Source organism: Pantoea sp. X-Soil-TKNS-1280, from assembly GCF_059730475.1.
Map to the genome: position 1 here is coordinate 4,190,201 of NZ_AP035962.1, position 115,343 is coordinate 4,305,543.

Below are 115,343 nucleotides of genomic sequence, written 5' to 3' on the forward strand. Positions count from 1 at the left end.
TCTGAGATGACTCCCCGCGAGATTGTCAGCGAACTGAATCGCTTTATCATTGGCCAGGATGGTGCGAAACGTGCTGTGGCCATTGCGCTGCGTAACCGCTGGCGTCGCATGCAGCTTGACGAAGAGCTGCGCCATGAAGTCACCCCGAAAAACATCCTGATGATCGGTCCGACCGGTGTCGGTAAAACCGAGATTGCCCGTCGTCTGGCAAAACTGGCGCATGCGCCGTTCATCAAAGTGGAAGCCACCAAATTCACCGAAGTCGGTTACGTCGGCAAAGAAGTGGACTCCATCATTCGCGATCTGACCGACGCTGCCGTGAAAATGGTGCGTATTCAGGCGATTGAGAAAAATAAATACCGTGCTGAAGAGATGGCAGAAGACCGCATTCTCGATGCACTCATCCCGCCAGCAAAAAATAACTGGGGCCAGCCAGAGCATACCGCCGAGCCTTCTGCCGCTCGCCAGTCTTTCCGCAAAAAACTGCGTGAAGGTCAGCTGGACGACAAAGAGATCGAAATCGATCTGGCTGCCGCACCGATGGGCGTGGAAATCATGGCCCCGCCGGGCATGGAAGAGATGACCAGCCAGCTGCAGTCCATGTTCCAGAATCTGGGTGGACAGAAGCAGAAGCCGCGCAAGCTGAAAATCAAAGACGCCATGAAGCTGCTGATTGAAGAAGAAGCCGCCAAGCTGGTGAACCCGGAAGAACTGAAGCAGGACGCCATCGAAGCGGTTGAACAACATGGCATCGTGTTTATCGATGAGATCGACAAAATCTGTAAACGCGGCCAGTCATCCGGCCCGGATGTCTCGCGTGAAGGCGTACAGCGCGACCTGCTGCCGCTGGTGGAAGGTTGTACCGTCTCCACCAAACACGGCATGGTGAAAACCGATCACATCCTGTTTATCGCTTCCGGTGCGTTCCAGGTCGCCAGCCCGTCGGACCTGATTCCGGAATTGCAGGGTCGTCTGCCGATTCGTGTGGAACTTCAGGCGCTGACGGTGAACGACTTTGAGCGCATCCTGACTGAGCCAAATGCCTCTGTCACCGTGCAGTACAAGGCGCTGATGGCAACCGAAGGCGTGAACGTTGATTTCACTGAAGACGGTATTCGCCGCATTGCCGAAGCAGCATGGCAGGTGAACGAAACCACTGAGAATATCGGTGCACGTCGTTTGCATACGGTGCTGGAACGTCTGATGGAAGATATCTCCTACGCCGCCAGCGATCTTGATGGTGAATCGATCATCATCGACGCGGAGTATGTCGGCAAGCATCTGGATCAGTTGGTGGCCGACGAAGACCTCAGCCGCTTTATCCTGTAAGCCACTGCCACAACAACAATGCCCGGCCACTGTGCCGGGCATTTTTTTGCGCAGGATATTGATGCAGCGCTTTTTTTATAGGGTGATGATTTTGCCAACACTTGCCAGATAGCGATATACTTACCGCTCCTGTGGCAAACAGACGACATCCCTATGAAATACGATACATCTGAACTCTGCGACATCTACCATGAAGAAGTGAATGTTGTTGAACCGCTTTTTTCGAACTTTGGTGGACGCACCTCATTCGGTGGTCAGATAACCACAGTGAAATGTTTTGAAGACAACGGCCTGCTGTATGACCTGCTGGAAGAAAATGGCCGGGGTCGTATTTTACTGGTTGATGGCGGTGGTTCTGTGCGCCGTGCACTGGTGGATGCGCAGCTGGCTCGTCTGGCGGTGCAAAACGAGTGGGAAGGCATCGTGGTGTACGGATCGGTACGTCAGGTTGACGAACTGGAGGAGCTGGAGCTTGGCATTCAGGCGATTGCAGCCATTCCAGCCGGTGCTGCCGGGGAAGGGATTGGTGAGAGCGATGTGCGCGTCAATTTTGGTGGCGTGACCTTCTTTTCCGGCGACCATCTCTACGCTGACAATACCGGGATGATCCTGTCGGAAGACGCACTCGATATCGAGTAATCCCAGAAACGAAAACGGGTGCCGCGGCACCCGTTGTGTTAAGCCGTTCAAAGTACGCTTAGACTTCTTCCATTTTTCCCAGCAGAGCGCGCAGCCGATCCTGCCACACATGCTGTTCTTCTTTAAGCTGTTGGTTTTCACGCACCAGCGCATCCTGGTTACCGGAAGACTGCTGAACTTCATTCTTCAGCGTATTGTTCTGCTCTTTCAGCTCTTCGATTTCCATCTGCAGCAGGGTGATGGTATCAATCGCCTGCTGTACTTTCGCTTCCAGTTTTTCGAACACTTCAAATGACATCTTTCTGACCTCTCCTAAATCTTGCAAGGCGTTGATGGTGCCGACCCGACGCAACGCGCGCCCGTCCATGACGCGGCCAGCAACGATGTCCCGATTGTATGTAGCGCGCCCCGGCAAGTCCAGCGGCGCAAGGCCTGCAAAGGGAGTCTGTAACACTTTTCAGTCAATGCCTAAAAAATTACGTCCCATTGAGCGTATTTATCCATATTGGCGAGAAATTTCTGATTCACAACCGGGGGTAATAGCGCTTAAAAAAACGCAAAAGACGCGAAAACGCGCATTTTTATGACAGACCACACAGAATTCAATTTCGCTATTTCTCGTTTATGCTCGTTAACGATAAATTTACAGCAGCCCTACAAGAGCGCTGGGTGACTCAACGGATTGAGAACAACAACTGATAAAATTTAACCTCGCTTCAGGAATGCCATTATGAGCCAGACAACGAACACACTAACAGGTCAGTGCATCGCCGAGTTTCTTGGTACCGGTTTGATTATCTTTTTCGGCGCGGGCTGTGTTGCTGCACTGAAACTTGCCGGAGCCAGCTTCGGCCAATGGGAAATTTGTATTATCTGGGGTTTAGCTGTCTCCATGGCGGTTTATCTGAGTGCTGGCGTTTCAGGCGCTCATCTCAATCCGGCGGTAACCGTAGCGCTTTGCCTGTTTGCCAACTTTGAAGGTCGCAAAGTGCTGCCTTACATTGTGGCGCAGGTTGCAGGTGCGTTCTGTGCGGCGGCGCTGGTCTACGGCCTTTACTACAATTTGTTCTTCGATTTCGAACAAAGTCATCAGATGGTACGCGGCAGCGTGGATAGCCTCCAGCTGGCAGGTATCTTCTCTACCTATCCGAATCCCCATATCAGTGTAGGTCAGGCATTCCTGGTTGAAATGGTGATTACGGCGGTATTGATGTCTCTCATCATGGCGCTGACCGATGATGGCAACGGTGTGCCGCGTGGTCCGCTGGCACCGCTGTTGATTGGTCTGCTGGTGGCGGTGATCGGTGGCTCTATGGGTCCGCTGACTGGCTTCGCCCTGAACCCGGCTCGTGACTTCGGTCCGAAGGTGTTCGCATGGCTGGCAGGCTGGGGCAACGTCGCCTTCACCGGTGGCAAAGATATCCCTTACTTCCTGGTTCCGATTTTTGGCCCGCTGGTTGGTGCCTGCCTCGGAGCTTTCGGTTACCGCGCACTGATTGGCCGTCACCTGCCAGTTAACGTCGCAGTAACCAGCAAGACAGAAAATCAGGTCGCGCGCGCTGAGCAGCGTAAAGCGTAAGATTCACTTTTAGATCATCAGGAAAATCATATGACTACGACAGATAAAAAATACATCGTCGCGCTCGACCAGGGCACAACCAGTTCTCGTGCTGTGATTCTGGACCATGACGCCAACATCGTCGCTGTCTCGCAGCGTGAATTCACCCAGATCTACCCGAAAGCGGGCTGGGTTGAACATGACCCAATGGACATTTGGGCGTCACAAAGTTCGACGCTGGTTGAAGTGCTGGCCCATGCCAACATCCGTTCTGACGAAATCGCTGCGATTGGTATCACTAACCAGCGTGAAACCGCCATCGTCTGGGATAAAGAGACTGGCAACCCGGTTTATAACGCCATCGTCTGGCAGGACCCGCGTACTGCGGATTACTGTAACAAGCTGAAGAAAGAAGGCCTGGAAGAGTATATCCAGCACACCACCGGTCTGGTGATTAACCCGTACTTCTCCGGCACCAAAGTGAAGTGGATCCTCGATAACGTCGAAGGTGCGCGCGAACGTGCCAAACGTGGCGAGCTGCTGTTCGGCACCGTGGATACCTGGCTGGTGTGGAAAATGACCCAGGGCCGTGTGCATATCACCGACCACACCAACGCCTCACGTACCATGATGTATAACATTCACGAGCTGAAGTGGGATGAGCGTATGCTCGAAATCCTCGACATTCCGCGTGAAATGTTGCCGGAAGTGAAAGGCTCTTCTGAAATCTACGGCCAGACCAACATTGGTGGTAAAGGCGGTACGCGTATTCCGATTGCCGGGATTGCTGGTGACCAGCAGGCAGCGCTTTATGGCCAGCTGTGTGTGCAGCCGGGTATGGCGAAAAACACCTATGGTACTGGCTGCTTTATGCTGATGAACACCGGTACCGAAGCTGTGACCTCCACTCATGGTCTGCTGACAACCATCGCCTGCGGCCCACGTGGCGAGGTGAACTATGCACTGGAAGGTGCGGTGTTTATCGGTGGTGCGGCCATCCAGTGGCTGCGTGACGAGATGAAGCTGTTCAGCGATGCTGCTGACTCTGAATACTTCGCGCAGAAAGTGAAAGACAGCAACGGCGTATATATGGTGCCCGCCTTCACCGGCCTCGGTGCCCCGTATTGGGACCCGTATGCACGTGGTGCGATCTTTGGCCTGACGCGTGGTGTTAACGGCAACCATCTGATTCGCGCCACGCTGGAGTCGATTGCCTTCCAGACGCGTGATGTGCTGGAAGCGATGCAAAATGATGCCAACACCCGCCTGCAATCTCTGCGCGTGGATGGTGGTGCCGTGGCTAACAACTTCCTGATGCAGTTCCAGTCCGACATTCTGGGCACCCGTGTTGAACGCCCGGAAGTGCGCGAAGTCACCGCGCTGGGTGCAGCATATCTGGCCGGCCTGGCTGTCGGCTTCTGGAATGATCTGGAAGAAGTCCGCTCCAAGGCGGTAATTGAACGCGAATTCCGCCCAAGCATTGAAACCACCGAGCGTAACGTCCGCTATGCGGGCTGGAAAAAAGCTGTCGCTCGCGCTCAGGCCTGGGAAGAACACGACGAGTAATCCCCCTGCAACCCGCGGCACCCTGCCGCGGGTTTTTCCCGCCGCTTTACCCCGCTGTGCTACACTGCCCGCCTGTTTTTTGTCAGGTGCAGACCATGAAACGAGAACTCGCGATTGAATTTTCCCGCGTTACCGAAGCCGCCGCGCTGGCGGGCTATCACTGGTTAGGACGCGGCGACAAGAATGCTGCCGACGGCGCTGCCGTCAACGCCATGCGTATTATGCTGAACACCATCGATATCAATGGTCAGATAGTGATCGGCGAAGGAGAAATCGACGAAGCGCCAATGCTCTATATTGGTGAAAAGGTGGGGACCGGCCAGGGCGATGCGGTCGATATCGCCGTTGATCCGATTGAAGGCACGCGCATGACTGCGTTAGGCCAGGCCAATGCGCTGGCGGTGTTGGCGGTAGGCGATAAAGGCAGTTTCCTGCACGCACCTGATATGTACATGGAAAAATTGATTGTTGGTCCAGGCGCGCATGGCGCTATCGACCTCAATCTGCCACTGGAAACCAACCTGACAAACATCGCGACAGCCTTGGGCAAATCACTCAGCCAGCTGACAGTGTCCATTCTGGCAAAGCCGCGTCACGATGCGGTGATTGCGCAACTGCAACAACTCGGTGTGCGGGTCTTTACCTTTCCGGATGGTGACGTCGCGGCATCCATTCTCACCTGCATGCCCGATAGTGAAGTGGATGTGCTGTACGGAATTGGCGGTGCGCCGGAAGGGGTGGTCTCTGCGGCGGTGATTCGCGCGCTGGATGGCGACATGCAGGCACGCCTGCTGCCGCGTCACCAGGTGAAAGGTGACAGCGAAGAAAATCGCCGCCTTGGCGAACAGGAATTACAACGCTGTGCCGAAATGGGGATTGAAGCAGGTAAGGTGCTGACGCTGGAGCAGATGGCGCGCAACGATAACGTAATTTTTGCTGCCACTGGCATCACCACCGGCGACTTACTTAAAGGCATCACGCGTAAAGGGAATATCGCGACCAGCGAAACGCTGCTGATTCGCGGTAAATCGCGCACCATTCGCCGCATTCAGTCGATCCACTATCTGGATCGTAAAGATGCGGCGCTGCACCCGTTTATCCTGTAACCGTCTGCCTGCCGCTCTCGGGATGGCGTGAGAGCGGCCACCAGCACAGCAGCATCACCAGCGCGGTGGCAAACATCAACATGCCGAGGCTGAACTGATCACGCTGCGGCATCATCGCCGAAAGCCACGCCACCAGGCCAGACCCCAGATTCTGTAAGCCGCCAATCAGCGCTCCGGCGCTACCTGCCAGCCACGCGTAGGGCTCCATCGCGCCGGACGTCGCCAGCGGAAACAACATCCCCGCACCGAAGAAAAACAGCGCCGCAGGCACCAGAAGCGTCCAGATATTCATCACGCCAAACCACGCCGGAACCCACATCATCAATCCCGCCAGCAGGCAGCTGTTCACGCCGTACCACATCAACGTGTGCCAGGATTTTTGTTCGCGTCCGGCAAACCAGGCACCGAAAAAGGCGGCCGGAATCGGCAGGATAAACAGGATGCTGACCGTCAAACCATCCAGTCCCAGCACGCCACCCAGCAGCACGCCACAGCTGGCTTCAAATACCGCAATACCCGCCAGCGCGCCAATCAGCAGTAGCAAATAACGGACAAAGTGGCCATCGCTGAGTAAGGTGGCATAGCGCCGCAGAAAGGGCGTCGCCGGTGTTTCGGCGGGTCTGGTTTCTGGCAGCCAGCGCGCCATTGCCGCTGTCACACCAAGACACAGCAGCAGCAAAAAGGCAAAACAGGCATGCCAGCCAAACAGCTGCGTCAGTAAGGCTCCGATAACCGGTGCCAGCAACGGGCTAACCAGAATGCCCATATTTAACAGGCTATTGGCCTGACGCAATGCCGTCCCCTGGTGAAGATCGCGCGGCATGGTTCGGGCCATCACCCCAGCCACGCCCGTACCCAGTCCCTGGACAGCACTACCTAATATCAGGATGTGCAGTGAAGGAGCAAATAGCGCGATCAGGGCACCGCAGGCAAAGATCGTCATTCCAGCAAGGATCACCGGCCGCCGCCCGATGCTATCGGAGAGTGGACCATAGATCAGCTGTGATCCGCCGTAAGTGATCAGATAGCCTGCCATGACCTGCTGTATAGCCCCGCTGTGCACGTTAAAAGCATCAGCCATAGCTGCCATCGCGGGTACATAGATGGTTTGCGCCATCTGCCCGACGGCCACCAGCACGATCAACATCAACAGTAAGCGGCGATTTTCCGTTTTAGATATCAACATAGAACAAAATGTCTGTCTGAGAAATAAAGTAAAGACAGCAGTAAAAAATGCCGCCTGTTATGAATGGCGGCAAAAATATCAGGATTCGATGACAAAGCGAGGGGGGAGACCAAAGCAATTTACCTGTCTTCGTCAAGCTCTGATACCAGTCTGTAAAGCACCCGCTACAGTTGAAGCAAAGTGCGCTGCATTTGTCGCTGAGAGCCATTTACCCAGCCAGGGACTGGAAATCTTCCCGGCGGCTGACGAAGATAGTGACATGCCTGAAAAATCAACAATAAGGAGTGAACATGGCTGAGTGGGTCAATGCAGAAGTGAAAGAAGTCAAAAACTGGACCGATGCCCTGTTCAGCCTGCGCGTGCAGGCACCCATCGATCCCTTTATCGCCGGGCAATTTGCCAAGCTGGCGCTGGAAATCGACGGCGAACGCGTGCAGCGTGCTTATTCCTACGTCAATGCACCACATGACCCGTTGCTCGAGTTCTATCTGGTCACGGTACCAGAAGGTAAGCTTAGCCCGAGGTTACAGGCGCTGCGTCCGGGTGATCAGGTGATGGTGACGAAAGAAGCGTCAGGCTTTTTTGTGCTGGACGAGATTCCTGATTGCCAGACACTGTGGATGCTGGCCACTGGCACCGCCATTGGCCCGTATTTGTCTATTCTGCAGCAGGGCGCAGGGCTGGAGCGTTTCGAGAATATCGTGCTGGTCCATGCCGCACGCTATGCCGCCGATCTCAGCTTCCTGCCACTGATGCAGCAATTACAGCAGCGTTATCAGGGGAAGCTGCATATCCAGACCGTGACCAGCCGTGAAGAGATGGCTGGCTCGCTGCATGGTCGTGTCCCTGCACTGATTGAAAGCGGCGCACTGGAACAGGCAGTAGGGTTACCGATGGATGCGGATACCAGCCACATCATGTTGTGCGGCAACCCACAAATGGTGCGCGATACCCAGCAATTGCTGAAAGATAACCGCGGCATGCGCAAGCATTTCAAACGCAAACCCGGGCATATGAGCAGCGAACATTACTGGTAACTGATGGGCGGCATAATGTGAGTTTTTTCCAGGCCGGGGTTTTGACTTTCGCTGGTAAAAACCGTTCTAATCGTTAGCTACGTTATTGGTTAGGACCGAAGCAATGAAGAATCTGCCAGGCGCGTTGCTACTCAGCCTCGCACTGACATTTCCCGTCTGGGCGGAAGACGCACCCCCGCAGGATCGCAGCGACCATCTGCCTGCGGCCCCTTATTTACTGCCTGGTGCGCCCACCTTTGATATGACCATTGCGCAGTTTCGTGAAAAGTACAATGCCGCCAACCCTGACCTGCCGTTGATGGAATATCGTTCCATCGATAATCAGGACGATAAAAGCAACCTGACGCGGGCTGCCAGCAAAATCAGCGAAACCCTGTATGCCTCTACGGCGCTGGAGCAAGGCACCGGTAAAATCAAAACGCTACAGGTAACCTGGCTGCCGGTGCCTGGGCCGGATGAGAAGAATGCCCAGGAAAAGGCCATGGCTTATATGACCGCCCTGCTGCGCTTTTTCTCCCCCGGGTTATCGCCTGAAGACGGACGTAAAAAGCTCGATTCCCTGCTCAGCGCAGGTAAAGGTTCACGCTATTTTTCCCGTAATGAAGGGGCGCTGCGTTTTGTGGTCGCGGACAACGGTGATAAGGGCCTGACCTTTGCTGTAGAGCCGATCAAACTGGCGCTTGCCACACCCTGATCTCCCCCGGCAAAAATGACGAAAAGCAAAGCCAGCGACATATTTGATCTCTATACTGTCTGGCAGACATCGCTGCCTTTGGGCAGTGCTATTTCATGAATCGCGTTATGCGGAGGAAAGAATGCGACATCCACTGGTTATGGGTAACTGGAAACTGAACGGCAGCAAGCATATGACTGACGAGCTGATCGCAGGTTTGCGCAAAGAACTGTCTGGTGTTGAAGGCTGCGGTGTGGCGATTGCTCCGCCGGCACTCTATCTTGCTCAGGCAAAACATGCCATTTCCGGTAGCCACATTGCACTGGGTGCTCAGAACGTCGACGTCAATCTGTCTGGCGCTTTCACCGGCGAAACTTCAGCTGACATGCTGAAAGATATCGGCGCCAAATACATCATCATCGGTCACTCTGAGCGTCGTACTTATCACAAAGAAAGCGACGAATTTATCGCGAAGAAATTCGCTGTGCTGAAAGCTGCTGGCCTGGTACCGGTTCTTTGTATTGGTGAAACCGAATCAGAAAACGAAGCGGGCAAAACTGAAGAAGTCTGCGCACGTCAGATCGACGCAGTGCTGGAAACTCAGGGCGCAGAAGCCTTCCAGGGTGTCGTCATTGCCTACGAACCGGTATGGGCGATTGGTACTGGTAAATCAGCAACGCCTGCGCAGGCTCAGGCCGTGCATAAATTCATTCGTGATCATATCGCGAAGAAAGATGCCGCAGTGGCTGCCCAGGTCATCATCCAGTACGGCGGTTCTGTTAATGACAAAAACGCCGCAGAACTGTTCACTCAGCCTGACATCGATGGTGCGCTGGTTGGTGGTGCGTCACTGAAAGCTGACGCCTTTGCGGTGATTGTGAAAGCTGCCGCCGCAGCGAAAAACGCGTAATCGTTCTGATGCATGACGAGGCGGCTTAACAGCCGCCTTTTTTATTGCAGAATCTGGCAACGATGATCCTGCAATTCTTCTGCCGAACCACTTTCCAGTTTGACCCAGTTGCGTTCAATCGCCATCAGCGCCAGGCGACCATCCGGCAACGCTGCCAGCGCCATGCCGTATTTCCCCATCTCGCTACGTGCGTCAGGGACTTCTAATGCCAGACGAATAAAAACGCTTTGCTGCGCCAGCTGCGCCTCTGTCAGGGTGCGTATCTGATAACGATGTTTTTGCAGCGTTTCACTTTGCCATTGCTCGCTGAGCAGCGGAGCCAGTGCATCCAGCCGCTGACGCACATCCGGCCGCAGACAGGAAATATGAATGTGCAGCTGATTTTGTGAACGAGCATATTGTGAGTTGATCGCCAGCGATAGCGCACTGTCGGCAATCGGTTTACCACGGCGCTGCACCAGTAAACTCCGCTCCTGCCAGGCATCCGCAAACAAATTCGGTGTTGCCGGATTCAGCAGAATCGGGCTTTCCATACCGGTGATTTTTTCGATGGGCATCAGCAAATACTGCAACGGACCGTTGAGATCTTTCAGCGTAACGTAGCCTTTTGCCATATTCACCTGCTGACAGGGAGCAGGATCACCGCGTTGCGTCATGCCAGGCAGACACTTCTCGCTAATAATCTGCCACAAAGCGTTGGAATTTTTCTGGAAGTGCATTGCGGCCAGTACTAAGCCGACAATCAACAGTACAAGCAATAAGGTAATCAGACTCAGGATACGACGGCTGCCCTGCATTGCGTGGTCCCTCGGTTCATCATCTGCCTGCATCCTCGCCTGGCAGTTGATGAATGTCACGGACTTTTGCCGCGCAACAAAGCAAAACGGCCAGCAAAGGCTGGCCGTGATACTTTAATGGCAGAACGATTACGGTTTCATAACCTGATCGTAAGTACCGCCATCAGCAAAGTGGGTTTTCTGTGCCTGCTCCCAGCCGCCAAATTTGCTATCGATAGTGAACAGTTTTACTGGCGCAAAGGTGCTGGCAAATTTCTTCGCTACCGCTTCATCACGCGGACGATAGAAGTTTTCTGCGGCGATGGTCTGTCCTTCCGGTGAGTAGAGATACTTCAGGTAATCCTCTGCCACTTTACGGGTGCCACGTTCATCGACCACTTTATCAACCACTGCCACCGTCGGTTCGGCAAGGATTGATTCGCTCGGTGTGATGATTTCAAATTTGTCTTTACCCAGTTTGTTGACCGCCAGATACGCTTCGTTTTCCCAGGCAATCAGCACATCACCAATACCGCGTTCAACAAAGGTGTTGGTAGCGCCACGCGCACCAGAATCCTGCACTTCAACATTCTTAAACAGCGCTTTGACGTACGCTTCTGCTTTGGCCTGATCGCCGTGATTTTGATCCAGGGCCCAGCCCCAGGCAGCCAGATAGTTCCAGCGCGCACCGCCGGATGTCTTCGGATTTGGCGTAATCACCGATACACCCGGTTTAATCAGATCAGCCCAGTCGTGGATACCCTTCGGGTTGCCTTTACGCACGAGGAATACAATGGTCGAGGTGTAAGGCGCGGAGTTATCAGGCAGACGTTTGATCCAGTTTTTATCAATACGACCACGCTCAGCAATGGCATCAACGTCAGACTGCAGCGCCAGCGTCACCACATCCGCACGGATGCCATTGATCACCGAGGTAGCCTGCTTACCTGAACCACCGTGCGACTGGCGGATCACCACATTATCACCGGTTTCCTGTTTGTAATGGGCGCTGAACGCTTTGTTGTACTGCTCGTAAAGTTCACGCGTCGGATCGTAAGACACGTTTAACAGCTGAATATCCTTTGCCAAAACACTGGTTGAAGCCAGTAACAGGGTGACACCAATAGTCCACTTGTTCATTGCTTGCTCTCCGAAGTCGTTATAGAACAAGACTGACACAAACTAATCCACAGATTAAAGAATTAAAAATAAGCTGTTATAACCGGAGAGAATATGAGCAGGCATAAAAAAGGCGCGTACCCTGACGCGCCTTGATTTTGCTGATTTAGTAGAGTTTTTTCGCGGTATCCAGCCAGTCGCGTTTGAACGGACGTTTCATATTTTCGATGGCATCGATAATGTCGTGGTGCACCATCTTCTCGTTCTGAATACCTACGCAACGTCCACCGTAGCCCTGCAGCAGCAGTTCAATGGAGTACGCACCCATACGTGAAGCCAGGATGCGGTCATAAGCACAAGGCGCACCGCCACGCTGGATGTGTCCCAGAACCGTGGCACGGGTTTCGCGTTTGGTTTCAGCTTCAATGTAATGCGCCAGATCGTCGATATCACAGATGTGCTCAGTGATAGCCACGATGGCGTGTTTTTTACCTTTGGCGATACCGGCTTTGATTTCAGCGACCAGTTCTTCACGGGTATAAGGAATTTCCGGCAGCACGATAAATTCACAGCCACCAGCAATTGCTGCCGCCAGTGTCAGATCGCCGCAGTAGCGGCCCATCACTTCAACGATGGAAATACGCTGATGTGAAGAAGAAGTATCACGCAGGCGGTCAATCGCCTCCACTACCGTTTCCAGCGCGGTGAAATAACCGATGGTGTAGTCAGTACCGGCGACATCGTTGTCGATGGTGCCCGGCAAGCCAATACACGGGAAGCCCATTTCCGTCAGGCGCTTAGCACCCATGTAAGAGCCGTCACCACCAATCACCACCAGCGCATCGATGCCGCGCTTTTTCATATTTTCGATGGCAACCTGACGAACTTCTTCGTTACGGAATTCCGGGAAACGAGCAGAACCGAGGAAAGTACCACCACGATTGATCATATCCGAGACGCTGTAGCGATCGAGATTGATCATACGGTCTTCATAGAGCCCCAGATAGCCGTCGTAGATGCCAAAAACTTCAAGTCCTTCACTCAGCGCGGAACGTACAACTCCGCGAATGGCTGCGTTCATGCCTGGGGCGTCGCCGCCGCTGGTCAGTACTCCGATTTTTTTGATCATGACAACCTCTGGATTGTTCAAAACTAAGGATTATTCCCGCCAGTGCCCCTGCGGAGACCAGCTCGCGATCGCACGGCCTTATAGTTGAGAGATAGTATATCAAAGGCTGATTGCTGAATTGATTCAGGTCAGACAAGTTTTCGCTATTTTTTTACAGAGTTGTTAGCGTTCCGTCATTTTTATCCCGCAACACGATGATTTAAAACTATTAAAACTGGAAAAAGCCCTGTTGATTTTCCGGTACAACTGAGCAGGGATCCTGATGGATGATGACGTCGGAGCCAGGAAACTTGCTACGCAATGCCTGTTCAATTTGATCGGCCACCTTATGTGCCTGCACCAGCGGCAGATGGTCGTCCATTTCCAGATGCAACTGAATAAAGCGCGTCGGGCCAGACTGCCGGGTACGTAAGTCATGCGCACCACGTACGCCCGGCCAGTTGGCGATCAAATCAATAATCGCCTGACGTTCCTCTTCCGGTAAAGCACGGTCCAGCAGTGACTGTACCGCTTCATACCCCATACGCAGCGCGTTATACAGAATATAAACGCCAATCCCTAAAGCGAATAATGCATCGGCCCGGGAAAAACCATAGCTGCTTAAGCCGAGCGCTATGAGAATAGCACCGTTCATAATGACATCGGATTGGTAGTGCAGCATATCAGCGCGAATCGCCTGGCTACGGGTGTGACGCACCACCCAGCGCTGAAAAGTGACCAGCACCAGCGTTGAACAGAGTGCAATCACCGTGACCACAATACCGACCAGTGGAGCTCGCAGGATTTCGGGAGAGGCAAGATGCTGAATACCGGTAAGAAAAAGGAATAACGCCGATCCGGAAATAAACATGCTTTGCGCCAGTGCCGCCAGGGATTCAGCCTTACCATGGCCAAAAGTATGGTCGGCATCCGCAGGTTGCAGGGCATAGCGCACCACCAGCAGATTGGTCAGCGAAGCAGCGATATCCACGAGTGAATCCACCAACCCCGCCAGCACACTGACCGAACCGGTATACCACCAGGCAAAAATTTTAACGATTAATAACAGCGATGCCAGCACCGTGGCAGACAACGCTGCGCGGCTCACCAGCTTTGCATAGGAGTGTTCCATGCCTTAGCCTCTTCGGGCAACGTTCAATGATGCGCCCGTTTAATCTCAGAATGGCTCAAGTTTATCATTAGCGGGTAAACGCTGCCTGGATGGTGTTGCAGCGACAATAAAAGTCGCCATTTTTCGTATCATGCAGTTGAACAGACATGATGGCACGAACCTGAAGTGTAATGGTTATCTCTGTTTCCAATGCCGGATGGCAAGATTTTTCGCATTCATAAATCTCGAAGACCGAATATCCGTTATTTCTTTGTCCCAGACCGGATTTAACGGCACATAATAACCTTCGTCTTTTGCCTTCTGCGCGAAAGATTTTAATTCCTCTACATTCCTGACCACACATATTCTGCCAAACTCGCCAAAAGCTTTAGGCAGCGTAAAGACGGCTGGAAAGTTTGCTTCAATATCGGTCAAAGGATTGCAGGTGTCAGTGCTATGATGCACAATCGGCTCTCCGTTGCCAACCAGACATGCATTAATACTGGATATCATATTGCGAATACGCACCGAAACATTACCAACCTCTTTGTCTACCTTCGCATAAAACTCATCTTTATTTAAATATTCACCCTTTAATTTACCAGGTAGTTTTTCATGAGGAATTGAATAACTATCCATTCTCTCTTTAAATATATGGTGAGACACATCATGTACAGTTAATTTATCCTCGACACCATAGTCCTCAAATGCCGGTGCAATCATAAAAAGGTCGTAGTCGGCGGTAAGGGGTTTTTGACCCGACCCAACCGGGGTTAAAACTTCAACGGGTTCTCCGTTGTAGATAACTTGCCAGGCTCCTTTATCCGATCCAGGTAGCAGCTCAAACTTATGTATAACACCTTTTGGCGTACTGGCCTCTAACTCAAGAGGTTGACGGTTGAAACCATATTTTATCTTTTTGATATAATTATTCTCGACAAGCAAATCCAGCCTCGCCTTGGTGATCTCTAACCCGACCTTATTAGCATGACCACTGCTCATACAATCTTGTATTTTTTTATTAAACTCGTCTTGTTTTTCTGGTCGATCAGCAAGTTTACTTAACTCCTGCTTAACACAGATTAAAGATGTTTGCGGCCCCCAGTCAGCACTTTTTCCCTTTATGTGGAATCCTTTTGTCGGATATCCGTTTGCGATGAGATCCGTTGCCATTATATCAACCGGACGAATTCCGATTATGGTATTCGTTTGCTGGGATAAGCATTGCAATTTAATGAGATGAATCGGCACTATACCTATATTTTCATTTTTGCATAAACACATCACTTCAACCAACTGTTCTTGCTGGCTTTTCGCTAATGACTCCACTGAAGATGTTGCTCGGGGAGATGATAGAGACCAGAGAGAATGTGATTTAGGTATATTTATTGGCATACCCTTCCTTTTTGTAATCAATGCGCATTGGAATGACAGAATTGTCTGCTATCTGACAGCGTTATCCTTATGTTTTCATACAAAAATTTTCGAATTTCGTTCACTCTGTGAGGTTCACACCACTTTCCAACGTTTTACAGATCAAGATTCCAGCAGATAATGCATGGTACTCACATGCAGAAGTATCCACTGCAAAGCCCTTTTCCGGTTGCTTCTGCCCAGCCCTCATGGGTTGATGGCTAAAGGTCATCAGCTGATTTTGTTTTTGTGATTTTTTGATAAAAAAAACCCCGCCGTCATGGCGGGGAAGACAGGGATGGTGTCTATGGCAAGGAAAACAGGGATACTATGTTACTGGTTACTGCTGGTACTACTCACTGCTTGCAGCGGTGATGATGGCTGCAATTCTGAGAGCCTGCGCATTTCATTGAGGCGCCGCTCATAATTCTTCTGCAATGTCGCTTGCTGTGCAGGCGTTAGCAGGTGGTACATCTGATTACGAACCCGAGCCATCACAACGTTTTGTTCGACTTGTGCCTGGGCAATTTTTTCTGCCTGCAGGCGGATGGCTGATTCGTTAAATTTGTCTGCAATGACCAGGTCATGCATAGTTTCTATATCCTGAACGCTGACGGCTGGACGTTCCAGTCGCGCTTGCTGCATCAGGTCTCGCATTTGTTGCCGCTGTTGCTCAGTAAGTTCAATGCCATCAAACATGTGGCTTTGCGGATTTTGCGTCATACTGCCTGTCGTCAATCCGCCGTTATGATGCATCTCGTCAATCGTCGTCGTGTCTGCTGCTCCTGCGCTGGCGTGACTGAGAACCATCGCTGAGGCAATGACGACGGCGGTTAAGTTGCGCATCGTTTACTCCCAGTTCGTTCCGTTTTGCGATTCAACGAGGACCAGTGTACGGCGGCAGCTGCAAACATCCGTCAGGGGGTGTAAAACTACGTAAAGCGTTGGATTGACGATATGGGAACACGGTATTTTGCCTGCGGAGGGCAATAAAAAATGAATAAGATCCTGTTGGTTGATGATGACCGCGAATTGACTTCGCTGCTTAAAGAACTGCTTGAGATGGAAGGTTTTGAAGTGATTGTCGCCAGCGATGGCGAGCAGGCACTCAACCTACTGGACAACACCGTAGACCTGTTACTGCTGGATGTCATGATGCCGAAAAAGAACGGTATCGACACACTGAAAGAGTTACGTCAGCAACACCAGACACCGGTGATCATGTTGACTGCACGCGGCAGCGAACTGGATCGCGTCCTTGGTCTTGAATTGGGCGCGGATGACTATCTACCTAAACCTTTTAACGATCGCGAGCTGGTTGCGCGTATTCGCGCCATTCTGCGTCGTTCCAACTGGAGCGAGCAACAGCAGCAGCACGACAACAGCTCACCCACGCTGGAAGTCGATTGTTTACGACTTAACCCAGGTCGCCAGGAAGCCAGCTTCGATAATGAAACGCTGGACCTGACCGGCACGGAATTCACCCTGCTTTATCTGCTGGCACAGCATCTTGGCCAGGTGGTATCACGCGAACATCTCAGCCAGGAAGTGCTGGGTAAGCGTCTGACGCCGTTTGACCGCGCCATCGATATGCATATCTCTAACCTGCGTCGTAAATTACCGGAACGTCGTGATGGTCATCCGTGGTTTAAAACTCTGCGCGGACGTGGCTACCTGATGGTTTCGGCATCATGATTGGAAGTTTGACCACCCGCATCTTCGCCATCTTCTGGCTTACCCTGGCGTTGGTGTTGATGCTGGTGTTGATGGTGCCAAAACTCGACTCTCGACAGATGACCTCGCTGCTGGAAAGTGAACAGCGGCAGGGCATCATGATCGAGCAGCATGTTGAAGCCGAACTGGCGCAAGACCCACCCAACGATTTGATGTGGTGGCGTCGGTTATTTCGCGCCATTGAGAAATGGGCTCCGCCAGGCCAGCGACTATTGCTGGTGACCAGTGAGGGGCGCGTCATTGGCGCCCAGCACAACGAAATGCAGGTTATCCGCAACTTTATTGGTCAGTCCGACAATGCCGATCACCCGCAAAAGAAAAAATATGGTCGGGTAGAAATGGTTGGCCCCTTTGCCGTACGCGATGGCGAAGATAACTACCAGCTTTATCTGATCCGCCCCGCCACCAGCTCGCAACTGGATTTCGTCAATCTGCTGTTTGACCGCCCGTTGCTATTACTCATCGTCACCATGCTGATCAGTTCCCCGCTGTTACTGTGGCTGGCATGGAGCCTGGCACGTCCGGCACGTAAGCTTAAACATGCTGCCGATGAGGTAGCGAGCGGCAATTTGCGGCAGCATCCGGAACTGGAATCAGGACCACAAGAGTTCCTGGCCGCTGGCTCAAGTTTCAACCAGATGGTGAGCGCACTCGAACGCATGATGACGGCACAACAACGCCTGCTGTCAGATATCAGCCATGAGTTACGCACTCCCCTCACCCGTTTACAGTTAGCCACCGCTCTGCTGCGTCGTCGTCAGGGTGAAGGCAAAGAACTGGAACGTATTGAAACGGAAGCCCAGCGACTGGACGGAATGATCAACGACTTGCTGGTACTGTCACGCACCCAGCATAAAAATGCGCTGGTCAGCGAAGCGATGAAGGCCAACCATCTGTGGAATGGTGTACTGGAAGATGCCAAATTCGAAGCAGAGCAGATGGGTAAACGTATGGACGTTCCTTATCCACCGGGTCCGTGGCCGTTATATGGCAACCCACACGCGCTGGAAAGTGCGCTGGAAAACATCGTACGCAATGCGCTGCGTTATTCGCATACGCATATCAGCGTTAGCTTCTCGGTGGATATCGAGGGCATTACCGTACATGTGGATGATGATGGTCCCGGCGTCAGCCCGGAAGACCGTGAGCAGATTTTCCGCCCGTTCTACCGTACCGATGAGGCACGCGATCGCGAATCAGGCGGCACCGGCCTGGGGCTGGCGATTGTCGAAACGGCAGTTCAGCAACATCGCGGTTGGGTGAAAGCTGATGACAGCCCGCTCGGCGGCCTGCGCCTGACCCTCTGGCTGCCGTTGTACTCCGCCCGCCAATAATTTGTTATGCTTCGGCCCTCGTTTCCGGGGGCCTTATGCTAAATATTGTTTTATTTGAACCTGAAATTCCGCCTAATACCGGCAATATCATCCGTCTCTGCGCCAATACTGGCTTTCAGTTGCACCTGATTGAACCTCTGGGTTTTGCCTGGGATGATAAGCGCCTGCGACGTGCCGGGCTGGATTACCACGAATTCACCGCCATCAGGCATCACGCTAACTATGCGGCATTTATTGCAGCTGAAGGGCCCCAGCGGTTGTTTGCACTCACCACCAAAGGCACCCCGGCGCATAGTGCTGTGCGTTATCAGGCTGGCGATTATCTGGTGTTTGGTCCGGAAAGCCGGGGGCTACCCGCAGAGATTCTTAACGCGCTGCCACCCGAGCAAAAAATTCGTATTCCGATGATGCCCGAAAGTCGCAGTATGAACCTGTCGAATGCGGTTTCAGTCGTAGTATATGAAGCGTGGCGCCAGCTTGATTATGCTGGCGCGCTGATCAAGAGCTAGATGCCGTCACCGAACTCAAAACCTGGAACGGTACCATTAAAGTGCTGATCCATGTCCATTGAGGGTTTATCGCTGGCAGGTTTACCGACAATGCGTGCCGGTACGCCTGCTGCCGTGGTATGCGGTGGTACCGGCTGAAGAACCACGGAACCGGCACCAATTTTGGCACCGCGCCCCACTTCGATATTGCCAAGTATTTTTGAACCCGCGCCAATCATCACCCCTTCACGAATCTTCGGATGACGATCGCCACTGGTTTTACCGGTACCGCCAAGGGTGACGTTTTGCAGGATGGAAACATCATTTTCTACGATGGCCGTTTCGCCGATCACGATGCCGGTGGCATGGTCGAGCATGATGCCATGACCAATGTTTGCAGCCGGGTGAATATCTACAGCAAATGAGACCGAGATTTCGTTTTGCAGGTAAACCGCCAGCGCACGGCGACCTTCCTTCCACAGCCAGTGACCAATACGATACGCCTGCAGGGCATGAAAACCTTTCAGATACAGCAGAGGCGTAGAATATTTATCAACGGCTGGGTCACGCTGACGCACCGCCTGTATATCATAGGCAGCAGAAACGATCATCGAAGGGTCTTCACGGTAGGCTTCTTCAACGATTTCGCGAATAGCGATGGCAGGCATAATCGGGTTAGCCAGTTTGTTTGCCAGCATATAGCTAAGTGCGCTGCCCAGGTTCTCGTGCTTCAGCAATGTCGCATGGAAGAAACTGGCCAGCATCGGTTCGCAGTCGGCCAGTGCCCTGGCTTCCGCTTTAATATTGTTCCAGACCAGTTCTAACTCTTCAGACGACATTGCTGTGTTCTCCCGATAAAAAAAGCGCCTGATGGGGCGCTCCAGGTGATGACGCTGGGCATCCTGCTTCAGCTTTGGCTGTTTTCGTCCTTCCTTGCACGGCCGAGTAAGCTCAATGCTGCCTCTCGCGCTGATTTTTCGCAATATAATACCTGATAAATTTGCTCGGTTATTGGCATTTCAACACCAACACGGGCAGCTAACGCTCTGACTTCTTTGGTATTTCTGTAACCTTCTACAACTTGTCCGATAATGCGTTGCGCCTCATCTACGTTCTCGCCCTGCCCCAGCATCATGCCGAAACGACGATTACGAGACTGATTATCGGTACACGTCAGCACCAGATCGCCCAACCCTGCCATCCCCATAAAGGTGGTAGGATCAGCCCCCAACGCTGCGCCGAGACGGCTCATTTCAGCCAGGCCACGGGTAATCAGTGCAGTGCGCGCATTTGCGCCAAAACCGATGCCATCAGAGATTCCGGCTCCGATCGCAATCACGTTTTTCACCGCACCACCCAGCTGCACGCCAATAAAGTCCGGGTTGTTATACACACGGAAACTTTTCCCACAGTGCAGCTTCTGCTGGAGATCGTCAGCAAACTGCGCATCCGTTGACGCCAGCGCAATCGCCGTTGGCATACCCGCCGCCAGCTCTTTAGCGAAAGTGGGCCCAGAGATCACGGCTAACGGGATGGTATCGCCGAGGATTTCACGTGCCACATCCTGCAGCAATCGCCCGGTTTCTTTTTCCAGACCTTTCGTCGCCCAAACGATACGCGAATCGCTACGCAAATGCGGCTTCAGCTGCAGCAGGACATCACCGAACACATGGCTCGGAACCACCACCAGCAGATCACGGCTGGCATTGACCACCTGTGCTAAATCGGTTTCAGGAACGAGGTTATCGGGAAAAGGAACGTCGGGCAGAAAAGCGGTGTTGCAGCGATCAGACTGGAGTTGCGCTACGCTTTGCGGGTTGTGGCCCCAGAGCAAAACCGGGTGACCATTGCGGGCCAGCGTGATGGCCAATGCGGTGCCGTACGAGCCGGCACCGATGACGCTAATCGAAGCGTTGAGTGTAGTCATCAGGCATCCTGATGTGGCGCGTCGCCTTCACCCTGCTGCTGTTGCAGATAGTTCATGAACAGCGCATCAAAGTTGACCGGTGCCAGGTTAAGCTGCGGGAAAGTACCGCGAGACACCAGGCTGGTAATGCATTCGCGCGCATACGGGAACAGGATGTTCGGGCAGTACGCACCAAGGCAATGTGCCATCTGAGTGCCTTCGATACCGCTGATAGTGAAAATACCGGCCTGCTGAACTTCACACAGGAACGCGGTTTCTTCACCGACGCTGGCCGTTACGGTAACACGCAGCACCACTTCATAGACTTCATCAGCCAGCTGAGAGGACGCGGTGTCCAGATCCAGCTTCACTTCCGGTTCCCACTCTTTCTGGAAAACCTGCGGCGCGTTCGGCGCTTCGAAAGAGACGTCTTTGGTGTAAACACGTTGAATCTGGAACTGCATTTCGTTGGTGCTATGTTCTGACATGTTACTAAATCCTGTTAGTTAGAATTGTGTGGCCGTTAAGTTATGCCTGTAATAAGGGATCAAGTCCCTGGCGCCCATCCAGCGCAAAGAGATCATCGCAGCCGCCAATATGCTGCGCATCGATAAATATCTGTGGAACGGTCGTTCTGCCGCTACGCTGAATCATCTCTTCACGTTTCACCGCGTCCCCATCAATAGGGATCTCCTGAAACGTCACACCTTTCTGATTAAGCAGCGCCTTCGCCCGGTGGCAATAAGGACAGGTCGTTTTGGTGTAAATCTCGACATTAGCCATGCAGTTACCTTTGCGAATTATTTACCGCGCACCAGCGGCAGGTTTTCACCGCTCCAGCCGCTCACGCCATCTTTCAGAACCGAAACCTGCGTGAAACCAGCGGCACTCAGCTGGGCTGCTGGTTCGCCAGCGCTCTGCCCGGTGGCACATACCACAATTATGGGCTGAGACTTATGCTTTTCCAGTTCGCCAAAGCTACCTTTTTTGATGTCTGCCGCCGCTACATTCAGCGCCCCAGAAATGTGTCCTTTGCGATAGTCGTCACGCGAACGAACGTCTACCACCACCGCGTCCTCTTTGTTAATCAGGCGGGTTGCTTCACCGCGACTGATGGTTTTTACCTTCGAGAACATTCCTTTAACGGTGGTTACAATCACCAGAACGAGTAAGACAACCCATGCCAGACTGAGGATGGGGTGATTGCTTGCAAACTGCATAATTTCTTGCATGAGGGGTAACGACTCCAGACCGGGCTAATAAGCTAAAACAAGGGTTCTGAGTATACCTGCGCCACCTCGCATGTACAGTCGCTAAGGGGCCAGAGTTACGATTTGTGCGTCATTTTCCAAAAAAAGTGTTCTAATCGCAAAATTAAGACAAAGTTTCTGCCTGTAAGCTGGGGAAGACATGTTTGGAAAAGCAAAACCCGGCCCGGGAAACTGGTAAGCGGCTGTTCATCGTGGAATAATTAGCGACTATGAAGGGAAAAGCGATTGTTTTACCAACAAGGACCTGTCACAACGGCCCAGCGCATCCGTTGTTAACACGCTGGTCCACATTCTCCCTCAGCCTGCTCTGCGCGGGCGCTCTGCTATTGCCGCCCATTGCCCACGGTGATGATGACAGCAAAACGCAACTGAAATCCATTCAGCAAAATATCGCCGAAAAAGAGAAAAGCGTGAAAGCGCAAAAATTGCAGCGCAGTAAGCTGCTGGATCAGCTGCAAAGCCAGGAGAAGGTTATTGCTCAGGCTAGCCGCCAGCTGCGTGAAACCCGCAATAGCCTCAGCGCCCTCGACAACGATATTGCCCAACTCAACGCCTCCATTGCCCGGCTGGAAAAACAGCAGGCACAGCAGGAAAAATTACTGGCCCAGCAGCTTGATGCCGCCTTTCGTCAGGGTCAGCACAACGGTTTACAGTTGCTACTGGGCGGTGAAGAGGCACAACGCAGCGAGCGTATTCTGGCCTATTTTGGCTATCTTAATGCTGCACGTCAGAAGAACATCGATGACCTGAAACAGACGCAGCAACAGCTCGCGGAGCAGCGTCAGTCGTTGCAGGGCAAACAACAGCAGCAAAAAAGTCTGTTAGCACAGCAGCAAACGCAGCAAACCAAACTTGAATCTGCAAGCGTTGCCCGCAAGAAAACCCTGACGGCACTGGAAAGTGCGCTGGAAAAAGACCAGGCTGACCTCGTAGAAATGCGCGAAAACGAGAGCCGTCTGCAGGACAAAATCGCCAAGGCGGAGCGTGAGGCCCGAGAGAGAGCCGAACGTGAAGCGCGTGAGGCGGAGAAAGTACGTCAGCGCCAGGCACAGGCCAAGGCCAAAGGATCAAGTTATCAGCCAACGCAAAGTGAGCGTGAGCTGATGGCCCGTACCGGGGGTCTGGGTCGGCCCGGAGGTCAGGCCGTCTGGCCAGTCCACGGGCGTGTTGAGCATCGCTTTGGGGAAACCATGCAGGGCGAACTGCGCTGGAAAGGTCTGGTGATTGACGCACCAGAAGGAACCGAAGTGAAAGCCATTGCCGATGGACGCGTACTGATGGCCGACTGGCTTCAGGGCTACGGTCTGGTTGTGGTACTGGAACACGGTAAAGGCGATATGAGTCTTTACGGCTACAACCAAAGTGCGCTGGTGAGTGTCGGTGCCCAGGTGAAGGCAGGACAGCCTATCGCTCTGGTGGGTACCAGCGGCGGCCGCGGCACGCCTTCGCTCTATTTTGAAATCCGGCGTCAGGGACAAGCCGTCAACCCACTACCGTGGTTAGGAAGATAAGCTTTGTTTCAACCTCATAAACTCCCGGCTGCGTTGTGTGGCCTGTTTTTGTCACTTTCCGCCCATGCGGGCAAACTTTCCATTGTGATTGACGACTTCGGCTATCGCCCGGTCGAAGAGAACAAAGTGTTGCAGATGCCCGCAGCCATTTCGGTTGCCGTCTTACCAAACGCCACCTTTGCCCGACAAATGGCGACCAAAGCGCATCAGAGTGGTCATGAAGTCCTTATCCATCTGCCAATGGCTCCTCTCAGCAAGCAGCCATTGGAGAAAGATACGCTCACGCCAGAGATGTCCAGTGCGGAAATTGCACGCATTATCCACGATGCGGTTGGCAAAGTGCCATATGCGGTGGGGCTGAATAACCACATGGGCAGCAAAATGACATCCAGCCTGCCAGGGATGCAGAAGGTGATGCAGGTACTAAATCAGTACAATTTCTACTTTCTCGACAGCATGACTATCGGCAACAGCCAGTCAATCCCGGCCGCTGAAGGAACGCATGTTAAGGTACTGAAGCGTCGGGTGTTTCTCGATGACAGCCAGAATGATGCAGCGATTCGCGAACAATTTAACCGCGCGGTGAAACTGGCGCAGCGCGATGGTTATGCCATTGCCATCGGGCATCCTCATCCCAATACGGTGCGGGTATTGCAGCAAATGCTGCCAACATTGCCTGCGGATATCACGCTGGTGCGTCCCAGCCAGTTGCTGAATGAGCCGTTACATCAGGGGTCCGGGCCAGCCAAACCGCAGCCCACTCCTGTACCTCATTTCCGTGCACCTGGTGTCTGTAAGGCCAGCAAACCGCTGCCACCCGTGCCACAAAGTCGGGCAGTATCTCTGCTCGCAGAGAGCATTCAGCAAAGTCCCTTTATCCGGAATCTGACAAATTTGTTCTGAGCTGCTTCCCATTGCCGCGCAGATAATGGAGAATTTTCTTCTGACCGCATTGCATCGTCAATGCGGTTAAACGATACCCAAACAGCATCGCCGGCAATGAAACTTAACCCAGATCAACCGGTCAAATAAGTTTCATTATAATCAGTGCATGAAGAACGAGTCAGTCAATGCGTAAGATCTGGAAAACCAAGCTGTTAGATAAGGCTATTGTTATTCACAATTTCGTGAAACGCCATCAGGTTGAAACATCCGTCGATTTTTCAGCATTGCGTCCTGCGCACATTTTAATTTTCTCGACCACCGCACTCGGCGACTTTCTTTTTAACACCCCGGCGATTCGCGCTGTTCGCAACCGTTATCCTGACGCAATCATTACACTTATCGCCCATCAGAAATTCGCTGAGTTTCTCCAGGAGGGTGATGACTGGGATAACCTGGTATTCTGGAATAATAAAGCCATCACCATCCCCGGCTTGTTAAAGCAATTAAAATCCTACCCCAAAGCCGAGCTGGCATTATTGCTACATTCGCATGAGCCTTATGATTATTTGTCCGCGATCATGGCTGGTGCGAAGTACATTATCAAGGATAACTATAAGGATAATGTGCCACTGCGTGACAAATGGTTGATTGATTATATCATTGCATTCAAAGGCCATATTATTGAACGTAAACTGCAATTAGTTCAGGCTCTGGGCTGTGACATAACCGATATAGAAATGAAGCTCCCCTTCCGGATCGCGGAAAAAAAGGTTCTCCCTTCACCTACAGTGGGTTTGCAGCTTGGGGCTTCTACGCCGGAACGCTGTTGGGCACCCGAAAACTTTGCGGCCATGACTCTACAGCTACTTGATCATTCTCCGCATTTATCTTTTGTGTTGATTGGTGGTCCCGGAGATAAAGGAAGAGCAGAAGCTTTTCTCAATCGGCTCCCTGAACAATATCATGATCGTATAGTTAATCGGGTCGGTGATACTTCCCTGCCCGAATTGTGCGCACTGATTAATGATTTTGATCTGTTGGTGACAGGAGATACCGGCCCCCTGCACATTGCCGTGACTGTAAAAACACCGACTCTGGGGTTATTCGTCACCGCTAACCCTTATGCTACTGGTGCCTTACAAAACCCAGAGTTGCATCATATGATTTATATTGGTCGTCAGAAATCACAGGATCATCTGGCCCATCTCATGGATGTCATTAAACCTGAGAGAGTTACAGAGCAGGTTGAACGAATTCTCAGAAAATTTCGCCCAGAAATTCAACTAATGAAACAATCTAACGGGTAAAATTATTCTCTGAATCATACGAATTTTTTTTCCAGGCTCGATGATATTAGCTATACTTCGACGAGGAAAAAGAAATTGCTCAGAGATGTTCATGGAATGACGGCATCTTCAGTTCAGTTACGAATTCGAAGAAGTAATAAACATCGACAGGTTCTGGTATGTTTTATGAACAGTAAGGTTTTATCGATTGTTGTCACAGCCCATAATCTGGAAGGGCATATTAAGAAAACTCTGGAAAGTATACTTCTGGCGGTTGGTAACAAAGTATCTTCTTGTGAGTTGATACTTATTGATGATGCTTCGGTCGATGGAACCAGCAATATTCTGCGTGAATTTGCGGATAAAAATGAGAACACTTTTTATTATCGCACAGAATTTAAAAATATCGGAAAAGTCAGAAACTTCGCCATTGATAAATGCCAGGGTGAATACATTACCATGGTCGATGGTGATGATCTGGTTTATGAAAAATCGCTAGCCAACATAATAGACTTCCTCGAGAATAACGACATAGACATTCTTATCTCTCCCCTTTATGAAATCAAAGGTGAGATTCCACTGCTCGACAACTGGCAATGGAAAGTCCCGAAGAAGATCACCCAGGATAATGCCATTGAAGAATTCCTTATTCACAAGAAATTCCAGGGTCATTTTATCGGAAAAATAGTCAATAAGTCTTTATTCAGGAATTCATGTTTTCCGGATTTTTTTTGTTATGAAGATATCGCGCTAATTCCTGAGATATTGAAAAAAGCAGCCAATGTCTATTTCTGCCAGCACGCTTTTTATATTTATATTAAGCAAGCTCATAGTCTTTCCAGTGCATTATCGGCAGAGAAACTTGAGTTAAAGGCGCAAGCATTATTAATGATGGATGCTGAATTTGGCAATCACTGGCGTCATCTGACCGCTATTCATGTGGTTCAGTTATTATATAAACATAAAAAACAGTTATCGGAAGCATCGCAGAGTGCGATGTACGATATTCTGCGTCAAACATCAGCCTCGAAATTCTTCCTTAGCTCAAGTGTCAGATTAAGCATAAAGAAAAAATACCTTATCCTTAAGTTGAAGATCCGTTAAATAGATTCCAGCCCATAAAAAATTAATGAGCTGGAATTGATGCTGACTGATTTATGACTGGAGAAGTTCGCTTAGTCTGGCATATACCACAGCAGATGAAACGGAAGACAAATTATTATCCTCAGCTTTCAAACTAAACTGATTTTTCCCATATCCACCAATCAGCCCCGGATCTGTCGGACCGTACAACGTAATATTTGGACGATCCAGCGCTGCCGTCAGGTGGCTCAACCCTGTGTCCACTGACACTACAGCACGCGCACCAGCCAGTTGACGGGCAACCTGTTCCAGCGTCAGGCGCGGCAGTACCTCAACATGGTCAAAGCCTTCAGCAAGGCGCAGAGCGCGTTGATGTTCATGCTCAGCCCCCCAGGGTAACTTCACGCGCAGCCCGGTTGATTGCACTAATTCAATCAGCTCACGCCAGTGAGTTTCCGGCCAATGTTTGTTGTCACGCGTTGTTGCATGCAAAAACACCAGATACTGCCCGGTATCTGCCGGAAGCTCCGTGAGAAAATGCCCTGCAATTGCATAATCACCCTGAGTAGCAGGTTTTTCATAGCCGAGGCTTTTCGCGAACAATTCACGCGTGCGTTCTACCGCATGTTGCTGCTTGTTGATTTCATGGCGTTTGTCGTACCACCAGCTGGCAAAGGGTTCACGAGCACTGCGGCTATCCTGGCCGTGTTTCACCCCTTTCGCCAGACGGGTGACCAGCGCTGCGCTTTTAATCAGCCCCTGTGCGTCAATCACCACGTCATACTCGCGCGCCTGTAACTCACGCTTAAACAACACGCGTTCTTCGCGTTGCTGGCTACCGAACCAATGCTTACGCCAGCGACGAATCCCCACTGGCAGCACTTTATCTACTGCCGGATGCCACGCCGGGATTTGGGCAAAATTTTCTTCCACAACCCAATCAAAACGAATGCCAGGAATCGCCTGCATTGCATCGGTCAACGCAGGCAGTGAGTGCAGGACATCGCCCATAGAAGAAGTTTTAACAATCAGGACGTGCATGTTTACTCCTGCGCCGCGTTGAGCAAAGCGCTTAATTCCTGATGCACGCGCGTGGGCTGAATGTCGATCAGGCTTTGATGATAGCCCTGTTCGGCATCGCCTTTGCGGACTTTGTGATAACCGGTGATCAGGCGAATAACGCGAGCCTGATGCGACAGTGGCGGGGTGAAATCGGGGCTGCTGGGGCCATATAATGCCACCAGCGGGCGGTTAAGAGCGGCTGCAATATGCATCAGACCGGAGTCATTGCTGACCACCGCAGCACAGTTCGCCAGCAGAATGACCGCCTGCTCCAGCTGCGTTTCACCCGCCAGGTTTTTACAGTGCGTACGTGCCACCTCGGGCAGAGTCTGAATGATGGTATCGCCAGTCTCGCGATCTTTGGCCGAACCAAACAGCACCACCTGATACCCTTCACCGATTAACTGTTCTGCCAGCGCGGCATAATGATAATGCGGCCAGCGTTTTGCCGGACCGAACTCCGCACCCGGGCAGAAGCCAATCGCAGGACGATCGGCAGAGAGCGCAAACTGTGCTGCCGTCATGCGCTTCTCATCTTCCTCTACCCGGAGCTGCGGCCACAATAAGGGTTGCGGCAACTGCTGCGCCGCAGCAACGGGTTTATCGTAGCCAAGCGCGACATAGCGCTCAACCATCAGCGGAAACGCGGCTTTATCCAGCACACGCACATCATTCAGCACACCGTAGCGCATCTCCCCACGCCAGCCGATACGGCGTTTAATACCGGCAAAAAACGGTACCAGCGCTGATTTGAAGGAGTTCGGCAGCACATAGGCGCGATCGTAACCGCTGGCCTGCAAGGTTTTGCCCAGACGGCGACGCTCACCCAGCGCCAGTGCGCCATGACCGAGCGGCATCGCCAGTGCCTGATTCACTTCCGGCATACGTGACAGCAGCGGACGGCACCAGGCGGGTGCCATGACATCAATAACAGCCTCAGGATGCTCAGCCTTGAGCGTGCGATAGAGACTTTGCGACATCATCATATCGCCGACCCAGGACGGGCCAATAACCAGAATTTTCATCGCTGCTGCCGATTTCCTTATGCGTTACGGTTCAGCCAGGCCATATATTCCGCAACACCAACGGCCACGGTTTTGAACGGTTTGTCATAACCTGCAGCGCGCAGTTTAGTCAGATCCGCCTGGGTATATGCCTGGTAACGGCCTTTCAGCTTGTCCGGGAACGGGATGTATTCAATCTCGCCTTGCTGATGGAATTTCAGCACCGCATCAGCCACTTCCTGGAAAGATTCCGCACGACCGGTACCGCAGTTGTAAATGCCGGAGATACCGTTTTCCCAGCACCACAGATTCACGGCGGCAACGTCATCAACGTGGATAAAATCGCGACGGAAATCGTCACTGCCTTCAAACAGCTTCGGGTTTTCGCCATTGCTGATTTGCGTGTTGAGATGGAAAGCCACGCTCGCCATGCTGCCTTTATGGCCTTCACGCGGACCGTAGACGTTAAAGTAACGGAAACCACATACCGGTGAGTCCGCTTCCGGCAGAATCTGGCGCACATAATGGTCGAACAACATTTTGGAGTAGCCATAAACATTCAGTGGCTGCTCATACTGACGTTCTTCGATGAAGTTGTCATTGCGGCCGCCGTAGGTGGCTGCGGAAGAGGCATACAGGAACGGAATTTCACGATCGAGACAGAAGTGCAGCAGATCTTTGGAATACTGATAGTTGTTATCCATCATGTATTTGCCGTCCCACTCGGTGGTGGACGAGCAGGCACCTTCATGGAATACCGCTTCGATCGGCCCCAGATCTTCACCGGACATGATGTAGCTGAGGAATTCCTCTTTATCCATGTAATCAGAGATGTCCAGATCCGCCAGATTCACGAACTTGGTGCCATCCTTCAGATTATCCACTACCAGAATGTCGGTATGACCGCGATCGTTCAACGCCTTGACGATGTTGCTGCCAATCATGCCAGCGCCACCCGTTACGATAATCATGTGCTTTGCCTTTAAACAGTTGGGGTAAACAGGAGGTTTCACCCACGAATATCTATCATCATAACATTTCAGCCCGCACCAGACAGCCAGATGACTCCGTAAGCCCGGCATATTTCCCACCCGTAGCGTGAACTATGCTGCAAAACGGAGATTTCATTGGCTGAAACGTCGTTAAACCGCTTTTCGATCAGTAATATGTGCCAAAATTTTGCTATCTGAGGAGCAGAATCATGTCCGATCAATTCTATTCGCAAATCCAGCAGCAACTTGAGACAACACGCCAGGAAGGATTGTTCAAACAGGAACGAACCATTACCTCGCCACAGCAGGCGGAAATCAGCGTTGCTCAGGGTCAGACGGTCATCAATTTTTGCGCCAATAACTATCTTGGTCTGGCGAACCATCCGACGCTGATTCAGGCGGCTAAAGAAGGGATGGATTCCCACGGTTTCGGCATGGCCTCAGTGCGCTTTATCTGTGGTACCCAGGATATCCACCAGCAGCTGGAACGCAAACTGGCCGATTTCCTCGGTATGGAAGATGCCATCCTGTTCTCCTCCTGTTTTGATGCCAACGGTGGCCTGTTTGAGACGCTGCTCGGCGCGGAAGATGCCATCATCTCCGATGCGCTCAATCACGCGTCGATCATTGATGGCGTTCGCCTGTGCAAAGCGCAGCGTTATCGCTATGCCAACAATGATATGAACGAATTACGTGTACGCCTGCAGGAAGCGCGGGACAAAGGCGCACGCCATATCCTGATCGCCACCGATGGCGTGTTTTCAATGGATGGCGTGATTGCCAACCTGCAGGGGATTTGCGACCTGGCAGATGAGTTTGATGCGCTGGTAATGGTCGATGATTCACACGCCGTCGGTTTTGTCGGTGCCTGTGGGCGTGGCACCCATGAATATTGTCACGTGATGGACCGCGTCGATATTCTGACCGGCACCCTGGGCAAAGCACTGGGCGGTGCATCAGGCGGTTATGTCGCCGCGAAAAAAGAGGTGGTGGAGTGGTTGCGTCAGCGTTCACGCCCTTATCTGTTCTCTAACTCACTGGCCCCGGCGATAGTGGCAGCTTCGCTGCGGGTGCTGGAAATGCTGAGTGAAGGCGATGGCCTGCGCCAGCGTCTGTGGGAAAACGCGCGCTATTTCCGCGAACAAATGGCCGCCGCCGGATTTACCCTGGCGGGTGCCGATCACGCCATCATTCCGGTGATGCTTGGCGATGCGAAGGTGGCGCAGGAGTTTGCCAGCCTGTTGCAACGCGAAGGCATTTACGTGACTGGCTTCTTCTATCCGGTCGTACCCAAAGGCCAGGCACGTATTCGTACCCAGATTTCTGCCGGCCATACCCAGGCACAGCTGGAGCAGGCGGTAGCGGCCTTTACCCGTATTGGTCAGCAGCTGGGCGTGATCGCCTGAGGAGCCGGGAATGAAAGCACTCGCGAAATTAAAAGCGGAAGAAGGCATCTGGATGGTGACCGATGCGCCGATTCCGGAACCAGGCCATAACGACCTGCTGATAAAAATCCGCAAAACCGCGATTTGCGGTACCGATATCCATATCTACAACTGGGACGACTGGTCACGGAAAACCATCCCGGTACCGATGATCACCGGCCACGAATACGTTGGCGAAGTGGTGGCCATCGGGCAGGAGGTGAAAGGTTTCACCATCGGCGACCGCGTCTCGGGCGAAGGTCATATTACCTGCGGCCACTGCCGTAACTGCCGTGCCGGACGCACCCATCTGTGCCGCAATACCGTCGGCGTGGGTGTTAATCGTCAGGGATGCTTCGCCGAGTATTTGGTCATTCCGGCCTTCAATGCCTTTAAAATCCCGGACAACATCTCCGACGAGCTGGCGGCCATTTTCGATCCCTTCGGCAATGCGGTGCATACCGCACTGTCGTTTGATCTGGTGGGCGAAGATGTGCTGATTTCCGGTGCGGGTCCGATAGGCATCATGGCCGCCGCCGTGTGTAAGCATGTCGGCGCACGCAATGTGGTGATCACCGACATCAACGAATATCGCCTCGGCCTGGCGCGTAACATGGGCGTGACGCGCGCGGTAAATGTGGCACAGGAGAATCTGCATGAAGTGATGGCTTCACTGGGGATGACCGAAGGCTTTGATGTCGGGCTGGAGATGTCTGGCGCGCCACCTGCCTTTCGCAGTCTGCTGGACGTAATGAACCACGGTGGCCGTATCGCGCTGCTCGGTATCCCGCCGGGGGAGATGGCGATTGACTGGAACCAGGTGATTTTCAAGGGGCTGTTTATCAAAGGGATCTACGGTCGTGAGATGTTTGAAACCTGGTACAAAATGGCAGCACTGATCCAATCCGGCCTCGATCTGACGCCTATCATCACTCATCGTTTCCCTATTGACGACTTCCAGCAGGGCTTTGATGAGATGCGTTCCGGCCACTCAGGCAAAGTGATACTGAGCTGGGATTAATTATCACCAGCGATAGCGCCCTGCCTTCCTAAACGGTATAAAGGGCGCTTCACTTAGCAATTCAGTCTGGATGTGACATGCGCATTTTAATGATTATTGATGGTTTACCGGGCGGCGGCGCAGAGAAAGTGGTGCTGACCCTTAGCGAATCGATTCATAAAATGGGGCATCACGTCACCCTCTACTCGCTGGCTGAAACCTGCGCCTATGCCCTGCCGGAAGGTGTCGAGTACCGCTTCATCACCCAGCACAGCAAGGCCCCGTGGCGTAAGCTGACTGAGTTGTCACGCCGCGCCAGAAAACTGGATGATGTTTTACGCCAGGATGAAGCGCAAAACGGCAAATATGACCTGATCATCTCCAACCTGCATAAAACCGACCGCATTGTGGCGCGTAGCCAGGCCATCGATCGTTCACGTTTATGGTTCTGCATTCATGGTGTGTTGTCATCAACCTATCTCGGCCATCGTAAGGGGCTGAATTACTGGTTCAAAAAACAGAAGATGGCGAGCATTTACCATGGCCGCAATATCACCGCCGTTTCCCAGGCCGTGCTGGACGACCTGGTGGATGTGATGGGGGTACGCACCGCAAAAACCGCGGTGATTAACAACCCCTTCGATTTACAGGCACTGCGCCAGCGCGCGGATGAACCCTGCGATCTGGCAGGTACTGACTATCTAATCAACGTAGCGCGTATTCACCCGCAAAAACGTCAGGACCGTCTGCTGGAAGCCTTTGCCCAATCAGGCCTTGCTGACCGGGCAAAATTGGTGCTGCTGGGCACCGGTACAGAAGAACGTATTGCCGCCGCCAAACAACTGGCGCAGAAACTGAATATCGCCGATCGCGTACTGTTCCTCGGTTTTCAGTCCAACCCTTTCCCGTACATCAAACATGCGCGTCTGATGGTGATGAGTTCTGACAGCGAAGGCTTTGGCAACGTGATTGTTGAATCGCTGATTTGCGGCACACCGGTGATCAGTACGCGCTGCCCGGGTGGCCCGGAAGAGATTCTGGTGAAAGCGGGGATGGCGGATATGCTGACGCCGATCGATGCTCAGGCGCTGGCCAGGAAAATGGTCGAGGTTTACGACCATTTACCGGCAATTAATGAACAGGCACTCAGCCTGTACGACGTGACGGCCATCAGCCGTCAGTATGTCGATCTAGCCGCCCGTTAACGCAGCGCGAGGCGCTGCCAGGCCTGCCAGACCGTTTCCGGTGAGATATCACTGCATTCGCCCGAAGCGGTCTGCATGATTTCATACTCGCCCGACCACGGATGCCAGATTTGTGCGTTGGTATCGCCAAAAAACACCACCTGCTTTTTATGCAATCCAGCCGCGATGTGCATCTGGCCGCCATCGCTGCATAAAATCTGCTCACAACCATCAAACCCAGCGATCAATTCACGAATCGAAGCCGTGGCATAACGTGCCAGTCGCGGGGAGTCCACCATTTGCATCAGCTCATCCGCCCGCGCCGCATCACCTTTATCGTTGGGATCCAGCGCCCCCTGCGGGGACCAGAACAGCAGCACGCGCGCCTGCTCATCTTCCAGCAACTGACGAATAAAAGTTGCGTAGGCAGCGACAGGCCAGCGTCGTTTCGGGCTACGACTGCTGATGTGCACGCCGTAGGTTTTGCCCGCACCAGGCAGCAATTGCGCCACCCGCGCGCTTGCCTGTGCGCGTTCCACATCAGAAAGATAAAGGTTCACCTGTGGCACTTCAGGCGCGTTCTGGGTTAACGCGGAAAGGTAGGAATAGGTGTGTTCCACCTGGTGAGTGCCATGAAAGTCCTGTTTCTGGAAAGGATGATCCAGCACGGCATCCGCCTGGGCAGCACCGATAATATTGTGCGCACCGGCCATTTTAGCCAGCCGCAGGCTGTATTTGCAGGGCACCGGGTTTGCCAGGATCGTGGCGTCGAAACGGGTTTTACGCAAGGCGAGCATGATTTTGACGCGTTGCCAGTATACGCCCAGCGTCGTTTCGTTTTTGCCGCGATGTTTCGCCTTTTTATACACAAATAACCGATCAACGTTGGGATTATGGTCCACCACATCCTCGGCGATTTTATTCACCAGCAGGGTCAGTTTAGCGTCGGGAAAGGCCTGCTTCAGACCCTCCAGCAATGGCGTGGTGCACACCATATCGCCAATGTTGTCACGCCTGATAACTAAAATATTCTTCATGTTGCTGCCCAGAGTTAACTTGCTTTCGCCCGGAAAATTGGCCCTGAAATGATCGCAAAATGCTGAAAACCCTCGGGACCAACTCTTTTTGACCATTAATGTGCAAAAAGTTCTGAATTGCCTGGTAATAATTAATGTCAGGATTTCGTTAATAATTCATTAAAACAATACAGAACAATGTCGCTAAACAACCCTGTCCTTTCCATCATCACCCCGATGTATAACGCCGGAGAGATGCTGGAAACGTTTATACAATCGCTGCTGGCCCAGACTCTGACCGGTCTGGAGATCATTATTGTCAACGATGGTTCGACTGATGGTTCCGGGGAACGTGCAGAGACTTACGCACAGCAGCACCCGCATATCAGGGTGGTTCATCAACCTAATGGTGGTGTATCACGCGCCCGTAATGCCGGGCTGGCTATCGCACGCGGTAAATATGTCACCTTTCCCGATGCTGATGACACCATGCATCCGACGATGTATCAGACATTAGTGGAGATGGCGGAACAGGATAATCTTGATGCTGCCCAATGTAACGCCGCACGTTTTTTTCAGACCAGCCAGAAAACCAAACCGCTGATTCCGCTCGACCGCCTGACCAGCACCGGGGTACTCAGTGGCCCGGAGTGGCTCAGCAAAGCGCTGAACACCCATCGTTATTTGCATGTGGTGTGGCTGGGCATCTATCGCCGCACAATAATCGAACAACAACAGCTTACTTTTGAACCTGGCCTGCATCATCAGGACATTCCCTGGACCACCGAATTTATGCTGAACGCTCAGCGGGTGCGCTACACCGACCAGGTGTTGTACCGCTATTACATGCACGATGCCTCAATCAGCAATCGTAAACGTACCGGTGAACGCAATGTGGCTTATCAACGTCACTACCTGAAAATTGCCAGGATGCTGGAGGAGATCAATGCGCGTTACCAGCATAAGGTGAGAATCTACCCGGCGTTTCATTATCAGATCACCCATGAAGCACTGAGCGTCTGCCATAGCATCAGGCGCGAGCCAGAAGCGAGTGCACGTCAGGCAATTATTCATGACCTCTTCGCCACCCAAACGCACAAACGAATGTTGCGCAATGCGCGCGGCATAAAACAATGGTATCAACTGTTGTTGTGGCTGAGCCGTATTTATCGCTGGCGAGAGAAATAAGCGCCGCGCCTGACTTTCACCCCTGGGGGGTTTGCCCTACAATCAGCTCACTGAATTCTGAGATCATTTGAGTATGGCAAGCCCGATTCCAGACCACTTTGCACCCCAAAACATTCTGCTAATTAAGCTGCGCCATCATGGTGATATGCTACTGACCACCCCTGCGATTAATGCTCTCCGGCAGCGTTATCCGCAGGCCAACATTGACGTTCTGCTCTACAAAGAAACGCGCCCGATGCTGGAAGCGCACCCCGCCATACGTCAGCTGCATATTATCGATCGTAACTGGAAAAAAGAGGGCGGATGGCAGAAGTTACGCCATGAGATGGCGCTGATTTCAGCGGTACGGACCTGTCATTATGACCTGGTGATCAATCTCGCCGATCAGTGGCGCAGTGCCATCATCACCGCTTTTTCCGGCGCTCCGGTACGTATCGGTTTCGCCTTTAACAAACGCGATAATGCATTCTGGCGCTGGTGCCATAACCAGCTGGTCAGCACCGCCGACCACGGCACATTACACACCGTAGAACAGAATATGTCGGCGCTGGCTCCGCTCGGCATCAATGCCGCAGGCGCTACAGCCTCGATGCATTTCAGCGCCGCCGACCAGCAAAAAGTGCAGCAGATGCTGGCTCAGCATCAGGTCAGCGCGTCTTATGTGGTGGTACAGCCCACCTCTCGCTGGGAATTCAAATGCTGGGATGATGAGAAAGTCGCTCAGATGGTCGACACGCTGGCTGCTGACGGCCACACCATCGTGCTAACCGCTGCACCGGATAAAAAAGAGCTGGCGATGATTGAACGTATTCAGTCGCTGTGTCAGAACGACAACATCGTGTCGCTGGCTGGCCAGTTCTCTTTACCTCAGCTGGCTGCGTTAATCGCGGGTGCCCGGCTGTTTATTGGCGTCGATTCTGCGCCAATGCATATGGCTGCGGCGCTACAGACGCCCTGCCTGGCGCTGTTTGGTCCGACGAAATTGCAGTTCTGGCGTCCCTGGGGTAATAACAATCGCGTCATCTGGGCCGGTGATTATGGCCCCCTGCCTGACCCTGACTCGATCAATACCAAAACCGACCAGCGTTATTTGTCGGCGATTCCGGTTGCAGATGTCGTCGCCGCCGCAAGGAGCTTTTTGCATGACTAAGTTACGCCTGGCGATTGTCCGTCAGAAGTATCGTCCGGATGGCGGTGCCGAGCGTTTTATCTCACGCGCGCTGGAAGCCCTCGACAGTGAACAACTTGATCTGAATATCATCACCCGCAGCTGGCAAGGTACGCCCAATCCGGCATGGCATCTGCATATTTGTAATCCGGCAAAATTCGGGCGGATTTCACGCGAGCGGGGCTTTGCCCGGGCGGCACGAGCCTGCTGGGAGCGGGAGAAGTTTGATATTGTGCAGAGCCATGAGCGCATTGCCGGATGCGATATCTTTCGCGCCGGGGATGGCGTACACCGTGTCTGGCTGGAGCAGCGGGCGCGCATCGTCTCAGGCTGGCAGCGGCTGAGCGCCACGTTGAGCCCCTATCATCGTTATGTGTTACAGGCGGAAAGCGAGATGTTCAATGCACCGTCGCTGAAGGCGGTGATTTGTAACTCGGAGATGGTGAAGCAGGACATTTTGCGTTGTTTTACGCTGGATGCCCGCAAGATTCATGTCATTCACAACGCGATTGATAGCCAGCGTTTTCAGCCCGCGACCGAAGCGCAACGTCACGCATCACGCCAGCAGCTGAATCTGCCGCAGGATGCCACTGTGATGATTTACGTCGGCTCCGGTTTTGAACGCAAAGGGTTAAAGTCAGCGATTGAAGCGGTTGCACGTAGCGATCGCTACCTGATTGTGGTCGGCCAGGACAAACAGCTGACGCGGTATCAACAGCTGGCGAATCAGCTGAACTGTCTCGATCGTTTGCGTTTTGTTGGTGTGCAGCAGGATGTGCAGCCGTTTTACCATGCCGCCGATGCGCTGTTGTTGCCAACGCTCTATGATCCTTTTCCGAATGTGGTGCTGGAAGCGATGGCCTGTGGCCTGGCGGTGATTACCAGCACGGGCTGCGGTGGTGCCGAATTTATCCAGGCTGGTCAGGAAGGCTTCGTCTGTGATGCTTTGGATATCAAGGCATTAAATGAGGCGGTGCTGGCGATACCTTCCCTTTCGCAGAATTCCGCGCTGGGTGAGGCCGCACGCCGCAGAATTGAACCTTATGGTCCGAAACGTCTGGCACAGGCGTTGACCTCGCTTTATCAGCAAGTGTTACAGCCGGTTTGATGAAGTGGTATGAGCAGGCGCCCGGTTTCTGATAACATGCCGCCATCTTGATTTCTTATGCTTTTTGACGCGAACCTGTCGTAACGATAACTATGACGACTCTATACACAGCCCTGCTCTATCTGATCCAGCCTTTTATCTGGCTGCGCCTGTGGCTGCGCGGTCGAAAAGCCCCGGCCTATCGTAAGCGCTGGGCGGAACGCTATGGCTATTGCAGTGGCAAGGTCGAGCCGAACGGTATTGTGCTGCATTCCGTCTCGGTGGGAGAAACCCTCGCCGCCGTTCCGCTGGTGCGTGCGCTGCGTCATCGTTATCCGACCCTGCCGATCACCGTCACCACCATGACCCCGACGGGTTCAGAGCGCGCACAATCGGCATTTGGTAAAGACGTGCATCACGTCTACCTGCCGTACGATCTGCCGGGTGCCATCAATCGCTTCCTTGATACGGTCAACCCACGGCTGGTGATCATCATGGAAACCGAGCTGTGGCCGAATATTATTCGTATTCTGCATCAGCGCCAGATTCCACTGGTGATTGCCAACGCACGCCTGTCCGAACGTTCCGCCAAAGGCTACAAGAAGCTGGGTGGCTTTATGCGCGACCTGCTGCAAAGTATCACGCTGATTGCTGCGCAGAATGAGGAAGATGGTGACCGTTTTCTCAGCCTTGGGTTGAAGCGCTCGCATCTCGCGGTGACCGGTAGCCTGAAGTTTGATATTTCCGTCACACCAGAACTGGCTGCCAAAGCTGTGACACTGCGTCGTCAGTGGGCACCGCGTCGTCCGGTGTGGATCGCCACCAGCACCCACGATGGTGAAGAAGCGATTGTGCTTGATGCGCATCGTCGTCTGCTGGCGCAGTTCCCTGATTTGCTACTGATTCTGGTGCCACGTCATCCGGAACGTTTTAAAGATGCCTGTGAACTGACGCAAAAACGCGGTTTCAGCTTTACGTTGCGCAGCAGCGGCGAAATCCCATCCAGCGCTACCCAGGTGGTGATTGGCGATACCATGGGTGAACTGATGCTGTTGTACGGCATTGCCGATCTGGCCTTTGTTGGCGGCAGCCTGGTGGAACGTGGCGGGCATAATCCACTCGAACCCGCTGCTCACGCTATTCCGGTCCTGATGGGTCCGCACATCTGGAACTTCAAAGATATCTGCGCCAGGCTGCAACAGGCCGAGGGGCTGATTACGGTTACTGATGTTGTGTCGCTGGAGAAAGAGGTCGCCAACCTGCTACAGGATGATGACTACCGCCGTTATTATGGCCGCCACGCGGTGGAAGTGCTGCACCAAAACCAGGGCGCATTACAGCGTCTGCTACAGTTACTCGAACCCCATTTACCGCCGCGAGCCCACTAATGTCGCAACGCCAACGCCTCTCCGTGGTAATGATCGCTAAAAATGAAGCTGCATTGCTGCCGGAGGCACTGACCTCCGTTAGCTGGGCGGATGAGATCATTGTGCTGGATTCCGGTAGCCATGATGCTACCGCAGACGTCGCCCGCCAGCACGGTGCGCAGGTTTATCAGGCCGAAGCCTGGGCCGGGTTTGGCAAACAACGTCAGCGCGCACAGGCGAAAGCCAGCGGCGATATGATTCTGATGATCGATGCCGATGAGCGTGTCACCGCGCCGCTGCGCAGTGCTATCGAGCAGGTTCTGCAACAACCTCCGGCAAACACCGTTTATAGCCTGAGCCGCAGCAACCTGTTTCTTGGCCGTTTTATGCGCCATAGCGGCTGGTATCCGGATCGCGTGATGCGTCTCTATCCACGCCATCTGAGCTACAACGACAATCTGGTGCATGAGTCGCTGGAAACCCAGGGCGCACCCGTGGTCGTCCTGCCGGGTGATTTACAGCATCTCACCTGCCGCGACTTGGTGGCGTTCCAGCGTAAGCAGCTGAATTATGCCGAAGCCTGGGCGCAGGAGCGTTTTCAGCGTGGTAAACGGTGCGGGCTGTTCTCCATCTTTAGCCATACACTGGGCGCTTTCCTGAAAACCCTGCTGCTGCGTGCAGGTTTTCTTGATGGTAAACAAGGCTGGATTCTGGCGGTGGTCAACGCACAGTACACCTTCAACAAATATTCGGCGCTCTGGGCGCTGCATCACACCTCAACACAAGGCCGCGTATGAGCACCAAAGCGATTTACCCCGGCACTTTCGATCCCTTCACTCTCGGCCATATGGATATTGTCACGCGCGCAGCACAGATGTTTGACCACATCGTGGTCGCGATTGCTGCCAGCCCGAGTAAAAAACCGCTGTTCAGCCTTGATGAGCGTGTTGATATGGCACGCCAGGTAACGGCCCATCTGGGTAATGTTGAGGTGATTGGTTTCAGCGACCTGATGGCAAACTTTGCCAAAGCGCAGCAGGCTAACGTGCTGGTACGTGGTCTGCGAGCGGTGTCTGATTTCGAATATGAGCTACAGCTGGCGCAGATGAATCGCCATCTGCTCCCCACCCTCGAAAGTGTATTTTTGATGCCGTCGGAAGGGTTCTCGTTTGTCTCTTCTTCGCTGGTCAAAGAAGTGGCGCGTCACCAGGGGGATGTGCAGGCATTTCTGCCTGCCGTGGTCCATCAGGCGCTGCTCAGCAAGCTGGCGCAGCCTTAATGCTGGCAGCGCGGGCACCAGAAGGTGCTGCGTTGCCCATGCTTCCCACTGACGATTGGCGTGCCACAGACACGGCATGGCTCGCCAGCCCGACCATATACCTGTAATTCCTGAGCAAAATAACCGGGCTTACCGTCGGTTTGCAGGAAATCACGCAGCGTGGTGCCGCCCTGTTCAATCGAACGCAGCAACACAGCCTTAATGGTATTTGCCAGCAGCATGGCTTCTTCTTTGCTCAGACTCATGGCCAGACGATCGGGAATGATCCCGGCAGTGAACAACGATTCGCTGGCGTAAATATTACCGACGCCCACCACGACTTTGTTATCCATCAGCCACTGCTTAATCACCGTGCGTTTGCCGCGCGATTTTTCAAACAGATAGTCGCCATCAAAATCATCGCTCAACGGTTCAGGACCGAGATGCGCCAGTACACTGCTGCCCGCTAAGTCGTTACTCCACAGCCAGGCACCAAAACGGCGTGGATCGGTGTAGCGCAGCACTTTGCCGTTACTCATCACCAAATCAACGTGGTCATGTTTCGCTGCGGGCATTTCGCCAGGCAACATACGCAGGCTACCGGACATGCCGAGGTGAATGATGATCCAGCCGGTGGGCAACTCCAGCAGCAGATACTTCGCGCGACGCTGCACGCTCAGAACCGGCTGGTCGCTCAGCGCGTGGATTTCACTGGAAACCGGCCAGCGCAGACGGGAATTGCGTACGACGGCATGCAGAATGGTTTCGCCCACCATGTGGGGCTCGATACCGCGTCGGCTGGTTTCTACCTCTGGTAATTCAGGCATCTCATCTCCTCAACGAACCGCAGAAACAAAAAACCCGGCCGAGGCCGGGTTTTTCGCAGAACACTAAAATTACTTAATTTTAGCTTCTTTGTAGATCACGTGCTGACGTACAACCGGATCGAACTTTTTCAGTTCCAGTTTCTCAGGTTTAGTACGTTTGTTCTTCGTGGTGGTATAGAAGTGACCTGTACCAGCAGAGGAAACCAGCTTGATCTTCTCACGAATACCTTTAGCCATGATTCAGTTCCTTAGTACTTCTCACCACGGGCGCGGATTTCGGCCAGAACCGTATCGATGCCCTTCTTATCAATAACACGCATACCTTTAGCAGATACACGCAGAGTAACGAAGCGCTTCTCGCTCTCAACCCAGAAACGGTGTGAGTGCAGGTTCGGCAGGAAACGGCGTTTCGTCGCGTTCAATGCGTGGGAACGGTTGTTACCGGTCACCGGACGCTTTCCAGTTACCTGGCAGACTCGTGACATGTCTATTCTCCAAAAATCAAATCAGCTCGAGCTTTAAAAACATAGGTTTTGGCCGCCTCGTCAGGCCTTAGCCCGCCCAGGCGAGTTCCATGTGAACCCGCTAAGCTGGCCCAAACGCCAAACCCGAGATTCTCAAAGGTGGCGTAGTATACGCCGGTCAGCGCTGGTGCTCAAGTCCCGAACAAATAAAGATCCCTCTGGATCGGGTAAAAACACACCGTTTCTTCAAGTTTAGCGCTCAAAATTACAGCCAGCCGCGCTCAGCAAAAGAGATAAACTCGCCATGACCGATCACCAGATGATCAAGCAAGCGGATATTCAGCAACGAACACGCTCTGGTGATTCTTTCGGTAATTTCACGGTCGGCCCGGCTAGGTTCGGCAGAACCGGAGGGGTGATTATGCGCCAGAATCACCGCAGCCGCGTTGAGTTTCAATGCTTCACGTACGATTTCGCGAGGGTGGACTTCAACGCTGCTTATCGAACCGGAAAACATTTTCTGCGCCTGCAATACACGGTGCTGATTATCGAGAAAAAGTACCATGAAGATTTCTCGTTCCTGATGTGCCAGCACACTTTGCAGATAGTGATGCGTGACCTGAGGATTATCCATCACATTTTCACGCGCCAGCTGGCTGGCAAAAAAACGTCTGGCCGTCTCAGCCACTGCCTGAAGCTGCGCCATCTTGGCCATACCAACACCCTTAACACCTGCAATATCCTCTTTGCTGGCGCTCATAATGCCGTACAGAGAGCCAAATTCATTCAGCATCTGCCGCGCCAGCAGCATCACGCTGACGCCACATGAACCGGTACGCAAAAAAATCGCCAGCAGTTCCTCATCATCTAATGCTTCAGCCCCATGTAACGCCAGCTTCTCTCGTGGTGCCAGTTCCATTTTCACCCCCTCTCCCTTGCATAGCGACTATCCTGCGAGCCTGGCACAATGAAAGCCAGAGCGTTAAAGACGTTTTCAGAGCCGCCTCGCAAAGGCCGCAGGCAGTGGAAAAGGGGACCCGGCGATTTTGTGGTAAAGTTGCTGCATCTGTCGTGCCGGGCCACGGCAACCTGCTTTGAGTTGAGGCGATTAAAATGACGGGATTAGCTGGAAAGAAAATTCTGCTGGGTGTCAGTGGCGGCATCGCCGCTTATAAAGCGCCGGAATTGGTGCGACGCTTGCGCGATCGCGGTGCCGATGTGCGTGTGATGATGACGGAGGCGGCCAAAGCCTTTATCACGCCACTCAGCCTGCAAGCGGTGTCCGGTTATCCGGTGTTTGACGATCTGCTCGACCCGGCGGCCGAGGCCGCGATGGGCCATATCGAGCTGGCAAAATGGGCAGACCTGATTGTGCTGGCCCCCGCCACCGCCGATCTGATTGCCCGCGTTACCGCAGGCATGGCTAATGATCTGGTGACCACCACCTGTCTGGCGACGGCGGCCCCCATCGCGGTGGTACCCGCCATGAACCAGCAAATGTATCGCGCTGCCGTGACTCAGGAGAATCTGCAACGTCTGCATGCGCGTGGCGTACTGATTTGGGGGCCAGACAGCGGTAGCCAGGCTTGTGGCGATATCGGCCCTGGCCGCATGCTCGACCCGTTGGCCATTGTGGCGCATGCGCTGGAATGGGCGTCGCCCGTCAACGATCTGCAACATCTCAACATTATGATCACCGCCGGCCCGACCCGTGAGGCGCTGGATCCGGTGCGCTACATCACCAATCACAGCTCGGGCAAAATGGGTTTTGCCATTGCTGCCGCAGCGACAAAACGCGGCGCGAAAGTGACGCTGGTGGCCGGACCGGTTACGCTGCCGACGCCGGCATGGGTGCAACGTGTTGATGTCACTACCGCTCAGGAGATGGAAGCGGCGGTGATGGCGCAAATCAGCCAACAACATATTTTCATTGCCAGCGCAGCCGTGGCAGACTACCGGGCGGCAAATATTGCCGCGGAGAAAATCAAAAAACAGGGTGGCGATGATAAAGTCACGCTGCAACTGGTGAAGAACCCCGACATCGTGGCCGGTGTGGCAGCACTTAAAACAGGGCGACCTTATGTCGTCGGGTTTGCCGCCGAAACCCGTAATGTGGAAGAATACGCGCGGCAAAAACGGGTACGAAAAAATCTCGACCTGATTTGCGCCAACGATGTGGCAAAAGCGGGCCAGGGGTTCAATAGCGACACCAATGCTCTTCACCTTTTTTGGCAGGAAGGAGAGAAAGTCTTACCGCTCAGTGATAAGACGCTCCTTGGCCAACAATTATTAGACGAGATTGTCAGCCGTTATGATGAAAAAAATCGACGTTAAGATTCTTGATGCGCGTGTGGGAACCGAGTTTCCACTGCCAACTTATGCAACCTCGGGTTCAGCCGGACTGGATTTACGCGCCTGTCTGGATGAAGCGCTGGAAATCACCCCAGGCAGCACCGTGCTGGTGCCAACCGGCCTCGCCATCCATATTGGCGATCCCAGCCTTGCCGCGGTGATTCTGCCGCGCTCCGGCCTCGGCCATAAGCATGGCATCGTGCTGGGTAACCTGGTCGGTCTGATCGACTCAGATTACCAGGGGCAACTGATGGTTTCGGTATGGAACCGTGGTCAGGACAGCTTCACTCTCCAGCCGGGCGACCGTCTGGCCCAGCTGGTATTCGTGCCCGTGGTTCAGGCTGAATTCAATCTGGTGGAAGATTTTGACGCCAGCGTGCGTGGCGCGGGCGGCTTCGGTCACTCTGGCCGTCAGTAACACGCGCTTTTCGCTCACGCCTCTGCCCTTTTTTCTTTTCCGCTCTGTGTGCACTGGACACCGGGCAGAAGCGTGAGTGTTGCCTGTTTTTGGTGAATTTCAGGGGTCTTGAAGGTCATGGCAGAAAAAAAGGTCGCGAAACGGAACCGACGCGAAGAAATTTTGCAGGCACTGGCGCAAATGCTGGAGTCAAGCGATGGCAGCCAGCGTATCACCACCGCGAAACTGGCGGCGAATGTAGGCGTTTCTGAAGCGGCGCTTTATCGTCACTTTCCCAGCAAAACGCGTATGTTTGACAGCCTGATCGAGTTTATTGAAGACAGCCTGATTACGCGCATCAATCTGATCCTGAAAGATGAAAAAGAAACGGAAGCACGCCTGCGTTTAATCGTGCAACTGATTCTGGGATTTGGTGAGCGTAATCCAGGGCTGACGCGTATTCTGACGGGCCACGCGCTGATGTTTGAACAGGATCGCCTGCAGGGGCGCATCAATCAGCTGTTCGAACGTATTGAAGTGCAGCTGCGGCAGGTGATGAAAGAGAAGAAGATGCGTGATGGCGAGGGCTTCCAGACCGATGAAACCCTGCTTGCCAGCCAGCTACTGGCCTTTTGCGAAGGGTTGCTGTCGCGCTATGTTCGCTCTGAATTTCGCTATCGCCCCACGGCGGATTTTGATATCCGCTGGCCGTTGCTGGCGGCGCAACTGGTATAACCGGGTTTATATTGTAACGGCGCGATAAATCGCGCCGTTAGTCCTTAAATCCCGTACTCTTTACGATACGCACGCACCTTCGCCAGGTGGTCCGCCATCTCCGGTTTCTCTTCCAGATAATCAATCAACTCAGCCAGGGTAATAATCGCGGTAACTTTGCAGCTGTAATCGCGTTCCACTTCCTGAATCGCGGAGATATCGCTGCGGCCTCGCTCCTGACGATCAAGGGAAATCAGCACGCCAGCCAGGGTGGCGTTGTGAGCATTGATGATATCCATGGATTCACGAATCGCGGTACCGGCGGTGATAACGTCATCCACCAGCATCACTTTCCCCTGCAACGGGCTACCAACCAGCAAACCACCTTCGCCGTGATCTTTCGCTTCTTTGCGGTTAAAGCAGTAAGGCACATCGCGGTCATGGTGATCGGCCAGCGCGACGGCCGTGGTCGTGGCAATCGGGATGCCTTTGTAGGCCGGGCCAAACAGCAGGTCAAAATCAACCCCACCGTCCACCAGCGCCTGAGCGTAAAAACGGCCTAATAACGCCAAATCGCGCCCGGTATTAAACAGACCGGCATTGAAGAAATAAGGACTTTTGCGTCCCGATTTCAGGGTGAACTCACCAAACTTCAATACCCCTTTGTTCAGGGCGAACTCAATAAACTGACGCTGCCAGGCTTTCATTTCTCACTCCTCAAATAAAGAAAAGGCGACTCTGTGGTCGCCTGTTACATCAATCTGCTAACGCCGCTTTCTGCGTCTGAATCAGCTGCTCAATACCGCCGCGCGCCAGCGCCAGCAACTCCAGCAACTCTTCATGACTGAACGGCTCGCCTTCTGCGGTGCCCTGCACTTCAATCATGCGGCCATCTTCCAGCATCACCACGTTCATATCGGTCTCAGCGGCGGAGTCTTCCACGTACTCAAGATCGCAACGGGCTTCGCCTTCAACGATGCCAACAGAAATGGCGGCAACCATGCCTTTTAACGGGCTGACTTTCAGTTTGCCATCGGCCACCAGCTTATTCAGCGCATCAGCCAAAGCCACACAGGCACCGGTAATGGACGCGGTGCGCGTGCCGCCGTCAGCCTGAATCACGTCACAATCCAGCGTGATGGTGTATTCGCCCAGCGCCTGCAAATCCACTGCAGCACGCAGTGAACGGGCGATCAGACGCTGAATCTCCAGCGTGCGGCCACCCTGCTTGCCTTTGGCCGCTTCACGCGCCATACGGCTGTGGGTAGAACGCGGCAACATACCGTATTCGGCTGTTACCCAGCCCTGCCCCTGACCTTTGAGGAAACGCGGTACGCCTTCGTCAACGGTGGCAGTGCACAGCACTTTGGTTTCGCCGAACTCAACGAGAACCGAGCCTTCGGCATGTTTGGTGTAGTGACGAGTGAGGGTGACGGGACGCACCTGGTTGACGTGTCGGCCTGCTGGACGCATGGTTTCTCTCCGGCTTACTTAGGTTTGGCTGCGCATTATACGGACTTCCTCCGCGGCTGTCCTGTCCTGCGGCGGCACAATCACAGATGAAATTCTGCCCGCACTGTGGCTAAATGCGCGCTTTCCCTCTTAAAAAAGATAAATGATGACAGCGATACTCCATTTCCTGCTGGCGCTGGTGGTGATCTTTGCCCTCGCGCTGCTGGTCAGTCATGACCGCAAACAAATTCGTCCGCGTTATATTATTCAATTGCTGCTGGTGGAAGCAGCGCTGGGCTGGTTTTTCCTGCACTCCGCCAGTGGCCTGGCGGTGGTTAGCTCCGTCGGTGGCTTCTTCGAAACCCTGCTGACGTTCGCCGCACAGGGCAGCGATTTCGTGTTTGGCGGCATGAGCAAACAGGGCCTGGCATTTATTTTCCTCGGCGTACTTTGCCCGATTGTGTTTATTTCTGCGCTGATCGGCATTCTGCAACACTGGCGCATTCTGCCGCTGCTGATTCGCCTGGTGGGCACCCTGCTGTCGAAGGTCAACGGCATGGGCAAGCTGGAATCTTTCAATGCCGTCAGCACATTGATTCTGGGTCAGTCAGAAAACTTCATCGCCTATAAAGGCATCCTGGGCGATATTTCCGCACCCCGCCTCTACACCATGGCAGCAACGGCAATGTCTACCGTGTCGCTCTCCATCGTTGGCGCGTATATGACGATGATCGAGGCAAAATACGTCGTTGCCGCGCTGCTGCTGAATATGTTCAGTACCTTTATCATCCTGTCGATCATCAACCCAACGCGTGCCCAGGACGAAGAACATATCGCACTGGATAAATTGCATGAGGATCAGAGTTTCTTTGAAATGCTGGGCGAATACATTCTCGCTGGTTTCAAAGTCGCGATGATTATTCTGGCGATGCTGATTGGCTTTATTGCGCTGATTGCTGCCGTGAACGCGCTGTTCGCCGCCGTATTTGGCTACAGCTTCCAGCAGTTACTCGGTTATGTGTTTTATCCGTTTGCCTGGTTAATCGGCATTCCATCGGCCGATGCCTTGCAGGCAGCCAGCATCATGGCGACCAAACTGGTGGCGAATGAGTTTGTGGCTATGATCGAGTTGAAGAAAGTCGCTGCAGAGATGACGCCACGCGGTCTGGGGATTTTGTCGGTGTTCCTGGTATCGTTCGCTAACTTTGCCTCAATCGGTATTGTCGCCGGTGCGATTAAAGGGCTGAACGAAGCGCAGGGTAATGTTGTATCGCGGTTTGGCTGGAAACTGGTATACGGTTCAACGCTGGTCAGTTTGCTTTCGGCGGCCTTTGCCGGATTGTTTATCTGATAAATAATGGCGACCCTGAGTCGCCATTTTCTTAGAAGCCAACGCAAACCAGGCCATCAACACGCATCACCGATTCCTGACTGAAGCGTTTTTTGTAGATATCGCGCAATGCGTTGATGTTGTCTGAGCTGGCGCGATCTGGCGTATGAATCAGCATCAGCGCTTTGCTGTTTTCACGCGCCAGCTTGCCATTCTCCCCCAGCCACTGCCCTTTCGCGTTATAGACTGAGAGCCCATCTTTGAAACGCGGCGTCACATCACTATCGACAAAGTGTTGCCACTCCTGCTCACTCACCGTCCCCCCCTGTGGCTTACTCATGCCGAACCACAATGTGGTCTGCATCATCATGTCACCACCGGCACAAACCGGCATTGGCGTACTGGTCGGTGCCGATTGCGTTATTGTCGTGGGGTGTGTCTGGCAGCCTGCCAGCAGCAATGCCAATGCAAAAGATGTGATAAATTTTGTTGCCATACAGATTTCCCTGAACTGAATGCCCGTCGCTATCATAGGTCTCTGGTACGAAAAGGCCAGTGCTTAGCGCCTGTATTGCAGGCTTTTACCTGTCATGCCAAAGCGTACCTCGCTATAATTCACTAAATTTTCTTCACACGAGTGTCGCTTATGATCCGTAGTATGACCGCTTATGCACGTCGCGAAGCCAAAGGCCACTGGGGCAGCGCCGCCTGGGAGCTACGTTCCGTTAACCAGCGCTACCTTGAAACCTACATCCGCCTGCCGGAGCAGTTCCGCAGCCTGGAGCCAGTGATTCGCGAGCGCATCCGCAATCGGCTGACGCGCGGCAAGATCGAGTGCAACCTGCGTTTCGATGCCGATCCAGGTTCACAAGGCGAACTGATTCTGAACGAATCGCTGGCAAAACAGCTGGTTCAGGCGGCTAACTGGGTCAAATTGCAGAGTGATGAAGGTGCGATCAATCCGCTGGATATTCTGCGCTGGCCGGGTGTGATGTCCGCCAAAGAGCAGGATCTCGACGCTATCAATGCCGAGCTGCTGGCCGCTCTGGACGGTGCGCTGGATGACTTTATCGCCGCACGCGAATCAGAGGGTGCCGCGCTGAAGACGTTGATCGAACAACGCCTTGATGGCGTAAGCCAGGAAGTCAGCAAAGTACGGACGCAAATGCCGGAAGTACTGAAGTGGCAGCGCGAGCGTCTGGTCACCAAACTGGAAGAAGCCGAAGTCCAGCTGGAGAACAACCGTCTGGAACAGGAACTGGTGATGATGGCGCAGCGCATTGATGTGGCAGAAGAACTGGACCGCCTCGATGCGCATGTTAAAGAGACATACAACATCCTGAAGAAGAAGGAAGCGGTCGGCCGTCGCCTCGACTTTATGATGCAGGAATTCAACCGCGAATCGAATACGCTGGCGTCGAAATCGATTAACGCCGATATCACGGCTTCTGCGATTGAGCTGAAAGTGTTGATTGAGCAGATGCGTGAGCAGATTCAGAATATTGAATAAGAAATTACAGAGATTTAATCGCTAAAACCCACTTTTTAGTGGGTTTTATATTTTTAATAAAAAAACAACAAGACCGGGCAGACAAAATAAAAATCAAAGGCAGATATATTTTCTCACTCCACCCGAAATGATGCATGACTGATAAATTCATGACAAACTCATGAACCAAAAAAAATAAAATTAATTATTGAAATTAACGTAAACGTCCTTACACCACGGAAAGCTGGCCCCGCAGGTATTAGCAGAACATTTTACCACGCATCATATTCAGAAAAACATCAAGGTAATTAACAAACTCACAACCCTTGCCGTACTCTGACACCTGAAATACCATCATAGCTCAAAGGCGACTTTCTCATTCACCTGTCAATTCTATTGGTTCTTAACGCGTTTATTAATAAAAAGGAGTTTAAGCATGGCATCAAGCTTATTTATGCGCGTCGATGGTATCAGTGGCGAATCTCAGGATGCAGACCATCAGGGCTGGATCGATATTCTGTATTTTACCTGGGGAGCATCCCAACCTGGCAATATGCATACCGGAGGAGGCGGAGGGGCTGGTAAGGTGAGTTTTAAAGATCTCAGCGTCGTCGCCTACATTGATCGCGCCACACCTCCGCTATTGAAATACTGCGCCAGTGGCAAGCATATCAGCAAAGTGGAAGTCGTCAGCTGTAAAGCGGGTGGAACGCAGATGGAATATTGCCTGATCACGCTGGAGGATGTGCTGATGACCGATATTAATTTCAGCGGCAGTCAGGGACCAGACGGTATAGCTATGCGCTATGGCTTTCAGGCAGCAAAAATCAATTATGCCTATTGGGAGCAGGCTGCCAACGGCGGGAAAGGCCCGCAGACCTCTACGGGCTGGAACATCAAGGAAAACCGCGAGATCTGAAAAGGAGATTCACGCATATGAACATCCAGATTACCCCGGAATTGCTTCACAGAATCGCTCAGCCCTACAGGAGCAACCTGCAAAAGCGGGACGCCCAGAACACCAATATTCAGGCACTTGCTCCAGCGATGAACTGCTGGTTTCCAGCTTATAGCATCACAACAAAACTTCGTGTAGCGCATTTTTTGGCGCAATCCTGCGTAGAAACAGCTGACTTTACCGCCATGACAGAGTACCCCGCACGCGGCGGTAAAGAATATGAACCTGATACACGAGCCGGACAGCGGGTGGGCAACCACTATCCCGGCGATGGTCCGAAGTATATCGGCAGAGGGTTACTGCATCTGACCGGGCGCGATAATTACCAGAAATTAAGCCGAAAATTAGATGAAAATCTGGTTGAATATCCTGAGAGGGTTGCCAGTGATTATTCACTGGCAGTCAGAACCGCTTGTGAATTTTGGGATTCGAAGGGGCTAAACAGTTATGCTGACCTGGATGACTTTGACACTATAACGTACAGGATAAATGGTGGTGATAATGGCAAGGAGCATCGGGAACAGGCATTACGCAGAATCAAAAAAATACTACTCCTTTAGCAAATAAAAGGGGCATCGCCCCTTTATTCTTTATCGGGAAGAAAAATCATATGTATGACCTTCAATGGTGTCAGAAATTACATATATTTTTTCCAAATCCACCCCACAGGCTTGAGCTTCTTTATCATCTTCAGGCCAATTACCCTTGGCCACCGCTGAGTAATATTCAGCGATTGCCTTAAATCCTTTACTGGATTCAATAAGATAATATTGTCTGTATAAATCCATCTTCAGATATTGAACCCTCATGCCGCTTTTTTCAATATCCGCTGCGGAAAAGCCGTCTCTTTTCGCCCGTCGATACATCAGCCGTTCAGCCTCTTCTTTACTTATTTTTTCGGAAGAAAGACGGATGATTTTTCTGGTGACACCCTTACCAATAATTTCTTTAAAATATTTATTTAGTGTTAGCGATGTTTCCGAATTTTCATTTAGGCTATCCGTGATTCCACCCACTATCCTCGCATCCGTATCCTTCGAACAGTCCGGCCCGGTGAACACTTTCTCCGCCGCCTGGCCCGTGCCAGAAAACGCCAGCAGCATAGCTATCAACATACCCTTTTTCATTTCCTATATTCCCTCATAGTAGACCGGGCCAAAGGATACCATCCGTGAACATGTATTTCTGTGCTCATCCCCCCACAGTCTGTCAGGCCTTAGTGCTGAATCAGCCGCATTTCTGTTCGCTAGTCGATTTTTTTCATCGCGCAACGTAAATAATGCGTAAAGATACGTACCCATCCATGTCTTTATGGCACATTTATTCTCCGCTTCGCTTACGCTAAGAATCACCCGATTCAGGTATAATTTGCTGTAATTCAAGATAAATCTGTATATTCTCACCGAAAATATTCGTGAAAATCACCCACTCAATGAAACCGATCAATCCTCAGGATTGCAGACTTTAGGTTTTTTTGGGGGCACTATTTGCTAATCTTCCGGTCGAATTTAAGACTGCTGTACCGCCTTGGGAACTCATGGACCTGCTTCTTTGTGCGATACACCCACTTATCACATGAAGGCATTATGAAAAAAACCGGGCAGTTCTGCTCTAAACTCCTCCACCCGCGCTACTGGTTTACCTGGTTTGGGCTGGGTGTGTTATGGCTGCTGGTGCAGCTTCCTTATCCGATACTGATTCGTCTTGGCGCTACCGCGGGCAAGCTGTCACGGCGCTTCCTGAAACGCCGCGAGCGCATTACCCGTCGCAACATTGAATTGTGCTTCCCACGCATCAGTGAAGAAGAAAAAGAGATGATGATTGCGGGCAACTTTGCCTCGCTGGGCATGGCACTGGCGGAAACTGGCATTGCCTGGTTTTGGTCCGACCGCCGGGTGCGTCAGTTGTTCCAGGTCAATGGCATGGATAACCTGCATACGGCACAGGACCATAAACGTGGCGTGATGGTTATTGGCGTGCATTTCATGTCGCTTGAGCTGGGAGGTCGCATCACCGGGTTGTGTCAGCCCATGATGGCGATGTACCGCAAACACAACAATCAGGCAATGGAATGGGCGCAAACCAAAGGCCGCATGCGTTCCAATAAAGCCATGATTGATCGTCGCGATCTACGCGGCATGGTGCAGGCGCTGAAACAAGGCGAAGCGGTATGGTTCGCTCCGGATCAGGATTACGGTCCGAAGGGCAGCGTGTTTGCTCCTCTGTTCGCTGTAGAGAAAGCCGCCACCACTAACGGTACCTTTGTGCTGTCGCGTCTGGCTCGTCCGGCGATGCTGACTATCGTGCTGATTCGTAATCCGCAGAAAAATGGCTACCAGCTAATCATCCAGCCGGAACTGGAAAACTATCCGCATGACGATGAGTCCGCCGCCGCTGCCTACATGAATAAAGTGATCGAGCGCGAAATTCTGCGTGCGCCGGAGCAATATCTCTGGCTGCATCGCCGTTTCAAAACCCGCCCACCGGGTGAAGCATCGCTCTACGTCTGATCAAATGCAGCAGGCTGCGGCCTGCTGATTTACCTGCCAAAAACATTTAACAACCATTCTTAACGAAAAACAGGTTTGTCAAATTTTGCACAGCCTTTTGTAATGGTCACCATTTCCTCTTCCTGACCAAATATATGACTCTGTTTTTTTCTTCACCTCGGCAAGCAATGCTCGCAATTGCTGTTGCCAGCGCGCTGCTGACAGGTTGTGCGAATCCTCATGGCTTACATACCAGCAACCATATGCTTGATGCCAATAGCTTACAGGCACAAGACACATTGAAAAATGCGCATTTCAGCGCTGCCAACTGGCCGAAAACGCAGTGGTGGCAGAGCTTTGGCGATCCTCAGCTTAATCACCTGATTGGTGATGCGATGGCCTCCAGCCCGGACTTGCAGGTGGTAAACGCCCAGGCTGATAAAGCCAATGCGCAGGTTATTGCCGCCAACGCAGAACGTTATCCGGATGTTGACCTCAACGCCGGTATCACCCGTTCACGCATCGCAAAAGTGGACGATCCACTGCTGCAGGGCAAAAGCTATAGCACGCTGCGCACTGCCAATGTTGGCCTGAGCTACACCTTTGATTTATGGGGCGGGAAGAAAGATGCCGCTGAAGCTGCACTTGGTCAGGCTCGCGCCAGCGAGCTGGATCGTCAGGCCAGCCAGCTAACTCTGGCCGCTAACGTAACGCGCGCCTGGAACAACCTCAATCTGGCCTGGACCAATGCCGACCTGGCAAAACAGGCCGCCGATCGTGCCAACGGCATTGCTAAAATCCAGCAGCAATATGTTGCTGCCGGACTGACGTCGGACTATCAATACAAGCAGGCGCTGTCACAGCAAAAAACCGCCGAAGCAACCCTGACTGAAGCGCAGCAGAACGTGACTGATGCGGGCATACAGCTTTCCATCCTGATCGGCAAAGGGCCGGATTACTGGCATAACCTGAAACCAGCGAAACTGAATGTCCCGACCGCGGCCCTGCTGCCGGGTAGCATTCCCGCCGATTTGCTGGGCCGACGCCCGGATGTGGTGGCTGCACGCTGGCGTGTAGAAGCATCGGCGAAAGACATTGCCGCGACCAAAACCGAGTTCTATCCCAACATCAACCTGGTGGCGGAAGCCGGGACACGTTCGCTGCTGGGCGATGCCTTGTTCGGTGCACCGAGTCGTTTCTTTAATGTCGGACCCAGCCTGTCCCTGCCGATTTTCGATGCCGGTAAACGCCGCGCTGATTTAGCTGAAAGCAACGCCAACTGGGATCTGGCTGTCGCGCAGTACAACAAGTTGTTGATCAGCTCACTGGGTAATGTCAGCGATACCATCACCCAGTTGCAGTCCATTCAGGACCAGCTGGCCCAGCAGGAAAGCGCCGATCAGCTGATTCACAGTTCCTGGGACGACCTGAATCGTGAATATGCGGCGGGCCTGCGTCCTTATCTTGACGTGCTGACCATTCAGAATCAGTTAATCGAATCTGATCAGAAGCTGGCTGCGCTGAAAGCTCAGCAGATCAATCTGGCGGTGGTGTTGATTGAAGATCTGGGTGGCGGGTTCCAGAACAGCGAGACTGCACCACACAGTTAAGCGCATGACTGGCATTCTGCCGCGCGATGATGAATGATGGTCCGCTCAGTGGATTAACCGGCGGACAATCATGATGGAACACGATGCTGAGGCTGGCTGGTTGCGGCCTCTTATTGCTGACAGACTTACCCCCTTTCTGGAAATTGATGCAGCGCGACTGCTAAACAATCTCCAGCAGATGCAACAAAAAGCCGATGCGGCTGGTGTTGCGCTACGGCCTCATATCAAAACCCATAAAAGTGTCTGGATCGCCCGACAACAACGCGCTCTTGGCGCTCGCGGCATTACGGTTTCCAAACCGAGCGAAGGGGTGGCTTTTATTTTAGGCGGAGAGCGTGACCTGCTGCTGGCTTACCCAATTGTGTACGCCGACACCCTGACAGAGTTGCTGCAGGTCGCGGTGGAGAATCAGGCACGGATTACCTGCATTGCCGATAGCCTGAGTGGTGTGGCAGCAATTGCTGCGGCGCACCAGCAGCAGCCGTCTGCTGATCTGGCTATCGCCATCAAAGTGGATGTTGGATTGCATCGCGTGGGGGTTGATCCTCATAGTGATGCCGCGCTGAAGCTGGCCGCAGCCATCACCGATGCGCATCTGCCGTTCGCTGGACTGGTTTCCCACGCTGGCCACGCCTACGGTGCCGGTCATCCGGCTGCCATCGGTGAGGTAGCCCTGGAGGAAATCGCGCTGATGCGTGATGTTCAGCAACGTCTGATTGCTGCGGGGTTTGCTCCCTGTCCTGTCTCCGTCGGCTCTACACCTACGGCTCTGGCAGCTCCGGTGGCGCCAGGGACGGATGAAATCCGTCCGGGAAACTATGCGCTGCTCGATCTTACGGCATGGCGTTTAGGGTTGTGTTCACCGGATGCACTGGCATTAAGCGTGGTCACCCGTGTTGTGGCGGTAAACCCGCATTACGCCATTATTGATGCCGGATCCAAGATGCTCAGTTCAGATAAAGGCCCGCATGGCACCAATGCCAGCGGCTTCGGTATCGCGGTTGATGAACAGGGTAACCAGTTTGAGGTAGTGAAACTGTCGGAGGAACATGGATTCCTGCAATTCGGCCAACAGGCTCCGTCACCCGGCACGCTATTACGCATCTTCCCCAACCATAGCTGCGCCGTAGTTGCGCAGTCCGACCGCTTTGTGTTGCGCGATGCTGATGGCCAGGCTGAAGTGCTTAATATAGAAGGACGCGGCAAGTTCATTTAACCGCTGCGCTTTTTCCGGAAACACCTTCTGCACCACACTTCCAGAACCGGGCCGTTTCCAGCCCGGTTTTCACATGCTTTAATGCCTCTTTGTTCGCTCAACAGGAGGTCCCATGCTGCCATCTCAGACTGTGACTCTGACCATTCCACGTAATTGGTTAGATTTATATGAAACCATCTGGAAACCTGAGTTTTTCGCGAAATGGGCGAGCGGGCTAAGTAGCAGCACGCTAACGCAGGATGGGAATGTCTGGAAAGCCAAAGGACCGGAAGGCACGGTGAAGATTCGTTTTACACCGTATAACCCCTTTGGCGTGATGGATCACTGGATTGATACCGGCATCGGTAAAGAGATCTATATGCCTATGCGGGTGATTGCTAATGAACAGGGGGCCGAGGTGGTGATGGTGGTTTATCGCCAGCCACTGATGTCTGATGACAAGTTTGCACAGGATGTGGCCTGGGTTAAACGTGATCTGGATAACCTTCTTCACTTATTAACCCATTAGAATCAATAAATTATAAACGACCACCTCCTTAAGGTTAAGTTGGTCGTAATCGGCACGATTAAACAATTTTTTTACAGCAAAGCGTTTAACAATTCCGTACTTTTTATGGCTGTCTCCCCTGCTAATCACCAGTCTGGCTAACGGTTCCATACCAGGAAAATTCCTGGTGTGGGAGTCAGCGACCTGGCCCAGCATCGCTGATTTTTCATCGTTTTTCTGAGCAGAGCAAATTGATGCTTTTAGTCGGTCAGAGCAATGACAAAAAAGACTAATAAATAATACATCGCTGCGCTTATATATACTGATGCAAAGTCTGAAACCATTTATTCCTGAGTCTCATTTATAGGAGTTTTCTTATGGTGTTAATTTAAATAAAACACGGTATAACTCCCTTACACACAGCAGCACTTAATAATAACAACAGCAGGGTAATAACATGGACCGCTCAACCTATCCTTTATTGTCAGAAAAAGAATTCGTTGAGATAGCCAGACGGATTCTGGTTGGAGAATATAATAATGAAAAAGGATTTTATTGTGATCTGGCGGATTTCCTCCTGACCGGAGGCGATACTGCCCTGACACAAAAACAATTACACACCAGGGGCATTTATTTAAGTTCAGAACATCATTTAATTGAATGCATCATTACATGGCAATCGCTGAAAGGCATTTCAGGATTGCGCCAGGATTCGCTGCATTGATGAAATCTGTGCTCTGGCCTTGCTGCCCGGGCGACCCTCAATTTGCACTGGTACATGTACCATAACGAGCAGATTATGACGATACGAGAAAGAAGCCTGACCGGCCCAACCAAGTGGTCAATATTGTCATCAATTAAAATTGTCGGTATTGGTGTATTACAACTGTCCCTTCTGGCACAAATACTACAGGCAAATGAATTAAATTTACTTGCGATCGCTATCGCTTGTTTGTTGGTTATTGATACGTTATCCGATCGTGGATTTGGTAACTCAGCCATCAGAAACCAGAATTTAAGCGAAAGCGATCTCTCCGTATTATATTGGGGCAATGTATTATTCGGATTGTTAATTTTCGCCGTACTGTTTATTGGTAGTGATATTTTTAGCCGCATGATGAACCAACCTGAGTTGGCAGTTATGCTGGAAATGATATCGGTAATTTTTATCATTATTCCCCAGGGGCAACATTATCGCGCCATATTACAACGGGAAAAACAATTCACACGGATTGCGTTTACGGAAACATCATCGGTGCTGGTGGGTTTGGGCGTGACGCTATTCACCGTCTGGCTGACACCCTCTGTGCTGTGCGCCATCTGGGGCTACCTGGCGATGGTTTCAATCCGCATGCTGGTCTACTGCTACTACGGCCGCTCCTGGTTTCAGCCAGAGTACCGTTTTAGCCTGAAAAGCTTCGCCGATGTGCGAGCAAGAAACGGATAATAAAAACAAGTCTGTATGGTGGGCTCTGGGCATCTGAGAAGATGCGTTCGCGTGCTGCTAGCCAGCACGCTTTTTTCTTTTCTCTCTGCCACCACTTTTCCTCATAGCCACTCAGGCAAAGGCCGACAATCACCCTTCCCCCTGCTTCGGAATTCGAAATTCGCATCATTTTTTATAATGCGAATATGAAACCACCTCTCATCAAACCCCAAAAAATAAGCCCAATCACGCTACCATTATCAAATAAGCTAATCCGATGAGGCTGTTTTAGAAAATCTCAGTGGTCTACACTCTGGGAAATCTTTAGCCTTGCCGCCAATCATCTGGAGTGCTCTATGCTGTTAACCGTTCTCTACATTATTGGTATCACCGCCGAAGCGATGACCGGCGCGCTGGCGGCGGGCAGGCGAAAAATGGACCTGTTTGGTGTCATTATTATCGCCTCCGTCACAGCCATCGGTGGCGGTTCAGTACGCGATATCCTGCTCGGCCATTATCCGCTGGGTTGGGTCAAGCATCCCGAATACATCATGATTGTGGCCGCTGCTGCCGTGGTGACGACGGTGGTGGCCCCACTGATGAATCACCTGCGTAAAGCTTTTCTGGTACTGGATGCCCTGGGCCTGGTGGTCTTTTCCATCATTGGTGCTCAGGTGGCGCTGGATGGCGGCCATGCCGCGGTAATTGCCGCCATCAGCGCGGTGATTACCGGAGTATTTGGCGGCGTACTGCGCGATATGTTCTGCAACCGCATTCCGCTGGTGTTCCAGAAAGAGCTGTATGCCGGTATCGCGTTCGCTTCTGGCTGGCTCTATATCCTGCTGCTGAAAACCTCACTGGCGAATGAGGTGGTGGTGATCATCACCCTGTTGTTTGGTTTTATCGCTCGCCTGCTGGCGCTGCGTTTCCGCCTCGGCTTGCCCATTTTCAACTACCCCCACCCCGATCATTGACGCACCTGCGGGGATGTCCTGTTGCTGCAGGAAAGTAATGAGTTGCTGCAGGTGTTGATCCTGCAGCATCGCCACCAGCCGCTGTGCCAGAGTGCTACCTATACCTGGTAATTGTTGCCAGCTCTCAACCGTTCGCGCCTGTAACTGCTGCCACTGACTGTCGGGCATGGCCTGCAATGCCGCGCGGGGTATCGGTAAACCCAGTGCAATCACCCATCTGCGCAGAGGTTGATGTCGCGTCAGATTAAAACGGTGCCAGATTTGCTGTGCGCGTGCCGCTGAAATCCCCGCCACCTGCGAAATTTGTTCTGGCGTGAGGTCCAGCCAGGAAAACAGATGCGTGATAGTTCCGCTGTCCATCAGACGTTGCCAGCTGCTGCGATGTACACCATGAATATTCAATACAGATTTCTCGCCGAGCCAGCTCAGACGCGAAAGGAATTGCGCACGGCAGGATGTATTGAATGTCAGACAAGTAAGTTCGTTAAACTCCCCGCTTTGCGGCGCTGGCGGGTACTCACGCTGCGCCACGCGCCATATCACCCGTTCGATATGTGGAATACCCAACCCGGCGAGAGTCAGTGTGACCTGATCTCCTGCAATCACATCCAGCTCACGCCAGCGTCGCAGCGACCCGAGATTGACCCGGCGTACGGTTTTATCATCCAGCTGTACCGGGATAAGGTTTAGCACTACCGCGATTTTCCCGGTACGCCCGACATTGAACTCCACGGAGCGGACTTCACTGCTGACCTCTGCGGGTTGATACTTCCACGCCGCAGACCAGTCCCCCATCCCAGGTTGCCAGTCTCGCCCCCTGCGACCAGGTGACTGGTGGATCACAATACCATCCGTCACGAACGGCAACGCCCCGTGAAACCAGCGGTCACGCCAGCTTTCGACATCGTCCTCATCATGGACAGGTTCGCTCCAGCGCTGCGACAGACCAAATCCCCAGCGCGATAATTGCGTCAGCCGTTCCTCCATGGTTGCCGGGCCATCCGGCCAGGCCCAGACAAAAACACCCAGTTGAGCCAGTAGCGGGCTTGTTTCGCGACGCATCATCGCACCCGCAACCTGCGCACGAGCATTCCTGCCACCGTCACGCGCCTGTTGATGATCGTTCATTTGCAGGAACAATTCCCCCTGCAGCACGACCTCCTCCAGCGTCGTGTTGATCTGTTGAGGAATGGCCGGAATCTGTGTGGCCTTCTCATGCCAGTCTTCACCTCGCCAGCCATCTCCCCGGCTCACCATCGATACCAACTGTCCCTGCCGATAAACCAGGGTGATAGCCACACCATCAACCTTCGGTTGCACCCACAGATCGGACTTATCCTGCATCCAGTCAACAACGGCTCGCTTATCACGCAGTTTGCGTAAGCCGGTGTGCGCCACCTGATGCTGCGTACTGCCATCCGTTGTGGGGAGGGCAACATAAGCGTCCTGAGAGGATGTGAAACAGTGCTGCCAGCTCTGTAATCGTTGCTGCAAACTGTCGTAATCGGCATCACTGACCAGATTTTGTCCCTGCCGGTAGTACGCATCATCCCAGTGGCGCAATTGGGTTTGTAACCGGGACATCTCCTGCCCGGCACGTCCCGGCGACCAACCGGGGCAGACCGCCTGAGCCGACAATCCTGCGCTGAATAGCCACAACAACAAGACGCTATATCCTTTCATTTTTGCTCTCCTTTTTTCTTAATTGGAGAACAGGGCGCCCTTGCCTGCCAGCACAGAAAACGAATTATGGAGGTGACATTCCGCCGTTTTTTTATCCGCTTACAGCCGTGAACAATAGGCCTGGTGCCGTCTCACAAAAAAAGAAATGCGCCAGACGCAGCGGCAAACGCTGCGTGGTGAGCGTAAGCCGTGTATACTGTGCAGGAAATCGACTCCGCTCTTTACTCAATTCAAGATAACCATGGCTCAAGGCACGCTCTATATTGTTTCCGCCCCCAGCGGTGCGGGTAAATCCAGCCTGATTCAGGCGCTGTTAAAGACACAGCCGTTGTACGATACGCAAGTGTCTGTTTCCCATACCACCCGTGGCGTGCGTCCCGGTGAAGCTCATGGTGAACATTACTTTTTCGTATCGAAACCGGAATTTGAAGCCATGATTGCCGAGGATGCCTTCCTTGAGCATGCGGAAGTATTTGGCAACTATTACGGCACCTCACGCGCCGCCATTGAGCGAGTGCTGGCAACCGGTGTTGACGTGTTTCTCGATATCGACTGGCAGGGTGCACAGCAAATCCGCAAGAAAATGCCTGCTGCACGCAGCATTTTTGTGTTGCCCCCCTCGACCGAGGAACTGGATCGCCGCCTGCGTGGCCGCGGCCAGGATAGCGAAGAGATTATTGCCCGCCGTATGGCACAGGCCGTGGCTGAAATGAGCCACTATGCCGAATACGATTATTTAATTGTGAATGATGATTTCGATCTGGCGCTGTCCGATCTGAAAACCATTATTCGCGCAGAACGTCTGCGTATGAGTCGCCAGAAATCGCGACATGATGCTTTAATCAGCAAACTATTGGCAGTCTGAATTCACTTTCAGTATTATGCCCAGTCATTTCTTCATCTGTGGAGTAGCACACCTATGGCACGCGTAACCGTTCAGGACGCAGTAGAGAAAATTGGTAACCGTTTTGACCTGGTGTTGGTCGCTGCACGTCGTGCACGTCAGATGCAGGTAGGCGGCAAAGATCCGCTTGTTCCGGAAGAGAACGATAAATCCACCGTTATCGCCCTGCGCGAAATCGAAGAAGGCCTGATCACTAACCAGATTCTGGATGTCCGTGATCGTCAGGAACAGCAAGAGCAGGAAGCCGCTGAGTTACAAGCCGTTACCGCTATCGCTGAAGGTCGTCGTTAACAGCACTCTGCAGGTCAACCTTGTATCTGTTTGAAAGCCTCAATCAACTGATTGAAAAATACTTGCCCGAGGAGCAAATCAAGCGCCTCAGGCAAGCTTATCTTGTCGCACGTGATGCTCACGAGGGACAAACTCGTTCCAGCGGTGAGCCTTACATCACCCATCCTGTTGCCGTGGCCTGCATTCTGGCCGAGATGAAACTCGACCACGAAACGCTGATGGCGGCATTACTGCACGATGTTATCGAAGATACCCCCGCCACTTATCAGGATATGGAACAGCTGTTTGGCAAAAGCGTTGCCGAGCTGGTGGAAGGCGTATCAAAACTCGATAAGCTGAAGTTCCGCGACAAGAAAGAAGCCCAGGCTGAAAACTTCCGCAAAATGATCATGGCAATGGTGCAGGACATTCGCGTCATTCTGATCAAACTGGCTGACCGCACCCACAATATGCGCACGCTCGGCGCACTGCGACCGGATAAACGCCGTCGTATTGCCCGGGAAACCCTCGAAATTTATAGCCCACTGGCCCACCGTCTCGGTATTCATCATCTGAAAACTGAGCTGGAGGAGTTGGGTTTTGAAGCGTTGCACCCGAACCGCTATCGGGTCATCAAAGAGGTGGTTAAAGCGGCGCGTGGTAACCGTAAAGAGATGATTCAGAAGATCCTTTCTGAAATCGATGGCCGTCTGCAGGAGGCGGGGATTCCCTGCCGCGTCAGCGGTCGTGAGAAACATCTTTATTCGATTTACCGCAAAATGCACCTGAAAGAGCAGCGATTTCACTCGATCATGGATATTTACGCCTTCCGCGTTATCGTGAAAGATTTAGATACCTGTTATCGCGTGCTCGGTCAGATGCACAGTCTGTACAAACCGCGTCCTGGACGCGTCAAAGATTACATCGCAATCCCCAAGGCTAACGGCTATCAATCGTTACATACTTCAATGATTGGCCCGCACGGCGTGCCGGTTGAGGTACAAATCCGTACGGAAGATATGGATCAGATGGCGGAAATGGGGGTTGCTGCACACTGGGCCTATAAACAGGCCGGTGAAAGTGGCACCACCGCGCAGGTGCGTGCTCAGCGCTGGCTGCAAAGCTTGCTGGAGCTGCAACAAAGCGCGGGAAGCTCCTTCGAATTTATTGAAAGCGTGAAATCGGATCTCTTCCCGGATGAGATCTATGTATTTACGCCCGAAGGTCGCATTGTCGAATTGCCGGCAGGTGCGACACCGGTCGACTTTGCCTATGCCGTGCATACCGATATCGGCCATGCCTGCGTCGGCGCACGTGTTGACCGTCAGCCATACCCGCTGTCACAAGCGCTGACCAGCGGCCAGACTGTCGAAATCATTACTGCGCCAGGCGCTCGCCCTAATGCGGCCTGGCTCAATTTTGTCGTCAGCTCCAAAGCCCGTGCCAAGATTCGTCAGTTGCTGAAAAACCTCAAGCGTGAGGATTCAGTCAACCTGGGTCGCCGCCTGCTCAGCCACGCGCTGGGAGGCAGCCGCAAACTGGCCGAAATTCCTGCGGAGAATATTCAGCAGGAACTGGAGCGTATGAAGCTGACCAGCTTCGATGATTTGCTGGCGGAAATTGGCCTCGGTAACGCCATGAGCGTCGTTGTGGCGAAAAATCTGCTGCAATCGGGCGCTGAACCGGTCAGCAGCAGTAAACGTAAGAAGCTGCCGATTAAAGGCGCTGACGGCGTGCTGATCACCTTCGCGAAATGCTGCCGCCCGATTCCTGGCGATCCGATCGTCGCACACGTCAGTCCGGGTAAAGGCCTGGTGGTGCATCACGAATCCTGCCGTAATATTCGCGGTTACCAGAAAGAACCGGAGAAATTCATGCCGGTTGAATGGGATAAAGTGACCGATCAGGAATTTGTCGCCGAAATTAAGGTGGATATGTTCAACCATCAAGGCGCGCTGGCTAACCTGACTGCGGCGATCAACACTGCCGGTTCCAACATTCAAAGCCTCAATACCGAAGAACGAGACGGTCGCGTGTATAGCGCCTTTATCCGCCTGACCGCGCAGGATCGCGTCCATCTGGCTAACATTATGCGTAAAATCCGCGTAATGCCGGATGTGATTAAAGTTCACCGAAACCGTAATTAGTGCATGAACGCTCAACGTTTTGCTCGTATTCGCGAGATGCTGGCCCTGCGCCAGCACGATCTCACCGTCTGCATGGAACAGGTGCATAAGCCACACAACGTCTCGGCGGTGATCCGTACCGCCGATGCTGTGGGTATCCATGAAGTGCATGCGGTCTGGCCCAGCGTGCGTATGCGTACCATGGTGTCAGCTTCCGCAGGCAGCAACAGCTGGGTGAAGGTGAAAACTCACCGCAACATCGCCGAAGCGGTCTCTCATCTTAAAGAACAAAAAATGCAGGTGCTGGCGACCAATCTGTCCGCCAAAGCGGTAGATTTTCGCGAGATCGATTACACGCTACCTACCTGTATTCTGATGGGTCAGGAAAAAACCGGTATCACCGCAGAAGCCCTGGCGCTGGCCGATCAGGACATCATTATCCCGATGGTCGGCATGGTGCAGTCGCTAAACGTATCGGTGGCTTCAGCGTTGATTCTGTATGAAGCACAGCGTCAACGGCAAAATGCCGGGATGTACCAGCGTACTTATAGTTTGCTGGATGAAGAGGAACAGCAGCGTTTGCTGTTTGAAGGTGGCTATCCGGTGCTGGCGCGCGTGGCAAAGCAAAAAAAATTGCCCTATCCGCGTATCAACGATGCAGGCGAAGTAGAAGCCGATGCAGAGTGGTGGGCGACCATGCAAGCGACGGGTAAAAAATGAAAGGCCGTCTGCTGGATGCCATCCCGCTCAGTACCCTGACCGGCGTCGGCGCCAGCCAGGCGGCGAAACTGGCCAAAATTGGCCTGTTTACCATCCAGGATCTGTTGCTACACCTGCCTCTGCGTTACGAAGATCGTACCCAACTCTACCGTATTAATGACCTGCTGCCGGGCATCTGGGCCACGGTGGAAGGTGAAGTGCTGCACAGCGAGATCACCTTTGGACGTCGTCGTATGCTGGTGTGCCAAATCAGTGATGGCAGCGGCGTGCTGACCATGCGCTTCTTCAATTTCAACGCCGGGATGAAAAACAGCCTGGCACCGGGCCGCCGTGTCACGGCTTATGGTGAGATCAAACGAGGTCAGCGCGGCGCGGAAATTATCCATCCCGAATATCGCATCCAGGGTGAACACAGCGGCGTGGAATTGCAGGAAACCCTGACGCCGGTTTATCCCACCACCGAAGGCATTCGCCAGGCGACACTGCGCAATCTGACCGACCAGGCGTTAACGTTGCTGGAAAGCTGCCCCATTGCCGAGCTACTGCCGCCGGAACTCAGCGGTGGGCTAATCAGCCTGCCAGACGCCTTGCGCACGCTACATCGCCCACCGCCGGATTTGCGTCTGAGCGAGCTGGAAACGGGGCGTCATCCTGCACAACGTCGTCTGATTCTGGAAGAATTGCTGGCGCATAACCTCAGCATGCTGGCGGTGCGTGCTGGCGCGCAACGTCATCACGCACTGCCGCTACCCGCCAATCATCAACTGGTGGACAAGCTGCTTGCCGCACTTCCCTTCTCCCCAACCGGTGCGCAGCAGAGGGTGGTGGCAGAAATTGAACACGATCTGGCCCACGACTTCCCGATGATGCGTCTGGTACAGGGCGATGTAGGATCGGGTAAAACCCTGGTCGCAGCACTGGCAGCGCTGAATGTGATCGCTTATGGCAAGCAGGTGGCGCTGATGGCACCCACCGAGTTGCTGGCTGAGCAACACGCCAATAACTTCCGCCAGTGGTTTGCGCCACTGGGTATTGAAGTGGGCTGGCTGGCGGGCAAGCAAAAAGGCAAGGCGCGGCAGGCGCAGCAGGAGGCGATTGCCAGCGGCCAGGTAGCCATGGTGGTTGGTACACATGCGCTGTTTCAGGAGCAGGTCCAGTTCAGCGGCATGGCGTTGGTGATTATTGATGAACAACACCGCTTTGGCGTCCACCAGCGTCTGGCACTGTGGGAAAAAGGCGAGGAGCAGGGTTTTCATCCGCACCAGCTGATCATGACCGCCACCCCCATTCCGCGCACCCTGGCAATGACAGCCTATGCCGATCTCGACACGTCAACGATTGACGAACTGCCGCCAGGCCGTACGCCGGTCACCACTGTCGCCATTCCGGACAGCCGTCGTAGTGAGATCATCGAACGCGTTCAGAGCGCCTGCCATGAAGGCCGACAGGCGTATTGGGTTTGTACGCTGATTGAAGAGTCCGAGCTGCTGGAAGCGCAGGCTGCTGAAGCCACCTGGCAGGAGCTGAAAGTCGCGCTGCCAGGGTTGCAGGTTGGTCTGGTTCATGGCCGCATGAAACCGGCTGAGAAGCAGGCCGTGATGCAGGCGTTCAAAGCCAATGAGATCCAGTTGCTGGTGGCCACAACGGTGATTGAAGTTGGGGTGGATGTCCCTAATGCCAGCCTGATGATTATTGAAAACCCGGAACGCCTCGGTCTGGCACAGCTGCACCAGCTACGCGGACGTGTCGGGCGTGGTGCTGTCGCCTCCCATTGCGTGCTGCTGTACAAAGCACCGCTTAGCAAAACGGCACAGAAGCGTTTGCAGGTGCTGCGTGACAGCAACGATGGTTTCGTGATCGCCCAGCATGACCTGGAGATTCGCGGCCCCGGCGAACTGCTCGGCACACGACAAACCGGTAATGCCGAATTTAAAGTGGCCGACTTACTGCGCGATCAAAGCATGATCCCCGAAGTTCAGCGCGTAGCACGTCATATCCACCAGCATTATCCTGAGCAGGCTCAGGCACTGATTGAACGCTGGCTGCCGGAAACCGAGCGCTACAGCAACGCTTAACCCGCATTTTTGCCACGGTCCAGCGTGGTGAAATCGGCAACGAACTTGCTCAACAATCGCGCCAGTTCAGCACGTTCATCGTCTCGCCATGCCTGAAACACATCACCGTAAATTTTCGCACGCGCCGCATCGATTTTATCGGTCATCGCTTTCCCTGCTACCGTGATGGCCGCTTCATTCACACGCTTGTCTTTTGCGCTTTTCTGCCGCTGTGCCAGTCCGATCTCCTCAAGCTTCGCCACCTGACGGCTTACCGTGGTGTAGTCACGGCCAACCCGATCAGCCAGTTCCACCACACCAATCGGACCGAAGCGGCCAATCTGCACCAGTAACGGGAACAACGCCCTATCCAACTGAATATTGGATTCTTTTATTAATAATTCATCGCGTTGCGGGCGATTGAAGGTGCCAACAATTGTCAGCAGCGCATTATGCAGATCATCGAAGGCTGCACTATTATGTGTATTTTGCACACTTTCCATTGACGTCATCCAGAAGCAAATATAATGTGTGCATAATACACATATATTCCGATTAACTGAAGGTGAAAACATGAAAGCAGCCATTGTTTCTGCGGCGGGTGAACTGCCGGTATACGGTGATTTTCCTGAACCTCAGGCTGATGAAAACCAGGTTGTGGTGACAGTCAAAGCCGCCGCGATCAGCCAGCTGGCCAAATCGCGTGCCGCAGGAACTCACTACAGCTCAGCCATGCAGTATCCCTTTATCACCGGTATTGATGGTACCGGTTACCTCAGCAATGGTGACCCGGTATATTTCCTCGCGTTTAATGCCCCCTGGGGCAGCATGGCAGAAAGAACGCAGGTGACAGCCGGAAGTATCATCCCGCTACCGGAGACCCTGGATCCGGTGCTGGCTGCAGCTCTCGCCAACCCGGGTATGTCTTCCTGGGCCGCCTTAACGCGTCGGGCGCAGCTTGCTCAGGGCGAGACGGTGCTGATCAACGGGGCGACAGGAACCTCAGGCGGGCTGGCGGTGCGTATTGCCCGTCATTTGGGAGCCGGAAAAATTATCGCCACCGGACGCAACCGTGAAGTGCTGGAACAGCTGCGCGCCCAGGGAGCGGATATCACCCTGACGCTGGATGCATTACCAGCAGCATTGCCAGCACTGATGGCAGAGGGCATTGATGTGGTGCTGGATTATCTGTGGGGCCAGAGCGCACTCGATATCATGCACGCGGCCGTTGCCGGTGGTGAGAAGGTGGTGCGTTTTGTGCAGATTGGCTCGTTGAGCGGTCAGGAGATCCCACTGCATAGCAAATTACTGCGCTCATCAGGGCTGACGCTGATGGGGAGCGGCCTTGGCAGCGTGTCCGACTCAGAACTGGTGGCCTGTATCGGCGAGTTGCTGGCCGCAGCCGCGCAGAGCGATTTCTCCATTCCATTCCAGATGCGCCCGTTGAGTGAAGTGCACGACGCATGGCGTGAAGATGACAGCCGCTGCCGCACGGTATTTACCCTCTGACGATCGGGAAGTGAAAAGGGGCATTGCAAACGTTTGCTTTCATTCTGCATCGGTTTAAAATCGCCCCTTTGTTGTGATTGAGAACGTCCACCATGTCCGTCAATACCGCTGAATCCCGCCAGCCTGCCAGTGCCGCAACCGCGGCAAAAAGTGAACTGATTTATCGTCTTGAAGACCGCCCACCTTTGCCGCAAACGCTGTTTGCTGCCTGTCAGCATCTGCTGGCGATGTTTGTCGCGGTGATTACCCCAGCCTTGCTGATTTGCCAGGCGCTGGGTTTGCCCGCGCAGGATACACAGCACATTATCAGCATGTCGCTGTTCGCCTCTGGCGTGGCGTCAGTGCTGCAAATCAAAACCTGGGGACCGGTCGGATCGGGCCTGCTGTCGATTCAGGGCACCAGTTTTAACTTTGTTACCCCACTGATTATGGGTGGCATGGCGCTGAAAAATGGCGGAGCCGATGTGCCCACCATGATGGCCGCGCTGTTCGGTACCCTGATGGTTGCCTCCTGTACCGAGATGGTACTGTCGCGCGTGCTGCATCTGGCGCGTCGCATTATTACGCCGCTGGTATCGGGCATTGTGGTGATGATCATCGGCCTGTCGCTGATTCAGGTGGGGTTAACCTCTATCGGCGGTGGCTTTGCGGCGATGAACGACCATAGCTTCGGCGCACCAAAAAACCTGTTGCTGGCAGGCGTGGTGCTGTTGGTGATTATTCTGTTGAATCGCCAGCGTAATCCGTATCTGCGAGTCGCTTCACTGGTGATTGCCATGGCGGTAGGCTACCTGCTGGCGTGGGCACTGGGCATGCTGCCGGAAAATACCACGCCAGCCAATCAGGCGCTGGTTTCGGTGCCGTCTCCGCTTTACTACGGACTCGGCTTCGACTGGAATCTGCTGATTCCGTTGATGCTGGTATTTATGGTGACCTCACTGGAAACCATCGGCGATATCACCGCCACCTCCGATGTTTCTGAACAGCCGGTGAGCGGCCCGCTGTACATGAAGCGTCTGAAAGGCGGCGTACTGGCGAATGGCCTCAACTCTTTTGTATCGGCATTGTTCAATACGTTTCCAAACTCCTGCTTCGGCCAGAACAATGGCGTGATTCAGCTGACCGGTGTGGCCAGCCGTTATGTTGGCTTTGTGGTCGCACTGATGTTGATTGTGCTTGGCCTGTTCCCGGCGGTCAGCGGCTTTGTGCAACACATCCCTGAACCGGTACTGGGCGGCGCGACCATTGTGATGTTTGGTACGATTGCCGCATCAGGTGTGCGCATCGTTTCCCGCGAACCGCTGAACCGTCGCGCCATTATGATTATCGCGCTGTCACTGGCGGTAGGTTTGGGCGTTTCGCAGCAGCCATTGATTCTGCAGTTCGCACCGGACTGGCTGAAAACCCTGCTTTCCTCGGGTATTGCCGCTGGCGGCATCACCGCTATCGTGCTTAACCTTATCTTCCCACAGGAAAAGTAATCTTCCGGGCAGGCTGATGCCTGCCTGATATTTATCCGCTTTTACATCCAGGCTGTTGAGCTGCAACGGTAATTCAGGCATAACAGCATCTTACCGGATAAAAGATCGGGATGGATGCGATGAAATTTCTTGGAAAGTTTTTCCTTACCTTACTGCTGCTAATTCTGCTGGCCTTTGTCATCCTGTATGTGTTGCTGCAAACACAGTGGGGTGCAGGCTGGTTTAGCCGTTGGGTGAGCGACAAAACCGACTGGCATCTTTCCCTCAGCAAAATCGAACATAACTTCTCTGCGCCTTCGCACATCATCCTTGATGACTTTAGCTTTGGTCACGACGGTCAGCCTGCGGTGCTGGTCGCCAGCCACGTCGATCTCGGTCTGGCGCTGGTGCAGTTTAGCGATCCTCTACACTTTAGCAGCATTGAATTGCGTGATGGCGAAGTTAACCTGGCGAACCTGACCCCGGATAACGCGTTGCCGGTGCAAGCCGATCGCCTGCAGCTGAATAATATGCGTATCGACAGCCCACGCAGTGCCCTGCCAATGTTTGCCCGCAAGGTAAACGGTGGCGTTGTGCCGTGGAAGCCAACGGCCAGCGATATGCTCGGCAGCGACGCACAATTCCAGATGAGTGCCGGTGAAATGACGCTGGACGGCGTACGCGGTAATAATGTGCTGTTGCAGGGGAATGTGGCACAGCGCCGCCTGGTGCTGAGTAATATCGGTGCCGATCTGGCACGCGGCTCAATGACCGGTGATGCCGAGCGCGATGCACAGGGCAACTGGAAAATTAACCAGCTGCGCCTCAATGATATCCGCCTGCAAACCCATAAAGACCTGCTCGATTTCCTCAACCCTATCAGCGACGTGCCATCGGTGACGATTAATCGCCTCGATATGACCGACGCGCGCTTGCAGGGGCCAGACTGGGCGGTAACTGACCTTGATTTAACCCTGAAAAATCTGACCTGGCGCGGTAATGACTGGCAGAGCGATGATGGCTCGCTGGCGATGAATGCCGGAAACTTTATTAACGGTACTTTTGAGCTGAATGATCCCATCGTCAATGCCGACTTTTCACCGCAGGGCATTGCGCTGACGCAGTTCAGTTCACGCTGGGCCAATGGTGTGATACGTGCCAGCGGTAACTGGACGCGTAACGATAAACGCCTGACTCTGGATGAACTGGCGGTGGCCGGGCTGGAATATACCCTGCCGCAAAACTGGCGCGACCGCTGGCAGCAGAGTTTACCGACCTGGCTTGATAGCGTGCTGCTGAAGCGCGTAACGGCCAACCGTAACCTGATTATTGATATTAATCCGGCGTTTCCGTTCCAGATGACGGCGCTCGACGGCAGTGGCGAAAACCTGTTGCTGGCACGTCAGCAGCAATGGGGCATCTGGGCGGGCAAAGCCAGTTTCAACGCCGCCGAGGCCACCTTTAACCGCACCGATTTACGCCATCCATCGATTAGCTTTAACGCGGACGATCAGCAAATTCAGGTCAGCGAGATGAGCGCTTTTAACGGCAGTGGCTTACTGGAGGGCACGGCTACCGTCGGCCAGCAGGCACAGCGTCCGTTAACATTGCATCTGAAAGGCCAGGCGGTTCCGGCCAATATCCTGGAAAACTGGGGCTGGCCAGCACTGTCGTTGAATGGCAATAGTAATTTACTGCTGCAAGTGAACGGTTCACTGAGTGCGACGTCGCCATTACGCCCGAGTGTCAACGGTACTCTGTCGGTGACGACCGATACCCAGTCAGTGCAACAGGCCATGCATGGCGGGCAGGTTCAGCCGTAACGTGAGGGGTAACGGCGATCGTGCCGTTACCCTGACTTCACTAATCAATACGCGCGCCGGAACCACCCTCTTCCAGCGGTCCCTGGGGATCGGCGGGTAACACGATATATACCCCTTCAAACACCGCACCCAGCTCCTCATCACCAAACAGCTCAACTTCCATCTGCACCCGCGCTTTACGTCCACGCGCCAGACGATCGAGATCGCCACTGAGCGAGCCAAGATCGGCAATCGCGCCCGGACGGCCACTGATCGGTTTGCTATAACGAATGTGCGCATCGGCAAGAATGATGGTGCCGCCCAGATGACGTTCGCGCAGCAGCAACCAGATCAATCCCCAGCCAGTGAGCGTGGCCAGCGAGAACAGACTACCGGCAAACAAGGTGTGATGCGGGTTCTGGTTACCGGTTTCCGGCATGGTGGTGGCAAACTTCTGCCCGGTATATTGCAGGATACGCACCCCCATTTTTTCACTCAGCGGGATATGCTCATACCAGGCCTGCTGCAACTGCCCACACCAGTCGGCACGATGCAGAATATCATCCAGCGTCACCACCGGTTTGATCATCAGGAAATGGCGTACCGGCGTGGTTTGCGGTGCCGTAATTTCCCCCTGATTAACGAAACCGAGCTTGGCGAAGAATTCGACGGCATCCTCGCGGGCGCTACAGGTCACGCGTTTTGCCCCTTCCTGACGCGCCACTGACTCCAGCGTCATCGCCACCAGCGTTCCCAGGCCTTTACCCTGCACCGACGGATGCACAGCGAGGAAGCGGATAGCCGCTTCATTTTCAGCATTGATATACAACCGCCCGACCGCCACTGGCTTGCCCTGCTCATCCACCACCATCTGATGATGAGCCAGCGCATCCCAGGCATCCCGTTCGGAACCCTGCGGCTGGCGCAACGGTTTACGTAACATTTCCCAGCGGAACTGGTAGTACATATCCAGTTCTTCAGCGGTTTGCGGTACGCGAAGATGATACATAAAGTGATTCTCTCGTTCGGAGCTTACGTGGCTGATCCCTTGCCGCTCGGCTGAAAATCTCACACCTGCAACCAAAAGGTCACCGGACCATCGTTAACCAGCGCTACCTGCATATCGGCAGCAAAGCGGCCATTAGCGGTTGTCACGCCCTGCTCACGGCAGCACGCACTGAAATAGTCATAGAGGCGCTCGGCTTCCGCCGGTTCAGCACCACCCGAGAAGGAGGGGCGCATGCCTTTTTGCGTGTCAGCGGCCAGCGTAAATTGTGAAACCACCAGCACGCTGCCGCCCGCCTGCTGCACATTGAGATTCATTTTGTCGTTCTCGTCACCGAAGATGCGATAACCCAGAACGCGCTCGCACAATCGCTGTGCTTTTTTTTCATCGTCGCCCTTTTCAACACCCAGCAACACCAGCAAACCGGCACCAATCTCTCCCACAATCGCGCTGTCGACGCTGACACTGGCGCGACTGACGCGTTGAATCAAAGCAATCATGTTTCCTCTCGTTCTTTTTCTCGTTCCCGCTGTTTTAACTGACGATAGTCATCCAGCGTGACGGTGATTTCTGCACCTAACAACACAATACACCAGGTCCAGTAAACCCATAGAAACAGAATAGGGATTACCGCCAGCACCCCGTAAATTAACTGATACGAGGGAAACATCGTAACATAGAGCGCAAAGCCTTTTTTGCCCAGCTCAAACAGCAGGCCAGCCACCACCGCACCGACCAGCGCATCGCGCCCAGGGACACGGCGCGTCGGCACAATGCTGTACAACAGCCAGAAGGCGAGAATCGAGAGGAGTAAAGGGAAGATGCGCAGCACCTGCTCTATCAGGCTGTTGACGCCCGAGACGTTCACCCAGCGCAACGACAGCAGATACGAGCTGATGGCCAGACTGGCCCCCGCCAGTAGCGGCCCAAGGGTCAGAATCATCCAGTAGACGGCAAACGAGTACACCACAGGCCGCTTTTTATCACTGCGCCAGATGACGTTCAGGGCGCTGTCGACCGAATGCATCAATAGCAACGCCGTGACGATCAGGCTTACCGCTCCTACCGCAGTCATTTTATTCACGTTGGCGACGAACTGTTCCAGATAGCGCTGGATGGTGTTGCCCGCCGCTGGCACGAAGTTGGTGAAGATGAAGTTTTTCAGCTGCTCGCTGATGTCGGAGAACACCGGAAAAGCGGCAAATAACGCAAACACCACCGCCACCAGAGGCACCAGCGCCAGCAAAGAGACGTAGGCAAGATTGCCCGCCTGCGTCGTCATGTTGTCTTCATCAATGCGCCGCCACAGCAGTTTTAGCCACAGGAAAAATGCGTGTGAGGAGTGGCGCAGATGTCGCAACCACATCACTCAGAGACGGCCTGCAAACCAGGCGGGCACGGTCTTGCTGTCGGTAACCAGCACGCTATCAATGCCGAGCGCGCGCGCGGCCTCAATATTGGCGTGGTTATCATCGAAGAACACTGCCTGATCTGCTGTGAAACCTTCGTTCTCCAGCACATGATGATAGATGCGAGCTTCCGGTTTGCGCATACCGACATCCTGCGACATATAGAGAGTGTCAGCAGCCTGTTTTACTTCGGGATATTGCGTCGGCCAGAATTCATAATGTAGCCGGTTGGTATTGGAGAGGATTACCACACGATGCCCATCCGCACGCAGTTTATTCATCACCGCCAGCGTATCCGGGCGCACGTCAATAAACACCGCCTGCCAGCCGGTGGTGAATTGTTCGTAACTGAGCGCAATATCCAGCTGGTCGCACAACCGGGCGGCGAAATGCTGATCGCTGATCTCACCCCGTTCGTGTTGTTCAAAAGCTTCATCCATCCGAAAGCGGCTTTGTAGCATTGCCAGCGGAACGCGTCCCAGGTCACTCCAGACACCGAGCACACGGTTGAAATCAATATCAACAATCACATTGCCTAAATCAAAGATGTAGAGCATGACGCCTCCTTATATTCCCTGGATCATTCACTCTAGCGGCAAATAGGGGGACTGAACAGGCGGGACGGCGGTGAAATCCGCGATCTGGAAGCGGGCGCACCCTTCCACTTTGCAGGCCGGGTGCGGCTTACATTAAGAAATGGCCTCACGCGTTATCAGACAATTGCCCAATATTCAGGCAAAAAAAAGCCCCGCATTGCGGGGCTTCTTCTGTTCGTTTTCGCTTAGTCTTTGCTGCCGCGAGACGCACGCTTACGGTCGTTCTCGGTCAGGTGACGTTTACGAATACGTACTGACACCGGCGTCACTTCTACCAGTTCGTCGTCATCGATGAACTCGATAGCCTGCTCCAGCGTCATCTTGACCGGCGGAACCAGAGTGGTTGCTTCATCAGTACCTGACGCACGCATGTTGGTCAGTTTTTTACCGGTCAGGCAGTTTACAGTCAGGTCATTAGAACGGCTGTGAATACCGATGATCTGACCTTCATAAACTTCCGCACCGTGACCCAGGAACAGCTTACCGCGATCCTGCAGACCGAACAGGGCGAAGGCTACCGCTTTACCCTGACCGTTGGAGATCAGTACGCCATTCTGGCGCTGGCCCACTTCACCCGGACGAACGTCGTCGTAGTGGCTGAAGGTGGAGTACAGCAGACCGGTACCTGAAGTCATGGTCATGAATTCGTTACGGAAGCCAATCAGACCACGGCTTGGGATCACGTAGTCAAGACGCACACGGCCTTTACCATCCGGGTCCATGTTTTTCATGTCGCCTTTACGCTCACCCATCGCCATCATCACAGAACCCTGGTGGGTTTCTTCGATGTCCAGGGTCACGTTCTCGAACGGCTCCTGCTTACGGCCTTCGTGCTCACGGAAGATAACTTTCGGACGGGATACCGCCAGTTCGTAACCTTCACGACGCATGTTTTCGATCAGAACTGACAGGTGCAGCTCACCACGACCAGAAACGCGGAATGCATCAGCATCAGCAGTTTCTTCAACACGCAGTGCCACGTTGTGTACCAGCTCTTTGTTCAGACGCTCCAGAATCTGGCGCGAAGTCACGTATTTACCTTCTTTACCGCAGAACGGTGAGGTGTTTACGTTAAAGAACATGGTCACAGTCGGCTCATCCACGCTCAGAGCAGGCAGCGCTTCAACATTCTGCGGATCACAAATGGTGTCAGAAATGTTCAGCTCACCCAGACCGGTGATCGCGATGATATCGCCAGCTTCAGCAAGGTCGCTTTCGATACGTTCCAGGCCGAGGTGGCCCAGCACTTTACCGACTTTACCGTTGCGGGTTTTGCCTTCGCTATCGATGATCGTAACCTGTTGGTTCGGCTTCACTTTACCGCGTTTGATGCGGCCGATACCGATAACACCCAGGTAGTTGTTGTAGTCCAGCTGAGAGATCTGCATCTGCAGCGGCGCTTCAACTTCAACCTGCGGCGGGGAAACACGGTCAACGATCGCCTGATACAGCGGGGTCATGTCGTCAGCCATGTCGTTGTGGTCCAGACCCGCGATACCATTCAGCGCTGAAGCATAAATGATCGGGAAGTCCAGCTGTTCGTCCGTCGCATCAAGGTTAACGAACAGGTCAAATACCTGATCCACCACCCAATCCGGACGTGCGCCAGGACGGTCGATTTTGTTAATAACAACAATCGGCTTCAGGCCGTGGGCGAATGCTTTTTTGGTTACGAAGCGGGTTTGCGGCATCGGGCCATCCATCGCATCAACAACCAGCAGCACCGAGTCCACCATGGACATTACGCGCTCAACTTCACCACCGAAGTCGGCGTGTCCCGGGGTATCAACGATGTTGATACGGTAATCATTCCATTTGATGGCGGTGTTTTTTGCGAGGATGGTAATTCCACGCTCTTTCTCCAAATCGTTGGAGTCCATCACACGCTCAGTCGCTTCGGTACGGGCGTCGAAAGTACCGGACTGTTGCAGCAGTTTATCAACCAGGGTGGTCTTACCATGGTCGACGTGCGCGATGATGGCGATGTTACGCAAATTTTCGGTCACAGCTTTGCCTCAGGCATTATAGAAATAACGCGGTATTGTACACGGATTAAGCGGAAGACTGAACATGATCACAGATTTCGCCTAAAGTTTCTTGAAGTGCTGGTTTTTAGCACCAATTGCGGTGCATTAATCTGCACTGCGATGGCGTTTTGCACCATTACGGTGCTTAAATTCGCCAGCAAAGCACCATTTAAGTGCACTCAATCCATCCTGGTGCAGCCACCGACTCACTAAAGGGCGCACCACAGCACGATTTTACCTGTAATAAAAAAGTTGGCACAGAATTCGCTTTAGTATTTTCAAGCGAAAACGACAGTTGCACAACGGTTGAAGAGCTTGCCGAGATCTTTGGTTAGGAGATGTCAGAAGCCATGGCACATTCCAGGCAACGAAGTTCTCTCACCACGACGACAATGACAATTTCCAGGAGAGTTGAGTATGTCCGCTGAACACGTTCTCTCGATGATGAACGAGCACGAAGTTAAGTTTGTTGACCTGCGTTTTACCGATACCAAAGGTAAAGAACAGCACGTTACTATCCCTGCTCACCAGGTTAACGCTGACTTCTTCGAAGAAGGCAAAATGTTCGATGGCTCCTCCATCGGTGGCTGGAAAGGCATTAACGAATCAGACATGGTGCTGATGCCGGACGCAACCACTGCCGTTCTGGATCCGTTCTTCGAAGACCCGACGCTGATCATCCGTTGTGACATCCTTGAGCCAGGCACCATGCAGGGCTACGATCGCGACCCGCGTTCAATTGCTAAGCGCGCTGAAGATTTCCTGCGCTCTTCTGGCATCGCTGATACCGTTCTGTTTGGACCTGAGCCGGAATTCTTCCTGTTCGATGACATCCGTTTCGGTTCTTCTACTTCTGGTTCACACGTTGCTATCGACGATATCGAAGCAGCATGGAACACCGGTAAAGAATACGAAGGCGGTAACAAAGGTCACCGTCCGGGTATCAAAGGTGGTTACTTCCCGGTTCCTCCGGTTGACTCAGCTCAGGACATCCGTTCTGCCATGTGTCTGACCATGGAGCAGATGGGTCTGGTGGTTGAAGCGCATCACCACGAAGTAGCAACTGCTGGTCAGAACGAAGTGGCTACCCGCTTCAACACCATGACCAAAAAAGCTGACGAAATTCAGATCTACAAATACGTTGTTCACAACGTTGCTCACGCTTACGGCAAAACCGCAACCTTCATGCCGAAGCCAATGTTTGGTGACAACGGTTCAGGTATGCACTGCCACATGTCCCTGTCTAAAGGCGGCGTGAACCTGTTCTCTGGCGACAAATACGGCGGCCTGTCTGAAACTGCTCTGTTCTACATCGGCGGTATCATCAAGCACGCTAAAGCCATCAACGCCCTGGCTAACCCGACCACCAACTCTTATAAGCGTCTGGTCCCAGGCTACGAAGCACCGGTAATGCTGGCTTACTCTGCCCGTAACCGTTCTGCTTCAATCCGTATCCCGGTTGTTGCCAGCCCGAAAGCGCGTCGTATCGAAGCGCGCTTCCCGGACCCGGCTGCTAACCCGTACCTGGCATTCACCGCACTGCTGATGGCTGGCCTCGACGGCATCATCAACAAGATCCACCCTGGTGATGCGATGGACAAAAACCTGTATGACCTGCCGCCGGAAGAAGAAGCTGAGATTCCAAAAGTGGCTGGTTCACTGGAAGAAGCGCTGAACTGCCTGAACGAAGACCGCGAGTTCCTGACCCGTGGTGGCGTGTTCACTGACGACGCTATCGACGCGTACATCGAACTGCGTAAGTCTGAAAATGACCGCGTTCGCATGACTCCGCACCCGGTAGAGTTCGAGCTGTACTATAGCGTTTAATCCTATGGAATATTCGGCGGATTTCGTGTTGCAGCAAGGCGGCAACTGAAAGAATCCCAGGGAGCTGAGATAGCTCAGTGACCCGGGTGAGTGAGGGCAGCCAACGCGGCTGCGGCACGAAAGACGCAGAAGATTTTTTGTTGCCGTGGAAACTTTCAGCCCATCTTCGGATGGGCTTTTTTCTCCACGAATTCATCGTTCAAATGACGGGTTTTACCACCAAAGGCTATAATGCACTGAATTAGTGCAGAGGAACGCTGTATGGCAACTGGCACGCTGCCCGATGCGGGGCAGATTCTCAATTCCCTGATAAACAGTATTTTGCTGGTCGATAATGAACTGGTAATTCATTACGCCAACCCGGCAGCACAGCAATTACTGGCGCAAAGTTCACGGAAATTATTCGGCACGCCGTTACCTGAATTAACCGGCTATTTTTCGCTGAATATTGAGGTGATGCGCGAGAGTCTTGAGGCTGGCCAGGGCTTTACCGACAGCGAAGTGACCTTAGTGGTAGATGGCCGCGCGCATATTATGTCGCTCACGGCACAACGTCTGCCCGATGGCTTAATTTTGCTGGAAATGGCGCCGATGGATAATCAGCGTCGTCTCAGCCAGGAACAAATTCAGCATGCTCAGCAGGTCGCCGCCCGCGATTTGGTACGCGGTCTGGCTCATGAAATTAAAAACCCGCTGGGAGGTTTACGTGGTGCTGCGCAGTTATTATCGCGCGCCCTGCCCGACCCTTCGCTGAATGAATATACCAAAGTCATTATTGAGCAGGCCGATCGCCTGAGAAATCTGGTCGATCGTTTGCTTGGCCCGCAGCAACCCGGTTTACATGTCACCCAAAGTATTCATCAGGTGGCTGAGCGCGTGGTCAATCTGGTCTCGATGGAGTTGCCGGATAATGTCTCGCTGGTGCGTGATTACGACCCCAGCCTGCCGGAGCTGCCACACGACCCGGATCAAATTGAACAGGTTCTGCTGAATGTAGTACGCAACGCGCTTCAGGCGTTGGGTGAAGAAGGCGGCACGATTATTATCCGCACCCGCACCGCGTTCCAGTTAACGCTGCACGGGGTACGATATCGCCTGGTGGCACGCATCGATATTGAAGATGACGGCCCAGGCATTCCGGCTCAACTGCAGGATACGCTGTTCTATCCGATGGTGAGTGGGCGTGAAGGCGGCACCGGTTTAGGTCTGTCGATTGCGCGCAGTCTGATCGATCAGCATTCAGGAAAAATAGAATTTAACAGTTGGCCTGGTCACACCGAATTCTCGGTTTACCTGCCTATTCGCCAGTGAGGTTTCTATGCAACGAGGGATAGTCTGGATCGTCGATGACGATAGCTCCATCCGCTGGGTGCTTGAACGTGCGCTCACTGGAGCCGGTTTGAGCTGTGCAACTTTTGACAGCGGCAACGAAGTGCTGGAAGCGCTCTCGACCAAAACCCCAGATGTTTTACTGTCAGATATTCGCATGCCGGGCATGGATGGGCTGGCGCTGCTGAAACAAATTAAACAGCGACACCCGATGTTGCCGGTCATCATTATGACGGCGCATTCGGACCTGGATGCCGCCGTCAGCGCTTACCAGCAGGGTGCATTTGATTACCTGCCGAAGCCATTCGATATTGATGAAGCGGTTGCGCTGGTAGAGCGCGCCATCAGCCATTATCAGGAACAACAGCAGCCGCGCAATCAGCCGGTGAGCGGCCCAACCACCGATATTATCGGTGAGGCCCCGGCCATGCAGGACGTATTCCGCATTATTGGCCGCCTGTCACGTTCCTCCATCAGTGTGCTGATTAATGGTGAGTCGGGTACCGGTAAAGAACTGGTGGCACATGCCCTGCATCGCCACAGCCCGCGCGCTAAAGCCCCCTTTATCGCGTTAAACATGGCGGCTATTCCGAAAGACCTGATTGAGTCAGAGTTGTTTGGCCATGAGAAAGGCGCATTTACCGGTGCCAATCAGATCCGTCAGGGACGTTTTGAGCAGGCCGATGGCGGCACGCTGTTCCTTGACGAGATTGGCGATATGCCACTTGATGTGCAGACTCGTCTGCTGCGTGTGCTGGCCGATGGTCAATTCTACCGGGTTGGCGGCTACGCACCGGTGAAAGTGGACGTCCGTATCATTGCGGCAACCCACCAGAACCTGGAAATGCGGGTACAGGAAGGCAAATTCCGTGAAGACTTGTTCCATCGTCTGAACGTGATTCGTGTACATCTGCCGCCACTGCGTGAGCGTCGTGAAGACATTCCGCGCCTGGCACGCTACTTCCTGCAAGTGGCTGCGCGTGAACTGGGTGTGGAAGCAAAGATCCTGCATCCTGAAACCGAAGCAGCGCTGACGCGTCTGCACTGGTCAGGCAACGTGCGTCAGCTGGAAAACACCTGTCGCTGGTTGACGGTGATGGCAGCAGGTCAGGAAGTGTTGATCCAGGATCTGCCTGCGGAGCTGTTTGAATCCAGCGCCCCCGAAAGTCCGGTGCAATCGCTGCCGGATAGCTGGGCCACGCTGCTGGCACAATGGGCAGACCGCGCACTGCGTTCCGGTCATCAAAACCTGTTATCTGAAGCACAGCCGGAAATGGAGCGAACCCTGCTCACCACCGCCTTGCGTCACACACAAGGCCATAAACAGGAAGCGGCACGTTTGCTGGGATGGGGACGTAATACCCTGACACGCAAACTGAAAGAACTGGGAATGGAATAAAAGTGTGAAAAAGGGAGCATTTGCTCCCTTTGTTATTTTATATCACGCGTGAAAATTGCTGCTGACGCGCCTTCTGCCGCAGATACACATCAAAGCACATGCAAATATTGCGGATCAGCAGGCGGCCTATGCCGGTAACCCGTAAGCCCCCTTCATGCTGCTCCAGCAAACCATCAGCCACCAGCGGTGCCAGTAACCCCAGGTCTTCGGCGAAATAGCGCTTAAACACGATTGGCCACTGAGCCTCAACAGCGGCATAGTCGAGTGCGAAATTGCAAATCAGCGCCTTGATCACATCGCGACGCAGGCAATCATCTTCACTCAGAGTCAGACCGCGCCACAGCGCATTACCCCTTGTCTCAACACTGCTATACCAGGTGTTGAGATCTTTATGATTCTGGGCGTAGCTGTCACCGATCATGCTAATCGCCGACACACCAAGCCCCAGCAAATCCGTGTCACCCTGGGTGGTATAGCCCTGAAAATTGCGGTGCAACTCGCCCGCTCGCTGGGCCACCGCCAGTTCGTCGTCCGGACGCGCAAAGTGGTCCATACCGATAAACTGATAACCTTCGCCAGTCAGGGTAGCGATGGTCTGCTGTAAAATTTCCAGTTTCTGCGCTGCGCTGGGCAGTTCGTCTTCTTTGATTTTTCGTTGCGCCGCGAACAGCGCGGGCAGATGCGCATAATTAAACACGCTAAGGCGGTCGGGGTTGAGGGCAATGACACGTTGCAGAGTAAAAGCAAAGCTTTCGGGCGTTTGCAGCGGCAAACCGTAGATCAGATCGATGCTGACCGAGCGAAAACCCTGGTCACGCGCACGTTGTACCAACGCGAAGATCATCGCCTCATCCTGCACGCGATTGACCTTCTCCTGTACCGCTTTATTGAAATCCTGTACGCCCATGCTGAGACGGTTGAAACCCAGCGAGCGTAGATGATCGATCATCTCCAGCTCAATTTCTCGCGGATCGACCTCGATCGACATCTCCACGTCATCAGCCAGCGTAAAATGGCTGCGTAACAAGCCCACCAGCCGGCTTACCTGCTGCTGATTAAGGAAGGTCGGCGTACCGCCCCCCCAGTGCAGCTGGGTGACGCTACGGCCCGTAAACAGCGGCGCACGCTGCTTAATTTCCTGCTCCAGCACATCAAGGTAGCGATCAGCTTTATGTAGCTGGCGCGTCACGATTTTATTGCAGCCACAGAAGTAGCACAGGCGATGGCAAAACGGGATATGAACATACAGTGAGAGCGGTCGATCAGGATAGCGCGTCACCGCCTGCTGAAAATCGGCTTCGCTAAAATTTTCACTAAATTCCAGCGCGGTAGGATAGGAGGTATAGCGCGGACCGGCGTAATTGTATTTTTCAATCAGCCGCTGATCCCACTCAATCTGCTGCGATGACATGCTCACTCCTTACGGTGACGTCGTCTGAAGGCGGGCCGCGAAGCAGAAGAGTGAACAGGGTGACGCACAGAAACCCGATGTAAACGCGACTTCAGACGCGACAGGCGGCGTAGTTTAAACAATAAGCTGATGAGATAACATGCCAGCAGCAGCGCTAAAATTGATCCAGGCCAAAACATCGGTGAATACCTGTTTTGCGTGGCATGCGTGAATACGCATGCCGATCAAAATGAGGCTTATTTGCCCTTCAGCAGGCGCATCATATCTTCTTCTGCCTGCTCATCGTCTTCAGCATCATCATCAAGCGCAATGCCAAGCGTTTCCATCAGCTCATCAATGCGGTCCAGCGTTTCGTCCAGCCAGGCCTGCTCTTCACCGCTCAGGGTCTCGCCGCTTTCCAGACGATCCAGCAGCGTGTCGAGACGCTCATCATTTTCCAGCTTCGCCAGTTCTTCCTGCGGGGTAAGACGGACTTTTTCCGCTTTCGGCTTAGGTGCTGGTTTTTTCACAACCGATGTTTGCCCATCGGCCACTAAGGCCACTGGCTTCTTGCTGCCAAGACGCGGATCCTGAGATTTTTTCGCCTGACCACTACCCGTGGTCTGTTTTTCCGGATTTGCACGGCTACCAGCAACATGGCCGCGATGCTTTTTATCACGTTTGCGGTCACGCGCTTCGGTATTCAAATCTTCACGCGATTTACGCTTCGCTTTAGCGGCGGGTTTGCCGCGTGTTGGTTGTGCAGGTTGCTTCATGGTGTTGGGTCTCGGCAATTTTTAATCAGTATATACCCGCCACATTACGGGCTGGTGAGCTAAGTGCGCTTTTCGCCTTACCGCAGCCCGAATGATTTAAGGTATAGAATTGCGGCGAAATCTAGCAGAAAGCAGACAAAGAAAAAAGGCGACAGCCTATGCTGTCGCCTTATTTCGCACCTTCATATGAAGGAAACACGAGATAAATCCATTATGGCTCACAACGTCCCGGTTGCTCCCTCGCCAAATCGCTCCTGCGAAACTCCCTGTCCTTTTCCGATTTCTCCCTGAATCGCTTCCTGCCTGCTCCTCGTCACCCCCGACACTCCTGAGCACATCATCCTGATGGGTGCTACCTTGCACTGACACCAAATGTAGACTACTCGGTAAAATGAACAAGTAAGACTCTTCTCTAATTTATAGAGGAAATGGCAGAGGTATTGTTAATTAATTGAATTTATAAGTAAAAAATTACGCTGCGGTAAAGGGAAGCGGTAATGACTGGCAGCACTAATCACACATCTCTTACAAAATGGCGCGTTAAGACACCATCGGGCACTTTTGCGCCATAACAGGTATACTCTGCCCAATTGCCTGAATCACTTTGCCGGAGTTTTACTTTGTCTGCTTTGAATTATCACGTTACCCATTTTATTCTCAGTGCCCCGGATATTCGCCACTTACCCGCAGATAGCGGCATTGAAGTGGCTTTTGCCGGTCGCTCGAATGCAGGCAAATCCAGCGCACTGAATACCCTCACCAATCAGAAAAGCCTGGCCCGTACCAGTAAAACGCCGGGGCGCACCCAGCTCATTAACCTGTTTGAGGTGACGGAGGGCAAACGTCTGGTGGACTTACCGGGCTACGGTTACGCCGAAGTGCCGGAAGAGATGAAGCGTAAATGGCAGCGTGCCTTGGGTGAATATTTGCAAAAACGCCAGGCGCTGAAAGGATTGGTGGTACTGATGGATATCCGCCATCCGTTAAAAGATCTCGACCAGCAAATGGTGGAATGGGCGGTCCAGAGCGAGATCCCGGTTATGCTACTGCTGACCAAAGCCGACAAACTGGCTTCTGGCGCGCGTAAAGCACAGCTTAATATGGTGCGTGAGGCGTCACTGGCCTTTCAGGGCGATGTGCAGGTGGAGATGTTCTCTTCGCTGAAGAAACTGGGCGTCGATAAACTGCGCGATAAACTGGACAGCTGGTTTAACGAACTGGAACCTGCACAGGAAGGTGAAGGCGACGACATCACGGCATAACATGTTTGCGGGTTAACCACCCGCTTTTTCAGATAAAGCCCAATAAAAAACGCCCCAGTCATAAATGACTGGGGCGGCTAATATTCAGCCAAATCCGATTACGTGAAGTAAAAGGTCTGAAAGATAGAACATCTTACCTCTGTACCCTACGCGAGAAACTTTACCTGATTTTTCCTGACCAACAAAGGGTTTTTTGTTGTTTAGTTTCAGGAATCGACATCATTTTTACCAGGTTCGTCACAAAATTGCGTACCCAATGTAGTTTAATTACCAAAAAAATGCTTAGCCGTTAGGTAGTTACAAAACGCGCATTTTACAGGCCGCTTTTGCACGTTGCTGAACCGATTAAGTAAACTTTTTTCTTATGACATTGTCGTAAGCGGCATTGCACCGCTTACGGGGTAAAACTTAGTGTGCCTGGTCCCAGTTATCGCCGATCCCTACCTCAACCTGGAGCGGTACAGCCAGCTTCATACTGCTTTCCATCAACTGACGTATTTTTTCGCAGGCAGCATCCACTGCATCCTGATGGATCTCAAAGACGAGTTCATCGTGTACCTGCATGATCATTTTTACCGTGTCATCGTTTTGCTGTAATAACCAGCCATCCACGGCGATCATTGCACGCTTAATGATGTCTGCAGCTGTCCCCTGCATGGGGGCGTTGATGGCCGCACGTTCCGCAGCTTTACGACGGATAGCATTGCCGGATTTGATATCCGGCAGCCATAAGCGTCGGCCATCCAGAGTCTCGACATAGCCTTTTTCTGCCGCCTGCTCACGCGTCTCTTCCATATAACGCAGTACGCCCGGATAACGCTCAAAGTAGAGATCCATATACTTTTTCGCTTCACCCGCGCCGATATTCAACTGACGTGACAGGCCAAACGCGCTCATCCCGTAGATTAAGCCAAAGTTGATCGCCTTGGCGCTGCGGCGCTGCTCACCAGATACCTTGCCAAGCGCCACGCCAAACACTTCTGATGCCGTTGCACGGTGAATGTCCTCACCCTGAGCGAAGGCATCCAGCAATCCTTTATCCTGCGACAGATGCGCCATAATACGCAGCTCAATCTGTGAATAGTCGGCAGCGACAATGCGTTTGTCCGGCCCGGCAATAAATGCCTGACGGATACGACGCCCTTCATCATTGCGCACCGGGATATTTTGCAGGTTAGGATCGGTGGAAGACAGGCGACCTGTCGCCGTTACCGCCTGATGATAAGAGGTATGCACGCGGCCAGTGACAGGGTTGATCATCAGCGGTAGCTTGTCGGTATACGTCGATTTCAGCTTCGACAAACCACGATGTTCCAGAATCACTTTTGGCAGTGGGTAGTCCAGCGCCAGCTCTGCCAGCACCTCTTCACTGGTCGATGGCGCTCCGCCTGGGGTTTTCTTAGTGGGCTTAATACCCTGTTTTTCAAACAGAATGGTTTGCAGCTGCTTAGTAGAGGAAAGGTTAAACGGCTCACCCGCCAGCTCGTGCGCTTGCAGCTCCAGTTCCGCCAGACGCGTGGTCAGCTCCTGGGAGTGTTTCGCCAGGATATTTTGATCGATGAGCACACCGTTACGTTCTACCCGGGAAATGACCTTCAGCAGCGGCATCTCAATCTCTTCGAAGATTTTTTTCGGTCCGGCTTCTTTCTCCAGCTCAGGCCACATTTTCAGGTGTAACTGCAGGGTCACATCCGCATCTTCCGCAGCATAATGCCCCGCCTGCTCGATCGCGACCTGGTTAAACGTCAGCTGGTTTTTACCTTTCCCGGCAATTTCTTCAAAGGTCACGGTTTTATGGTTTAACCAGCGTGCTGCCAGGCTATCCATATCATGCTTACCGGCAACACTGTTCAGGCAATACGACTCCAGCATAGTGTCGAATTTAATCCCGTTCAGTTCGATATCGTAGTTCTTCAGTACACCACGATCGTATTTGAGATTTTGCCCGACCTTTAGCGCCTTACTGTCTTCCAGCAACGGTTTTAATTGTGCCAGCACCGTTGCGCGATCCAGTTGATCAGGTGCATCGAGATAATCATGCGCCACCGGCAGATAAGCTGCTTCACCCGGGGCCACGGCAAAAGCGAGTCCCACAATGTTGGCGCTCAGGGTATCCAGTGAATCCGTTTCCAGATCAAAAGCAAACACGTCGCTTTTTTGCAGCTTTTCCAGCCAGCTGGCAAAGGTGCCTTCATCAAGGATGGTGACGTAACCATCGGACGACAAGACACTCACGGTCTCAGCTTTAGCCGCCGGTTCATCCGGTAATCCCTGCTGAGCCTGTGTGTTGTTCTTTTTGCCCTGTAGCCATTTCCCTTCCTGCAGATCAACCAACCAGCGTTTAAATTCGTAACGACCAAACAGCGTTTGCAGTACCGAGACATCCGGCTCGTTTACCGTTAGCTGTTCACAGGTAAGTTCCAGTTCAACATCAGTTTTGATGGTTGCCAGTTGATAGGAAAGAAATGCTACATCGCGGTTCTGTTCCAGCTTGGTCGCCATGGTTTTGGCTCCGCGGAATGACAGATCGGCAACTTTTTCCAGGTTGTCATAGATGGTTTGCATGCCCCCCAACCCCTGCAACAGTGCCTGTGCCGTCTTTTCCCCCACCCCCGGTACGCCGGGAATGTTATCCGAGCTATCGCCCATCATGGCAAGGAAGTCGATAATCAGGGAAGGTGGTACGCCGTATTTCTGTTCAACTTCTTCTGGTCCCAGGACCGTATTGGTCATGGTGTTAATCAGGGTGATACCCGGCGTAACCAGCTGGGCCATATCTTTGTCGCCGGTACTGATCAATACCGCGCGCCCCTGCTTTTCAGCTTCCTGTGCCAGCGTGCCAATGACGTCATCGGCTTCAACGCCAGAAACCGCCAGCAGCGGTAATCCCATCGCCTTGACCATTTCATGTAATGGCTCAATTTGCGCACGCAGGTCATCTGGCATGGGAGGACGATGAGATTTGTAGTTCTCGAATAACTCATCGCGGAATGTTTTTCCTTTCGCATCGAAGACCACGGCAACGTGGCTGGGTTGATACTGCATCAACAGGCTTTTCAGCATGTTGAGCACACCGTACATTGCGCCAGTTGGCTCACCTGCGCTATTGGTCAGAGGCGGAAAGGCATGATATGCACGGTAGAGATAGGATGATCCGTCTACCAGAATCAGGGGATTTTCTGCAATGTGCGCCATAAGTTTGATTTTTCTTCGTTGCGATTAAGAGGTGTATAAGGATGCCATAACCTGAGGCGAATGTTGAATTTGCACCAGTCGAAGTGGTGTTTTTTACTCAAAACGCAGCAGGGATCGCAAGGATCGTATTGTGGATAACTTTGTGCGTAAATTTCATAACGTATTGTTATTTCCGTTATTCGCAATCGTTTACCTTATAAAAAAATAAATTTTTCAATAGGTTACTGACTTTCCGTGATGCGGGGCATCTTTTTAAAAAGATGATCATCGATGTGGATATTAACCACAAGGTTAACAGTAAGAAGGGATATAAAGGCGAGTCCGATAATAAAAAACGCCGACTAAGTCGGCGTTGATTTGCTGGCTAAATTAGTTTTTTTCCACCAGGAATTTTACGACATTGGCGTAATCGGCAACAAAGTTATCCATCGAGCTGGTGTCGAGACCGCCGTTGTTGACCATATATTTGCCATTAATAAACATCGCTGGCACACCCTGCAGATTTACATCAGATGCCGCTTTCTCCTGCTGAGCAACCAGCGCTTTTACTGCAAAGCTGTTCCATGCTGCATCGTAATCTTCAGAAGAAATTCCTGCCGCTTTGATAAAAGTATCTTTCAGGCTGGCCGCATCGGTCACGGTCTGCGTTTTCTGAATACCATCGAAAATTGGCGCTGAAACTTTATCTTCAACACCCAGCGCCATCGCCACCGCCCATGCGTGCGTCACCACCGGACCGAAATCACCACCAAGGAAATCAACGTGATATTTGGTCACTTTAGTATTCGCAGGCAGATTCTTTTTCACCGCATCGCTAACGTGGTAAATACGTTCAAACTGGTAGCAATGGGGACAGAAGAAGGAGAAAAACTCCATTACCTGCGGTTCACCGGCGACAGGTTTCGGCAGCGTGACGTACTGTTTGCCGTCGGTAAATTGTGCCGCTGAGGCGCTAAATGCCAGCATTAAACCTACCAGCGCGAACCAAATCTTTTTCATCGTGAAAAATTCTCCTGACTGCTTCATTAATATTGCGGGCTAAGCTGCAACGGCGGTTCGTTTAACAGCTTTTCCTGCTCGGTAAAAAGTACAATTTGCCGACGCCAAAAATCCTCATCGGTCATCCACGGAAAGGCTCGTGGAAAAGCTGGATCCTGCCAGCGACGCACGACCCAGGCTAAATAATAAACCATGCGCATCGCGCGTAAAGGCTCAATCAGTGACAATTCATGTAAATCGAAGTCACTGAATTCATTGTAAGCCTCCAGCAAAATATCCCACTGAATACGTTGTTCCTGAAGATCACCATTCACCAACATCCACAGGTCCTGGATTGCAGGTCCGGTACGAGCATCATCAAGATCGACAAACATCGGTCCATCACGCCACAGAATATTGCCGGGATGGCAGTCACCGTGTAAACGCAGTGGTTGCCATTGCGTATTCCATCGCTGCTGCAGCGTGTGATACAGCTTATCTACAGCAGCCAGCAACGGAGCTTTACATGCATTCGGTACCAGCATGCTTTGCTCCAACTGCTGACGCGGCTGCACGATATACTCATCCAGACCAATAGTCGGCCGTTGCGCAAAATGCTGCTGACGGCCTGTTTGATGGATTCGCCCCAGAAAACGGCCAACCCACTCCATCTGTTCTTCATTATCGGTTTCATACTGCCGACCACCCAGACTGGGAAATACGGCAAACATAAATCCTGCATGGCTGTTCAGCGTACTTCCCAGCAGTTCCAGAGGTGCAGCAACAGGCACTTCATCGGCCAGTAGATCATGGGTAAACTGATGTTCTTCCAAAATCTGACCTGCACTCCAGCGCTGTGGGCGATAAAACTTCACCACATAGCGACGCTTTTCATCATCACTGAATTGATAGACACGGTTTTCGTAGCTATTAAGGGCGGTTAAGCCAGATTCGACGCGCAGACCTGTTTCCCAAAGTGCATCAAGGATGACATCGGGATTCAGTGTCTGGAAATTAAAGGCTGCTTCGCTCATCATTTGGCCTGTGTGTTACCTTTGCTTTAATGCGCAAGGATAGCACTACTCATCATCCTTAATCACACCGCGTGCGCGTAATAGCGCGGTTTTGAAGTCCACTTCATAATCCTTTTTCAGCCCGGGAATCTCAGCATCGCTGCCTGCATCACGCATTTTGAGATGGTAAATCAATATGTCGTCAGTTAATTCACTTAATGGGCCACTGAAACCTGATTCCTGTGCCAGTTTTTGTAAAAATGCCAACAGGTTAAGATCAGACTCTTTCTGCCAGGCTGGTTGCAGGAGTTCGAGCAGTTCGTTGAGACGGTGGTATTTCATCATTCATTCCTTTATGCAGGTGTTGGGCTGCCGACCTGTAAGTATCGTCCACTATGAGTAAGGAGACGAAAATGACAGCATTAACCGGCGTGATTCTGGCTGGCGGCCAGGGACGCCGTATGGGTGGTGAGGATAAAGGATTGATGCTTCTTCGGGGTGAGCCCCTTTATCAACACGTTCTGCGCCGTTTTCGGCCGCAGGTCAATATTGTGTTGATAAGTGCCAATCGTAACATTGATCGTTATCAGGCAAGCGGTTGTCAGATTGTTACCGATTCACTGGCGGATTATCCCGGCCCACTGGCAGGTATTCTAAGCGGCTTACGCCACAGCAAAACCGAGTGGGTTGCATTCTGTGCCTGTGACACCCCATGGATCCCTGACGATTTCGTCGCACGTCTATGGCAACAAAAAGCCGATGCATCAGCGGTGTGGGTCAAATCCTCTCTGCGCGATCATCCAGCACTGGCTTTGGTGAATCGTTGTTTAGCGGATAATCTCGAAGCCAGCCTGTTAAGCGGAGAACGCCGTCTGATGCGGTTTTTGCAGGAAAATGGCGGACATGCCGTGACCTTTGCAGATCCTGAATCTGCGTTTCGTAATATCAATACACCTGACGACCTGCGGGATGAGGAGATGTCATCATGACGATACCTTTGCTGGCAATCGCCGCCTGGAGCGGAACAGGTAAAACCACGTTGTTAGAGAAAGTCATTCCCTTACTGAAAGCTCAGGGGATTCGTCCAGGCCTGATTAAGCACACACATCATCATATGGATATCGATACGCCGGGAAAAGATAGTTATTTGCTGCGAAAAGCGGGTGCCGATCAGGTGATCGTTGCCAGCAATCAACGCTGGGCTTTGATGTGCGAGACACCTGATGAGCCGTTAAACCTGGAACAACTGGCATCGCGTATGGATAAATCGATGCTGGATTTGGTACTGGTTGAGGGTTTTAAAGATGAGCCAATTGCAAAGATCGTACTTTGGCGAGCAGGTATTAAAGGCAAGATGGAGGATTTACTTGATGAACATGTCATCGCGGTGGCAAGTGATGCTGATCTGGAACTTCCGATAACCTCTCTGGATATTAATCATCCAGAACAAATTGCTGAATTCATTGGCCAATGGCTTATTTCGCAGCGTAATTAATGATCTTTTTCTGATTTTCAGACGTAAAAAAGCCCTGAACTTTCGTTCAGGGCTTTTTTACTTGATTGATGCCTGGCAGTTCCCTACTCTCGCATGGGGAGACCCCACACTACCATCGGCGCTACGGCGTTTCACTTCTGAGTTCGGCATGGGGTCAGGTGGGACCACCGCGCTACAGCCGCCAGGCAAATTCTGTTTATCCGCACCGCCCTCGCAGGCCGCACGAATCAATCCGTTCGAACAATGCTGAAAATCTTCTCTGGTCTTTCAACCAAAACGCCTCTGGCGTTGTAAGGTTAAGCCTCACGGGTCATTAGTACCGGTTAGCTCAATGCATCGCTGCACTTACACATCCGGCCTATCAACGTCGTCGTCTTCAACGTCCCTTCAGGACCCTCAAGGAGTCAGGGAGAACTCATCTCGGGGCAAGTTTCGTGCTTAGATGCTTTCAGCACTTATCTTTTCCGCACTTAGCTACCGGGCAATGCCATTGGCATGACAACCCGAACACCAGTGGTGCGTTCACTCCGGTCCTCTCGTACTAGGAGCAACCCCCCTCAATTCTCCAGCGCCCACGGCAGATAGGGACCGAACTGTCTCACGACGTTCTAAACCCAGCTCGCGTACCACTTTAAACGGCGAACAGCCGTACCCTTGGGACCTACTTCAGCCCCAGGATGTGATGAGCCGACATCGAGGTGCCAAACACCGCCGTCGATATGAACTCTTGGGCGGTATCAGCCTGTTATCCCCGGAGTACCTTTTATCCGTTGAGCGATGGCCCTTCCATTCAGAACCACCGGATCACTATGACCTGCTTTCGCACCTGCTCGAGCCGTCACTCTCGCAGTCAAGCTGGCTTATGCCATTGCACTAACCTCCTGATGTCCGACCAGGATTAGCCAACCTTCGTGCTCCTCCGTTACGCTTTGGGAGGAGACCGCCCCAGTCAAACTACCCACCAGACACTGTCCGCAGCCCGGATTACGGGCCTACGTTAGAACATCAAACATTAAAGGGTGGTATTTCAAGGTCGGCTCCACGCAGACTGGCGTCCACGCTTCAAAGCCTCCCACCTATCCTACACATCAAGGCTCAATGTTCAGTGTCAAGCTATAGTAAAGGTTCACGGGGTCTTTCCGTCTTGCCGCGGGTACACTGCATCTTCACAGCGATTTCAATTTCACTGAGTCTCGGGTGGAGACAGCCTGGCCATCATTACGCCATTCGTGCAGGTCGGAACTTACCCGACAAGGAATTTCGCTACCTTAGGACCGTTATAGTTACGGCCGCCGTTTACCGGGGCTTCGATCAAGAGCTTCTCCTTACGGATAACCCCATCAATTAACCTTCCGGCACCGGGCAGGCGTCACACCGTATACGTCCACTTTCGTGTTTGCACAGTGCTGTGTTTTTAATAAACAGTTGCAGCCAGCTGGTATCTTCGACTGGCTTCAGCTCCGGGAGCAAGTCCCTTCACCTAATGCCAGCGTGCCTTCTCCCGAAGTTACGGCACCATTTTGCCTAGTTCCTTCACCCGAGTTCTCTCAAGCGCCTTGGTATTCTCTACCTGACCACCTGTGTCGGTTTGGGGTACGATTTCGTGTTACCTGGAGCTTAGAGGCTTTTCCTGGAAGCAGGGCATCAGTTACTTCACCACCATAGTGGCTCGTCATCACGCCTCAGTGTTAAAGAAAACCGGATTTGCCTGGTCTTCACACCTACACGCTTAAACCGGGACAACCGTCGCCCGGATAACCTAGCCTTCTCCGTCCCCCCTTCGCAGTAACACCAAGTACAGGAATATTAACCTGTTTCCCATCGACTACGCTTTTCAGCCTCGCCTTAGGGGTCGACTCACCCTGCCCCGATTAACGTTGGACAGGAACCCTTGGTCTTCCGGCGAGCGGGCTTTTCACCCGCTTTATCGTTACTTATGTCAGCATTCGCACTTCTGATACCTCCAGCAGACCTCACAGTCCACCTTCAGCGGCTTACAGAACGCTCCCCTACCCAACAACGCCTAAGCGTCGCTGCCGCAGCTTCGGTGCATGGTTTAGCCCCGTTACATCTTCCGCGCAGGCCGACTCGACCAGTGAGCTATTACGCTTTCTTTAAATGATGGCTGCTTCTAAGCCAACATCCTGGCTGTCTGTGCCTTCCCACATCGTTTCCCACTTAACCATGACTTTGGGACCTTAGCTGGCGGTCTGGGTTGTTTCCCTCTTCACGACGGACGTTAGCACCCGCCGTGTGTCTCCCGTGATAACATTCTCCGGTATTCGCAGTTTGCATCGGGTTGGTAAGCCGGGATGGCCCCCTAGCCGAAACAGTGCTCTACCCCCGGAGATGAATTCACGAGGCGCTACCTAAATAGCTTTCGGGGAGAACCAGCTATCTCCCGGTTTGATTGGCCTTTCACCCCCAGCCACAGGTCATCCGCTAATTTTTCAACATTAGTCGGTTCGGTCCTCCAGTTAGTGTTACCCAACCTTCAACCTGCCCATGGCTAGATCACCGGGTTTCGGGTCTATACCCTGCAACTTAACGCCCAATTAAGACTCGGTTTCCCTTCGGCTCCCCTATACGGTTAACCTTGCTACAGAATATAAGTCGCTGACCCATTATACAAAAGGTACGCAGTCACACCCCGAAGGATGCTCCCACTGCTTGTACGTACACGGTTTCAGGTTCTGTTTCACTCCCCTCGCCGGGGTTCTTTTCGCCTTTCCCTCACGGTACTGGTTCACTATCGGTCAGTCAGGAGTATTTAGCCTTGGAGGATGGTCCCCCCATATTCAGACAGGATACCACGTGTCCCGCCCTACTCGTCGGACTCACAATCTGTGCATTTTCGTGTACGGGGCTGTCACCCTGTATCGCGCGACTTTCCAGACGCTTCCACTAACACACAAACTGATTCAGGTCCTGGGCTGTTCCCCGTTCGCTCGCCGCTACTGGGGGAATCTCGGTTGATTTCTTTTCCTCGGGGTACTTAGATGTTTCAGTTCCCCCGGTTCGCCTCGTTAACCTATGTATTCAGTTAACGATAGTGCACAAGTGCACTGGGTTTCCCCATTCGGACATCGCCGGCTGTTGCGGTTCATATCACCTTGCCGGCGCTTTTCGCAGATTAGCACGTCCTTCATCGCCTCTGACTGCCAGGGCATCCACCGTGTACGCTTAGTCGCTTAACCTCACAACCCACAGGCGTTTTGCAACGCTTATGAATCGTAAGCTTTTGAGAGACTCGAACGCGTCGCTTTCATTTCTTATTACGGAGAAATGAAACAACGCGTCGTTTCAAATTTTCAGCTTGTTCCGGATTGTTAAAGAGCAAATATCTCAAACGTGACTCGTAAGTCAGTTTTGAGATACTGAGCAGCGACACCTTTCACCTGTCACCAAGCAAGTGGCGTCCCCTAGGGGATTCGAACCCCTGTTGCCGCCGTGAAAGGGCGGAGTCCTAACCGCTAGACGAAGGGGACACGAATGTGTCACGACTTCGCAGCCGTCTTGCTCATTACTTTTCTATCAGACAATCTGTGTGAGCACTTCGAAGGAAGGTATCTTCAGGTAAGGAGGTGATCCAACCGCAGGTTCCCCTACGGTTACCTTGTTACGACTTCACCCCAGTCATGAATCACAAAGTGGTAAGCGCCCTCCCGAAGGTTAAGCTACCTACTTCTTTTGCAACCCACTCCCATGGTGTGACGGGCGGTGTGTACAAGGCCCGGGAACGTATTCACCGTAGCATTCTGATCTACGATTACTAGCGATTCCGACTTCATGGAGTCGAGTTGCAGACTCCAATCCGGACTACGACGCACTTTATGAGGTCCGCTTGCTCTCGCGAGGTCGCTTCTCTTTGTATGCGCCATTGTAGCACGTGTGTAGCCCTGGCCGTAAGGGCCATGATGACTTGACGTCATCCCCACCTTCCTCCGGTTTATCACCGGCAGTCTCCTTTGAGTTCCCGACCGAATCGCTGGCAACAAAGGATAAGGGTTGCGCTCGTTGCGGGACTTAACCCAACATTTCACAACACGAGCTGACGACAGCCATGCAGCACCTGTCTCACGGTTCCCGAAGGCACTAAGGCATCTCTGCCGAATTCCGTGGATGTCAAGGCCAGGTAAGGTTCTTCGCGTTGCATCGAATTAAACCACATGCTCCACCGCTTGTGCGGGCCCCCGTCAATTCATTTGAGTTTTAACCTTGCGGCCGTACTCCCCAGGCGGTCGACTTAACGCGTTAGCTCCGGAAGCCACGCCTCAAGGGCACAACCTCCAAGTCGACATCGTTTACGGCGTGGACTACCAGGGTATCTAATCCTGTTTGCTCCCCACGCTTTCGCACCTGAGCGTCAGTCTTCGTCCAGGGGGCCGCCTTCGCCACCGGTATTCCTCCAGATCTCTACGCATTTCACCGCTACACCTGGAATTCTACCCCCCTCTACGAGACTCTAGCCTGCCAGTTTCGAATGCAGTTCCCAGGTTAAGCCCGGGGATTTCACATCCGACTTGACAGACCGCCTGCGTGCGCTTTACGCCCAGTAATTCCGATTAACGCTTGCACCCTCCGTATTACCGCGGCTGCTGGCACGGAGTTAGCCGGTGCTTCTTCTGCGGGTAACGTCAATCGATGAAGCTATTAACTTCACCGCCTTCCTCCCCGCTGAAAGTACTTTACAACCCGAAGGCCTTCTTCATACACGCGGCATGGCTGCATCAGGCTTGCGCCCATTGTGCAATATTCCCCACTGCTGCCTCCCGTAGGAGTCTGGACCGTGTCTCAGTTCCAGTGTGGCTGGTCATCCTCTCAGACCAGCTAGGGATCGTCGCCTAGGTGAGCCGTTACCCCACCTACTAGCTAATCCCATCTGGGTTCATCCGATGGTGTGAGGCCCGAAGGTCCCCCACTTTGGTCTTGCGACGTTATGCGGTATTAGCTACCGTTTCCAGTAGTTATCCCCCTCCATCGGGCAGATCCCCAGACATTACTCACCCGTCCGCCACTCGTCACCCAAGGAGCAAGCTCCTCTGTGCTACCGTTCGACTTGCATGTGTTAGGCCTGCCGCCAGCGTTCAATCTGAGCCATGATCAAACTCTTCAATTTAAGTTTGATGCTCTAAGAATTAAACTTCGTAATGAATTACGTGTTCACTCTTGAGACTTGATATTTTTTAAGTCCGTAGACTTTTGATATCAATCCTGCGAGTGCCCACACAGATTGTCTGATAAATTGTTAAAGAGCAGTGCGAGCAGCGGGTTAACCGTCTGTCGCGAGGTGGCGTATATTACGCTTTCCTCCTTCAGAGTCAATCACTTTTTTCAGTGATTTTCTCTGGCGGGATGAATCACTTCGTCCCTCGCTGACCGTCTGCGTTGCCGCTTTGCCGTGTCAGTGGAGGCGCATTATAGGGAGATAATTCTGAGTGACAAGCGTTTATTGCAAAAAATTGACTGAGCGCTACTTTTTTAGTCGAACGAGTAAAAAGAAGACATTTTGCGATGAAGAAACACCCTAAACAGCCCCCTGCGCGGCACAAATCATCGTAATGCTGTTTAATGGCGGTGCTATCCTGTTTGTCCAATCGCAGTTTTCCCCTGCTGCAAACAGAATTTTATTAAAGAAGGACTTTAAATGATTCGCTCCGCGCGCAGTATGGCCGGGTTGCCCTGGATCGCCGCTATGGCATTTTTCATGCAATCGCTTGATGCCACCATCCTCAACACCGCGCTTCCTGCCATCGCAACCAGTCTTGAACGTTCCCCACTTGCCATGCAATCTGCCGTCATTAGCTACACATTAACTGTCGCAATGCTGATTCCCGTCAGTGGCTGGCTGGCCGATCGCTTCGGCACGCGCAAAATATTTATCCTGGCGGTTTCATTATTCACGTTGGGGTCATTGGCCTGCGCCTTATCAGGCAGCCTGGGCATGCTGGTATTCTCGCGGGTGGTTCAGGGGATTGGCGGGGCGATGATGATGCCGGTCGCACGACTGGCGCTGTTACGTGCCTATCCGCGCAGTGAACTGTTGCCAGTCCTCAACTTTGTTACCATGCCCGGCCTGGTTGGACCAATTCTCGGGCCAATGCTGGGCGGCTTACTGGTTACCTATGCCAGCTGGCATTGGATCTTCCTGATTAACATTCCCATCGGTCTGCTCGGTATCTTTTATGCCCGAAAATACATGCCGGATTTCACCACACCGAAACGCCGCTTCGACTTTGGTGGTTTTGTGTTGTTCGGCGTAGGCCTGGTACTGATCTCTATCGGTATCGAACTGTTTGGTGAACGTATTGTGTCGCCGTGGCAGGCAACCGGGGTGTTGTTTGCCGGTGTGTTATTGCTTCTTCTATATATTGTTCATGCGCGTCACCATCCGGCACCGCTGATCAGCCTGCCGATGTTTAAAACCCGCACGTTTTCCATCGGCATCATTGGCAATATCGCTTCACGTCTGGGTACCGGTTGTATTCCGTTCCTGATGCCACTGATGCTACAGGTTGGATTTGGTTATCCAGCGATTATTGCCGGTTGCATGATGGGGCCAACCGCTATCGGCTCATTACTGGCGAAATCCACCGTCACCCAGGTGTTGCGTCGCTTTGGTTACCGCCACACGCTGGTCGGCATTTCGGTGATTATCGGTATTTTGATCGCCAGCTTTTCACTGCAATCACCAGGTGGAAGTGTGGCAATGCTGCTGCTGGCGTTATTCGTGCTGGGGATGGCAATGTCGACACAATTCACCGCCATGAACACCATCACTCTGGCCGATTTGAATGATGAGAATGCCAGTGGCGGTAATAGCGTGCTGGCAGTAACGCAGCAGTTGTCGATCAGTTTTGGTGTCGCGGTAAGTGCAGCGGTGTTGCGCTTTTATCAGGAATTTGGCGGCACCACGGTGCAGCATTTCCACGCCACCTTTCTTACCATGGGAGTGATCACCGTGCTGGCCGCCTTTACCTTTATGTGGCTACGCAATGGCGATGGCCGTCATTTAATCACCAACCGCGATAAAAAGAAGAAAGGCGTTTAAACCGAACCTCGCTCCACCAGCTCCGGCGTCAGGACCAGCGTTTGCTGACTGGCGTCGGGATCGCTCATACGATGAATCAGCGTGTCGATCGCCAGTTCACCCAACTCATCTTTCGGTTGATGGATGGTACTCAGCGGCGGCGTCAGATAACGTGACAGTTCAATGTTATCGTATCCCATCACAGCGATATCCTGCGGCACACGCAACCCGGCCTGGAACAGCGCGTGATAAACGCCAACCGCCATCGCATCGTTGCTGGTAAATACCGCCTCCGGCAGTGGGTCCAGGGTCAGCAGCTGGTTCATAGCATTAAAACCACCCTGAAACTCAAAATCACTGTCAACCACATACCCCGGCAATACCGGCAATCCGCTGCCAGACATGGCTTTATGGAAGCCATCCAGACGCAGCCGCGCCGGTGTTTTATCCTGCGGACCGGCAATGCAGGCGATACGGCGATAACCACGATCGATCAGATGCTGCGTCGCCAGCTCACCGCCTAACAGCGCGTTATCCTGAATAATGTCGCCACGTCCTTCAAAGGGTGCCCAGTCCATCATCACCATCGGAATCGACGGATAACGATTCAGGATATCTGCCGACGGCAGATGAGTTTCGGTACACATGATCAGCAGGCCATCAACGCGCTTCTGCAACAGCGTTTCCAGGCTGCGATTCATGCGCTCCTCATCCCCTTCGGTATTGCACAGAATCAGACTATAGCCCCGCTCATAGCAGCTATTCTCCACACCGCGCACCACTTCTGAATAGAAGGGGTTGCTGCTGGCCGTCAATAACATACCAATGGTGCGTGTCTGATTGATTTTGAGGCTGCGCGCCAGCGCGGAGGGAGCGTAATTAAGCGTGCGAATGGCCTGCTCCACCTTTTCGCGCACCTGCTCGCTGACAAAGCGATTGTTATTAATGACATGCGAAACGGTGGAGGTTGAGACGCCCGCCAGGCGGGCGACATCTTTCATGGTAGCCAAGCGCTTATCCCTGTTGTTGCAGGAAGGCATCAATCTCAGTACGCCAGGGTACCGAGGGCTGCGCACCAGGACGGGTAACGGCTATCGCCGCTGCCGCATGGGCAAAACGTACCGCATCATGTATCGCAACACCTTCGAGACGGGCAGTAATAAAAGCACCGTTAAAGGTATCGCCAGCAGCGATGGTATCTACAGCCTGCACGCTGAAGCCCGGAATGCGCACACCATCGCCCTGCTCACTCAGCCAGACACCGCGGCGTCCCAGCGTAATCAACACGGTTTGAATACCTTTGGCATGCAACGCTGCGGCGGCACGTGCGGCATCTTCATCACTTTTTACCGCGATGCCGGTCAGAATCTCGGCTTCGGTTTCATTTGGGGTGATGATATCGATCAACGCCAGCAGTTCATCGGAAAGCTGCGTCGCCGGAGCTGGATTGAGTATCACCTGCGTCTGCTGCGCTTTGGCAATTTTCGCCGCTGCCAGCACGCTTTCCAGTGGGGATTCCAGTTGCATCAACAACGCGTCCGCGTCTGCGATAACCTGTTGATGACGCGTCACGCAGGCCGGCGTTAATGCTGCGTTGGCACCAGAATAAATGCCGATATTATTTTCACCTTCGCCATTTACGAAGATCATTGCCACACCGGTGGCTTCTTCCGCCACGGTTTCTACCGGAGCGGTATCGATACGGTCCTGCTGCAGCTGCTGACGAATGCGTTCGCCAATGTCATCTGCACCAACGCAGGCAATAAAGGCGATATCGGCACCGGCTCGTCCGGCCGCTACCGCCTGATTAGCCCCTTTACCGCCAAAGGCAACCTGATACTGTTTCCCGATCACCGTTTCGCCCGGACGTGGGAAGTGGGCGAGATTGAGGATGTGATCGGCATTGATGCTGCCGAGTACGGCCAGTTTTGCGCTTTTGCTCATAGGGAGTGATCCATCAAGAGTGCGCCACCCAACGGTGGCGCGTTGCCCTGCTTTTCTTCGCGTGTTATTTGGTAACCAGTTTCAGATCGACCGGATTGATCGACTGCACTTTTTCACCTTTCAATACTTTATCCGCAGTCTCTACGCCGATGATACCAATCTTATCAGGCATCTGTGCGACAGTGGCGGTCAGTTTGCCCGCTTCAACGGCTTTCACACCGTCTGCGGTGCCGTCAAAGCCCACCACCACCACGTCGGTTTTACCGGCGGTCTGCAGTGCACGCAGTGCGCCCAGTGCCATTTCATCGTTCTGTGCGAACACCGCCTGCACATCCGGATGCGCCTGCAGCAGGTTCTGCATCACGTTCAGACCTTTGGTACGGTCAAAATCAGCCGGCTGGCTGGCGAGGATATTGAATTTATGTGCATCGGCAGCCTGTTTGAAGCCATCACCACGCTCACGCGCCGCTGAAGTACCGGCAATACCCTGCAATTCGATGATTTTCGCGCCATCACCCAGTTTCTTCGCAATAAAGTCACCCGCCATTTTGCCGCCAAAGCGGTTGTCAGATGCCACATGGCTCACCACCGTACCCTGTGACGCCACGCGGTCGAGGGTAATCACCGGGATGTTCGCCTGGTTGGCCATCTTCACGGCATTGCCCACGGCGTCAGAATCGGTTGGGTTGATCAGCATCAGCTTGGTGCCGCGCACGGTGAGATCCTGCACGTTCGCCAGCTCTTTCGCCGGGTTATTCTGCGAATCCAGCACCACCAGGTTATAACCCAGCTTGTCAGCTTCTTTCTGTGCGCCATCTTTCAGCGCAACAAAGAATGGGTTGTTCAGCGTCGAAACCACCAGAGCGATAGTATCCTTCGCCATCGCGCTGGCACTCAGAGTGGCGCCAAGAATGACGGCCAATGCGGTTAACTTTTTCATTAATGAATCCTGTGTGAAGGTCAGAGTTATTTACTGCTTTTGTTATCCACCAGCACTGCCAGCAGAATGACGACTGCTTTAACAATCATTTGGTAGTAAGAGGAGACACCCAACAGATTGAGTCCATTGTTGAGGAAGCCGAGGATCAGTGCCCCGATCAGCGTCCCCATAATGCGACCTTTACCGCCCGCCAGGCTGGTTCCGCCCAGAACAACAGCGGCGATCGCATCCAGTTCATAACCAGTACCCGCAGTTGGCTGTGCTGATGACAGGCGCGCCACCTCGATGGTACCCGCCAGCGCAGCCAGCATGCCGCACAGTGAATAAACGATGATTTTGACGCGGTTAACGTTAATCCCGGACAAACGCGTTGCCGCTTCGTTGCCGCCCAACGCATAGATATAACGACCCAGGCGTGTGTGGTGCAGCATGTACCAGGCAAGCCCGAATACCACCGCCATCAGCCATACTGGCGTCGGAATACCCAGCGGGCGACCAATGCCGAACCAGCCAAACAAATCGGCGTTGTCACTAAAGCCGGTATTGATTGGGCTGCCATCGGTGTAAACCATGGTGACGCCGCGCAACAGCAACATCATCACCAGCGTGGCGATAAATGCCTGCACTTTGCCGCGTGCCACAATGGTGCCGGTAACCCCGCCGATCACCGCGCCAAGCGCCAGCGCCGCAACGACTGCCACCAGCGCATTCACTTCGTGGCCGACGATCGAGGCAGCAACCGCACCGGTCAGCGCCAGCAGCGAGCCAACCGAAAGATCAATGCCGGACGTCAGGATCACCAACGTCATCCCCACCGCCATGATGGCGTTCACTGAAGTCTGCTGCAGAATGTTGAACAGGTTGGCGACGGTAAAGAAATTCGGGCTGAGGCTGGCAACCACGGCAATCAGCACAATCAGCGCGATCAGCGATTTCTGCTCCAGCAGCCAGGCTTTGCTGAACCAGCGACGGCTGGCGGGTAAGGTTTGGGTACTCATACAACTAACTCCTCGCTGTGTTGCTTACCGACTGCCGCCGCCATCAGGGATTCCTGGGTAGCCTGCTCACGGGTAAATTCGCCACTCAGATGGCCTTCATGCATCACCAGAATGCGGTCACTCATGCCCAGCACTTCCGGCATTTCGGACGATACCAGGATGATGCTCAGCCCATCGGCTTTAAACTGGTTGATTAACTGATAGATTTCTTTTTTGGCACCCACATCAACGCCACGCGTCGGCTCATCAAGGATCAGCACATTCGGTCGCGTCATCAGCCCACGGGCAATCGCCACTTTTTGCTGATTCCCCCCGGAAAGCAGGCCAATCGGCTGCTCCATTGAAGGGGTTTTGACGTTGAACAGGCGGATAAAATCGCCCACCGCCAGCTGTTCTTCAGCGTGCTTCAGGCTACCGTTGCCACGGCTGAAATAGCGCAATGCGGTCAGCGACATGTTTTCTTTCACCGACATGCCCAACACCAGGCCATCGCGTTTACGATCTTCAGAGATATAAACGATGCCATTCGCCAGGCCATCCTGCGGTGCGCGCGTCACGACTTCACGGCCATCCAGCGTGACTTTGCCGCCGCTACGTGGCAGTGCGCCGTATAGCAGCTTCATCAATTCGGTACGGCCCGCACCCATCAGACCAGAAACGCCGAGGATTTCCCCTTTGCGCAGGGTGAAGCTGACTTCATGCACCCCTGGGCCACTCAGGTTTTCCACCTGCAAACGTACTGCGCCTGGCGTCTGGTCGAGATGTGGATATTGATCTTCCAGCTTACGACCCACCATCATCTCAATCAGGCTATCTTCGCTGAGTTCGCTGACCGTACGTTCGGCAATAAACTGACCATCACGGAACACCGTGACGTCATCGCAAATCTCGAAAATTTCTTTCATACGGTGGGAGATATAGACAATGCCGCAACCCTGCGCCTTCAGTTCATTAATGACGCGGAATAGCGACAGCGTTTCGGTATCGGTCAGCGCATCTGTCGGTTCATCCATAATGATCACTCGTGACTGGAAGCTGAGTACCTTAGCGATCTCAACCATCTGTTGGTCGCCAATCGACAAATCACCCACCAGCTTATGGCTGTTGAAACGCAGGTTGAGGCGTTGCAGCAGCGTATCCGCTTCGGCATACATCTTTTTCCACTCGATGCGCCCAAAACGGTTAACGAATTCACGCCCAAGGAAGATGTTCTCCGCGACCGTCAGTTGCGGGATCAAATTCAGTTCCTGGTGAATAATGCCGATGCCAGCTTCCTGTGACGCTTTCGGCCCGGAGAAAGTGGTTTCCTGGCCCAGCCACTGTAGCGATCCCGCATCCATGCTGTAGATACCCGTCAACACCTTCATCATGGTGGATTTACCGGCACCGTTTTCCCCGACCAGCGCCATGACACGCCCTGGCATGACCGACAGCGATGCACCCTTCAGGGCTTTCACACCGGGAAATGACTTTTCAATCCCTTTGAGTTGCAATAACGGTTGCATAACGACCTCAGAAGGTAACGCCCGCGCTCAGGATGACATTCGCATACGGAGAACACTCTCCGCTGCGAATGACCGCCTGACTACGCTGAGTCTGTTGTTTGAACTGTTCATGACTGATGTAACTAACGGCAATGATATTTCCCTGGTGCTGTTGCAAGGCTTCGAGCACGGCGAGCAGTGCACTGTGGAGCTGCGGATTGTGTTGCTTAATCTCTTCCGCCATCAGAGCGCTTTCGACCTGCATCTCTTCTGTTACCACCTCAACAACCTGTAAAAACTCGGGCGTACCCGGCGTCAGCGCCAGATCGATACGTTGCGGCCCGAGCGGAATGGGTAAACCCGCATCAGCAATCGTCAGCGTATCCGTGTGTCCCAGACGGGCAATCACATGAGAGATTTCAGCGTTTAATAAGCGACCTTTCTTCATTTAATCCACTCCACAGCGAAACGTTTCGCTGACCGGAGTGTATAAAATGTACATCGCAACTCAATGGCGACATCACGGAAATGTGATCGCCATCGAAACGTTTCGCTTGTGCCGGGGAAAATTTGAGTTAAGCAGGGAAAAGCTGAGTTCTTTTACCTTCGACTAAAGAACTTCCCTGGTTTTCAGAAGAAATTTCTTACTTAACCTTATGTCACTATATTTTCTGATGTGTCCGGATAAGTCATTTCACACAAAACCCCATACTTAACAACCATCCGTTGGCTGTAAATACAGATGGATCTATCTCAAGGACGATGATGAATTTCAAGGTGAAAACACTCGGAAGTTTGATTGCGCTCTCGCTCTTAACCGTCAATGTGCCTGTGGCAAAAGCGCATAACGATCAGGGAGATAAAGCCCGCACACCGAACGTACATTTCAGCACCCATCCCAACATGCAGAGCAGCCAAATGCTCAGCGCTTTGACGGCAAGCATGGAAGTGCAGGAGATGACAAATGAAGCTCCCCCCTGGTACTGGGCTTACCAGGGCTGGTATATGAGTGAAGGCGCTTTTTATTTTGGTCTCCAGCCAAATGGTGAATATGGCAAAACCGCACTGTTCAGCATTTTCGGCAAAGGCACACAAAGTAACGTTGAAGCGTGTAAGCGCGGCGCAGATTCGACCGACCCCGATACCGGTATGAGTTGTCATATTCCTTATGACTGGGAAGTTGGCCATCAATATACCTTCAATGTGAAACGCACCGGACAGGATGCTGCGCAAAGTCTGACAACCTGGCAAGGTTCCGTCACCGATCAGACTACCGGCCAAGAGACCATCATCGGTATTGTATCCGTACCTGCCCGCTGGTCAGACCTGCAACCCAGTCTGTTGGGCTGGGCTGAGTGGTTTTGGAATGGGGAACTCACCTGCGCACAACGTACCAATTTTGTTGTTAAGTACAGCGGCGTCTCGGGTGTGTATTCCGATACATCCACTCCATGGCAGAGCTATATCTCAGATTCAAATCCGAATACCTGCGCAACCTATGACATGACCGGGACTTATCCGACCGAAGCCATCATGAGTGCCGGGGGAACATTTGACGGAGACAACAACCCGGGTGATAACGCAGGAGACGCACCTGTCGCGGTGGTGCCCGACGATTTTAGCGTCACCAGTTCCCCTGATAGATCGATTGTCCGCGAGCTGGATGCTTCCGGCAGTAAAAATGCCGATTCATACAGTTGGAAAGTCGTGGGTGGTGGGGATAAATTCTTTTTGCAGGAAAAAGAAAGTGGTGTCTGGGTAAGAGAATCAGGTCTGGCTAAAGTTCGCGCTCTCGCCCCGGCAAATTCCAGCGGTACCGCCATCTATGAATTAACCGTCACCAAAAATGGCAAACAAGACACGAAGCGCGTGACCATGACCGTCACTGCACCGGAAACTCCGGCAACGCCGGAGCAGCCGGGCAACGGGTTCCCGGAATGGCAAGCGGGTACCCCGTATGTAGCAGGGGACAAAGTGACCTATGAAGGGATCAAATACGTCGCGAAATACTGGACGTTATTCAAACCTGGTTATAACGACGCCTGGAAACTGGCCTATCCAGGCCAGATAACAGAATGGAAACCATCAATGGCCTATTCCGGCGGCGATATCGTCACTTATCAGGGGAAAACTTACACGGCGGCCTACTGGACGCAGGGCAACATACCGGGACAGCATTCCGTCTGGCTGGTGCAATAACGGAAAGGGGCTGCCACGGCAGCCCCTGCTGGAGGTTACGGCAGTTTTCTCACCTGTTTCACATCCAGTTCAATGGCGTTGAAATCTTTATCCAGCTCACCCGTCAGTTCCACCCGATCTTTGGGTGAAATGGTTTGCCCATTCCAGTGCTTGTGATCAATTTCGACCTTCATGCTGCCGGTCTCATCACGGAACAGGTAATCCTCCTTGCCTATTTGCTTCTCCAGAGAGCCGCGTACGGTGATCCAGCTATCGTCCTTCATCTCTTCGGCCTGCTTCACCGTCACTACGCTGGTGTTACCAGCCTGAAAGCCACCAGCCTGGCTTGGTACGGCTGGCGCATTCGGATCAACAAATCCACCCTGTTGTGCCGCCAGAACCGGCGTGGCAACCAGCGCCACGATCGCGAAAAGTGCTGCATGCTTTTTCATTTGATTCACCTCTTTTCCATGAAATGTGCGGGATACGCAGGCTATTTCACCATAAGGTTCTTAACAGGATCTTAAGGCTGATCAATTGATTAAAATTGGTGAAAAACAGGCAAAATGTCGCTATTTCTCCTGTACATGCGCAACTCTGCTTCGTATAACACCAGCAGAAAAGGAGGATTTTATATGCGGATTTTATTGATTGAGGACGACGGGATCATTGGCGATGGCCTGAAAGTCGGCCTGACCAAACTCGGTTTTAGTGTGGACTGGTTTGTTTCCGGTGATGCGGGATTTCAGGCACTGGCATCTGCCCCCTGGGATGCGGTGATCCTTGATTTGTCCCTGCCCGAACGGGATGGACTCGATATTCTGCGCCAGTGGCGTCAGCAGGGGCAGGATGTGCCGGTGTTGATCCTGACTGCACGGGATGCGCTCGATCAGCGGGTTCAGGGTCTGCAGCTGGGTGCTGATGATTACCTCTGCAAACCCTTTGCTCTGACGGAAGTGGCGGCACGTTTACAGGCGTTAATTCGCCGCCGACATGGCCAGTTTCAACCTGAATTACGTCACGGCAAGGTAGTGATGTCACCCGCCAGCCATAGCGTGCTGTATGACGGAGAGCCGGTAACGCTTAAAAGCCGCGAACTGGCGCTGCTGGAGTTATTCCTGCGTAATCCTGGCCGGGTGTTGACGCGTAACCAGCTGGAGGAAAAGCTCTATAGCTGGGAAGACGATGTCTCCAGTAATGCGGTCGAAGTCCACATCCACCATCTGCGCAAAAAACTTGGCAGCCAGTTTATCCGCACCGTGCATGGTGTCGGCTACACGCTGGGAGCAGCAGAATGAGCCTGTTCCTGCGCCTCGCCATCGGCTTTGTCTTGCTGATTACCCTGTGCTGGGGCAGCGCCAGCCTGAGTGCCTGGCACCAGACACGCGAAACCGTTAATGAACTGTTTGATACCCAGCAGATGCTGTTTGCCAAACGCCTGTTAGCGCTCGATCCGGCCACACTGCATGAAGCCACTCTGCCAAAAAACAAAGCGCTCCTGAGTAAGCATCGGGGTAAACAGGATGACGATGCGCTGGCCTTCGCCATTTTTAGTCACGACGGCAAACTCCTGTTGAATGATGGCGAAAATGGCCGCGATTTACAGTTTGATGACCGGCGCGACGGTTTTCGCGATGGACATCTGCGGGATGATGATGACAGCTGGCGTCTGCTATGGCTGACTTCTCTGGATCAACGCTATCGTGTGGTGGTGGGTCAGGAGAAAGATTATCGCGATGATATGACACGCAATTTGGCACAAAGCAGCATCATGCCATGGTTATTCGCACTGCCGTTTATGTTGGTGTTGCTGCTGGGGCTGGTGTGGTTCGAATTACGTCCGTTGCGACGCCTCACCCGTTCACTCCACCAGCGTGCCGCTGATGATGCCACGCCGTTGCCGCTTGCGCGGTTGCCGAAAGAAGTGCAACCGCTGGTTCAGGCGTTAAACGGTCTGTTCAGCCGCATGGCTGAGATGGTCCAGCGTGAACGTCGTTTTACTTCAGATGCCGCCCACGAGCTGCGCACGCCACTGGCGGCACTGCGGGTGCAAAGTGAAGTGATCCAGCTGGCGGATGACGATGAAGCGATGCGCAACCGTGCGCTACAGCAACTGGATGCCGGGATCTTGCGTGCGACCCGGCTGGTGGATCAGCTGCTTACGTTGTCCCGCGTGGAGGCGGACGATCTGCGTAGCGAGTTCCAGCCCGTCGCCCTGACTCCATTACTGCAAACCTTGCTGGCCGAGCATTATGCGCAGGCAGAACAGCACAATATCGAACTTCAGCTGCATGTGGTCGCCGAGCCGGTGATGAACGGTCATCAGCTGTTGTTGTCATTGATGGTCCGTAATTTGCTGGATAACGCGCTGCGTTATACCCCCGGCGGCAGCCTGGTAGAGGTCAGACTGGCGGCACGTTCCCTCACCATTGACGATAATGGTCCGGGTGTGAGCGATGCGCAGTTAGCGCGGTTGGGGGAACGCTTCTGGCGACCTCCCGGACAAACGCAAAGTGGCAGCGGACTGGGCTTATCCATTGTGAAGAATATCGCGCAGCTGCATGGTATTCGCGTGGTATTTAGTCAGCGAGAAGCAGGGGGATTGCGCGTCACGCTCAGCTGGTAAGCGGACGCGCAAAGGGTGTCAGATCTCGACCTGAGTGCCCAGTTCAATCACCCGGTTCGGCGGGATTTCAAACTGATCCGGCGCGCGCAGCGCATTGCGTTGTAGCGCGAGGAACAACTTACCGCGCAGACGCAAATACCACGGCCGGTCGCCAATGATCAGTGATTCATGCGACATAAAGAACGAGGTTTCCATCATGCGGCAGTTCAGGCCTTCCAGCCCGCAGCGGTGGAAAATCTCTTCCACATTCGGCGTTTCACGCCAGCCATAACTGGCGACCACTCGCCAGAAAGTCGGTGACAGCTGTTCAATCGTCACCCGTCGAACGTTATGCACGTAAGGTGCATCTTCGGTACGCAGCGTCAACAGGACAACACGTTCATGCAGCACTTTGTTGTGCTTGAGGTTATGCAGCATCGCAAACGGGATGACGTTTAACGCACGTGACATATACACCGCGGTGCCTGGCACACGCACCGGCGGTGATTTCTCCAGTGAAGCAATCATCGCTTCGAGAGAATTGCCGTGTTCATGCATACGGCGCAGCAGGCGGAAACGCTCGCTTTTCCAGGTGGTCATTACGATAAACATCACCAGCGCCAGGGAGAGCGGCAGCCAGCCGCCGGAGAAGATTTTCACCAGGTTGGCGGAGAACAACGACACATCGATACAGAGCAACGAAACCAGAATGAAACTGACCAGAATTTTATTCCAGTGCCAGTTTTTGATCGCCACGGTGCAGGACAGAATGGTGGTCAGCACCATGGTGCCGGTTACCGCGATACCGTACGCTGCCGCCAGATTGCTGGAGTGTTCAAAGCTGACGATGACAATCAGCACGGCGAAATAGAGCAGCCAGTTGATCACCGGAACGTAGATCTGGCCGGACTCCATTTCAGAGGTATGAATAATACGCATCGGTGGCAGATAGCCGAGGCGCACCGCCTGACGCGTCAGCGAGAACACGCCGGAAATCACCGCCTGCGAGGCAATAACTGTCGCCAGCGTGGCGAGAATCAGCAGCGGAATCAACGCCCAGTCCGGGGCCAGCAGGAAGAAGGGGTTTTTGATGGCTTCAGGATGGGACAGTAGCAATGCGCCTTGACCAAAGTAATTCAGCACCAACGACGGCAGCACCACCGCGAACCATGCCACGCGAATCGGCAATTTACCGAAGTGTCCCATATCGGCGTACAACGCCTCCACACCGGTGATCGACAGCACCACAGCGCCCAGCGCAAAGAAGGAGACGGTTTTATAATGCACAAAGAAGTACACCGCATGTGACGGGTTAAGCGCCTGCAGCACTTCCGGGTTTTTGATGATGCTATCCGCACCAAGTACCGCCAGTACGATAAACCACAGCAGCATCACCGGGGCAAACAGTTTGCCGACAATACCGGTACCGTGTTTCTGGATTATAAACAGCAGGGTTAAGACGGTAATCGACAGTGGAACAATCCAGGGATCGAGCGAAGGAGCGGCAATTTCCAGGCCTTCTATCGCCGACATCACCGAGATCGCCGGGGTGATCACCACTTCACCATAGAAGAAGCTGCCACCAATTAACCCCATGATCACCAGAATTGCCGTGGCTCTGGCACCGGTATTACGTCCCGCCAGCGACATCAGCGTCAGAATCCCGCCTTCACCGGCGTTATCCGCACGCATCACGTAGCTGATGTATTTCAGCGACACCACCAAAATCAGCAGCCAGAAAATCAGGGAAAGAAAGCCAAATACCGCTTCGCGTTCCACACCAAAGCCAAACTGGCCGGAGAGACATTCACGTAAGGTATAAAGCGGGCTGGTACCAATATCGCCGTACACCACGCCGATGGCGGCCAGCGTGACTGCGCCTAGGGACTGCTTGTTTTCCGAGCTCATAGAGTTATCTTTTGTTGGAGTCGATCAGGCGGTTCGCCGACCGCTCTGGCCATCAAAAAGCGCACAGTATGCACATATTCCCAAAAAAACCTACCCTTACTAACATACAACATGGCGTCAGCAACGCGTTTTTTCGCTGCAAAAAACCGCAAAAAGGGGCCGAAACAGGCGAGAGGCCTCGCCTCAACCTTCTGAAACAAAAAAGCTGACGGCTATCAACGCTTTCACGCATGATAAACAGTAGAGTAATGCGCTCGCCAGCATGCGTGGCACAGGATCAGAAGGACAATGATGTGATTATGGCTCAACCCCATCTTTTGGCAGAAAGAATTTCTCGCCTGAGCAACGCCTTAGAAAAAGGGTTGTATGAACGGCATCATGCGATCCGCCTCTGCCTGCTGGCTGCGCTGAGCGGTGAAAGCGTCTTTTTGCTGGGGCCGCCTGGCATTGCCAAAAGCCTGATTGCCCGCCGCCTGAAGTACGCTTTCCAGCATGCCCGCGCGTTTGAATACCTGATGACGCGTTTCTCCACTCCGGAAGAAGTTTTTGGCCCCCTTTCCATTCAGGCGTTAAAAGATGAAGGTCGCTATCAGCGCCTGACCAAAGGTTATCTGCCGGATGCCGAAATCGTCTTTCTGGATGAGATCTGGAAAGCTGGCCCGGCGATTCTTAATACCCTGCTCACCGCCATTAACGAACGTCGCTTCCGCAATGGTGATAGCGAAGAAAAAATTCCGATGCGTCTGCTGGTCACCGCCTCCAACGAACTGCCGGAAGCTGACAGCGGGCTGGAAGCCTTGTATGACCGCATGCTGATTCGCCTGTGGCTCGATAACGTGCACGAGAAGCAGAATTTCCGCAGCATGCTGACCCACCAGCAAGATGAAAACAGCAATCCGGTGGCCGATTCACTGTGCATCAGTGATGAAGAGTACCATCAGTGGCAGAAAGGCATCAGCCAGGTGAGTCTGCCGGATCATGTGTTTGAACTGATTTATCAGTTGCGTCAGCAGCTGGAAAATCTGCCCGATGCACCTTATATCTCCGATCGTCGCTGGAAAAAAGCCATCCATCTGTTGCAGGCCAGTGCCTTCTACAGCGGCCGCGTGTCGATTGCTCCGCTGGATCTGATCCTGCTGAAAGATTGTCTGTGGCACGACGTGACCTCGATGAAACTGCTGGATCGTGAAATCGATGCGCTGATGACGCAGCATGCCTGGCAACAGCAACCGATGCTGATGAAACTTCAGCAGATCAAAGCGCGTCGGCTGGCGCTGCAACAGCAGCAAAGTGTGGCGCAGGCACTGACGCTGGAAAAGCACAGCGGCATGTTTAGCCGTAAACCTCATTACGAGTTGCCTGCCTCCCTCAGCGACGAACAGCTGACGCTGATGTTGCAACAGCCGCTGATGCTGCATGACATGCAGGTCAGCCATGTGTTGATCAGCCGTGAAGCACTGAACCAATGGCTACTGAAAGGCGGTGAAATCCGTGGCAAGCTCAACGGTATTGGTTTTGCTCAGAGCCTCGATCTGCTGGTGGATGCGCAACATTGCCTGACGTTACGTGACGTGAGCCTGCAGGCAACGCGTCTGACGCTACCCGGTGCCAGCACCAGCAATGAAATGCCGCAGGAAATCATTGATGAGTTTGATGCGCTGGATAACCAGCTGCGTGCTCAGCGCACGTTGTTCAGCCAACATCAGCGCTGTCTGTTTATCAGCGACGACTGGCTGGCACGTATTGAAACCAGCCTGCAGGATGTGGCGGAACAGCTGAAACAGGCGCGGAAATGATCTCGCTGGAGGCACTGAGCACGCTGCTGTCGATTGGCGAAACCGAGCTAATCGAAGAGTTAATTCTGGCTCTGCTCGCGTCGCCGCAGCTGGCGATGTTTTTTGAGAAATTCCCCCGCCTGAAACAGGCAATGATGCGTGACCTGCCGCGCTGGCGCGCTGAAATCGCTGAACAGATGAAAACCACCGCGGTGCCAGAGGCACTGGGCCAGGAATTTCAGCTGTTCCAGCAGGCGCAACTGCTGAACCCGCATGAATTCAGCCAGCAGCTACCTGCCATCATGACGCAGCTAAAAAGCCTGCCGTCACCCTTTATTGAAGAAGCCAGCAAACTGCTACTGCATACCGACAGCAACCAGCTAAGCAACGCGCAGCACACCCTATTCTTGCAACGCTGGCGGCTTAGCCTGACGCTGCAAACCCTGACGTTGAATCAACAATTGCTCGAGCAACAGCGCGAACGCCTGATGGCTGAACTGCAACAACGCATGGCGTTGAGTGGCCAGCTGGCACCCATTCTTACTGATGATGATGAAGCGGCTGCCGGACGCTTATGGGATATGAGCAAAGCGCCGTTGCAGCATGGTGATTATGAGTTGATCGTGCAGTACGGCGATTTTCTTGCTCAGCAGCCGGAGCTGATGAAGCTGGCGCAACAGCTGGGACGCAGCCGTGAAGCAAAGGCGGTGCCGTCGCAGGATGCGCCACTGGAAGAGCAACATCTGCTGGTACGCGAACCCGATAACGTGCCGGAAGAAGTCAGTGGCATTCATCAGAGCGATGATGTACTGCGCCTGCTGCCGCCCGAACTGGCCACACTGAGCATTAGCGAGCTGGAGCTGGAGTTTTATCGCCGCCTGGTCGAAAAGCGTCTGCTGACCTACCGCCTGCAGGGTGAGGCCTGGCATGAAAAAGTCAGCCTGCGACCGGTCAGCCACCAGCAACATGAAGAACAACCGCGTGGCCCCTTTATCGTCTGTGTCGATACCTCCGGTTCCATGGGTGGTTTTAATGAACGCTGTGCCAAAGCCTTTTGTCTGGCGCTGCTGAAAGTCGCGCTGGCAGACAAACGTCGTTGCTACATCATGCTGTTCGCCCATGAAGTGATTGGCTATGAACTGACCGCCGACAACGGCATCGAACAGGCGATACGTTTTCTCAGCCAGCGTTTTCGTGGCGGCACCGATCTGGCCGCCTGTCTGGCGGCAGTGGTGGCGCGTATGGAAGGCAGCCTGTGGCAGGAAGCCGATGCGGTGATCGTTTCCGATTTTATCGCTCAGCGTTTACCGGAAGAAATTGTTAACGCCGTCAAACAACGCCAGCGTCATAATCAGCAACGTTTTCATGCTGTGGCGATGTCTGTGCATGGCAAACCCGGTATTCTGCGTATTTTCAATCATATCTGGCGCTTTGATACCGGCCTGAAAAGCCGCCTGCTGCGGCGCTGGAAGCGTTAAGTCATCTGGCGGAAATGCTTATTTGCTATAGTGATAAGTTCTCACATTGAGCAAACTGGAGCACACCGTGACCACCGCCCTGCCAACACCAACCCGCACGCTGCGGCTCTCCGGCCACAATTCAGAACAAAAACGCGCCGAACTGCTGGACTACTTCCTGCAAACCTGGAACCTGTATGAAAGCCTGTTCGATTGTCTTGCCGACGAACGTGCTTTTTTCAATAAAGCCATTTCACTGCGCCATCCGCTGATCTTCTATTTTGGCCACACGGCGACTTTCTACATGAATAAGCTGATGGCAGGTCGTTATCTTGATCAGCGTGTAGACGATCGTATTGAAGCGATGATGGCGATCGGCGTGGATGAAATGAGCTGGGATGACCTTGACGACAGCCATTATGCCTGGCCGACAGTCGCGGAAGTGCGCGACTATCGCGGCAAGGTCAAAAACCTGGTCAGCGAATTTATCCAGACCATGCCGCTGGAATTACCTATCGACTGGGATAGCCCGGCATGGGTGATTCTGATGGGTATTGAACACGAGCGAATTCATCTGGAAACCTCCAGCGTCCTGATGCGCCAGTTGCCAATCGAGTGGGTAAAACCGCAGCCCCACTGGCCTGTCTGCCCGCAGGCACGGCACGATCGCAGCCAGGTCCCTGCTAACACCCTGATTGCGATGCCCGGTGGCCGCGTGCAACAGGGCAAAACCGACGATACCTACGGCTGGGATAACGAATATGGCAGCAAGGTAACTGAGCTAAAACCGTTTAAAGCCAGCAGGATGCTGGTCAGCAACGCGGAATTTTTTACTTTCGTCGCCGCTGGCGGTTACCAGCAACGGCGCTGGTGGGATGACGAAGGTTGGGGCTGGCGCGAATTTTCCGCCGCGCAGATGCCAACTTTCTGGGTTGGCGATATTCAGCAACCCGATCAGCTAAAACTGCGTCTGATGACGGAAGAAGTAGCAATGCCCTGGGACTGGCCCGCTGAGGTTAATCAGCTGGAAGCCGCGGCGTTTTGTCGCTGGCTGGCAGAAGAAACCGGCAAAGCCATCCAGCTTCCCTGTGAAGCCGAGTGGATGCAGCTGCGTGAATTAGTCAGTGGCGATCAACCTGACTGGATCGACGCACCTGGTAATATCAATCTGGCGTACTGGGCTTCTTCCTGCCCGGTCGATCGCTGCAACCAGGGCGAGTTTTTCGATATCGTCGGTAACGTCTGGCAATGGACCACCACGCCCATCAATGGTTTTGAAGGCTTTAAGGTGCATCCGCTGTACGATGACTTCTCCACTCCAACCTTTGATGGCAAACATGCGTTAATCAAAGGCGGCAGCTGGATTTCTACCGGTAACGAAGCGCTGAAATCTTCACGCTATGCCTTCCGACGTCATTTCTTCCAGCACGCTGGTTTCCGTTATGTGGTTTCCTCCCACCAGGAAACCATGGCGCTGAACCCGTACGAAACCGACAGCATGGTGTCACAGTATCTCGATTTCCAGTACGGCCCCTGCTACTACGGGGTACCTAATTATGCGGAAAATCTGGTCTCACTGCTGTTGCCGCACTGTACACAGCGTGGCCAGGCGCTGGATATCGGCTGTGCCACCGGCCGAGCCAGCTTTGAACTGGCACGCCACTTCGAGCAGGTGGTCGGCATGGATTATTCGGCACGCTTTATTGATGTGGCGCTGCAACTGACCTCCGGTGAGGATTTCCGCTATGTGGTGCCGGAGGAGGGGGAGCTGGTGGAGTATCGCCAGGTGCGCCTGAAAGAGTTTGATCTGTCTGATGAACAGGCACAGCG

Annotated in this window: 106 protein-coding genes, 1 tRNA gene and 3 rRNA genes (2 of these 110 running past the window's edge); 59 read left to right on the plus strand and 51 right to left on the minus strand. The window is 53.1% G+C overall.

The genetic code is table 11. The features are described 5' to 3' along the window. Both hslU and rraA read left to right on the plus strand, forming a co-directional pair. On the plus strand, window positions 1–1,329 hold the 3' portion of the coding sequence (gene hslU / locus AC6I8X_RS19550) for an ATP-dependent protease ATPase subunit HslU (RefSeq protein ID WP_299448479.1). The gene continues 3 nt to the left of window position 1, outside the view; 1,329 of the gene's 1,332 nt are visible here — the last part of the coding sequence; the start codon falls outside the window, past its left edge; its stop codon occupies window positions 1,327–1,329. Window positions 1,330–1,482: 153 nt separating this feature from the next. Next, entirely contained in the window at window positions 1,483–1,968 is a 486-nt protein-coding gene (gene rraA / locus AC6I8X_RS19555; RefSeq protein ID WP_313681826.1) for a ribonuclease E activity regulator RraA, read from the plus strand. A gap of 58 nt (window positions 1,969–2,026) precedes the next feature. Here the strand turns inward: rraA and zapB are convergent, their stop codons facing one another. Continuing rightward, complete coding sequence (zapB, locus tag AC6I8X_RS19560; protein ID WP_208716896.1) at window positions 2,027–2,266, minus strand: cell division protein ZapB; 240 nt, start codon at window positions 2,264–2,266, stop codon at window positions 2,027–2,029. 432 nt (window positions 2,267–2,698) lie between these two features. On the opposite strand from zapB, the gene AC6I8X_RS19565 reads away from it, so the two are divergent. From AC6I8X_RS19565 to glpX, 3 genes are all read left to right on the plus strand, one after another. Then, window positions 2,699–3,547 (plus strand): MIP/aquaporin family protein, encoded by an 849-nt coding sequence (locus tag AC6I8X_RS19565; RefSeq protein WP_299448486.1) that lies wholly within the window; start codon window positions 2,699–2,701, stop codon window positions 3,545–3,547. Between the two features lie 30 nt (window positions 3,548–3,577). Continuing rightward, on the plus strand, window positions 3,578–5,092 hold the full coding sequence (glpK, locus tag AC6I8X_RS19570) for a glycerol kinase GlpK (RefSeq protein WP_299448488.1): 1,515 nt from the start codon (window positions 3,578–3,580) through the stop codon (window positions 5,090–5,092). Between the two features lie 95 nt (window positions 5,093–5,187). Beyond that, a complete protein-coding gene (gene glpX / locus AC6I8X_RS19575) occupies window positions 5,188–6,198 on the plus strand; it encodes a class II fructose-bisphosphatase (RefSeq protein WP_313681821.1) in 1,011 nt (336 codons plus the stop codon). On the opposite strand, the gene emrD is transcribed toward glpX, so the two are convergent. Then, window positions 6,188–7,384 carry a multidrug efflux MFS transporter EmrD gene (gene emrD / locus AC6I8X_RS19580; protein ID WP_313681820.1) on the minus strand — a complete coding sequence of 399 codons (1,197 nt, stop codon included), beginning with the start codon at window positions 7,382–7,384 and terminating at the stop codon, window positions 6,188–6,190. The two genes, glpX and emrD, sit on opposite strands and share 11 nt — an antisense overlap. Before the next feature lie 290 nt (window positions 7,385–7,674). Between emrD and fpr the strand changes: the two genes are divergently transcribed. From fpr to tpiA, 3 genes are all read left to right on the plus strand, one after another. Beyond that, the gene (gene fpr, locus AC6I8X_RS19585; protein ID WP_313681818.1) at window positions 7,675–8,421 is read left to right on the plus strand and encodes a ferredoxin--NADP(+) reductase; all 747 of its coding nucleotides are present in this window, start codon (window positions 7,675–7,677) and stop codon (window positions 8,419–8,421) included. A gap of 103 nt (window positions 8,422–8,524) precedes the next feature. Further along, entirely contained in the window at window positions 8,525–9,115 is a 591-nt protein-coding gene (locus AC6I8X_RS19590) for a YiiQ family protein (RefSeq protein WP_299448496.1), read from the plus strand. Between the two features lie 121 nt (window positions 9,116–9,236). After that, on the plus strand, window positions 9,237–10,004 hold the full coding sequence (gene tpiA, locus AC6I8X_RS19595) for a triose-phosphate isomerase (protein WP_084877893.1): 768 nt from the start codon (window positions 9,237–9,239) through the stop codon (window positions 10,002–10,004). Between the two features lie 41 nt (window positions 10,005–10,045). On the opposite strand, the gene AC6I8X_RS19600 is transcribed toward tpiA, so the two are convergent. The 6 genes from AC6I8X_RS19600 to cpxP form a co-directional block, all read right to left on the minus strand. Further along, complete coding sequence (locus AC6I8X_RS19600; RefSeq protein ID WP_497840326.1) at window positions 10,046–10,801, minus strand: CDP-diacylglycerol diphosphatase; 756 nt, start codon at window positions 10,799–10,801, stop codon at window positions 10,046–10,048. Window positions 10,802–10,930: 129 nt separating this feature from the next. After that, on the minus strand, window positions 10,931–11,920 hold the full coding sequence (locus AC6I8X_RS19605; protein WP_299448499.1) for a sulfate ABC transporter substrate-binding protein: 990 nt from the start codon (window positions 11,918–11,920) through the stop codon (window positions 10,931–10,933). Between the two features lie 145 nt (window positions 11,921–12,065). Next, window positions 12,066–13,028 (minus strand): 6-phosphofructokinase, encoded by a 963-nt coding sequence (gene pfkA / locus AC6I8X_RS19610; protein ID WP_084877898.1) that lies wholly within the window; start codon window positions 13,026–13,028, stop codon window positions 12,066–12,068. Window positions 13,029–13,236: 208 nt separating this feature from the next. Further along, window positions 13,237–14,139: a CDF family cation-efflux transporter FieF gene (fieF, locus tag AC6I8X_RS19615; RefSeq protein ID WP_299448503.1), complete on the minus strand. Its 903-nt coding sequence runs from the start codon at window positions 14,137–14,139 to the stop codon at window positions 13,237–13,239. 174 nt (window positions 14,140–14,313) lie between these two features. After that, window positions 14,314–15,513, minus strand: a complete 1,200-nt coding sequence (locus AC6I8X_RS19620; protein ID WP_313681808.1) for an anthrax toxin-like adenylyl cyclase domain-containing protein — start codon at window positions 15,511–15,513, stop codon at window positions 14,314–14,316. A gap of 351 nt (window positions 15,514–15,864) precedes the next feature. Continuing rightward, window positions 15,865–16,377 (minus strand): cell-envelope stress modulator CpxP, encoded by a 513-nt coding sequence (gene cpxP, locus AC6I8X_RS19625; protein ID WP_084877906.1) that lies wholly within the window; start codon window positions 16,375–16,377, stop codon window positions 15,865–15,867. Between the two features lie 150 nt (window positions 16,378–16,527). On the opposite strand from cpxP, the gene cpxR reads away from it, so the two are divergent. Genes cpxR through trmL form a run of 3 tightly spaced genes read left to right on the plus strand, consistent with a single transcriptional unit; the run spans window position 16,528 to window position 19,108 of the window. After that, a complete protein-coding gene (cpxR, locus tag AC6I8X_RS19630) occupies window positions 16,528–17,226 on the plus strand; it encodes an envelope stress response regulator transcription factor CpxR (protein ID WP_084877909.1) in 699 nt (232 codons plus the stop codon). Beyond that, window positions 17,223–18,599, plus strand: coding sequence for an envelope stress sensor histidine kinase CpxA (cpxA, locus tag AC6I8X_RS19635; RefSeq protein WP_084877911.1), 1,377 nt, complete (start codon window positions 17,223–17,225; stop codon window positions 18,597–18,599). Before cpxR ends, cpxA begins: the two co-directional genes overlap by 4 nt. 35 nt (window positions 18,600–18,634) lie before the next feature. After that, complete coding sequence (gene trmL, locus AC6I8X_RS19640; RefSeq protein WP_497840327.1) at window positions 18,635–19,108, plus strand: tRNA (uridine(34)/cytosine(34)/5-carboxymethylaminomethyluridine(34)-2'-O)-methyltransferase TrmL; 474 nt, start codon at window positions 18,635–18,637, stop codon at window positions 19,106–19,108. Here trmL and cysE read toward each other — a convergent pair. The 5 genes from cysE to AC6I8X_RS19665 form a co-directional block, all read right to left on the minus strand. Further along, window positions 19,105–19,926: a serine O-acetyltransferase gene (cysE, locus tag AC6I8X_RS19645; protein ID WP_084877917.1), complete on the minus strand. Its 822-nt coding sequence runs from the start codon at window positions 19,924–19,926 to the stop codon at window positions 19,105–19,107. The genes trmL and cysE overlap by 4 nt on opposite strands. 68 nt (window positions 19,927–19,994) lie before the next feature. Next, the gene (gene gpsA / locus AC6I8X_RS19650; RefSeq protein WP_497840328.1) at window positions 19,995–21,014 is read right to left on the minus strand and encodes an NAD(P)H-dependent glycerol-3-phosphate dehydrogenase; all 1,020 of its coding nucleotides are present in this window, start codon (window positions 21,012–21,014) and stop codon (window positions 19,995–19,997) included. Then, window positions 21,014–21,481, minus strand: a complete 468-nt coding sequence (gene secB / locus AC6I8X_RS19655) for a protein-export chaperone SecB (protein ID WP_013511010.1) — start codon at window positions 21,479–21,481, stop codon at window positions 21,014–21,016. The genes gpsA and secB overlap by 1 nt, the downstream gene beginning before the upstream one ends. A 40-nt stretch (window positions 21,482–21,521) precedes the next feature. Next, window positions 21,522–21,776, minus strand: a complete 255-nt coding sequence (gene grxC / locus AC6I8X_RS19660; protein ID WP_208716910.1) for a glutaredoxin 3 — start codon at window positions 21,774–21,776, stop codon at window positions 21,522–21,524. A gap of 17 nt (window positions 21,777–21,793) precedes the next feature. After that, on the minus strand, window positions 21,794–22,225 hold the full coding sequence (locus tag AC6I8X_RS19665) for a rhodanese-like domain-containing protein (RefSeq protein WP_013511012.1): 432 nt from the start codon (window positions 22,223–22,225) through the stop codon (window positions 21,794–21,796). 248 nt (window positions 22,226–22,473) lie between these two features. Here AC6I8X_RS19665 and envC point away from each other — a divergent pair, with 248 nt between their 5' ends. From envC to AC6I8X_RS19685, 4 genes are all read left to right on the plus strand, one after another. Continuing rightward, window positions 22,474–23,775, plus strand: coding sequence for a murein hydrolase activator EnvC (envC, locus tag AC6I8X_RS19670; RefSeq protein WP_313681795.1), 1,302 nt, complete (start codon window positions 22,474–22,476; stop codon window positions 23,773–23,775). A 3-nt stretch (window positions 23,776–23,778) separates the two neighbouring features. Beyond that, complete coding sequence (locus AC6I8X_RS19675; RefSeq protein ID WP_299448524.1) at window positions 23,779–24,678, plus strand: divergent polysaccharide deacetylase family protein; 900 nt, start codon at window positions 23,779–23,781, stop codon at window positions 24,676–24,678. A 167-nt stretch (window positions 24,679–24,845) separates the two neighbouring features. Then, the gene (locus AC6I8X_RS19680; RefSeq protein WP_313681793.1) at window positions 24,846–25,967 is read left to right on the plus strand and encodes a glycosyltransferase family 9 protein; all 1,122 of its coding nucleotides are present in this window, start codon (window positions 24,846–24,848) and stop codon (window positions 25,965–25,967) included. 165 nt (window positions 25,968–26,132) lie between these two features. Then, window positions 26,133–27,050 carry a glycosyltransferase family 2 protein gene (locus AC6I8X_RS19685; protein WP_313681791.1) on the plus strand — a complete coding sequence of 306 codons (918 nt, stop codon included), beginning with the start codon at window positions 26,133–26,135 and terminating at the stop codon, window positions 27,048–27,050. Window positions 27,051–27,101: 51 nt separating this feature from the next. Here the strand turns inward: AC6I8X_RS19685 and rfaC are convergent, their stop codons facing one another. The 3 genes from rfaC to rfaD are packed head-to-tail and all read right to left on the minus strand — an operon-like array spanning window position 27,102 to window position 30,066. Next, a complete protein-coding gene (gene rfaC / locus AC6I8X_RS19690) occupies window positions 27,102–28,070 on the minus strand; it encodes a lipopolysaccharide heptosyltransferase RfaC (RefSeq protein WP_313681789.1) in 969 nt (322 codons plus the stop codon). Between the two features lie 2 nt (window positions 28,071–28,072). Then, on the minus strand, window positions 28,073–29,116 hold the full coding sequence (rfaF, locus tag AC6I8X_RS19695) for an ADP-heptose--LPS heptosyltransferase RfaF (protein ID WP_313681787.1): 1,044 nt from the start codon (window positions 29,114–29,116) through the stop codon (window positions 28,073–28,075). Window positions 29,117–29,133: 17 nt separating this feature from the next. Then, window positions 29,134–30,066, minus strand: coding sequence for an ADP-glyceromanno-heptose 6-epimerase (rfaD, locus tag AC6I8X_RS19700; RefSeq protein ID WP_299448534.1), 933 nt, complete (start codon window positions 30,064–30,066; stop codon window positions 29,134–29,136). Window positions 30,067–30,296: 230 nt separating this feature from the next. Between rfaD and AC6I8X_RS19705 the strand changes: the two genes are divergently transcribed. The 3 genes from AC6I8X_RS19705 to AC6I8X_RS19715 all read left to right on the plus strand — a co-directional run bounded on the left by AC6I8X_RS19705 (window position 30,297) and on the right by AC6I8X_RS19715 (window position 33,716). Then, on the plus strand, window positions 30,297–31,493 hold the full coding sequence (locus AC6I8X_RS19705) for a glycine C-acetyltransferase (RefSeq protein WP_313681784.1): 1,197 nt from the start codon (window positions 30,297–30,299) through the stop codon (window positions 31,491–31,493). A gap of 10 nt (window positions 31,494–31,503) precedes the next feature. Beyond that, entirely contained in the window at window positions 31,504–32,532 is a 1,029-nt protein-coding gene (tdh, locus tag AC6I8X_RS19710) for an L-threonine 3-dehydrogenase (protein ID WP_313681781.1), read from the plus strand. A gap of 77 nt (window positions 32,533–32,609) precedes the next feature. Then, window positions 32,610–33,716: a glycosyltransferase gene (locus AC6I8X_RS19715; protein WP_497840329.1), complete on the plus strand. Its 1,107-nt coding sequence runs from the start codon at window positions 32,610–32,612 to the stop codon at window positions 33,714–33,716. On the opposite strand, the gene AC6I8X_RS19720 is transcribed toward AC6I8X_RS19715, so the two are convergent. Beyond that, entirely contained in the window at window positions 33,713–34,732 is a 1,020-nt protein-coding gene (locus AC6I8X_RS19720) for a glycosyltransferase family 9 protein (RefSeq protein WP_313681777.1), read from the minus strand. The genes AC6I8X_RS19715 and AC6I8X_RS19720 overlap by 4 nt on opposite strands. A gap of 177 nt (window positions 34,733–34,909) precedes the next feature. On the opposite strand from AC6I8X_RS19720, the gene AC6I8X_RS19725 reads away from it, so the two are divergent. From AC6I8X_RS19725 to coaD, 6 genes are all read left to right on the plus strand, one after another. After that, a complete protein-coding gene (locus AC6I8X_RS19725) occupies window positions 34,910–35,899 on the plus strand; it encodes a glycosyltransferase (RefSeq protein WP_313681775.1) in 990 nt (329 codons plus the stop codon). Window positions 35,900–35,972: 73 nt separating this feature from the next. Beyond that, entirely contained in the window at window positions 35,973–37,049 is a 1,077-nt protein-coding gene (gene rfaQ / locus AC6I8X_RS19730) for a putative lipopolysaccharide heptosyltransferase III (RefSeq protein ID WP_497840330.1), read from the plus strand. Then, entirely contained in the window at window positions 37,042–38,175 is a 1,134-nt protein-coding gene (locus AC6I8X_RS19735) for a glycosyltransferase family 4 protein (RefSeq protein ID WP_497840331.1), read from the plus strand. Before rfaQ ends, AC6I8X_RS19735 begins: the two co-directional genes overlap by 8 nt. Before the next feature lie 92 nt (window positions 38,176–38,267). Next, window positions 38,268–39,542 carry a lipid IV(A) 3-deoxy-D-manno-octulosonic acid transferase gene (gene waaA, locus AC6I8X_RS19740; RefSeq protein ID WP_313681771.1) on the plus strand — a complete coding sequence of 425 codons (1,275 nt, stop codon included), beginning with the start codon at window positions 38,268–38,270 and terminating at the stop codon, window positions 39,540–39,542. Beyond that, a complete protein-coding gene (locus AC6I8X_RS19745; RefSeq protein WP_313681769.1) occupies window positions 39,542–40,318 on the plus strand; it encodes a glycosyltransferase family 2 protein in 777 nt (258 codons plus the stop codon). Before waaA ends, AC6I8X_RS19745 begins: the two co-directional genes overlap by 1 nt. Next, window positions 40,315–40,800 carry a pantetheine-phosphate adenylyltransferase gene (gene coaD / locus AC6I8X_RS19750; RefSeq protein WP_299448554.1) on the plus strand — a complete coding sequence of 162 codons (486 nt, stop codon included), beginning with the start codon at window positions 40,315–40,317 and terminating at the stop codon, window positions 40,798–40,800. Before AC6I8X_RS19745 ends, coaD begins: the two co-directional genes overlap by 4 nt. Here the strand turns inward: coaD and mutM are convergent. From mutM to radC, 4 genes are all read right to left on the minus strand, one after another. After that, entirely contained in the window at window positions 40,797–41,606 is an 810-nt protein-coding gene (mutM, locus tag AC6I8X_RS19755; protein WP_497840332.1) for a bifunctional DNA-formamidopyrimidine glycosylase/DNA-(apurinic or apyrimidinic site) lyase, read from the minus strand. The genes coaD and mutM overlap by 4 nt on opposite strands. Window positions 41,607–41,675: 69 nt before the next feature. Then, the gene (rpmG, locus tag AC6I8X_RS19760) at window positions 41,676–41,843 is read right to left on the minus strand and encodes a 50S ribosomal protein L33 (RefSeq protein ID WP_001051798.1); all 168 of its coding nucleotides are present in this window, start codon (window positions 41,841–41,843) and stop codon (window positions 41,676–41,678) included. An 11-nt stretch (window positions 41,844–41,854) separates the two neighbouring features. After that, window positions 41,855–42,091 (minus strand): 50S ribosomal protein L28, encoded by a 237-nt coding sequence (gene rpmB, locus AC6I8X_RS19765; RefSeq protein WP_013511031.1) that lies wholly within the window; start codon window positions 42,089–42,091, stop codon window positions 41,855–41,857. 244 nt (window positions 42,092–42,335) lie between these two features. Further along, entirely contained in the window at window positions 42,336–42,989 is a 654-nt protein-coding gene (gene radC / locus AC6I8X_RS19770) for a RadC family protein (RefSeq protein WP_497840333.1), read from the minus strand. A gap of 194 nt (window positions 42,990–43,183) precedes the next feature. On the opposite strand from radC, the gene coaBC reads away from it, so the two are divergent. The 3 genes from coaBC (at window position 43,184) to slmA (ending at window position 45,554) form a co-directional block, all read left to right on the plus strand. Further along, window positions 43,184–44,404, plus strand: a complete 1,221-nt coding sequence (gene coaBC / locus AC6I8X_RS19775) for a bifunctional phosphopantothenoylcysteine decarboxylase/phosphopantothenate--cysteine ligase CoaBC (protein WP_497840334.1) — start codon at window positions 43,184–43,186, stop codon at window positions 44,402–44,404. Next, window positions 44,382–44,840, plus strand: coding sequence for a dUTP diphosphatase (gene dut, locus AC6I8X_RS19780; RefSeq protein WP_313681761.1), 459 nt, complete (start codon window positions 44,382–44,384; stop codon window positions 44,838–44,840). The genes coaBC and dut overlap by 23 nt, the downstream gene beginning before the upstream one ends. A gap of 117 nt (window positions 44,841–44,957) precedes the next feature. Further along, window positions 44,958–45,554, plus strand: a complete 597-nt coding sequence (gene slmA / locus AC6I8X_RS19785; RefSeq protein ID WP_299449075.1) for a nucleoid occlusion factor SlmA — start codon at window positions 44,958–44,960, stop codon at window positions 45,552–45,554. A 44-nt stretch (window positions 45,555–45,598) separates the two neighbouring features. Here the strand turns inward: slmA and pyrE are convergent, their stop codons facing one another. Further along, window positions 45,599–46,240 (minus strand): orotate phosphoribosyltransferase, encoded by a 642-nt coding sequence (gene pyrE / locus AC6I8X_RS19790; RefSeq protein ID WP_208716932.1) that lies wholly within the window; start codon window positions 46,238–46,240, stop codon window positions 45,599–45,601. Between the two features lie 49 nt (window positions 46,241–46,289). Further along, window positions 46,290–47,006 (minus strand): ribonuclease PH, encoded by a 717-nt coding sequence (gene rph / locus AC6I8X_RS19795; RefSeq protein WP_497840335.1) that lies wholly within the window; start codon window positions 47,004–47,006, stop codon window positions 46,290–46,292. Window positions 47,007–47,151: 145 nt separating this feature from the next. On the opposite strand from rph, the gene AC6I8X_RS19800 reads away from it, so the two are divergent. Further along, the gene (locus AC6I8X_RS19800) at window positions 47,152–48,336 is read left to right on the plus strand and encodes a NupC/NupG family nucleoside CNT transporter (RefSeq protein WP_497841055.1); all 1,185 of its coding nucleotides are present in this window, start codon (window positions 47,152–47,154) and stop codon (window positions 48,334–48,336) included. A gap of 31 nt (window positions 48,337–48,367) precedes the next feature. On the opposite strand, the gene AC6I8X_RS19805 is transcribed toward AC6I8X_RS19800, so the two are convergent. Beyond that, entirely contained in the window at window positions 48,368–48,811 is a 444-nt protein-coding gene (locus tag AC6I8X_RS19805) for a DUF3574 domain-containing protein (RefSeq protein ID WP_299449081.1), read from the minus strand. 150 nt (window positions 48,812–48,961) lie between these two features. Here AC6I8X_RS19805 and AC6I8X_RS19810 point away from each other — a divergent pair, with 150 nt between their 5' ends. The 3 genes from AC6I8X_RS19810 (at window position 48,962) to AC6I8X_RS19820 (ending at window position 51,322) form a co-directional block, all read left to right on the plus strand. Beyond that, the gene (locus AC6I8X_RS19810) at window positions 48,962–49,825 is read left to right on the plus strand and encodes a YicC/YloC family endoribonuclease (protein WP_497840336.1); all 864 of its coding nucleotides are present in this window, start codon (window positions 48,962–48,964) and stop codon (window positions 49,823–49,825) included. Window positions 49,826–50,240: 415 nt separating this feature from the next. Continuing rightward, entirely contained in the window at window positions 50,241–50,723 is a 483-nt protein-coding gene (locus AC6I8X_RS19815; protein ID WP_313681746.1) for an Hcp family type VI secretion system effector, read from the plus strand. 17 nt (window positions 50,724–50,740) lie between these two features. Beyond that, window positions 50,741–51,322 carry a glycoside hydrolase family 19 protein gene (locus AC6I8X_RS19820; RefSeq protein ID WP_497840337.1) on the plus strand — a complete coding sequence of 194 codons (582 nt, stop codon included), beginning with the start codon at window positions 50,741–50,743 and terminating at the stop codon, window positions 51,320–51,322. Window positions 51,323–51,352: 30 nt separating this feature from the next. Here AC6I8X_RS19820 and AC6I8X_RS19825 read toward each other — a convergent pair whose 3' ends face one another. Further along, a complete protein-coding gene (locus AC6I8X_RS19825; RefSeq protein WP_497840338.1) occupies window positions 51,353–51,889 on the minus strand; it encodes a hypothetical protein in 537 nt (178 codons plus the stop codon). Window positions 51,890–52,348: 459 nt separating this feature from the next. Here AC6I8X_RS19825 and lpxP point away from each other — a divergent pair, with 459 nt between their 5' ends. From lpxP to AC6I8X_RS19860, 7 genes are all read left to right on the plus strand, one after another. Further along, the gene (gene lpxP, locus AC6I8X_RS19830) at window positions 52,349–53,272 is read left to right on the plus strand and encodes a kdo(2)-lipid IV(A) palmitoleoyltransferase (protein ID WP_497840339.1); all 924 of its coding nucleotides are present in this window, start codon (window positions 52,349–52,351) and stop codon (window positions 53,270–53,272) included. A 167-nt stretch (window positions 53,273–53,439) separates the two neighbouring features. After that, complete coding sequence (locus AC6I8X_RS19835; protein ID WP_313681738.1) at window positions 53,440–54,861, plus strand: efflux transporter outer membrane subunit; 1,422 nt, start codon at window positions 53,440–53,442, stop codon at window positions 54,859–54,861. 73 nt (window positions 54,862–54,934) lie between these two features. Further along, window positions 54,935–56,077 (plus strand): alanine racemase, encoded by a 1,143-nt coding sequence (locus tag AC6I8X_RS19840; protein WP_497841056.1) that lies wholly within the window; start codon window positions 54,935–54,937, stop codon window positions 56,075–56,077. Window positions 56,078–56,189: 112 nt separating this feature from the next. Next, window positions 56,190–56,585 carry a polyketide cyclase gene (locus AC6I8X_RS19845; RefSeq protein WP_313685433.1) on the plus strand — a complete coding sequence of 132 codons (396 nt, stop codon included), beginning with the start codon at window positions 56,190–56,192 and terminating at the stop codon, window positions 56,583–56,585. A gap of 436 nt (window positions 56,586–57,021) precedes the next feature. Further along, on the plus strand, window positions 57,022–57,288 hold the full coding sequence (locus AC6I8X_RS19850) for a hypothetical protein (RefSeq protein ID WP_313685431.1): 267 nt from the start codon (window positions 57,022–57,024) through the stop codon (window positions 57,286–57,288). A gap of 75 nt (window positions 57,289–57,363) precedes the next feature. Then, window positions 57,364–58,011, plus strand: coding sequence for an oligosaccharide flippase family protein (locus AC6I8X_RS19855; RefSeq protein ID WP_299449104.1), 648 nt, complete (start codon window positions 57,364–57,366; stop codon window positions 58,009–58,011). A gap of 335 nt (window positions 58,012–58,346) precedes the next feature. After that, window positions 58,347–58,964, plus strand: coding sequence for a trimeric intracellular cation channel family protein (locus AC6I8X_RS19860; protein WP_208716941.1), 618 nt, complete (start codon window positions 58,347–58,349; stop codon window positions 58,962–58,964). Here the strand turns inward: AC6I8X_RS19860 and ligB are convergent. Then, window positions 58,845–60,647: an NAD-dependent DNA ligase LigB gene (gene ligB / locus AC6I8X_RS19865; protein ID WP_497840340.1), complete on the minus strand. Its 1,803-nt coding sequence runs from the start codon at window positions 60,645–60,647 to the stop codon at window positions 58,845–58,847. The genes AC6I8X_RS19860 and ligB overlap by 120 nt on opposite strands. Window positions 60,648–60,888: 241 nt before the next feature. Between ligB and gmk the strand changes: the two genes are divergently transcribed. From gmk to recG, 5 genes are read left to right on the plus strand one after another with little or no spacing between them, the layout of a single operon-like run. After that, complete coding sequence (gmk, locus tag AC6I8X_RS19870) at window positions 60,889–61,512, plus strand: guanylate kinase (protein ID WP_313685424.1); 624 nt, start codon at window positions 60,889–60,891, stop codon at window positions 61,510–61,512. A gap of 54 nt (window positions 61,513–61,566) precedes the next feature. After that, a complete protein-coding gene (rpoZ, locus tag AC6I8X_RS19875) occupies window positions 61,567–61,842 on the plus strand; it encodes a DNA-directed RNA polymerase subunit omega (RefSeq protein ID WP_016191359.1) in 276 nt (91 codons plus the stop codon). 20 nt (window positions 61,843–61,862) lie between these two features. Then, window positions 61,863–63,968 (plus strand): bifunctional GTP diphosphokinase/guanosine-3',5'-bis pyrophosphate 3'-pyrophosphohydrolase, encoded by a 2,106-nt coding sequence (gene spoT, locus AC6I8X_RS19880; protein ID WP_497840341.1) that lies wholly within the window; start codon window positions 61,863–61,865, stop codon window positions 63,966–63,968. A 3-nt stretch (window positions 63,969–63,971) separates the two neighbouring features. Then, window positions 63,972–64,667, plus strand: coding sequence for a tRNA (guanosine(18)-2'-O)-methyltransferase TrmH (trmH, locus tag AC6I8X_RS19885; protein ID WP_313685416.1), 696 nt, complete (start codon window positions 63,972–63,974; stop codon window positions 64,665–64,667). Continuing rightward, the gene (gene recG, locus AC6I8X_RS19890; protein WP_313685414.1) at window positions 64,664–66,742 is read left to right on the plus strand and encodes an ATP-dependent DNA helicase RecG; all 2,079 of its coding nucleotides are present in this window, start codon (window positions 64,664–64,666) and stop codon (window positions 66,740–66,742) included. The genes trmH and recG overlap by 4 nt, the downstream gene beginning before the upstream one ends. Here the strand turns inward: recG and AC6I8X_RS19895 are convergent. Next, window positions 66,739–67,224: a MarR family winged helix-turn-helix transcriptional regulator gene (locus tag AC6I8X_RS19895; RefSeq protein ID WP_497840342.1), complete on the minus strand. Its 486-nt coding sequence runs from the start codon at window positions 67,222–67,224 to the stop codon at window positions 66,739–66,741. The two genes, recG and AC6I8X_RS19895, sit on opposite strands and share 4 nt — an antisense overlap. 70 nt (window positions 67,225–67,294) lie before the next feature. Here AC6I8X_RS19895 and AC6I8X_RS19900 point away from each other — a divergent pair, with 70 nt between their 5' ends. The 3 genes from AC6I8X_RS19900 (at window position 67,295) to AC6I8X_RS19910 (ending at window position 71,513) form a co-directional block, all read left to right on the plus strand. Next, window positions 67,295–68,230: a quinone oxidoreductase family protein gene (locus AC6I8X_RS19900; protein ID WP_497840343.1), complete on the plus strand. Its 936-nt coding sequence runs from the start codon at window positions 67,295–67,297 to the stop codon at window positions 68,228–68,230. Between the two features lie 92 nt (window positions 68,231–68,322). Then, on the plus strand, window positions 68,323–69,711 hold the full coding sequence (locus AC6I8X_RS19905; protein ID WP_313685410.1) for a nucleobase:cation symporter-2 family protein: 1,389 nt from the start codon (window positions 68,323–68,325) through the stop codon (window positions 69,709–69,711). Between the two features lie 119 nt (window positions 69,712–69,830). Continuing rightward, window positions 69,831–71,513: an AsmA family protein gene (locus AC6I8X_RS19910; RefSeq protein WP_313685408.1), complete on the plus strand. Its 1,683-nt coding sequence runs from the start codon at window positions 69,831–69,833 to the stop codon at window positions 71,511–71,513. Between the two features lie 40 nt (window positions 71,514–71,553). Here the strand turns inward: AC6I8X_RS19910 and fabY are convergent, their stop codons facing one another. The 5 genes from fabY to typA form a co-directional block, all read right to left on the minus strand. Further along, window positions 71,554–72,501 carry a fatty acid biosynthesis protein FabY gene (gene fabY / locus AC6I8X_RS19915; RefSeq protein ID WP_084878029.1) on the minus strand — a complete coding sequence of 316 codons (948 nt, stop codon included), beginning with the start codon at window positions 72,499–72,501 and terminating at the stop codon, window positions 71,554–71,556. 59 nt (window positions 72,502–72,560) lie between these two features. After that, the gene (gene dtd / locus AC6I8X_RS19920) at window positions 72,561–72,998 is read right to left on the minus strand and encodes a D-aminoacyl-tRNA deacylase (RefSeq protein WP_084878032.1); all 438 of its coding nucleotides are present in this window, start codon (window positions 72,996–72,998) and stop codon (window positions 72,561–72,563) included. Continuing rightward, entirely contained in the window at window positions 72,995–73,864 is an 870-nt protein-coding gene (locus AC6I8X_RS19925; RefSeq protein ID WP_299449157.1) for a virulence factor BrkB family protein, read from the minus strand. The genes dtd and AC6I8X_RS19925 overlap by 4 nt, the downstream gene beginning before the upstream one ends. Before the next feature lie 3 nt (window positions 73,865–73,867). Beyond that, window positions 73,868–74,464, minus strand: coding sequence for a glucose-1-phosphatase (gene yihX, locus AC6I8X_RS19930; RefSeq protein ID WP_313685405.1), 597 nt, complete (start codon window positions 74,462–74,464; stop codon window positions 73,868–73,870). 224 nt (window positions 74,465–74,688) lie between these two features. Continuing rightward, window positions 74,689–76,509 (minus strand): ribosome-dependent GTPase TypA, encoded by a 1,821-nt coding sequence (typA, locus tag AC6I8X_RS19935; RefSeq protein ID WP_299449134.1) that lies wholly within the window; start codon window positions 76,507–76,509, stop codon window positions 74,689–74,691. Window positions 76,510–76,947: 438 nt separating this feature from the next. Here typA and glnA point away from each other — a divergent pair, with 438 nt between their 5' ends. The 3 genes from glnA to glnG all read left to right on the plus strand — a co-directional run bounded on the left by glnA (window position 76,948) and on the right by glnG (window position 81,085). Continuing rightward, window positions 76,948–78,357, plus strand: coding sequence for a glutamate--ammonia ligase (gene glnA / locus AC6I8X_RS19940; protein WP_084878041.1), 1,410 nt, complete (start codon window positions 76,948–76,950; stop codon window positions 78,355–78,357). 261 nt (window positions 78,358–78,618) lie between these two features. Beyond that, a complete protein-coding gene (gene glnL / locus AC6I8X_RS19945) occupies window positions 78,619–79,668 on the plus strand; it encodes a nitrogen regulation protein NR(II) (protein ID WP_013511065.1) in 1,050 nt (349 codons plus the stop codon). Between the two features lie 7 nt (window positions 79,669–79,675). Continuing rightward, window positions 79,676–81,085, plus strand: a complete 1,410-nt coding sequence (gene glnG / locus AC6I8X_RS19950) for a nitrogen regulation protein NR(I) (RefSeq protein WP_084878044.1) — start codon at window positions 79,676–79,678, stop codon at window positions 81,083–81,085. 37 nt (window positions 81,086–81,122) lie between these two features. Here glnG and hemN read toward each other — a convergent pair whose 3' ends face one another. Continuing rightward, window positions 81,123–82,496: an oxygen-independent coproporphyrinogen III oxidase gene (gene hemN, locus AC6I8X_RS19955; RefSeq protein ID WP_497840344.1), complete on the minus strand. Its 1,374-nt coding sequence runs from the start codon at window positions 82,494–82,496 to the stop codon at window positions 81,123–81,125. Between the two features lie 236 nt (window positions 82,497–82,732). Beyond that, complete coding sequence (gene yihI, locus AC6I8X_RS19960) at window positions 82,733–83,251, minus strand: Der GTPase-activating protein YihI (protein WP_416410914.1); 519 nt, start codon at window positions 83,249–83,251, stop codon at window positions 82,733–82,735. Between the two features lie 620 nt (window positions 83,252–83,871). Between yihI and yihA the strand changes: the two genes are divergently transcribed. Further along, a complete protein-coding gene (gene yihA, locus AC6I8X_RS19965) occupies window positions 83,872–84,513 on the plus strand; it encodes a ribosome biogenesis GTP-binding protein YihA/YsxC (RefSeq protein WP_299456299.1) in 642 nt (213 codons plus the stop codon). Window positions 84,514–84,597: 84 nt separating this feature from the next. Here yihA and spfP read toward each other — a convergent pair whose 3' ends face one another. The 5 genes from spfP to AC6I8X_RS19990 all read right to left on the minus strand — a co-directional run bounded on the left by spfP (window position 84,598) and on the right by AC6I8X_RS19990 (window position 90,041). Further along, window positions 84,598–84,645, minus strand: coding sequence for a small protein SpfP (spfP, locus tag AC6I8X_RS19970; RefSeq protein WP_071892919.1), 48 nt, complete (start codon window positions 84,643–84,645; stop codon window positions 84,598–84,600). Between the two features lie 276 nt (window positions 84,646–84,921). Further along, a complete protein-coding gene (gene polA / locus AC6I8X_RS19975; protein WP_497840345.1) occupies window positions 84,922–87,708 on the minus strand; it encodes a DNA polymerase I in 2,787 nt (928 codons plus the stop codon). A gap of 369 nt (window positions 87,709–88,077) precedes the next feature. Then, complete coding sequence (dsbA, locus tag AC6I8X_RS19980; RefSeq protein WP_299456295.1) at window positions 88,078–88,707, minus strand: thiol:disulfide interchange protein DsbA; 630 nt, start codon at window positions 88,705–88,707, stop codon at window positions 88,078–88,080. A 26-nt stretch (window positions 88,708–88,733) separates the two neighbouring features. Further along, on the minus strand, window positions 88,734–89,720 hold the full coding sequence (locus AC6I8X_RS19985; RefSeq protein ID WP_313687519.1) for a serine/threonine protein kinase: 987 nt from the start codon (window positions 89,718–89,720) through the stop codon (window positions 88,734–88,736). A 45-nt stretch (window positions 89,721–89,765) separates the two neighbouring features. Next, complete coding sequence (locus tag AC6I8X_RS19990; protein WP_021186428.1) at window positions 89,766–90,041, minus strand: YihD family protein; 276 nt, start codon at window positions 90,039–90,041, stop codon at window positions 89,766–89,768. A gap of 71 nt (window positions 90,042–90,112) precedes the next feature. Between AC6I8X_RS19990 and mobA the strand changes: the two genes are divergently transcribed. Together mobA and mobB are read left to right on the plus strand one after the other, a co-directional pair. After that, entirely contained in the window at window positions 90,113–90,688 is a 576-nt protein-coding gene (gene mobA, locus AC6I8X_RS19995; protein WP_416410910.1) for a molybdenum cofactor guanylyltransferase MobA, read from the plus strand. After that, on the plus strand, window positions 90,685–91,194 hold the full coding sequence (gene mobB / locus AC6I8X_RS20000) for a molybdopterin-guanine dinucleotide biosynthesis protein MobB (RefSeq protein WP_497840346.1): 510 nt from the start codon (window positions 90,685–90,687) through the stop codon (window positions 91,192–91,194). The genes mobA and mobB overlap by 4 nt, the downstream gene beginning before the upstream one ends. 70 nt (window positions 91,195–91,264) lie before the next feature. Here the strand turns inward: mobB and rrf are convergent. The 4 genes from rrf to AC6I8X_RS20020 all read right to left on the minus strand — a co-directional run bounded on the left by rrf (window position 91,265) and on the right by AC6I8X_RS20020 (window position 96,313). Beyond that, window positions 91,265–91,380: ribosomal RNA gene (gene rrf / locus AC6I8X_RS20005) — 5S ribosomal RNA — on the minus strand. 106 nt (window positions 91,381–91,486) lie between these two features. Beyond that, window positions 91,487–94,391, minus strand: a 23S ribosomal RNA gene (locus tag AC6I8X_RS20010). A 216-nt stretch (window positions 94,392–94,607) separates the two neighbouring features. Beyond that, window positions 94,608–94,682: transfer RNA gene (locus AC6I8X_RS20015), tRNA-Glu, on the minus strand. Between the two features lie 89 nt (window positions 94,683–94,771). Then, window positions 94,772–96,313, minus strand: a 16S ribosomal RNA gene (locus tag AC6I8X_RS20020). The 16S, 23S and 5S rRNA genes sit together here with 1 tRNA gene alongside, the layout of an rRNA operon. 528 nt (window positions 96,314–96,841) lie before the next feature. Here AC6I8X_RS20020 and mdtD point away from each other — a divergent pair. Next, on the plus strand, window positions 96,842–98,245 hold the full coding sequence (gene mdtD, locus AC6I8X_RS20025) for a multidrug transporter subunit MdtD (protein WP_299455789.1): 1,404 nt from the start codon (window positions 96,842–96,844) through the stop codon (window positions 98,243–98,245). Here mdtD and rbsR read toward each other — a convergent pair. From rbsR to rbsD, 6 genes are all read right to left on the minus strand, one after another. Further along, complete coding sequence (gene rbsR / locus AC6I8X_RS20030; RefSeq protein ID WP_409521686.1) at window positions 98,242–99,234, minus strand: ribose operon transcriptional repressor RbsR; 993 nt, start codon at window positions 99,232–99,234, stop codon at window positions 98,242–98,244. The genes mdtD and rbsR overlap by 4 nt on opposite strands. Window positions 99,235–99,238: 4 nt before the next feature. Further along, window positions 99,239–100,168, minus strand: coding sequence for a ribokinase (gene rbsK / locus AC6I8X_RS20035; protein WP_313684317.1), 930 nt, complete (start codon window positions 100,166–100,168; stop codon window positions 99,239–99,241). 64 nt (window positions 100,169–100,232) lie between these two features. Beyond that, window positions 100,233–101,108 carry a ribose ABC transporter substrate-binding protein RbsB gene (gene rbsB / locus AC6I8X_RS20040; protein WP_313684315.1) on the minus strand — a complete coding sequence of 292 codons (876 nt, stop codon included), beginning with the start codon at window positions 101,106–101,108 and terminating at the stop codon, window positions 100,233–100,235. Between the two features lie 26 nt (window positions 101,109–101,134). Next, window positions 101,135–102,106: a ribose ABC transporter permease gene (gene rbsC, locus AC6I8X_RS20045; protein WP_299455783.1), complete on the minus strand. Its 972-nt coding sequence runs from the start codon at window positions 102,104–102,106 to the stop codon at window positions 101,135–101,137. Continuing rightward, window positions 102,103–103,611, minus strand: coding sequence for a ribose ABC transporter ATP-binding protein RbsA (rbsA, locus tag AC6I8X_RS20050; RefSeq protein WP_313684313.1), 1,509 nt, complete (start codon window positions 103,609–103,611; stop codon window positions 102,103–102,105). The genes rbsC and rbsA overlap by 4 nt, the downstream gene beginning before the upstream one ends. A 7-nt stretch (window positions 103,612–103,618) precedes the next feature. Continuing rightward, complete coding sequence (gene rbsD, locus AC6I8X_RS20055; protein WP_313684311.1) at window positions 103,619–104,038, minus strand: D-ribose pyranase; 420 nt, start codon at window positions 104,036–104,038, stop codon at window positions 103,619–103,621. A gap of 329 nt (window positions 104,039–104,367) precedes the next feature. Between rbsD and AC6I8X_RS20060 the strand changes: the two genes are divergently transcribed. Then, the gene (locus AC6I8X_RS20060; protein ID WP_497840347.1) at window positions 104,368–105,789 is read left to right on the plus strand and encodes a carbohydrate-binding protein; all 1,422 of its coding nucleotides are present in this window, start codon (window positions 104,368–104,370) and stop codon (window positions 105,787–105,789) included. 35 nt (window positions 105,790–105,824) lie between these two features. Here the strand turns inward: AC6I8X_RS20060 and AC6I8X_RS20065 are convergent, their stop codons facing one another. Then, the gene (locus tag AC6I8X_RS20065) at window positions 105,825–106,220 is read right to left on the minus strand and encodes a YgiW/YdeI family stress tolerance OB fold protein (RefSeq protein WP_313684307.1); all 396 of its coding nucleotides are present in this window, start codon (window positions 106,218–106,220) and stop codon (window positions 105,825–105,827) included. A 183-nt stretch (window positions 106,221–106,403) separates the two neighbouring features. Between AC6I8X_RS20065 and qseB the strand changes: the two genes are divergently transcribed. Beyond that, window positions 106,404–107,066 (plus strand): quorum sensing response regulator transcription factor QseB, encoded by a 663-nt coding sequence (gene qseB, locus AC6I8X_RS20070; protein WP_313684305.1) that lies wholly within the window; start codon window positions 106,404–106,406, stop codon window positions 107,064–107,066. Beyond that, window positions 107,063–108,394 (plus strand): quorum sensing histidine kinase QseC, encoded by a 1,332-nt coding sequence (gene qseC, locus AC6I8X_RS20075; RefSeq protein ID WP_497840348.1) that lies wholly within the window; start codon window positions 107,063–107,065, stop codon window positions 108,392–108,394. Before qseB ends, qseC begins: the two co-directional genes overlap by 4 nt. Before the next feature lie 18 nt (window positions 108,395–108,412). Here the strand turns inward: qseC and kup are convergent, their stop codons facing one another. Then, window positions 108,413–110,281, minus strand: coding sequence for a low affinity potassium transporter Kup (gene kup / locus AC6I8X_RS20080; protein ID WP_084878093.1), 1,869 nt, complete (start codon window positions 110,279–110,281; stop codon window positions 108,413–108,415). A 299-nt stretch (window positions 110,282–110,580) separates the two neighbouring features. Here kup and ravA point away from each other — a divergent pair, with 299 nt between their 5' ends. The 3 genes in view from ravA to ovoA are tightly spaced (at most 46 nt apart) and all read left to right on the plus strand, a layout consistent with a single transcriptional unit that may run on beyond the window. Beyond that, entirely contained in the window at window positions 110,581–112,077 is a 1,497-nt protein-coding gene (gene ravA / locus AC6I8X_RS20085) for an ATPase RavA (RefSeq protein ID WP_497840349.1), read from the plus strand. Further along, window positions 112,074–113,534: an ATPase RavA stimulator ViaA gene (viaA, locus tag AC6I8X_RS20090; RefSeq protein WP_497840350.1), complete on the plus strand. Its 1,461-nt coding sequence runs from the start codon at window positions 112,074–112,076 to the stop codon at window positions 113,532–113,534. The genes ravA and viaA overlap by 4 nt, the downstream gene beginning before the upstream one ends. A gap of 46 nt (window positions 113,535–113,580) precedes the next feature. Next, window positions 113,581–115,343, plus strand: partial view of a 5-histidylcysteine sulfoxide synthase gene (ovoA, locus tag AC6I8X_RS20095; protein ID WP_313684296.1) — the 5' portion only. Its footprint extends 382 nt past the window's final position; the window shows 1,763 of its 2,145 coding nt (coding positions 1–1,763); its start codon is at window positions 113,581–113,583; its stop codon lies beyond the right edge, outside the window.

Bases quoted from the DNA above. Each gene is read 5' to 3' on its own strand.
- rraA (WP_313681826.1), top strand. From the start codon at position 1,483: ATGAAATACGATACATCTGAACTCTGCGACATCTACCATGAAGAAGTG.
- zapB (WP_208716896.1), bottom strand. From the start codon at position 2,266: ATGTCATTTGAAGTGTTCGAAAAACTGGAAGCGAAAGTACAGCAGGCG.
- AC6I8X_RS19565 (WP_299448486.1), top strand. From the start codon at position 2,699: ATGAGCCAGACAACGAACACACTAACAGGTCAGTGCATCGCCGAGTTT.
- glpK (WP_299448488.1), top strand. From the start codon at position 3,578: ATGACTACGACAGATAAAAAATACATCGTCGCGCTCGACCAGGGCACA.
- glpX (WP_313681821.1), top strand. From the start codon at position 5,188: ATGAAACGAGAACTCGCGATTGAATTTTCCCGCGTTACCGAAGCCGCC.
- emrD (WP_313681820.1), bottom strand. From the start codon at position 7,384: ATGTTGATATCTAAAACGGAAAATCGCCGCTTACTGTTGATGTTGATC.
- fpr (WP_313681818.1), top strand. From the start codon at position 7,675: ATGGCTGAGTGGGTCAATGCAGAAGTGAAAGAAGTCAAAAACTGGACC.
- AC6I8X_RS19590 (WP_299448496.1), top strand. From the start codon at position 8,525: ATGAAGAATCTGCCAGGCGCGTTGCTACTCAGCCTCGCACTGACATTT.
- tpiA (WP_084877893.1), top strand. From the start codon at position 9,237: ATGCGACATCCACTGGTTATGGGTAACTGGAAACTGAACGGCAGCAAG.
- AC6I8X_RS19600 (WP_497840326.1), bottom strand. From the start codon at position 10,801: ATGCAGGGCAGCCGTCGTATCCTGAGTCTGATTACCTTATTGCTTGTA.
- AC6I8X_RS19605 (WP_299448499.1), bottom strand. From the start codon at position 11,920: ATGAACAAGTGGACTATTGGTGTCACCCTGTTACTGGCTTCAACCAGT.
- pfkA (WP_084877898.1), bottom strand. From the start codon at position 13,028: ATGATCAAAAAAATCGGAGTACTGACCAGCGGCGGCGACGCCCCAGGC.
- fieF (WP_299448503.1), bottom strand. From the start codon at position 14,139: ATGGAACACTCCTATGCAAAGCTGGTGAGCCGCGCAGCGTTGTCTGCC.
- AC6I8X_RS19620 (WP_313681808.1), bottom strand. From the start codon at position 15,513: ATGCCAATAAATATACCTAAATCACATTCTCTCTGGTCTCTATCATCT.
- cpxP (WP_084877906.1), bottom strand. From the start codon at position 16,377: ATGCGCAACTTAACCGCCGTCGTCATTGCCTCAGCGATGGTTCTCAGT.
- cpxR (WP_084877909.1), top strand. From the start codon at position 16,528: ATGAATAAGATCCTGTTGGTTGATGATGACCGCGAATTGACTTCGCTG.
- cpxA (WP_084877911.1), top strand. From the start codon at position 17,223: ATGATTGGAAGTTTGACCACCCGCATCTTCGCCATCTTCTGGCTTACC.
- trmL (WP_497840327.1), top strand. From the start codon at position 18,635: ATGCTAAATATTGTTTTATTTGAACCTGAAATTCCGCCTAATACCGGC.
- cysE (WP_084877917.1), bottom strand. From the start codon at position 19,926: ATGTCGTCTGAAGAGTTAGAACTGGTCTGGAACAATATTAAAGCGGAA.
- gpsA (WP_497840328.1), bottom strand. From the start codon at position 21,014: ATGACTACACTCAACGCTTCGATTAGCGTCATCGGTGCCGGCTCGTAC.
- secB (WP_013511010.1), bottom strand. From the start codon at position 21,481: ATGTCAGAACATAGCACCAACGAAATGCAGTTCCAGATTCAACGTGTT.
- grxC (WP_208716910.1), bottom strand. From the start codon at position 21,776: ATGGCTAATGTCGAGATTTACACCAAAACGACCTGTCCTTATTGCCAC.
- AC6I8X_RS19665 (WP_013511012.1), bottom strand. From the start codon at position 22,225: ATGCAAGAAATTATGCAGTTTGCAAGCAATCACCCCATCCTCAGTCTG.
- envC (WP_313681795.1), top strand. From the start codon at position 22,474: ATGAAGGGAAAAGCGATTGTTTTACCAACAAGGACCTGTCACAACGGC.
- AC6I8X_RS19680 (WP_313681793.1), top strand. From the start codon at position 24,846: ATGCGTAAGATCTGGAAAACCAAGCTGTTAGATAAGGCTATTGTTATT.
- AC6I8X_RS19685 (WP_313681791.1), top strand. From the start codon at position 26,133: ATGAACAGTAAGGTTTTATCGATTGTTGTCACAGCCCATAATCTGGAA.
- rfaC (WP_313681789.1), bottom strand. From the start codon at position 28,070: ATGCACGTCCTGATTGTTAAAACTTCTTCTATGGGCGATGTCCTGCAC.
- rfaF (WP_313681787.1), bottom strand. From the start codon at position 29,116: ATGAAAATTCTGGTTATTGGCCCGTCCTGGGTCGGCGATATGATGATG.
- rfaD (WP_299448534.1), bottom strand. From the start codon at position 30,066: ATGATTATCGTAACGGGTGGCGCTGGCATGATTGGCAGCAACATCGTC.
- AC6I8X_RS19705 (WP_313681784.1), top strand. From the start codon at position 30,297: ATGTCCGATCAATTCTATTCGCAAATCCAGCAGCAACTTGAGACAACA.
- tdh (WP_313681781.1), top strand. From the start codon at position 31,504: ATGAAAGCACTCGCGAAATTAAAAGCGGAAGAAGGCATCTGGATGGTG.
- AC6I8X_RS19715 (WP_497840329.1), top strand. From the start codon at position 32,610: ATGCGCATTTTAATGATTATTGATGGTTTACCGGGCGGCGGCGCAGAG.
- AC6I8X_RS19720 (WP_313681777.1), bottom strand. From the start codon at position 34,732: ATGAAGAATATTTTAGTTATCAGGCGTGACAACATTGGCGATATGGTG.
- AC6I8X_RS19725 (WP_313681775.1), top strand. From the start codon at position 34,910: ATGTCGCTAAACAACCCTGTCCTTTCCATCATCACCCCGATGTATAAC.
- rfaQ (WP_497840330.1), top strand. From the start codon at position 35,973: ATGGCAAGCCCGATTCCAGACCACTTTGCACCCCAAAACATTCTGCTA.
- AC6I8X_RS19735 (WP_497840331.1), top strand. From the start codon at position 37,042: ATGACTAAGTTACGCCTGGCGATTGTCCGTCAGAAGTATCGTCCGGAT.
- waaA (WP_313681771.1), top strand. From the start codon at position 38,268: ATGACGACTCTATACACAGCCCTGCTCTATCTGATCCAGCCTTTTATC.
- AC6I8X_RS19745 (WP_313681769.1), top strand. From the start codon at position 39,542: ATGTCGCAACGCCAACGCCTCTCCGTGGTAATGATCGCTAAAAATGAA.
- coaD (WP_299448554.1), top strand. From the start codon at position 40,315: ATGAGCACCAAAGCGATTTACCCCGGCACTTTCGATCCCTTCACTCTC.
- mutM (WP_497840332.1), bottom strand. From the start codon at position 41,606: ATGCCTGAATTACCAGAGGTAGAAACCAGCCGACGCGGTATCGAGCCC.
- rpmG (WP_001051798.1), bottom strand. From the start codon at position 41,843: ATGGCTAAAGGTATTCGTGAGAAGATCAAGCTGGTTTCCTCTGCTGGT.
- rpmB (WP_013511031.1), bottom strand. From the start codon at position 42,091: ATGTCACGAGTCTGCCAGGTAACTGGAAAGCGTCCGGTGACCGGTAAC.
- radC (WP_497840333.1), bottom strand. From the start codon at position 42,989: ATGGAACTGGCACCACGAGAGAAGCTGGCGTTACATGGGGCTGAAGCA.
- coaBC (WP_497840334.1), top strand. From the start codon at position 43,184: ATGACGGGATTAGCTGGAAAGAAAATTCTGCTGGGTGTCAGTGGCGGC.
- dut (WP_313681761.1), top strand. From the start codon at position 44,382: ATGATGAAAAAAATCGACGTTAAGATTCTTGATGCGCGTGTGGGAACC.
- slmA (WP_299449075.1), top strand. From the start codon at position 44,958: ATGGCAGAAAAAAAGGTCGCGAAACGGAACCGACGCGAAGAAATTTTG.
- pyrE (WP_208716932.1), bottom strand. From the start codon at position 46,240: ATGAAAGCCTGGCAGCGTCAGTTTATTGAGTTCGCCCTGAACAAAGGG.
- rph (WP_497840335.1), bottom strand. From the start codon at position 47,006: ATGCGTCCAGCAGGCCGACACGTCAACCAGGTGCGTCCCGTCACCCTC.
- AC6I8X_RS19800 (WP_497841055.1), top strand. From the start codon at position 47,152: ATGACAGCGATACTCCATTTCCTGCTGGCGCTGGTGGTGATCTTTGCC.
- AC6I8X_RS19805 (WP_299449081.1), bottom strand. From the start codon at position 48,811: ATGGCAACAAAATTTATCACATCTTTTGCATTGGCATTGCTGCTGGCA.
- AC6I8X_RS19810 (WP_497840336.1), top strand. From the start codon at position 48,962: ATGATCCGTAGTATGACCGCTTATGCACGTCGCGAAGCCAAAGGCCAC.
- AC6I8X_RS19815 (WP_313681746.1), top strand. From the start codon at position 50,241: ATGGCATCAAGCTTATTTATGCGCGTCGATGGTATCAGTGGCGAATCT.
- AC6I8X_RS19820 (WP_497840337.1), top strand. From the start codon at position 50,741: ATGAACATCCAGATTACCCCGGAATTGCTTCACAGAATCGCTCAGCCC.
- AC6I8X_RS19825 (WP_497840338.1), bottom strand. From the start codon at position 51,889: ATGAAAAAGGGTATGTTGATAGCTATGCTGCTGGCGTTTTCTGGCACG.
- lpxP (WP_497840339.1), top strand. From the start codon at position 52,349: ATGAAAAAAACCGGGCAGTTCTGCTCTAAACTCCTCCACCCGCGCTAC.
- AC6I8X_RS19835 (WP_313681738.1), top strand. From the start codon at position 53,440: ATGCTCGCAATTGCTGTTGCCAGCGCGCTGCTGACAGGTTGTGCGAAT.
- AC6I8X_RS19840 (WP_497841056.1), top strand. From the start codon at position 54,935: ATGGAACACGATGCTGAGGCTGGCTGGTTGCGGCCTCTTATTGCTGAC.
- AC6I8X_RS19845 (WP_313685433.1), top strand. From the start codon at position 56,190: ATGCTGCCATCTCAGACTGTGACTCTGACCATTCCACGTAATTGGTTA.
- AC6I8X_RS19850 (WP_313685431.1), top strand. From the start codon at position 57,022: ATGGACCGCTCAACCTATCCTTTATTGTCAGAAAAAGAATTCGTTGAG.
- AC6I8X_RS19855 (WP_299449104.1), top strand. From the start codon at position 57,364: ATGACGATACGAGAAAGAAGCCTGACCGGCCCAACCAAGTGGTCAATA.
- AC6I8X_RS19860 (WP_208716941.1), top strand. From the start codon at position 58,347: ATGCTGTTAACCGTTCTCTACATTATTGGTATCACCGCCGAAGCGATG.
- ligB (WP_497840340.1), bottom strand. From the start codon at position 60,647: ATGAAAGGATATAGCGTCTTGTTGTTGTGGCTATTCAGCGCAGGATTG.
- gmk (WP_313685424.1), top strand. From the start codon at position 60,889: ATGGCTCAAGGCACGCTCTATATTGTTTCCGCCCCCAGCGGTGCGGGT.
- rpoZ (WP_016191359.1), top strand. From the start codon at position 61,567: ATGGCACGCGTAACCGTTCAGGACGCAGTAGAGAAAATTGGTAACCGT.
- trmH (WP_313685416.1), top strand. From the start codon at position 63,972: ATGAACGCTCAACGTTTTGCTCGTATTCGCGAGATGCTGGCCCTGCGC.
- recG (WP_313685414.1), top strand. From the start codon at position 64,664: ATGAAAGGCCGTCTGCTGGATGCCATCCCGCTCAGTACCCTGACCGGC.
- AC6I8X_RS19895 (WP_497840342.1), bottom strand. From the start codon at position 67,224: ATGGAAAGTGTGCAAAATACACATAATAGTGCAGCCTTCGATGATCTG.
- AC6I8X_RS19900 (WP_497840343.1), top strand. From the start codon at position 67,295: ATGAAAGCAGCCATTGTTTCTGCGGCGGGTGAACTGCCGGTATACGGT.
- AC6I8X_RS19905 (WP_313685410.1), top strand. From the start codon at position 68,323: ATGTCCGTCAATACCGCTGAATCCCGCCAGCCTGCCAGTGCCGCAACC.
- AC6I8X_RS19910 (WP_313685408.1), top strand. From the start codon at position 69,831: ATGAAATTTCTTGGAAAGTTTTTCCTTACCTTACTGCTGCTAATTCTG.
- fabY (WP_084878029.1), bottom strand. From the start codon at position 72,501: ATGTATCATCTTCGCGTACCGCAAACCGCTGAAGAACTGGATATGTAC.
- dtd (WP_084878032.1), bottom strand. From the start codon at position 72,998: ATGATTGCTTTGATTCAACGCGTCAGTCGCGCCAGTGTCAGCGTCGAC.
- AC6I8X_RS19925 (WP_299449157.1), bottom strand. From the start codon at position 73,864: ATGTGGTTGCGACATCTGCGCCACTCCTCACACGCATTTTTCCTGTGG.
- yihX (WP_313685405.1), bottom strand. From the start codon at position 74,464: ATGCTCTACATCTTTGATTTAGGCAATGTGATTGTTGATATTGATTTC.
- glnA (WP_084878041.1), top strand. From the start codon at position 76,948: ATGTCCGCTGAACACGTTCTCTCGATGATGAACGAGCACGAAGTTAAG.
- glnL (WP_013511065.1), top strand. From the start codon at position 78,619: ATGGCAACTGGCACGCTGCCCGATGCGGGGCAGATTCTCAATTCCCTG.
- glnG (WP_084878044.1), top strand. From the start codon at position 79,676: ATGCAACGAGGGATAGTCTGGATCGTCGATGACGATAGCTCCATCCGC.
- hemN (WP_497840344.1), bottom strand. From the start codon at position 82,496: ATGTCATCGCAGCAGATTGAGTGGGATCAGCGGCTGATTGAAAAATAC.
- yihI (WP_416410914.1), bottom strand. From the start codon at position 83,251: ATGAAGCAACCTGCACAACCAACACGCGGCAAACCCGCCGCTAAAGCG.
- polA (WP_497840345.1), bottom strand. From the start codon at position 87,708: ATGGCGCACATTGCAGAAAATCCCCTGATTCTGGTAGACGGATCATCC.
- dsbA (WP_299456295.1), bottom strand. From the start codon at position 88,707: ATGAAAAAGATTTGGTTCGCGCTGGTAGGTTTAATGCTGGCATTTAGC.
- AC6I8X_RS19985 (WP_313687519.1), bottom strand. From the start codon at position 89,720: ATGAGCGAAGCAGCCTTTAATTTCCAGACACTGAATCCCGATGTCATC.
- AC6I8X_RS19990 (WP_021186428.1), bottom strand. From the start codon at position 90,041: ATGAAATACCACCGTCTCAACGAACTGCTCGAACTCCTGCAACCAGCC.
- mobA (WP_416410910.1), top strand. From the start codon at position 90,113: ATGACAGCATTAACCGGCGTGATTCTGGCTGGCGGCCAGGGACGCCGT.
- mobB (WP_497840346.1), top strand. From the start codon at position 90,685: ATGACGATACCTTTGCTGGCAATCGCCGCCTGGAGCGGAACAGGTAAA.
- mdtD (WP_299455789.1), top strand. From the start codon at position 96,842: ATGATTCGCTCCGCGCGCAGTATGGCCGGGTTGCCCTGGATCGCCGCT.
- rbsK (WP_313684317.1), bottom strand. From the start codon at position 100,168: ATGAGCAAAAGCGCAAAACTGGCCGTACTCGGCAGCATCAATGCCGAT.
- rbsB (WP_313684315.1), bottom strand. From the start codon at position 101,108: ATGAAAAAGTTAACCGCATTGGCCGTCATTCTTGGCGCCACTCTGAGT.
- rbsC (WP_299455783.1), bottom strand. From the start codon at position 102,106: ATGAGTACCCAAACCTTACCCGCCAGCCGTCGCTGGTTCAGCAAAGCC.
- rbsA (WP_313684313.1), bottom strand. From the start codon at position 103,611: ATGCAACCGTTATTGCAACTCAAAGGGATTGAAAAGTCATTTCCCGGT.
- rbsD (WP_313684311.1), bottom strand. From the start codon at position 104,038: ATGAAGAAAGGTCGCTTATTAAACGCTGAAATCTCTCATGTGATTGCC.
- AC6I8X_RS20065 (WP_313684307.1), bottom strand. From the start codon at position 106,220: ATGAAAAAGCATGCAGCACTTTTCGCGATCGTGGCGCTGGTTGCCACG.
- qseB (WP_313684305.1), top strand. From the start codon at position 106,404: ATGCGGATTTTATTGATTGAGGACGACGGGATCATTGGCGATGGCCTG.
- qseC (WP_497840348.1), top strand. From the start codon at position 107,063: ATGAGCCTGTTCCTGCGCCTCGCCATCGGCTTTGTCTTGCTGATTACC.
- kup (WP_084878093.1), bottom strand. From the start codon at position 110,281: ATGAGCTCGGAAAACAAGCAGTCCCTAGGCGCAGTCACGCTGGCCGCC.
- ravA (WP_497840349.1), top strand. From the start codon at position 110,581: ATGGCTCAACCCCATCTTTTGGCAGAAAGAATTTCTCGCCTGAGCAAC.
- viaA (WP_497840350.1), top strand. From the start codon at position 112,074: ATGATCTCGCTGGAGGCACTGAGCACGCTGCTGTCGATTGGCGAAACC.